Here is an 84489-nt window from a genome sequence, read left to right on the forward strand (position 1 = left end):
CGCGCACCGTGACGCGTTGGTTCGGCGTCTGCGGCAGCTTCGGCCTGCTGATCGTGGCGCTCGCGCCCAACGTGCCGCTTGCGGCGATCGCCATGCTGGTCTTCGGTGGCTCGATCGGCGGTATGGATGTCGCGATGAACTCGAATGCCGTCGTTGTGGAACGAAAACTCTCGCGCGCCATCATGTCGTCCTCGCATGGTTTCTGGAGCCTTGGCGGCTTCGCCGGCGGCGCGCTCGGCGGCTATTCGATCCAGAACTACGGCTATCTGCCCCATGCCGTCGCGGTGACCGTGGTCGCCTTCGCCATCATCGCCTTTGCCATTCGCTACCTCATCGCCGAAGACAAGCCACAGGCGGTCGAGCATCAGAAGTTCACGCTGCCTCGGCACACGGCCGTCTACCTGGTCGGGCTGATGGCGCTGCTCACCATGATCTCGGAAGGCGCGGTGCTCGACTGGGCGGCGCTGTTCCTGCACCAAGAACTGGGCGCTGATCTCGCGGTCGCCGGTCTCGCCTATGCCGCCTTCTCCGGCGTCATGGCGCTGATGCGTTTCCTCGGCGACGGCGTGCGCAACCGCTTCGGCGCGGTGGCGACGTTGCGTGGCTCGGCGCTCGTCGCCGCCGCCGGCATGCTGGTCGCAGGGCTGTCGCCCTCGCCCTACCTTGCCATTGCCGCCTTCGCCTTTTGCGGCTTCGGCATCGCCAACATGGTGCCGATCCTGTTTTCGGCCGGCGGCAACCAGGAAGGCATGTCGTCCGGCACCGGCATGAGCGTCGTCACCACCATGGGCTATTCCGGCATATTGGTGGCGCCGTCGGCGATCGGCTTCGTCGCCGAGCATTCGAGCTTCGGACCGATCTTCATTGCGCTGTCCGGCCTGCTGGTGATCGTGCTGCTGATGGCGAGCCTCGCTCACCGGGCCGAATTCGCTCCCGAACCTATGCCCGCCGAATAGCGCTTCAGCTCTTCATGAAGGAAATCCGCCACGCGGCGGATGCGCATGCTGGTGCGCACGTCGCGATGCATGGCGAGCCAGACAGGCAAATTGGGCAGAGGCAAAGGCACCTGCGGAAACAGCTTTTCCAGCTCCGGATCGGCATCGGCCAGCGGCTCCTGGCCGATGCCGATGCCATTGCCGGTCCGCACCGCCTCCCACAGCACGATCTGGTTGTCGGTCCGGAAGCGGAAATGGCTGCGGCCGACCGGAATGCCGAACGAAGTGAAGCCGCGAATGATCTCGTCGCTTCGGTCGAAGCCGACCAAGGCATGATCGGCAAGATCTGCGGGCGTCTTGGGACGGCCGCGCCGGTCGAGATAGGAGCTGGCGGCGCATAAGCAGAGCGGAATGTCGGTGACCTTGCGCGCCACCAGCTCGTTCTGCGCCGGCCTGACCATGCGGATGGCGATGTCGGCGTCGCGGCGCAAAAGGTTCTCGACCTGGTTCGAGGCGACGATCTCGACCTCGATGCCAGGCTCCTCCTCGCCAAGCCGCGCCATCATGTCCGGCAGCACGAAGGCGGCGACCACTTCCGAGGCGGCGATGCGCACCGTGCCCTCGATCGCCTCGACCGACCCCAGCGCCAGCAGCGAAAAGGCATTGGCCTGCTCGCTGACCGCCCGGCCGCGCTCGTAAAGCGTGCTACCCGCCTCGGTCAGCTCATAGCCGCGCCGCCCGCGCCGGAACAGCGTGACGCCGAGCGCCTGCTCCAGCTCGCCGATGTGACGGCCGAGTGTCGGCTGGCTGGCCGCAAGCCTGCGCGCCGCGCCTGACAGGCTGCCGGTTTCGGCGACCGCAACAAAACTCTTGATCAGGTTCCAGTCGAATTCCTTCATTCAGTTTTGAATAACAGAACGCCGATCTCAGTCAATTTCAATTCGTTCGTGAACGCATCAGATTAGCCGGGCAAACGCAAGCAATGGAGAGAACAGATGACCAAGATCGCAATCCTCGGCGCCAATGGCCGGCTCGGCCGCGTGGTTGGCAAGGCCTTCATCGACGCCGGCTTCGACGTCCGCGCCGTCACCCGCACCGGCAAGGTGCCGGCCGAACTCAAAGGCGCCACGGCCGTTGCCGGCGACGCGCTCGACCGCAACTCCCTGATCCGCGCAACGCAAGGCGTCGACATCGTCTTCAACGGCCTGAACCCGATCTACACCGACTGGGGCAAGTGCCTGCCGATGGCCGAGAACGTCATGGCCGCCTGCCGCGCGAACAACACGCTGCATCTCTTCCCCGGCACCGTCTACAATTATGGCTCACCGATGCCGCAGGTGATCACCGAAGCAACGCCGTTCCATCCGACCACCGAAAAGGGCCGCATCCGATGCGCCATGGAGGACCTGTTCCGCCGCGAGGCCGATGCCGGCCGCGTGCGCACCATCGTGCTCAGGGCCGGCGATTTCTTCGGCGGCACCGGCTCAGGCTCGTGGTTCGATCTCGTCGTCGCCGCCAAGATGAACAAGGGCGTCTACACCGCGCCCGGCCCGGCCGACCTTACCCATGAATGGGCCTATCTGCCGGACTTCGCCGTTGGCTTCGTCGGCCTTGCCCGCAATCTCGACAAGCTCGGCTTCTATGAAGCCATCAACTTCCCCGGCCACGCGATCACCGATCTCGACATGAAGGCCGCCGCCGAGAAGGCGCTGAACCGCAAACTGAAGCTCTCCTTCATGCCCTGGTGGGTGCTGCGCGCCGGCAGCCCGTTCGTCGCCATGTGGCGCGAGATCGTCTCGATGTCCTATCTGCGCTTCGAAGCGCACCGGCTGGTTTCGACGCGGCTGGAAGAGGTGATCGGCGAAATCCCGCACACCCCGCTCGACCAAGCGGTGAAGGAGGCGCTGCGGGATATCGGCATATCAGCCGAGTCCTCGCGTCTTGCCGCTTGATCAGATCCTGCCCATCAGCAGCAGGATCAGAAACACGATCAAAAGGACGCCGACGATGCCGGACGGCCCGTAGCCCCAGGAGCGGGAATGCGGCCATGCCGGCACGGCGCCGATCAAGATCAGAACCAGGATGATTACGAGAAGTGTGGTGATGGTCATGATAAACCCTCGCCGTCTAGAGCAATTCCAGGAAAAGTGTGAGCGGTTTTCCGTTCGGAATTGCGTAAAAACAAGGAGATAGGGCGTTTCACCGTTTCCGCAAAACGGTGAAACGCACTGATAAACTTGAAGGAACAATGCAAAAAGCCGCCCGGTTGTTCCCGGACGGCTTTTATCTTTGGGGTTGTGAAACCGCTCTATTCCGCGGCTTTCGGGAAGGCCTCCGCCGGCTCGACGCCGGCCTCGCTGGCGGGCACGTCGGTCGAGACCTTGCCTCCGCCGCGGCCGAACAGGCGGCTGAACCAGTTGCGCCCAGCGCCCGGCTTCACCTTGGCGCGGGTGAACACCATCAGCATCGACGGCGTCACCACCAGCGTCAGCAGCGTGGCGAAGGACAGGCCGAAGACGATCGCCGAGGACAGCGAAATCCACCATTGCGTCGACGGCGCGTTGATCGTCGTCTCGTGATGGAAGATTTCCAGGCCGAGACCGAAGGCGATCGGCAGCACGCCAAGGATGGCCGACACCGCCGTCAGCACCACCGGGCGCGCGCGCTCGCGGCAGGTCTGCAGCACCGCGTCCATCTTGTCCCAGCCTTCCTCACGGAGCCGGTCATAGGTGTCGATGAGCACGATGTTGTTGTTCACCACCACGCCGGCGAGCGCGATCACGCCGATGCCCGACATGACGATGCCGAAGGCCTCGCCCGTCAAAAGCAAGCCGAGGAACACACCGATCGTCGCCATGACCACGCAGGACAGGACAAGCCACACGCTGGTGAACTTGTTGAACTGCGCCAGCAGCACCAGGAAGATCAGGAAGAGCGCCGCGCCGAAGGCCTTGCCGAGGAACGCGCTGGCCTCCGCACTGTCCTCGTTGGAACCGGCCAACTTCCAGCGTATGCCGCTACCGAGGCCCATGTCGGTGACGGCCTTCGTCACCTGCTCCTGCACCGCCGCCACCTGGGCGCCGGCGCTGACATTGGCCTGCACCACCACGGTGCGCGCGCCGTCGATGCGGTTGAGCACGCCGACGGTCGGCTCGGGCTTCCTGACGACGAAATTCGAGATCGGCACCGACCCTTGCGAGGTCTGCACCCTGAGCTCGTCGAGCGTCGACAGCGTGCGCCGGTCCTCAGGCAGGCGCAGCCGGATGTCGACTGCCTTGTCGGCACCGGCCGGCCGGTATTCCGACAGCTTCAGGCCGTTGGTCACCAGTTGCACCACGGTGCCGACAGATGTCGGGCTGATGCCATATTGCGCCGCCTTGGCGCGGTCGACCTCGATCGCCCAATCGACGCCGGGCGGCGGCAGGCCGTCCGAAATGTCGATGACACTAGGCACCTTGGCGATCCGTGCCGCGACCGCGCGCGCCTTGTCGTCGAGCCCGGCCGGATCGGCCGCCGACAACCGGATCTGGATCGGCTTGCCGGTCGGCGGGCCGGCCTCCGGCACGCGCACCTCGACATCGACGCCCGGGATGCCGGCCATCACGCCGCGCAGATCGTCGAGGATCTGGTTGGCGGATTTGCGCTCGCGCCAGTCGACGAATTCGTACTGGATGACGCCGACCACGTCTTCCGGAACATCCTGGCCGCCGCCCTGCGTCTTGCCGACGCGGGTATAGACCGACTTCACACCGGGCCAGCCGAGCAGCCGGTTTTCCGCCGTCTTCGTCGCCGCGTCCATTTCGGCCAGCGAAAGATTGCCGCGCGCATGCACATAGAGCAGGCCGTAGTCCGGCTCGACGCTGGGGAAGAACTCGACGCCGGCGCCATATTTCGAATAGGCGAAACCGACGCCGACCAGAAGGCCGACCGTGAGCAGGATGACAGTGATGGGGAAGCGCACCGCCTGCTTGACGATTGCCATATACCAGCCGTCGCGATGATCGTCCTCGTGATGCTCCGGCGCCTTGGCGAAGATCGCGCCCAAGGTCGGCGCGAAGACCAGCGCGTAGAGCATCGAGGCCGACAGCGTCACGATCAGCGTGATCGGCATGTACTTCATGAAGTCGCCGATGATGCCGGGCCAGAACAGCAGCGGCGAGAAGGCGGCGATGCGCGTCATCGTGGCGGCGATCACCGGGCCGGCCATGCGCTTGGCGGCGAGCGCGAAAGCATCGGCCTTCGGCATGCCCTCGCTCATGCGCCGCTCGGCGAACTCGGTGACGATGATGGCGTCGTCCACCAGCATGCCGACGGCCAGGATCAGGCTGAACAGCACGATCATGTTGATCGTGTAGCCCATCATGGCGAGCAGCAGGATGCCCATTAGGAACGACGACGGAATGGCAAGTCCGATGAGCAGCGAAGCCCGCCCCGACAGTGCATAGAGGATGACGATGAACACCAGGATGACGGCGATCATCACATGGTTCTGCAGGTCGCCCAGCAGCTGGTTGACGAAGACCGATTTGTCCTGCGTGTAGGTGACGTGCATGCCCTCGGGCATCGTCTTGATGAAGGTGTCGGACACCTGCCGGACATGGGTCAGCGTGTCGATCAGATTGGCGCCGATGCGCTTCTTCACTTCGATGGCGATGGCCGGCCTGCCGTCGAGGCGGGTGACCGTCTCGGCATCCTTGAAGGTGGAGCGGATGGTGGCGACGTCCTTGGCCTGCACCACGGCGTTCGGCGTGGCGACCACCGGCAGGTTGGCGACATCTTCCGGCGTCACGATCAGCGACGGCACCTTGACCGCGTACTTGCCCTCCGAGCCTTCGAGATTGCCGGCGGCGACCAGGCTGTTGGAGGCGGCGACGCCCTGGATCACCTGGTCGAGCTGCAGCCCGTAGGAGGAAAGCTTCACCGGATCGATCACGACCTCGACGAGGTCGTCGCGCGCGCCCTGCAGCGAGCCTTCGAGCACGCCGGGCACTTCCTCGATGCGGTCGCGCAACTCGCGCGCGGCCGACGTCAGCACACGTTCCGGCACATCGCCGGAAAGCGTGACGACCAGAACCGGAAATTCCGAGACGTTGACCTCGTTGACCGTCGGCTCCTCGGCCGCCTGCGGCAGGTCGGCCTTGGCGTCCTGCACCTTGCTGCGCGTATCCTGCAGCGCCGTCGCCAGATCGGTCTGCGGCTGGAATTCGACCAGCACGTAGCCACCGCCCTGGAAGGCGGCCGAGCGCATCTCCTTCAGCCCCTTGAGGCTCTTGAGCTTGCTTTCCATCGGCCTGAGCAGCAGCCGCTCGGAATCCTCCGGCGAGATGCCCTGATAGATCAGGCTGACATACATCATCGGGATCGGAACGTCAGGCTCCGCTTCCTTGGGCGTCGACTGATAGGCGACCCAGCCCGCGACGAGCAGGAACAGCAGCGCCGATATTGTGAGGCGGGCGTTGTTGATGGCGAGTCTGACGATATCCATGACTTCGGCCTGTTAAGCTTCGGAGGCTGCGGACCGCCATCGCCGGGTTGGTCCGGCGATGGACGAGTCGTGCTTTACTGCGTGCCGGCGGTGGCTTCGCCGATCAGCTTGTTGATGGTCGCCTGGTCGGCCTCGACGGGCTTCACCAGGTCGCCTTCCTTCACCAGCTCCTGACCGGCGACGATGATGCGCGCATCCTGCGGAATGCCACCCAGCACCAGGCCGTGCGGCGTGTCGTCGACCAGGTCGATCGGGAAGAACGCCACCTTGTCGTCCTTGCCGACGGCGCGGATGCCGAGGTCGCCCTTGTCGCCCAGCGTCACCACCGAGCGCGGCAGCATGACCGCATTGGTCGGCTCGGCGCTGAGCGCGATCTCGGCCGTCATGCCGGCGGGGATCGAGCCGTCGCCATTGGGGATCGCCACTTCGACGCGGAAGGTGCGGGTCTGCGCCGAGGCATCGCGGCTGATGTAGCGAACCGTGCCGGTGACCTTCTGGTCGTTGACCAGACGCACGTCGGCCTCGTCGCCGATCTTGACGTAACGCAGGTCGCGCTCGCTGATTTCGCCGCGCGCGATCACCGGATCGAGCTTCAAGATCGTCGCCACCTCGCCGCCCTGCATCACCGAGCTGCCAAGTTCCACCGGAATGCGGTCGATGACGCCATCGAACGGCGCCTTGACCTCGTTGCGATCGAGTTCGGCCTGCGCGGTATCGAGCTGCGATTGCGCCAGGGTCAAATTGGAGCGGGCGGTGTCGAGCTGCAGCTTCGGCAGGTTGCCGGTCTTGGCCAGCCGCTCGGCGGCGTCGAGCTCGGCCTTGCGCTGCACAAGAAGCTGCTTGGCGTTGTCGACGTTGGAGATCTTCTCCTCGGCGGCGAGCATCAGCACCAGGTCGCCGGTCTTGACGTGATCGCCCTGCTTGACCGGCAGCTTTTCGATGACGCCGGCAACCCGCGTCGCCAGCACGGCGCGCTTGTCGGCCTCGGTGAGGCCGGAAATGCGGATGGCGCGCGCATAGGTCTTGCGCGGCGGCGTCACCACCGCCACGGTACGCGGCGCTGCCTTGGGCTCGGCTTGCGCCGTGTTCGGCTTCGCAGCTTCCGGCCTCGCGGCGTCCGGCTGCGCCAGCTTGCCGGCGTCAGTGGACTTGTCGGTGGTAACCGACTTATTTGCGGCGCTGCCGACGGAAGAAAACGCGCCCGTACCCATCCAGGCCGCGAAACCGATGAGCACGACAATGGCTGCAAGCTTGTGAAACCTGATTTTCGGCATCGTCATTTTCCGTTGCAGGACCTGGCGAGGTCGGCGCTTCCGACTTCGGGCGCGCGGCCGATATGGGTGCGCGCTTGGTCCAGTTCAATTTGCCGTGAACAGCGAAGCGCGCCTTCTACCTGAAAGTTGCGGCGCAATATAGTCGGAAAAGTTGCCGGATCATTGCGCCAAGGAACGCAATACCTCGACAAAACAGGGCTTTTCTGCGAGCCGACTGCCGCTTTTGCGGGCACGCCGACGAGTTTCGCCAGGTTTCCCCAAGGTTACTGGCAGCAGCCGTCAGCATGATGCAAAAAATCTTTCACATCCGGCGGCGATTACCCGATTGAGCGCGGCTCTGCCTCCGCCCTTCCTGGGCTGAAGCTGTCAAGTGATGAGGTTCAGCAACCGGAAGATACGCTCGAAGGTCTTGCCGTAGGGCGGACGCAGCAGGCCGCCGGCGCTGAGCTTCGACTGGATGAAGATCGGCTTTTCCTTGCTGAAGGTGCGGAAACCCCATTCGCCGTGATAGGCGCCCATGCCGCTGTCGCCGACGCCGCCGAAAGGCTGCCGCTCCTGCACCAGATGCATCATGCAGTCATTGACCGTGACGCCGCCCGCCACGGTTTCCCGCATCACCCTCTGGCGGTTGGCGCTGTCGCTGCCGAACCAGTAGAGCGCCAGCGGACGCTCGCCCCGGTTCACATGGTCGATGGCCTCGTCGACAGTGCCGTATTCGATGATCGGCAGCACCGGCCCGAAAATCTCCTCGCGCATCAGCCGCAGATTTTCGCCCGCGTTGCGCACCAGCACCGGCGCCATCTTGCGGTCGCTGACGCCGAGCGTCTCGTTCGCCGGATTGACCTCGATGAGGTCAGCGCCGCTGTCGCGCGCCTCGGCGACCATGTCGTTCAATCGCCGATGATGCCGCTCGCTGACGATGGCCGTATAGTCAGGATTGTCGCCGAGGCGCGGATAGAGCTTCGCAATTGCCTTGGCGAACTTGGCCGCGATTGCCGCGCCCTGGCCTTGCGGCACCATGAGATAGTCCGGCGCAATGCAGGTCTGGCCAGCATTGAGCAGCTTGCCATAGGCGACGCTGGCGACCGCCGCGTCGAGGTCGCAGGACGGATCGAAGATCGCCGGTGACTTGCCGCCGAGCTCGAGCGTCACCGGCGTCAAATTGACGGCCGCGGCCAGCGCCACCTGGCGGCCGACGGCGGTCGAGCCGGTGAACAGCAGATGGTCGAAAGGCAGGGACACGAACGCCTTGCCGACCTCGGCATCGCCGACCATCACGCTGACCTCGTCGGCGGCGAAGTACTTCTCGACCACGCTGGCGAGCAGGTCCGAAAATTTCGGCGTCAGCTCCGACGGCTTTAGCAGCACGCGGTTGCCGGCCGCGATCGCCGCGGTCGCCGGCGCGATGGCGAGCTGGAACGGGTAGTTCCAGGGCGAGACGATGCCGACGACGCCAAGCGGCTGCGGCAACAGGCGGTTGCGTCCCGGCATGAACGGCAGACTGGTGGCGACGCCGCGCTCGCGCATCCAGGCGCTGAGATGCGACAGCGCATGCCTGATGCCCGCGCGCACGACGAACAATTCGGCAAGCCGCGTTTCCTGTGCCGAACGGGCGGAAAAATCGCTGTCGATCGCGGCGCAGATCTCGGCCTCGTGCTTCTCGGTGAGCGCCAAGAGGCGGTTCAGCCGGTCCTTGCGCACGTCCAGCGTCGGGAACGGCTCCTTCTCGAAGGCCCTGCATTGCGCTTCAAACCGGACTCCGAGAGCGTTCTGTCTGGTCTGCAGCATCGCCATCTCCCCTTTACGTTCAGGTAAGACTACATCGCGCCGCAGGCGTGATCCAGCACCTCACCGATTCCGTCGGGGAAGCTACTGACAGTTGGAACAGACTTGCTGACAGGTTGGATGCCGCTCTAAGCCCGCCGACGCGCGGATTCGGGCTTGATGCGCGCGGCGAGGAATTCCTTGACGCGGCGGCCCGGCGCCGGGCCGCGCAGCGGCTTGAAACCGTCGTCGAGCTCGCCCGACAGATCGAGAGTCGCTCGGCTGCCGACAGCGTCGTAATTCTCTTCCAGCCAGTCGCTGGCGGCACTGCGGCCGAGGTCGCGCAGATAGGCGATGAAAGCCCATTCGGCATTGACCTTGGACGACGCCGACAGATCCTTGAACGCCTCATCGGCATCGATGCGGTGCATGCGGATGTCGCGATATTCGCCATGCGGCAGGCGCCCGGCCGCGATCAGTTCCTTGACGAAGGCGATCGAGCGGAATTCGCGCAGCAGCCCGGCGTTGAAGGTGATCTCGTCGATGCGGTTCTGGATCTCGTTGGCGCTTTTCGGCGTGCCTTCGCGCACCACCGGATTGATCTGCACCAGAAGCACGTCCTCGGTCGCCGCCGTCTTGAAGAACGGATAGAGCGCCGGGTTGCCGCCATAGCCGCCATCCCAATAGGGCACGCCCTTGATCTCCACCGCCTGGAACAACTGCGGCAGGCAGGCCGAGGCCATCACCGTATCGAGGTCGATCTCGCCATCGGAGAAGACGCGCAGCTGTCCGGTCTCGACATTGGTCGCCGAGATGAACAGTTCCATCGACTTGCAGGCGTGCACATTGCCGAAATCGATCTCCTGCTCCACCACATCGCGCAGCGGGTTGAGACCTAGCGGGTTGGCGACATAGGGCGAGAACACCCGCGACATCGTGTCGAAGAAAACGTAGCCGGGCGTGTTCTCGATCGACCAGTTGCCCCAGACCACGTCCCACGGCATGCGCTGCACCGGGCTGAAACGGCCCTTCGAGGCCACCGCCCGCCAGAAATCGTCGAGCTTCTTTCGCGCGCCTTCCACGCCGCCCCGGACAAAACCGTCGGCCAGCGCCACCGCGTTCATGGCGCCGGCGCTGGTGCCGGACACCGCCGCGATCTCCAACCTGCCGTCCTCCAGCAGACGGTCGAGCACGCCCCAGGAGAAGGCTCCGTGCGAGCCGCCGCCCTGAAGGGCGATGTTGATCTTCTTCTTTTCCTCCGCCTTGCCGTTCTTCGCCATGGCGTTCCTGTCCTGTTGCGGCTGGCTGCCCTTGCGTCATTGCGAAGGGCAGCTTCCGGCTGCTTATGTTGCAGTGCAGCATATAAGGACGAACCAAGGCAAGAACACGAACACACAAGCGTGATCAGGTGAGATTTTGGTCGCGAGACGCTCTTTCCTCGCCCCACGAAGTGGGGAGAGGTGGCCCGGCGAAGCCGGGACGGAGAGGGGCCTTCGCCGCCACCGAAAGTTTGCGCTCGGAAGCTACTCCAGCGCAATCGAGAGTTCGATCTCACCCGAAAGGGACACTGCTCCACGGCCGGCGTCCCCCGCTCCGTCCCGGCTTCGCCGGGCCACCTCTCCCCCGCTTTGCGGGGGAGAGGAACTGCTTTCAGGCAACCAGATCGGGCACCGGCCCGACATAACGCGACTGCGGCCGGATCAGCCGCCCGGTGGCCTGCTGCTCGCGCGCATGCGCGATCCAGCCGGCGACGCGGCCTGCGGCAAAGACGTTGGAGAACGCCTCTTTCGGGAAACCGACCGCTTCGAGCAGAAGCGCGGTGTAGAACTCGACATTGGTCTGGATCGAGCGCTGCGGCTTGGCGATCCTGAGCACCTCGAGCGCCGCCTGTTCCACGGTCTCAGCGAAAGCGAGACGGCTACCAGTCTCGTTGCGCGAAGCGAGCTGCCGCACGACGGCCTTCAATGCGTCGGCGCGTGGATCGCGCACCCGGTAGATACGATGGCCGAAACCCATGATGCGCCGGCCATGCGCGATCTCGTTGCTGAGCCAGGTGGTGGCATCGCCGCTGGATTCGATGGCGTCCAGCATCTCGATCACCGGCCCCGGCGCGCCGCCATGCAGCGGGCCTTTCAATGCGCCGAGCCCAGCCAGGATCGCCGAGGTCAGTCCGGCCTGCGTCGACGCCACCACGCGGGTTGCGAAGGTCGAGGCGTTGAGCCCGTGGTCGCAGACCGTCACCAGGTAACTGTCCAGCGCCTTGGCGAGCGTTGGCGAGGCGATGCCGGAGAGCATCCGCAGCATGTCGCCGGCATGATCGGCTTTTGCGTCGGGAGCGATCGGCGTCTCGCCCCCGCCAAGACGCAGCAGCGCCGGCGTCAGCACCGCCGGCGCCGCGATCAGCCGCAGCGCATCGGCAAGCTCGTCGCCATCCGGCAGGATGGCCATGCCGGCGCGCATGCCGCTGTAGATGTCGAGCGGCGCAAGCTGCGCGAGCATCGGTTTCGCACGATCGAATACCTCCACCCGGGCCTTGCCGATCGCCTTCTCCAGTTCGCTATCGCCTGGAAGCTCGTCGAAGAAGCCGTCGAACAGCAATCGCACCACCTGCGCGTAGCGCCAGCGGCCGGCGAGCTCTGCCAGCGAATGGCCGCGTATGGTCAGATGCCCGCCGGCGCCGTCGACATCGGAAAGCACCGTATCGGCCGCCACAACATCGTCGAGCCCATTTGCCATGATCGTCTCCTTGACCTTTTGCGCATTGCAATTAATGCTCGTCAATCAATGCATCAATCTTGATCAAGATAATCAATGTAAGGCGACAAATGACGGAGTGGCTGACGCGGGAGCAGGCGCTGGAACGGCTGAACGTCCGGCCGCAGACGCTCTATGCCTATGTCAGCCGCGGCCGTATCGGCATGAAGCCGGACGACACCGACCCGCGCCGCAGCCAGTACCGCGCCGACGATATCGCGGCACTTGCCACGCGCCGCGATCGCGGAAGGAGCCCGCAGGCGATCGCCGAGAGCGCCATCGCCTGGGGCGAGCCGGCGATCACCACCGCCATCTCGACGGTGCTGCATGGCCGCCTCGTCTATCGCGGCAAGGATGCGGTGGAATTTTCAGCGTCGGCAACGCTCGAGGAAGCGGCAGCGCTCTTGTGGGCGTCGGACTCTCCCGTGTCGTTCGCTTCGCTGACCGCCTCGGCAGCAAGGCACAGCGGCACGCCAACGGCGTTCGCCAGGCTTTCGGCGCTCGCAGCCGAAGGCTGGCCCTCGCTCGGCCGCCGGCCGGCCATGCTGCAGCGGGACGGCGCCGCCGCCACCAGCGCCCTGGCCACCGCGCTCGGCGCCACGCCGGGTTCCGAAGCCGTGCATACGCGGCTGGCGCAGGGCTGGTCGGTGGAAGCAGCCGGCGCCGAGTTCATCCGCAAGGCGCTGGTGCTTTTGGCCGATCACGAGCTCAACGCCTCGACCTTTGCCGCCCGCGTCGCCGCCTCCACCGGCGCGCCCGTCGCCGCCTGCCTGCTCGCCGGCCTGGCGACGCTCACCGGGCCGCGTCATGGCGGCGCGGGCGCGGCGGCGATCGCCCTTGTCGAGGATGCGGAGCGATTGGGTCCTGACGAAGCGATCGCCCGCTGGCTGGCGCATGACCGGCCGCTGCCCGGCTTCGGCCATCCGCTCTATCCGCAAGGCGATCCGCGCGCCGAGGGCCTGTTCGCCGGCTTCAAGATCGATGACGGGCTGGTGCAATTGCGCAAGGCGGTTCTTGCCGCGACCGGCCTGCATCCCAACATCGACTTCGCTCTGGCCGCGATGACGCGCAGCCTGCGCCTGCCGGCCGACGCACCCTTCCGCCTGTTCGCGCTCGGCCGCAGCGTCGGCTGGACCGCGCACGCCATCGAGCAGGTGACCAGCAACAGGCTGATCAGGCCGCGCGCCCGCTATGACGGGCCGGCTGAGAGGGCGGTTGGCGACGGGTAAAGCGCTAGGGTGTGTCGAGATTCGGGTCAGGCCGAGTCGAGAACGATGGCTGCCGAGAACCGGAGCGGAGCGTACTCAAAGTACGTGAGCACCGGAAGCGCAGGCAGCCGTCGTTCGCAGGCCGGCCTCACCTGAATATCAACGCACCCTAAGACATCGTGTCCAGCTTGCGCTGCATCGCCGCGATCTGCGCCTTCAATTCCTGCAGATCGTCGGACTTCTCTTCCTTCTTCGGCGGCTCGGCCGGTGCCGCGGAATTGCCCCCGGCCGACGGGAACGGCGTGAACATGCGCATCGCGTTCTGGAACATCTCGACGTTGCGGCGCGTCTGTTCCTCGAGCGCCTTCATCGGCGTCTTCATCATGTCGATCGGTGCCTTGCCGAAGGCGCCTTTCAATTGCTCACGGAACCGCTCCTGCTCCTTGGAGAAGGCGATCATCGACTGTTCGAGGAAGCTCGGCACGATCATCTGCATCTGATCGCCGTAGAAAGAGATGAGCTGTCGCAGGAACGGGATTGGCAGCATGTTCTGCCCGTCCTTGTTCTCCAGCTCGAAGATGATCTGCGTCAGCACCGGATGGGTGATGTCGTCGCCGGTCTTTGCGTCCTGGACCGTGAACTCCTCGCCCTTCTTGACCATCTCGGCCAAGTCCTCAAGCGTCACATAGGTGCTTGTGCCGGTATTATAGAGCCGGCGATTGGCATATTTTTTGATGACGATCGGGTCGTCTTTTGCGGCCATCCGTATCCTCCCCAGGACACCGGCACCTCATGGAGTAAGTGGCCGGTAACGATTGCGCCCTGGTCGAGGATAAGCGCAAAAGCGTCACAATTCCAAGTGGTTTGTGCACTGCGGCATCAATTAATGCTGCATAGCCACGACAAAAACCGCCGCGCGGTCAACGCCATGTTACCGCAACCGGTGCCCGCTCCGCTTGCCGCGCATGGCGGCCATGCCCATTTCCGGTTTGACTCAGGGGTTCGAACGGGCAAGAAAGTCCTAAAGCGATCCCGAAAATACGACCACTCGAAGTCTGGAGAAGAAAATGTCCGCTTCCAATGCCATCGTCGTCGCCAGCGCCGCCCGCACCGCGGTCGGCTCCTTCAACGGCAGTTTCGCCGCCACGCCGGCGCATGAGCTCGGCGCCGTGGTCATCAAGGAGCTGCTCGCCCGGGCGAATGTCGAGGCAAACGAAGTCGACGAGGTCATCCTCGGCCAGGTGCTGACCGCCGCGCAAGGCCAGAACCCAGCGCGCCAGGCCTCGATCAATGCCGGCCTGCCGAAGGAAACCACCGCATGGGGCCTCAACCAGGTCTGCGGCTCGGGCCTGCGCGCCATCGCGCTCGGCATGCAGCAGATCGCCACCGGCGACGCCAGGGTGATCATTGCCGGCGGCCAGGAATCGATGTCGCTGTCGCCGCATGCCGAGCACCTGCGCGCCGGCGTCAAAATGGGCGACTACAAGATGATCGACACCATGATCAAGGACGGCCTGTGGGACGCCTTCAACGGCTACCACATGGGCAACACCGCCGAGAATGTCGCCCGCCAGTTCCAGATCACCCGCGAAACCCAGGACGAGTTCGCTTTGGCCTCGCAGAACAAGGCCGAGGCCGCTCAGAAGGCCGGAAGGTTCAAGGACGAGATCGTCGCCTTCACCATCAAGGGCAGGAAAGGCGATACCGTCGTCGACCAGGACGAGTACATCCGCCACGGCGCGACGCTCGACGCCATGACCAAGCTGAAGCCGGCTTTCGACAAGGACGGCACGGTCACCGCGGCCAACGCGTCCGGCATCAATGACGGCGCCGCCGGCGCACTGCTGATGACCGAGGCCGAGGCTGCCCGCCGCGGCATCACCCCGCTGGTGCGCATCGCATCCTGGGCGACCGCCGGCGTCGATCCGGCGATCATGGGCACCGGACCAATTCCGGCTTCGAAGCGGGCGCTGGAAAAGGCCGGCTGGTCGGTCAAGGACCTCGACCTCGTCGAGGCCAACGAAGCCTTCGCCGCGCAAGCCTGCGCCGTCAACAAAGGCATGGGCTGGGATCCCTCGATCGTCAACGTCAATGGCGGCGCGATCGCCATCGGCCACCCGATCGGCGCCTCGGGCGCCCGCGTCTTCAACACGCTGGTCTACGAGATGCGCCGCCGCGGCGCCAAGAAAGGCCTCGCCACGCTGTGCATCGGCGGCGGCATGGGCGTCGCCATGTGCGTGGAAGCGCTGTGAGAAAAGAGAGTGAATGGTGAATGGCAAATGGTGAATGGCCTGGGTAACCGGCGCTCTTCGATCATTCACCATTCACTATTGACCATTCACCAAAAACTTTAGGGAGGAGGAACCACATGAGCAAGGTAGCAATCGTCACCGGTGGATCGCGCGGCATCGGCGCGGCGATATCGGTTGCCTTGAAGAATGCCGGCTACTCGGTCGCGGCGAACTATGCCGGCAATGACGAGGCTGCCGCGAAGTTCAAGGCCGAGACCGGCATCCCCGTCTACAAATGGTCCGTTGCCGACTACGACGCCTGCGCCGCCGGCATCAGTAAGGTCGAGGCCGATCTCGGCCCGGTCGCGGTGCTGGTCAACAATGCCGGCATCACCCGTGACGCCATGTTCCACAAGATGACGCCCGCGCAGTGGAAGGACGTGATCGACACCAATCTCTCCGGCGTCTTCAACATGACGCATCCTGCGTGGAACGGCATGCGTGAGCGCAAATTCGGCCGCGTCATCACCATTTCCTCGATCAACGGCCAGAAGGGTCAGGCCGGCCAGGCCAATTACTCCGCCGCCAAGGCCGGCGACATCGGCTTCTCCAAGGCGCTGGCGCAGGAAGGGGCTCGGGCCGGCATCACCGTCAACGTCATCTGCCCCGGCTATATCGCAACCGAAATGGTCAAGGCGATCGACGAGAAAGTGCTCAACGAGCGCATCATCCCGCAGATCCCGGTCGGCCGCCTCGGCGAGCCGGAAGAGATCGCGCGCTGCGTCGTCTTCCTGGCCTCCGACGAGGCCGGCTTCATCACCGGGTCGACCATCACCGCCAATGGCGGCCAGTACTTCGCCTGAGACCAGATTGTTAGAGAGAGAGCGGTTCACCGTTTCATGGAAACGGTGAACCGCTCTCTCTTTGTTTTGACGCAATTCCGGACGGAAAACCGCTCACACTTTTCCTGGAATTGCTCCAGGCGGCCCTGACATCGGGGCCGCCTTTTTTGCCGCCGCCAAGGCCGGCGCGACACCTTGCCTCAATTCGGCACGCAAAGATTAACGGCTTGGGTCACGCCCTGTGCGCAACCCGCTTCACAAGCTGTGGGTTATCGGTGGGCAAGCTGTGGATAACACCATATCTTGGGGTGAACAAACCGGGAAACTTCCGACATCTCCGATTCGTCGCCGATTCGTTCTGGCTTTGGCCGACAAGTTAACGGCGGACGGCTCAAACGTTACTGAGTTCGTTAAAAGCGATTAAGAAAGATCAACAATTTCATAACTTTGAGAGCGACCCACGGGAGAGTCTCGATCGTTCACCGGCAAAGGTTAACGCCGGCTCGGGTCCATTGGAGGCAAAGCATGAATCGGGCCAATTTCCCGATTCAGCATGTGGTGAGACTCAGCGTCAAAAAATCCACATATAGCCGTGAACAAAACCTGAATCAGAGAGAGTCAGCGATTCGTCGCCGATTCGTTCCAGACTCGTTCCAGCAGTTAACGACAGTCGATTTTTTCACGGCACTGGCAGGGCTCGTTGCTCCCCAAAGGAACATTCCGCTTTCGCTTGGCGCCCGAAGTCCCTATGTGTCGCCTGTCACATGCGGCGGCGCCGCCGTGCTTCAGACTACAAGCGGCAGAAACCTTATTTCCGAGCCGATGAACATCCAGCCGAAACATTCCCAGCCGCTGATCCTTTCAGGCCGCGACGTGACGGCCGTGCTAGGCCCCACCAACACCGGCAAGACCCACCTCGCCATCGAGCGCATGGTCGCGCATGAGACAGGCATCATCGGCCTGCCGCTCAGACTCCTTGCCCGCGAGGTCTATGCCCGCGTCTGCGAGAAGGTCGGCGCCCACAAGGTGGCGCTGATCACCGGCGAGGAGAAGATCGTGCCTGCCGGCGCGAAATATTCGGTCTGCACCGTCGAAGCGATGCCGCGCGAAACCGACGCCGCCTTCGTCGCCATCGACGAGGTGCAGCTCGCCGGCGACCTCGAGCGCGGCCACATCTTCACCGACCGCATCCTGCATCTGCGCGGCCGCCAGGAGACCCTCCTGCTGGGCGCCGCCACCATGCATGGCATCCTGCAGAAGCTCTTGAAGGGCGTGTCGGTGGTGACGCGGCCGCGGCTGTCGCATCTTGCCTATGCCGGCTCGAAGAAGCTCACCCGGCTGCCGCGGCGCACGGCGATCGTCGCCTTCTCGGCCGACGAGGTCTATGCCATCGCCGAGCTGATCCGCCGTCAGCAGGGCGGTGCGGCCGTCGTGCTCGGCGCGCTCTCGCCGCGCACCCGCAACGCGCAGGTGGAGATCTTCCAGTCCGGCGATGTCGACTATCTCGTCGCCACCGATGCCATCGGCATGGGGCTGAACCTCGACCTCGACCATGTCGCCTTCGCCCAGAACCGCAAGTTCGACGGCTATCAATACCGCAACCTGACCGCCGCCGAGCTCGGCCAGATCGCCGGCCGTGCCGGCCGGCATCTGCGCGACGGCACATTCGGCGTCACCGGCCAGGTCGACCCGTTCGACGAGGACCTGGTCGCCAAGATCGAGGGGCACGATTTCGACCCGGTGAAGGTGCTGCAATGGCGCACCGCGGATTTCGATTTCTCCAGCCTCGATGCGCTCAAGCGCTCGATCGAGACCAATGCGCCGGTCGAGGGACTGACCCGCGCGCTGCCGGCCGTGGACGCACAGGCGCTGGAGCATCTGTCGCGCGACGGCGACATCCGCGCTCTGGCCTCCGACAAGGAGCGCGTCGCGCTGCTGTGGGAAGCCTGCGCGCTGCCCGACTACCGCAAGATCGCGCCGGCCCAGCACGCTGACCTCATCGCCTCGATCTACATGGACCTTGCGCGGCATGGCCACGTCGATGAGAATTACATGGCCGAGCAAGTGCGGCGCGCCGACACGACGGAAGGCGATATCGACACCCTGTCGCACCGCATCGCACAGATCCGCACCTGGACTTTCGTCTCCAACCGGCCTGGCTGGCTGGCCGATCAGCTACACTGGCAGGAAAAGACGCGCGAAATCGAAGACAGATTGTCCGATGCGCTGCATGAGCGGTTGACGAAACGCTTCGTAGACCGCAGGACTTCCGTCCTCATGCGGCGCCTTAGAGAAAATACCATGCCTGAAGCCGAAATCAGCCCAACCGGAACCGTCCTCGTCGAAGGCCATCATGTCGGCGAATTGCAGGGGTTCCGCTTCACCGCCGACCAAAGCGCCGGCGGCGAAGACGCCAAGGCGGTGCGCACCGCTGCCCAAAAGGCGCTCGCGGCCGAGTTCGACGCGCGCGCGGAACGCTTTGCCGCCTGCGCCAATGGCGACCTGGCTTTGGGCTCCGACGGCGTGTTGCGCTGGATCGGCGCGCCGATCGGCACGCTGGTCTCCGGTGACGAGGCGCTGAAGCCCCGCCTGGTCCTGCTCGCCGACGAGCAGCTGACCGGCCCGGCTCGCGACAAGGTCGCGGCACGCGCCGAACGTTTCGTCAATTTCCAGATCGAGTCGCTTTTGAAGCCGCTGGTCGACCTGAAGAATGCCGACCAGCTCACCGGCATTGCGCGCGGCATCGCCTTCCAGCTGGTCGAACATTTCGGCTTGATCAATCGCCGCGACATCGCCGAGGAAATGAAGTCGCTCGACCAGGAAGGCCGCGCAGCACTTCGCCGCCTCGGCGTACGCTTCGGCGCCTACCATGTCTTCGTGCCGGCGCTGATCAAGCCGGCGCCGGCCGGTCTGGTGACCCTGCTGTGGGCACTCAAGAACGACGGCAAGGACAAGCCAGGCTTCGGCGACGTGGTGCATGCGCTGGCATCGGGCCGCACCTCTGTGGTGATCGACCCGGCCTTCGACAAGACCTTCTACAAGCTCGCCGGCTATCGCAATCTCGGCCGCCGCGCCGTGCGCATCGATATCCTCGAGCGGCTTGCCGACCTCATCCGTCCGGCGACCAACTGGAAGCCCGGCCTCGGCCAGCGTCCGGATGGCGCCTATGACGGCCACGCCTTCATGGTGACGCCGCCGATGATGTCGATCCTCGGCGCCACCGCCGACGACATGGAAGAGATCCTCAAAGGTCTCGGCTATCGCGCCGAGCCGAAGCCGGTCGCCGAGGTAAAGGCGAAGCTCGAAGCCCAGGACAATGCCGCCCGCGAAGCAGCCGCCGCCAAGCTCGCCGCCGAAGAGGCGGCCCGCGCTGCCGCGGCAGCCGAAGCCGCCCCTGCTGCTGATGCCAGCGCGGAGACGCCGGCCGAAAACACAGACGGGACGGCCGAGCCTGTGGCCGAAGCCGCCCCAGAGCCGGATGCCGAAGTGGCCGTCGAGCCTGCGTCGGAAGAGACGGCGCAGGAGGACGTCGCGGCGGCAAGTGAGCCGGCAGAGGAACAATCCGATGCGCCGGCAACTGTCGAGGCAGCGCCGTCCGCAAGCGAAACCGCTGAGATCGCCGCCGAGCCGGAAGCCTCGGTCGCAGGGGATACTCCACCGGCAGAGATCGTGGCATCGGAAGCCGCTTCCGCCGAAACTCCGGCCGAAGCCGAGGAACCAAAACCGATCCTCCTGTGGCGGCAGGCACGTTTCGACCATCAGCGTCCGCGCCATCGCCAGGACAACCGCCGCGACAATCGTCCGCGCGGCGGCCAGCCCGCGCGCGAGGGCGCCGCGAGCGGTCAGCCCGGCGACAAGCCCGCCCATGAAGGCCGCCGCGAGCAGCGCGACGGTGCCGGCAAGCCGCGCTTCGACCGCTCGAAATACAAGCCGAGGCCGGAGACGGGCGACCGGCGCGAGGGCGGCGAACGGCGCGAAGGCAGGCCGCAAGGTGAGCGTCCAGATCGCCACGAGGGGGGCCGCCGCGAGGGCAGGCCTGACTGGAAGGGCAACAGGCAGGACGGCAAGGGCAACGCGCCGGGCGGCAAGCCCGCCTTCCAGAGCAAGCCGCGCGAAGAGCGCCCGCAGCGCTTCGATCCGGATTCGCCCTTCGCCAAGCTCGCCGCCCTGCGCGACCAGCTGAAGAAATAGGCCAGAGCATGATCCCGAAAAGTGGGAACCGGTTTTCGGGTGAGATCATGCTCCAACCAAGAGACAGCATGATCCCGAACCGAAGGACCGCGTCAGCGAAAAGTGGGAACCGGTTTTCGGATAAGATCAAGCTCCAGCAAAGCTAGCCGCGATGGTTGGAGAAGGCCGCCAGCGCATCGACAAATGGCTGTTCTTCTCGCGCGCCGTTAAGTCGCGGTCCCTGGCGGCGAAAGTCGTCGTCGCCGGACGCGTCCGCATCAATCGCGACAAAGCAGCGCAGGCTTCGGATCTGGTGAAGCCCGGCGACGTGCTGACCATCACGCTGGAAGGCCGCATCCTCGTCTGGAAAGTCTTGAACTGCGGTACGCGGCGCGGTCCGGCCGAGGAGGCGCGGCTGCTCTATGAGGACATGTCGCCGGCGCCGACGCCCAAAGGCGAGGCCGTTCCGGACGCCATTCCGGCGTTGCGCGAGGCCGGCAGCGGCCGCCCGACCAAACGCGAGCGCCGGCAAACCGATCGGCTGCTCGGCGACGATTGAGATATAAGCGGCCCCTCGGCCTGGCGAACCCGGACAATTCCTTTTCCGCAACGCCGGCCCGGCCAGCAAACGCTGCCCTTGCATGCGGCGGGCAAAGGCGTTACCTCAGCCAAAAAGCCCAGCAAAATGGGACGTTCCGGAGCCTGCAATGACCTATGTCGTGACCGACAATTGCATAAAATGCAAATACATGGACTGCATCGAGGTCTGTCCGGTCGACTGTTTCTACGAAGGCGAGAACATGCTCGTCATCCATCCCGACGAGTGCATCGACTGCGGCGTCTGCGAGCCCGAATGCCCGGCCGACGCGATCAAGCCGGATACCGAGGGCGGCCTCGACAAATGGTTGCAGATCAATTCCGAATACGCCGAGAAATGGCCCAATATCACCGCCAAGAAAGAGCCGCCGGCCGACGCCAAGACCTTCGACGGCGAGACCGGGAAATTCGAGAAATATTTCTCGGCGGAGCCCGGCGAAGGCGATTGATGTAAGCGCCGATAGTGACGGCGTGATGCAACGTAACGGGGCCGATACAATTACTGTCTTGACAGGCAGGGGTGTCGCTTGGCGTTAGCGAACGCAGCAAAACCTTGATTCTTCCGACTTTTTGTGTTACATCAGCGAAACATGCCGGTGACACAACGTCGATTTATGGCGCTAACGCCCCAAATCACTGAAAGGTGAGTTTCTCAAACCCGAACCAGAGCGATCTGGGACAGGCGGCCGCATTCGTGCGCTTTGCTGGTCTCGGCTTTCCCCGGTGGGTTCACCTGTTGTGCGGCTAACGATCGGCTGACGCCGGTCACACGAGTTCAGCCGGCGCCGCCATGCCGGCGCTACAACCAAGGAGTTCAGGGCGTAATGGCAACGATCACCCCGCAGAAGAAGTCCGGCGCAGCGCGTCACGGTTTCAAGACCGGCGAGTTCATCGTCTACCCGGCGCATGGCGTCGGCCAGATCGTGGCGATCGACGAGCAGGAAGTTGCAGGTCACAAGCTGGAACTGTTCGTCATCGACTTCCAGAAGGACAAGATGCGCCTGAAGGTTCCGGTCGCCAAGGCGACCTCGATCGGCATGCGCAAGCTGTCGGAAGAGGACTATGTCGACCGCGCGCTGAAGGTCGTGCAGGGCCGCGCCCGCATCAAGCGCACCATGTGGTCGCGCCGCGCCCAGGAATATGACGCCAAGATCAATTCCGGCGACCTGATCTCGATCTCGGAAGTGGTGCGCGACCTCTACCGCGCCGACAACCAGCCGGAGCAGTCCTATTCCGAGCGTCAGCTGTATGAAGCCGCGCTCGACCGCATGGCCCGCGAGATCGCCGCCGTGAACCGCATGTCGGAGACCGAAGCGGTGCGCCTCATCGAGGTCAACCTCAACAAGGGCCCGAAGCGTGGCGCCAAGGCCGACAACGAAGAATCCGAACAGGAAGAAGCTGCCTGAGCTTTTCCGCTTCTGGAGTTACAAAGAACCCGGCCTCGCGCCGGGTTTTTTGTTGAACCGACACGTCGCGCAAAACCGCGCAGCTATTTTTGTGAAAACGACACATATCGACGACAACTTAGGACTACCCGAGTTCGCTGCAACGCCCACGCGCCCAGGTCGGTGCCGGTAGTTATCCGCTTATCGCGAAGCGTTTCCGACATGGTCAGCGGACCTAGTCTAGGAGTTAAGCATGAGCGCCCGTAAAGCGATCAAACTTGCGGTGATCGGACGAGGCATGATCGGGTCGGCGGCGGCGCGGCATCTGTCCAAGATGGGCCACGACGTTGCATTGATCGGACCGGATGAGCCGGCCGATTTTTCCCAACATGAGGGTGTCTTTGGCAGCCACTATGACGAGGGTCGCATCACGCGCAGGTTCGACCCGGAGCCGTTCTGGCTGCAAATGAACAACGCCGCCATTTCGCGCTACGACGAAATTGCGGCTGAAAGCGGCGTGGAGTTCTACCGTGAAGTCGGCGTGCTGCACGTTGGAGCTGCTGGGAACCCGAACGTTGCGGCAGTCGGCACGATCACCGCCGCAGCCGCAATCCCTTGCGAAGCATATGAGGATGACGGGCTCGCGCAACGATTTCCGTTTCTGAGATCGACGGCCGGAATGCGGGGGTATTTCGAGCCACGCAATGCCGGATATATCAGTCCTCGTCGCTTGGTCCGCGCGCAGAACATCGCGGCCGAGCGCGCCGGAGCCCGGATCGTCAACGAACCGGCATTGGGGATCTCCGAAAGCGGCACTGGCGTGGCTATTCGGACAAGATCGGGCAGCGTGGTAGCCGAGCGCGTCCTCGTTGCGGCAGGCGGGCATACTCAATCGCTGCTCGGTCGATCATTGGGCTTTACAGTCTATGGGCGAACCGCGGCCATGTTTCGGCTTGGCGCGGCGCAGCTTCAGCACCTAGCCGGCATGCCGCCGATGCGCTGCATCGGACCTAAGGGCAACAATCCCTACATTCTGCCGCCCATCCCCTATCCGGACGGCCAATCCTGGCTGAAACTCGGCGGCGATCCTGTCGACATCCCGCTCGAAAGCGAGACGGACATCAAGGACTGGTTCAGATCGGGCGGATCAAACGAGGTCGCCGATGGACTGCAACAGCAGATCCTTGACCGGATTCGCGACCTCAATTTCGAAGAACGGCGCGTCGTGCCTTGCATGACCACCTTCGGCGACAGGGGCCTGCCCTGCATCGGGACGCTTTCGGAGCGTGTGGCCGTTGCATTCGGCTGCTACGGCAAGAGCGCCAAATGTTCGGACGAATTGGGCCGGCTGGGCGGCATGGCGCTGCTCGGAGAGGTCAGGCCAGAACTCGCGCCTTGAACGTTCTCGGTACGGACGAGGACGCGCCGCAACATGCTCTGGACTAGCCTTTGCGTGCCTGTTCGCTTTCCTCTTGCCGCAGCGAGGCGATGAAGCGCTTCGTGCGTTCGCGCTCCGGATTGTCGAACACCACTGAGGCCGGGCCTTTCTCGACGATCGAACCGGCATCGAGGAACACGACCTCCTGCGCGATCTTGGAGGCGAGCCTGAGATCATGCGTGGCCATCACCATGGTCGTGCCCTCGCGCGCCAACTGCCCGAGCACGTCGACCACTTCCTGCGCCAGCTCCGGGTCGAGCGCCGAGGTCGGCTCGTCGCAAAGCAGCACGCGCGGCGAAGGCGCCAGCGCCCGCGCGATCGCCACGCGCTGCTGCTGGCCGCCGGACAGCGTCGCCGGCCACGCGTCGGCCTTATGCGCCATGCCGACCTTTTCGAGCAGCGCCAGCGCCCGTTCGCGCGCCCTTGCCTCGGGCCATTTCAGCACCGTCACCAGCCCTTCCATGACATTCTCGATAGCCGTGCGGTGCGGGAACAGCTGGAAATTCTGGAACACCATGCCGGTCTGCAGCCGGATGCGCTGGATATCTTTCGCCGGCACCTTGCCGCCCGGATGGAAGTCGAGCGTCTCGTCGCCGATCCGCAGACTGCCGGAGGTCGGGATCTCCAGCAGGTTGATGCAGCGCAGCAGCGTGCTTTTGCCGCCGCCGGAAGGGCCGACCAGCGCCGTCACGCTGCCCTCGTCGAGGCTGACGCTAACGCCTTTCAGCACCAGATTGTCGCCGAAGCGCTTTTCGATGTTGGTGAGGCCGATCATGCGTTGGCCTCCAGGAACCCGCCATAGCGGTTGAGCCGCACCTCCAGCCGCGCCTGCAGCGCCGACAGCACAGAGCTCAGCGCGAGATAGAGCGCCGCCGCCTCGACATAGAGGATCAGCGGCTCATAGGTGGTGGCGACGATGCGCTGCGCGGCCTGGAACATCTCCGGCACCGTGATCGCGGCCGCGAGCGAGGTGTCCTTGACCAGCGAGATGAAGGTGTTGGAAAGCGGCGGCACCGCCACGCGGCCCGCTTGCGGCAGGATCGTGCGCCGCATCGCCTGGCTCCAGGTCATGCCGATCGAATAGGAAGCCTCCCATTGCCCCTTCGGCACCGAGCCGATGACGGCGCGGATGATCTCCGACGTGTAAGCGCCGATGTTGAGCGTGAAGCCGATCAGCGCGGCGGGGAAGGCATCGAGCAGGATGCCGACCGAGGGCAGGCCGTAGAAGATCAGGAAGAGCTGGACCAGAAGCGGCGTGCCGCGGAAGATCCAGACATAGAAGCGCACCACGAGCACCAGCGGTTTCGGCCCGAACAGCCGGATCAGCGCCGTCGCCAGCCCGGCGGCGAGGCCGAGCGCGAAGGACAGCAGCGTCAGCGGCACGGTGAAGATCAGCGCCGCCCATAACAGCGTCGGCAAAGACTCCAGCATCAATTGCAGCCAGTGCGGCACGGGGCGCTTCTCCTTCCCAGATACGGCGGCACTTCCCCCGTACGGAACGACTATCATGCAAAAACCGGCGGGCCGTCAAAGACGACCCGCCGGTATTCAGGCAAAGGCGATATGGCTTACTTCGAAACGTCCTGGCCGAAATACTTGTCGGCGATCTTCTTGTAGGTGCCGTCGGCCTTGATGTCGGCCAGCGCCTTGTTGATGGCGGCGACCAGCTCAGGATCGCCCTTGCGCACGATGACGCCGGAATAGTCGGCATTCTCTTCCTGCGCGGCGATCTTCACATTGGCATCCGGCTTGTGCTTCTTGAAGTCGAGGAAGGACAGGCTGTCGTTGATCGTGGCGTCGGCGCGGCCGGTGAGCAGCAGCTGGATCGACTGGTCGAAGCCGTCGGTGCCGACGAGCTCGGCGCCGTTCTTCTCGGCGAGCTTGCCGAAATTCGAGGTCAGCGACTGCGCCGACTTCTTGCCCTTGAGGTCGGCGAAGGTCTTGATGTCGGTGTCGTCGCCGCGCACGATCAGCACCGCCTTGGAGGCGATATAGGGATCGGAGAAATCATACTTGGCCTTGCGGGCATCGGTGATGCCGACCTCGTTGATGACGGCGTCGTAGCGGTTGGCGTCGAGGCCTGCGATCAGGCCGTCCCACTTGCCTTCGAGAAACTCGACCTTGACGCCGAGCTTGTCGCCGATGGCCTTGGCGATCTCGACATCGAAGCCGACCAGCGCGTTGGATTCATCATGGTAGGTGAAGGGCGCATAAGTGCCTTCGGTGCCGACCTTGAGCACGCCGGCCTGCTTGATCTGGTCGAGATTGGCGCCGGCATGGCCGGCGGTGACCGCCAGAACCTGCAGCGTTCCGGCGATAAGGAGCGATTTAAGCCATTTCATTTTTCTGTGATCCCGTTTTGACCGGTGCCCCGGCGCGACTGTGAGAGCCGGAAACTGACAGATAGAAGGTCGCGAAATAAGGAACCAGATTTCAAATATCGGCTCTGCCAGAAATCTGATTCTCAAAATCACCCGACAGTCCGCCAAGCGGCATTTCGGGGCCGATAACAAAATATTCCGACTGGCAACACTTGCCCCCTCGGGCGGCGGAACCATCCATGCGCCTGACACGTTGCATGGCTGTTGTAGGGCGCGGCGGCGTCTTTTCAACCGCCACCTGTGCAATCACCGCCAAAAGGAGCCGGCATGATCGAGGACGCGGCAGGACGGACACTGGTCCGGGCGGCAATGAGGGCTCCCTATCTCGAGCGCGACGAGGAACATGTCCTTGCCTTGCGCTGGAAGGAAGAGAACGACCAGCACGCCCTGCACAGGATCACCGTCGCCCATATGCGCCTGGTCATCTCCATGGCCTCGAAATTCCGCCATTACGGCCTGCCGCTCGGCGATCTGATCCAGGAGGGTCACGTCGGCCTGCTCGAGGCCGCGGCCCGGTTCGAACCGGCGCGGGAAGTGCGCTTTTCGACCTACGCCACCTGGTGGATCCGCGCTTCGATGCAGGACTACATCCTGCGCAACTGGTCGATCGTGCGCGGCGGCACCAGTTCGGCGCAGAAGGCGCTGTTCTTCAATCTGAGGCGTCTGCGCGCCCGCCTCGCCAACGGCGCCGAGCCGCTCTCCAATGCCTCGCTCTACCGCGAGGTCTCGGCCGCGCTCGGCGTGCCGGAGGCCGACGTGGCGATGATGGATTCGCGCCTGTCCTCCCCCGACAGCTCGCTCAACGCACCCTTGGCCGACGAGAACGGCGCCGCCGAACGGATGGATTTCCTCGTCTGTGAAGACCCGCTGCCCGACGAGATCGTCGGCGACCGGATCGACATCCAGCGCCGGGCGGTCTGGCTGAAAAGCGCGCTCGGCGCGCTCAACGCCCGCGAGCTTCGCATCATCGAGGAACGCCGGCTGAGCGATGACGGCGCGACGCTGGAGTCGCTCGGCGAGCAGCTCGGCATCTCCAAGGAGCGCGTCCGCCAGATCGAGGCGCGCGCCATGGAAAAGCTGAAGCTCGAGCTGGTCAAACAGAATCCGGAATTTCTCGCCGAAGCGGCCTGAACCACAGGCTGTCCACGCGCAACGCGCGCCGGCGTGTTGCTACTTGTCCGTGACGATCTTGACCTTGTCGCCCGCCGACACGCTGGCGCCCGGCGACATGGCGTTGAGCACTCGGAAAAGATCGAGCTTGCGGTCGACGCCGACCATCTGCGCCGCGAGCGAGCCCATGGTCTGGCCGGCCTGAACGGTGACGACGCGGATGTGCAGCGGCTTCAGCGCCGCCTTCTCGGCCGGGGTGAGCACGCGGAAGGACGCGCTGACCGAACGCGCCACCGGATCGAGCGACGTGCTGGCCGAAGGTGCGGCCGTCAGCAGCCGGTAAACCTGCCCGCCGGCGCGGATCACCGCGATGTCGAACTGCCAGCCTTGCGCGGTGGCATGCGCCATCGCCGCGTCGTTGCCGTTGATCGTGTCCTGGCGCACGCTGGCGTCTTCGAGGCCCGCTACCCAACCGCTGCGGATGTAGTCGGTGAGCGAAACGGATTTGTCGATCGCCACGCCGTCGAAGCGGATGGCGATGTCGCCCGGCCCGGTCGCGGTGACGGCGGCAGCCGTGTTGTCGATGACGAAGCCGTCCGGCACCGTGAACGAGACGCCGAGATTGGGGTGCATGAAGGTCTGGCCGCGCACATAGCCTTCTTCCGGCGTGTCGCCGTAAAGCAGGCCGTCAATGCCGGCGAGGAAGGCATCGCGGTCGCGCGTGCCGACGCCGGGCGGGCCGAAATTGCGCGCAAGGCGCTGCGCCAGTTCGATGCGCTGCGGCGTGTTGGGGTGCGTCGCCAGGAAGTCGAGGCTGGCATCGGTGGCGCCGCTGACCGAGCGGAAATCCGTATAGGCCGACATCGACTGCAGGAACCGGCCGGCGGCATAGGGATCGTAGCCCGCCTCGCCGATCGACTTGATGCCGATGGCGTCGGCCTGCAGTTCCTGGTTGCGCGAGAACTGCGCCAGCCTGAGCTTGCCGCGGATCAGCGCCGCCTTGGCGGTCGGGCTGTCGCCGAGCACGTCGGACACCACCTTGGTCGCCAGGCCTTCCTCGGCCTCCAGCTGCTGCCGCTGCAGTCCGTGATTGGCGGTGACGTGGCCCATCTCATGCGCGATGACGGCGGCAAGCTCGGAGGAATCGTTGGCCAGCGCCAGCAGGCCGCGCGTCACGTAGAGATAGCCGCCCGGCAGCGCGAAGGCGTTGACATTGGGCGAGTTGAGGATGGTGATGCGATAGGTCTGGGTCGGATTGGCCGACACCACCGTCAGATTGCCGACGACCTTTGCCACCATGCGTTCCAGCTTGGGGTCGGAATACTCGCCGCCATAGGTGGCCAGGATGCGCGGATGCTGCGCCTTGGCCATTTCGGCAAGCTTGGCATTGGCAACGACGTTGTCGACGGTGATCGGCTTATCGGAAGGCTGGAAGCCATTCTCCTGCACGTCCGGCGGCGTGAACATCTGGCAGCTGGCCAGCACGGCAACGCCTGCCAGCGCGAAAAATCGTGCAAGCGGCCTCTTCCACACTTTCTCAGCGCCGGTCGACAGATCGGCTTCCTTTCGAAATCTTTCGGCAAATCACGGCCCGCCGGACCGGCATGGCTGGACCTAGCCACACTCCCCCGGACAAGGCAAGCAAACGCCGGATCACCCGTTGCCGGTTTGGCCGCAAATTATGTCCGCTTCCGGGCAATGTGTTGTGATCCGGCAACGGTGCCGCCTCGATCGCCGATATAGCGCCGGAACGCATCCGGTCCAGATCGATCGAAGAAATCGTCGGCCGGTCCGATTGCCGCGATCGCGCCTTCATCGAGAAATGCCACGTCCTGGCCGATGCGGCGCGCATCCTCCGGCTGATGCGTGACGAAGAGCACCGTCATCTTGCGCTCGGCATGGATGCCGGCGACAAGGTCGAGCATGTCGTCGCGCAACGCCGGGCCGAGCGACGCGAAAGGTTCATCGAGCAGCAATACGGGCCGGTCGCGCAACAGCACCCTGGCCAGCGCCACGCGCTGCCGTTCGCCGCCGGAGAGCTCGCGCGGCAGCCGTTTTTCCTTACCCGCCAGGCCGACCCGCGCCAGTGCCTCCACGACGGCCGCCCGATCGGCATCGCCGAGCTTCAATGACGGCGAGCGGCCGAGCCCGACATTGGCTTCGACCGGGAGGTGGGCAAACAGGTTGTTCTCCTGGAACACCATCGACACCGGGCGCGCCGATGGCGGCGCATTGCCGACATCGACCCCGCCGATCAGCACCTTGCCTTTATCGGGCGATTCGAAGCCGGCTATCAGATTGAGCAGCGTCGACTTGCCGGAGCCGCTCGGTCCCATGATCGCGGTGATCCTGCCGGCGGCGAATTCGGCATCGAAGCGGAAGGATGCTTCGCCGTAGCTGAACGAGACACCATCCAGCGCGACGGCAAGGCGCTTTTCCGCGGCGGTGCCATTGATGGTCGTCATGACCTTCCTTCCCGCCCCAACCGGTCGGCGGCGACCACCAGCATCAGGCAGACGAGGCCGAGCAGCAAGGCAAGTCCAGCCGCGTCGGCCGTCCGATAGCTGCCCATGCGCGCCAAAAGCAGATAGGGCAAGGTCTGCACGGAATCACTGCCGAACAGCGCGATCACGCCGAGATCGCCGAGCGACAGCGCCATGGCGAAGGCAAAGCCGGTGGCCAGAGGCCGCCGGAGCGACGGCCAGTCGATCAGGGTGAGCCGGTTCCAGCCGGATATGCCGAGCGCCAGGCAAAGCCGCTCATGCCGTTCGCTCGCCGCATCATAGGCCGGGCGGATGGCCCGGATGGCGAAGGGCATCGCCATCACCGCGTTGACGGCGACGACCATGATCGGCGCGATGGCGAAGACATCGGTGACGTTGCGCAGCGCCAGGAACCAGCCGGCGCCAAGCACGATCGGCGGGACGACCAGCACGAAGCCGGCCCCGGTGTCTGCCGCATGTTCGAGCAGGCTCATGACGCCGCCTGCCCTGCGCCGCAACGCCAGCGCGCGCCGCGCCGCGATCAGCGCCAGCGACAAGGCAACACTGAGCAGCGCCGCGATGAAGGCGAGACCAGCGCTGGTGAGCGTCGCGCGGCGCACCGCCTCTTCGCCCGCCAACCGGCCGAGGTCGGCCTTCAGGCCGGAAAACACCGTCGCCATCATCGGCCCGGCAACGAACAGCAGGGCAAGCGCGATGAGGCCGGCATTCATAACGCTCTCCATCGGGCCCGCCGAAAGATAGCGGCGCGGCGCCACCGGCAGATTGGCATCGCCGACGGTGTTGGCGCCGAGCCGCGTGAGCGCCACGACCACGACGAAGGTGAGCGCGATCTGCAGCAGCGTCAGCACCACCGCGCGGGCCGGATCGAAATCGAAGCGCAGCGCCTGGTAGATGGCGACCTCCAGCGTCGTCGCCGCTGGGCCGCCGCCCAACGTCAGCACGATGGTGAAGGAGGTTATGCAGAGCATGAAGACCAACCCGGCAACCCCCGGCAGGGCAGCGCGCAGCACCGGCCATTCGAGCAGCCGGAAGGCCGGCCGGGCGCCCATGCCAAGCTGGCTCGCCAGCCGCCACTGGTCGGTGGGAATGGTGCCCAACGCCTCCAGGAACAGGCGCGTGGCCAAGGGCAGATTGAAGAAGACATGGGCGACCAGGATGCCGGACAAGCCGTAGATGCCGGGCCAATCCCCGCCGCCAAGCCCGGCGAAGACGCCGGCAAAATAACCGGCCCGGCCGTAGAGCGCCAATATGCCGAGCGCCGCCACGATCGCCGGCAATGCCAGCGGCACGGTGAACAGTTGCAGGATCAGGCGGCGGCCGGGAAAGCTTGGATGCCGCGACAAGGCGCGCGCCACCAGAAGCGCCGGCGCGACGGACAAGAGCGTCGAGAGAGCCGCCTGCCAGAGCGTGAAACGGGCGACGCGGAAGAGGTAACCGTCGAAGGCCGCGGCAGCGCCGGAGAGATCATGCGCGCCCTCGACGGCGAGACCGGCGAAGGCGCCGCCGATGAGCACGGCGATGGCCGCAAGCGCGAGGATGCCGGCGGTTATGCGAGGATCGCTGGAATGGGGCGTTGCCATTCCTGCCTAGCCAAACACACTGAATGGCTTGGCTAAGGCGGAAGCATTATCCGCGTCGAGTTCCCGCCCACCCCCCTCTGTCCTGCCGGACATCTCCCCCGCAAGGGGGGAGATTGGCAGCTTCGATCGCCGAGCCACTCTTGCAACGTTGGCGATGGGCGAAAGTGGTCGAGCGCTTGATCTCCCCCCTTGCGGGGGAGATGGCCGGCAAGCCAGAGGGGGGTGCTCAAGCGCCATCCTGAAGCCTTATTTGCTCATCACCGCCAGCCACTCGTCCACCCACGCCTTGCGGTTGGCGGCGACCTCCTCCGGCTTGAACAGCAAGGTCTTGGCCGGCTTCACCAGCTTGTCGAAGACCGGGTTGAGCGGCTTGTCGGTTTTGCCTGCCGGGAACATCCAGTTGGTCTCCGGGATTACGTCCTGGAATTTCGGCCCGGTCATGAAGGCGATGAACTTTTGCGCCAACGGGTTCTTGGCGCCGGTGGCGGTGATGCCGGCAACCTCGATCTGCAGGTACTCGCCCTCCTCGAAGGAAGCCGCCTGGTAGCGTTCGGTGTTCTCGGCCACCATGTGGTAGGCCGGCGAAGTGGTGTAGGACAGTACCATCGGCGCTTCGCCCTTGGTGAACAGGCCATAGGCCTCGCTCCAGCCCGGCGTCACCGTCAGGACCTTCGGCTTGAGCTTGGCCCAGGCCTCCGGCGCCTTGTCGCCATAGACCGACTTCACCCAGAGCAGCAGGCCGAGGCCGGGCGTCGAGGTGCGCGGATCCTGGATGACGATCTTGTCCGTGCCGGCGCCTTCGACCAGATCCTTCAGGCTCTTCGGCGGCGTCTTCAGCTTTTCGGTATCGTAGACGACGGCGAAATAGCCGTAGTCGAACGGCACGAAGGTATCGTCCTTCCAGCCGCCGGGCACATTCAGATCGGCCACGGTGCCATGCGGCGCGAACAGGCCGCTCGCCTTGGCGTCCGCCGTCAGATTGGTGTCGAGGCCGAGCACGATATCGGCCTTGGTGCCGGCGCCTTCGAGCTTGACGCGGTTGAGCAGCGCCACGCCGTCGGCGACCGAGACGAATTCGAGGTCGCAGCCGCATTCGGCCTCGAACTCCTTCTTGACCGCCGGCCCGGGACCCCAGTCGGCGGTGAAGCTTTCATAGGTATAGACGGTGAGCTTGTCCTTCGCGGCCGCGGGTGCGACGCCCGCCAGCAGCGAAACAAGACCGGTTGCGAGGATAAGCCTGGACAATATCGCGCGCATCGGCGCCTCCTTCGTTCGAGTGACAAGGAATTGAGGCGCCGGATGGTCCGAAACGTCTAATCCCTCCGCCGGTACAAACCGGATCAGGTTCAGCGGGTTGGCTTTTCGCCTCTCAGCCGGATCACGTCCGGCACCCCGTTAGAGCGCCTCGACAGATAGGCCCGGCCGAAGCGGCGCGCAAGCGGAAGTTTGCCGGGCAGCTATTGTTCGGACGGGATCGGGACGCGACGTGCGCGGCTTCCGTTTCACCTGGAGGGCTGCTAAGGGCGACGGCCATGGGCACATTCACCATCCTGCTCGGCGGCGAACTCGTCCGCACGCCGCGGCTCGAACGCCAGATCGAAGGCTCGCGCGTCATCGCCGCCGATGCCGGCATCGGTCATGCCCGCATGCTGGGCCTTATGCCGGAGCTGTGGGTGGGCGATTTCGATTCGGTGCCGGCGAACCTGCCGAAAGATTTGGCCGCCGTGCCGCGCAAGGTGTTTCCGGCCGAGAAGGACATGACCGATGGCGAGCTTGCCATCGCTGAAGCGCTTCAGCGCGGCGCCACCAGCCTGGTGCTGGCCGGCGCCTTCGGCGGCAAGCGCGCCGACCATGCCTTCCTGCATCTGGCGCTGGCCGTGCGTCTGACCGAAACGGGCACGACCGTGCTGCTGACGAGCGGCGCTCAGGAGGGCGTTCCGGTCCTGCCCGGCAGCGCCAGCTTCGACTATGATGACGGCACGCTGTTTTCGGTGCTCGGCTTTTCCGAACTGTCCGGCCTGACGGTTACCGGCGCCAAATGGCCGCTCGACCGCGTCGAGGTGGCGTTCGGCTCCTCGCTCACTATATCAAACGAGGTCAAAGGGCGGCTCGGCATCGCGCTGGAGCGTGGCCGGGCGCTGCTTCTGGCCCACCCCTACCCTCTTCCTGAAAGCTGACAATCCAGACATGGCGCCGCCACTTCTCAATCTCGACGGCATTAAACTGACCTTCGGCGGCACCCCGCTGCTCGACGGCGCGGCGCTCAGCGCGTCTGCCGGTGAGAAGATCGCGCTGGTCGGCCGCAATGGCTCCGGCAAGTCGACGCTGCTCAAGATCGCCGCCGGCATGATCGAGCCGCAGGACGGCGAGGTGTTCCGTCAGCCTTCGGCGACGGTCCGCTATCTGCCGCAGATGCCGGACATGGACGGCTTCGCCGATGTCCGCGCCTATGTCGAGGCCGGCCTCGGCCCGGCCGACGATCCGCATCGCGCCACCTATCTGATGGAGCATCTCGGCCTCACCGGCGAGGAGCGGCCGAACGATCTGTCGGGCGGCGAGGCGCGACGCGCCGCCCTTGCTCGCGTCATGGCGCCGGAACCCGATATCCTTCTGCTCGACGAGCCGACCAACCATCTCGATCTCTCGGTCATCGAATGGCTGGAAGAGGAGCTTGCCCGCACTTCCTCGGCCGTGATCCTGATCTCGCACGACCGCCGCTTTCTCGAGCGCGTCACGCGCGCCACCGTCTGGCTCGACCGTGGCCAGACGCGGCGGCTGGACAAGGGCTTCGCCCATTTCGAGGAATGGCGCGACCAGGTGCTGGAAGAGGAAGAGCGCGAGCAGCACAAGCTCGGCCGCCAGATCGTGCGCGAGGAGCATTGGCTGCGCTACGGCGTGACCGCCAGGCGCAAGCGCAACATGCGCCGCCTCGGCGAATTGCAGACCATGCGCCAGCGCTTCCGCAGCCATCGCGGCGCCGAAGGCACCGCCACCATGGTGGCCAGCGACGCCGCCGAATCCGGCAAGCTGGTGATCGAGGCGAAAAGCATCGACAAGAGCTTTGGCGAGCTGACCGTGGTGAAGGGTTTTTCGACCCGCATCCAGCGCGGCGACCGCGTCGGCCTGGTCGGCCCGAACGGCGCCGGCAAGACGACATTGTTGAAGATGCTGACCGGCGAGCTGGCGCCGGACGCAGGCTCCGTTCGGCTCGGCGTCAATCTGGAGATCGCAACGCTCGACCAGAAACGCGAGGCGGTCGACCCGGCCGAGACGCTCGCGCATTACCTGACCGACGGCCGCGGCGAAAACCTGCTCGTCAATGGCGAGCAACGCCATGTCGTCTCCTACATGAAGGATTTCCTGTTCAAGCCGGAGCAGGCGCGCACGCCGGTGCGCGAGCTTTCCGGCGGCGAACGGGCGCGTTTGCTGCTGGCCCGCGTGCTGGCAAGGCCGGCCAACCTTCTGGTGCTCGACGAGCCGACCAACGATCTCGACATGGAGACGCTGGAGCTGCTGCAGGAGCTGGTCGCGGGCTTTGCCGGAACGGTGATCCTGGTCAGCCACGACCGCGATTTCCTCGACCGGACCGTCACCAGCGTGATCGCGCCGGACGGCGGCGGGCGCTGGATCGAATATGCCGGCGGCTATTCCGACATGCTGGCGCAGCGCGGCGGCTCGAAGCTGGAGGACCGCAAGGCGAGGTCGAAAGCCGAGACCGTCGACGCCTCGCCGAAAGCCGAACAGGCTGCGCCGAAGGGCCCGGCGAAGAAACTCTCCTTCAAGCAGAAATTTGCGCTGGACTCGCTTCCGAAGAAGATTGAAGCGGTGACCGCCTCGATCGCCAGGCTGGAGAACAACATCGCTGACCCCGCCTTCTACGAGCGCGACCCCGTCTCGTTCCAGAAGACCATCGCCGCGCTCGACAAGGAGCGCACCACGCTCGCCGCGCTCGAGGAAGAATGGCTGGAGCTGGAGATGCTGCGCGAGGAGATGGAGGGGTAGCGGGCTTGCCTGCACGCAGATATGCGCTTATTCTATGCGCATGAAGAGGTAGGCCATGCTTCAATCAACTGGAAAACCACAACGCAAATCAGTCAACACCTCGATTGATTCCCGATTGATCGAGGAGGCCAAGGCGTTGGGCATCAATATGTCCCGTGCTGCCGAGCAAGGCATCGCCAAGGCAATTTCTGCCGAGAAGACGCGTCGGTGGCAGGAGGAGAATAAGGAAGCGCTCGAAAGCTCCAACGAATACGTCAAGCGCAACGGTCTGCCTTTAGCCAAGTACCGGCTGTTTTGATGGCCCGCTATGACTTCTACCGGAGCGCTGGAAGCGACGGCTATCTCCTTGATGTCCAGTCCGATATACTAGAGCACCTCGATACCAACGTCGTCGTTCCGCTTCTGCCGCCCAGCCTCGCACCGTTGCCGGCTCGAAGGCTGAACCCGATCTTCAAGATCGATGGCAAAGACCATGTGATGGTCACCCAGTTCATTTCGGCTGTGACGGCTTCCGAACTGCGGGCAGCAGAAGGAAATCTTGCAAGACACCACGACGATATCGTCGCCGCCTTGGATATGTTGTTTCAGGGCTTTTGAGCCCCGCTGGCGTCCCTGGTTCACCCCGACGTCTTCGCCGCCCAGGCCTTCAGCGCTTCGTCGAACACCTTCTCGCCGGGGATGCCCTTCTCCATGGTGAGCAGCGCCCGGCGTCCGGTCTTGTAGACCACCGGCACGTCGATCCAAGCCTGCCCCCTCAGCAGCGTCAGATTGGCGTCCACGTCGGCCTTGGTGTCGTTGAGCGCCACGAGGAAGAAGCCGTCGCCGATCTTGGCCGGAAGGCCGATCAGCGGACTGCCGGCATCCTGCTCCGAACTCTTCATGGCGATGCGCAGAAGACCGTCGACGCCGCCGCCGTCGAAGTCTTTCGGCGTCAGGAAGATCATTTCGATGATATGGCTGGCCGGCAAGGTCTGATCGGCGTTGCGCCGGATCGTCATGCGCAGCTGGATGTTCTTGCCGGGGATCGTCGCTTCGGCGCGGATCGCAGGCTCAGGCGGCAGGTCGCCGCCAGGCGATTCCTGCACCAGCGACCAGACGATGCTACCGGGCTCGGCCGTGCCCTGCTGGGTGCTGGTGCGCTCCTCATAGAAGATCGCCTTCTGTCCGACCGGCACGGTCGCCTCGGCCGTCGCCGGCGCGGCTGTGGCTGGCGCGGTGCCTGCGGCCGGCGGCGTTGTCGCCGCCGCGGGTGGCGTGGCGCCTGCCGCTGGCGGCGTTGTCGCATCAGCCGCTGGCGGCGTGGTCCCGGCCGCCGGCGGTGTCGGATTGGCGGCGCCGGTCGTCGGTGCCGCCGGCGTTGCTCCCGCGGCGGGCGCCTCGGGCGTTGGCGTTGCCGGAGCAGGCGACGTGCCGGTCGCAGCGGGCGCGGTCGCCGGCGCGGTCGGCGGGCGCGAGGTCAGCGCCGCGACGGATTCGCCTTCGCCGATCGTCGCCTGTCCGCCGGCGGGACCAGGATCGGTCTCCTTGCCTTCGGGTGTCAGGCGCTGCGTGAACTTGGTCGTGTCGGCCGGTTCGCTGGCCGCCGCCGGGGCCGGCGCTGCCGCCGTCTCGGTCGCCGGCTTGGCCGGAGCCGGTTTGACCAGCGGCTCGGTCGAGACCGTCTTGTTGCCACTGCCGCCAAGGCCGAAGAGCGAGCCGAACGCGTTCTTGTTCAGCCATATGCCATAGCCGCCGCCGGCCAGCACCAGCAGCGCGACGACGGCGGCAATCAGGCCGCCATAGCTGCGCTTGCGCCGCTGCGGCTGGGGCCGCAGCCGCTGAAATGTATCGGCGGCCGGCTGCTCGTCATTGGCAAAGACGTCGCTGCCATCGTCGGAATCGGCGGCATCCATGCCGGCGAGGCCGACATCGTCTTCGCGCGGCGACGGCATCGGCGGTGGCGGAGCTTTCTGCCAGGCAGGCTCCTGCTTTGGCGTGGCCTGCCAGCTCGGCTCCGTCCTTGCCGTGCTCTGCCACGCCGGCTCGGTCTTGGCAGGGCTTTGCGATGCGGGCTCAGCCTTCGGCGTGCTTTGCCAGCTCGGCTCCGTCCTGGCGGGCGCGGTCGGCGCCTTGAACGGCTCGGATCTGAACGGATCCGGCTTGGCGGGCTCCGGCGCCGCCGGCTGGCGGGCATGGCTCGGCTGGTTCTTGTTGCGGTCGATGGAGGAGAAAATATGCTCCAGCTCCGCTAGCGGATCCTCGGCCGGAGGACGTTTGACGTAGTCGCGCTCGACGCTGGAAATGGCATCTTCCAGCGAGCGCTTCTGCTTGCTGACGACCTCGGGCGCGAGCGGCGGGGAATACTCGGCGAGCTTCTTCGCCAGCACCGCGCGGGCACCGTCGTATATCTGCTTGCGCACCTCGAACGAAGGATCGCCCTTCTTGTCGAGTTGCTTTTTCAGAACACTAACGAAATCTGCCATGCGTCAGGTGACCTGCATTCTTTTCCCGCCGGCTGCAAATCAGCCATAGCCCCGGGAAGGGCTGTGAAACTAGTCTTGAAACGGATCGGTCACAAGTATTGTGTCGTCCCGCTCCGGGCTGGTGGAGAGCAGCGCCACCGGGGCGCCGATCAGCTCCTCGATATAGCGGACATATTTGACGGCCTGCGCCGGCAAGTCGTTCCAGCTTCTGGCGCCGGCCGTCGTTCCCTTCCAGCCTTCGAGCGTCTCGTAGACGGGCTCGACCCGCGCCTGCGCGCCCTGGCTGGCCGGCAGGTAGTCGATCATCTCGCCGTCGAGGCGATAGCCGGTGCAGACCTTGATCTCGTCCAGCCCGTCGAGCACGTCGAGCTTGGTCAGCGCGATGCCCTTGATGCCGTTGACGGCGACGGCCTGGCGCACCAGCACGGCATCGAACCAGCCGCAGCGGCGCTTGCGCCCGGTGACGACGCCGAACTCGTGGCCGCGCGTGCCCAGAAACTCGCCGATCTCGTTCTTCTGCTCGGTCGGGAACGGCCCTTCGCCGACGCGCGTCGTATAGGCCTTGGTGATGCCGAGCACGTAGCCGATCGCGCCGGGGCCGGTGCCCGAGCCGGCGGCCGCCTGGCCGGCCACGGTGTTGGATGAGGTGACGAAGGGATAGGTGCCGTGGTCGATGTCGAGCAACGTGCCCTGCGCGCCCTCGAACAGGATGCGCTCGCCGGCGCGGCGCTTGTCGTCGAGCACCTTCCACACCCGGTCCATGTAAGGCAGGATCTCGCCGGCCACCGAGGTCAATTCCTGCATGATCGCCTCATGCGTCGCTTCCGCATGGCCGAGCCCGCGGCGCAGCGCATTGTGGTGCGTCAGCAGCCTGTCGACCTTCAAGGGAAGCGTTTCCAAATCCGCCAAATCCATCACCCGCACCGCGCGCCGGCCCACCTTGTCCTCATAGGCGGGGCCGATGCCGCGGCGGGTCGTGCCAATCTTGGTTCCGGAGTTCGAGGCGGCGTCTTCGCGGAATCCGTCCAGCTCCCGGTGCAGCGACAGGATAAGCGCGGTGTTTTCGGCTATTTTCAGGCGCTCCGGCGTGACCTCCACGCCCTGTTCCTTGAGCTTCTTGACCTCGGCGACGAAGGCATGCGGATCGAACACCACGCCGTTGCCGATGATCGAAAGTTTGCCTTCGCGCACCACGCCTGAAGGCAGCAGCGACAGCTTGTAGACCTTGCCGTCGACGACCAGCGTGTGGCCGGCATTGTGGCCGCCCTGGAAGCGTACGACCACATCGGCCCGTTCCGACAGCCAGTCGACGATCTTGCCCTTGCCTTCGTCGCCCCATTGCGAGCCGACGACCACCACATTGGCCATGTTCTTTTCCCTTGAAATGCCGCGCGGGCGGCCTGAAACGACAGGCCTCTATAGCGTCAAGCGCCGGCCGGCGCGACCCTTTCTTTGCCGTCGCAACCCCGAAGTATGATCCCGAACCGAAGGGCCGCGTAAGCGAAAAGCGGAAGCCGGTTTTCGCAACGGATCATGCTCTGACGAGGACCGGAATGACCACCCAACGAACGCCATTCCGACACTCGACGGCATCGCGCTCGCCGAATACAGCGGCAGCAAAGCAGCGCTGCAGATGCAACGACCCCTCTCGCATCATATGCCGAGCAGCCGGCAGCAACGGCTAAACCATTAAGGATATTGATATTTTCGATATGTGTGAGTCTGCGAGCGATTGACTCTCTCAATTTTCAGCGAACACATATCGCGGCCAGGTTGCAGTTTTCATCGACCAGAGAGGGAACCATGAATTTCCGCATGTTTATGGCACTGATCGCCGCCTTTCTCGGCCTCGCGGTCTTTTCCACATCGGCCTCGGCGGCCACGGTCGCGCACACGACGACGTCGCTGAACGTCCGCAGCGGCCCGGGCGCGCACTTTGCCAGGATCGCAACCTTGCCGGCCGGCCAGCGGGTGACGCTGTCCCATTGCGAGGACGGCTGGTGTTCGATCCGCGCGGCCGGACTCCACGGTTGGGCGAGCGCAAGCTATCTCGAACGTTCCCATGTCGTACGTCCGATCATCGTGCAGCCGCAAATCGTCATCCGCCCGCCGCACTACCGTCCGCACAGACCACATTGGCCGCATAAGCCGCACCGGCCGCGGCCTCCGAAGCCTAACAAGCCGCAATGCAAGATCGCGCCCGGCTTCCCCTGCAAGTGAGGTCGGTCAAGGCCTGACAAAAATCAAACGCCCCGCTGCTGTCGCAGCGGGGCGTTTCGATTTCAATCGGCCAGCACGTTCACTCGCCGCCGACGTCGAAATGCAGCGGCTTGGCCGAGTCGATCGATTGGTGCGCCCGCAGCTGATCGAGCACTTTTTCCGGGAACGGCGCGTCGAGATAAAGCAGCGCGATCGCGTCGCCACCCGGCCGATTGCGGCCGAGCTGGAAGTTGGCGATGTTGACGCCGTTCTCGCCGCACACCGTGCCGAGCAGGCCGATGATGCCGGGCGCGTCGGCATTGGTCGTGTAGAGCATGTGCTGGCCGACCTCGGCGTCGAGATTGATGCCCTTGATCTGGATGAAGCGCGGCTTGCCGTCCGAGAAGCAGGTGCCGGCGATCGAGCGCGTCCTGTGCTCGGTCTTGACGGTGAGCTTGATGTAACCGTCGAAGACGCCCGATTTGTCGCGCTTGACCTCGGCGACGATGATGCCGCGCTCCTTCACCATGATCGGCGCCGACACCATGTTGACGTCCGAGACCTGAGGCCGGATCAGACCGGCAAGAGTGGCGCTCACCAGCGCGCGCGTGTTCATCGTCGCGGTCGAGCCGTCGAACAGGATCTCCACCTCCTTGATCGGATCCTCGGTGACCTGGCCGACAAAGGCGCCGAGCACTTCGGCGAGCTTGACGAACGGTTTCAGCCGCGGCGCCTCTTCGGCGGTGATCGAGGGCATGTTGATGGCGTTGGAGACCGCGCCCTTGAGCAGATAATCGCTCATCTGCTCGGCGACCTGCAGCGCGACATTCTCCTGCGCTTCGGCGGTCGAGGCGCCGAGATGCGGCGTAGCCACGACATTCTCCATGCCGAACAGCGGGTTTTGCTCGGCCGGCTCGATCTCGAACACGTCGACGCCAGCCCCCCCTACCTTGCCGCTCTTCAGCGCCGCGACGAGATCCGCTTCGACGACCAGGCCGCCGCGCGCGCAATTGATGATGCGCACGCCGTCCTTCATCTTGGCGATCGCGGCGGCGTCGATGATGTTGCGCGTCTTGTCGGTCAGCGGCGTGTGCAGCGTGATGAAATCGGCGCGGGCGAAGAGCTCGTCGAGCTCGACCTTCTGGACGCCGAGCTCCTCGGCGCGGCTGTCCGAGAGGAACGGGTCGAAGGCGATCACATGCATCTTCAGGCCGACGCCGCGCGTGGCGACGATCGAGCCGATATTGCCGCAACCGATCACGCCCAGCGTCTTGCTGGTGATCTCGACACCCATGAAGCGGTTCTTTTCCCACTTGCCGGCGTGGGTCGAGGCATTGGCTTCCGGTATCTGCCGCGCCAGCGCGAAGATCATCGCCACCGCATGCTCGGCCGTGGTGATCGAATTGCCGAAGGGCGTGTTCATCACGATGATACCCTTGCGGCTGGCGGCCGGGATATCGACGTTGTCGACGCCGATACCGGCGCGGCCGACGACCTTGAGCTTGCCGGCGGCGTTGATCAGCTTCTCGGTGACCTTGGTCGCCGAGCGGATGGCGAGGCCGTCATACTGGCCGATAACTTCGAGCAGCTTGTCCTTGTCCTTGCCGAGATCGGGCAGGTAGTCGACGTCGATGCCGCGATCCTTGAAGATCTGCACGGCGGTGGTGGAAAGTTTGTCAGAAACGAGAACGCGGGGCGCCATGGCGGCCTCCTTCAAAATGAGATTGATCCTTTGGGGGATCGGCGGCCCGAAGGCCGCCGCGAATGATCTCAGGCCGCGGCCTTGAGCGCCGCCTTCTGCGTGGCGAAGGCCCAGTCGAGCCAGGGCAGCAACGCTTCGAGATCGGCGGTCTCGACGGTGGCGCCGCACCAGATGCGCAGGCCGGGCGGCGCATCGCGGTAGGAGCCGATGTCGTAGGCGACGCCTTCCTTGTCGAGCGCCGATACGATCCCCTTGGCGAAGCCCGCCTGCCCGTCGGCATCGAGCGCCGCGATGTCCGGATCCGTGAAGGAGAGGCAGACCGAGGTGTTCGAGCGCGTCGCCGGATCGACGGCCAGGTGACCGATCCACGCCGACTTGTCGGCGAACCGGTCGAGCACCGCGGCATTGGCGTCCGCGCGGGCGATGAGGGCTTCGAGCCCGCCGATCGACTTCGCCCAGTGTAGGGCATCGAGATAATCCTCGACGCACAGCATCGACGGCGTGTTGATGGTCTCGCCCTTGAAGATGCCCTCGATCAGCTTGCCGCCCGAGGTCAGGCGGAAGATTTTCGGTAGCGGCCAGGCCGGCTTGTAGGTTTCCAGCCGCTCGACGGCGCGGGGCGAAAGGATCAGTATGCCGTGCGCGCCCTCGCCGCCCAGCACCTTCTGCCAGGAGAAGGTGACGACATCGAGCTTTTCGAAATCAAGCCGCTGCGCGAAAGCCGCCGAGGTCGCGTCGCAGATGGTGAGGCCCTTGCGGTTCGTGGGAATGAAATCGCCATTGGCGACGCGCACGCCCGACGTCGTGCCGTTCCAGGTGAAGACGACGTCGCGGTCGAAGTCGACCTGTGCCAGGTCGGGCAGCTTGCCGTAGCCGGCCTCGAACTTGCGCACGTCGGCGAGCTTCAGTTGCTTGACGACGTCGGTGACCCAGCCGGAGCCGAAGCTTTCCCAGGCCACCATGTCGACGCCGCGCTCGCCGAGCAGCGACCACAGCGCCATCTCGACCGCGCCCGTGTCCGACGCCGGCACGATGCCGATCCGGTAATCCGCCGGCACTTTGAGGATTTCGCGCGTCAACGCGATCGCCTGTTCGAGCTTGGCCTTGCCGATCTTGGCGCGGTGGGAACGTCCGAGCGCAGCGGCTGTCAGCGCCTCGACCGACCAGCCGGGGCGTTTCGCGCAGGGACCTGAAGAGAAATTGGGGTTTGCCGGACGGAGTCCGGGCTTGGTAGCTGTCGTCATCGTGGTCTATCCTTCCAGATAGTGGCCCCTCGTTGGGGAGGGGTGGCCCACGGACGGCGATATGCGCTTAGGCTTTCGGCGTCAAGAGCAAAGTTTTTGTCGCTGTCAGGATATTCCCTGATCCAGCAATTCGAGCCCGAAATGAAAACGGCGGACTCAATGCGCCCGCCGTCGATATTTCCCGGTCTACTTTGCTTACCAGAGATCGTAGCGCAAGCCGAGCTTGACCTGGTGGTTGCTGATGCCTTTGTGGACAGGGAAGGAATTCAGGCTTGCGGCCGTAACATATTCGGCATCGGGCGCGGAGAAATACTGATAGCCAAGATCGATCAGAACGTTCTTCGAGACCTGGTAGGCAAGGCCGGCATTCAATGTGTATGCCAAGGAATATTTTGTTTTGCTGCTGCGCAGGGAGAAGTCGTCGCTTCCATCGCCGTTGTTGGTGAAATAGTCAGCCGAAAGGCTGTATCTGCTTTGAACGATACCGATGCCCACGCCAATATAGGGCGTGACGCCGACATATGTTCCAAGGTCGACATAGCCGTTCAATATGCCTGAGATGGCATAGTTCTTGAGGCTTCCGTCTCCCACGGTCGCCGTTGCCGGCCCCACCACGGTTGCGGTGTCGTCATAGCTGAAGCTGGCTTTGTTGCCGGGCAGGTAGCCGAGGTTGAGATCGGCGCGGAGATAATCGTTGAAATGATACCCGAAGCCGATGCTCGCGAAATACGCGTCCTCGCTCTCGCTGAAGCTTTCGCTGGCGATCGTCGACGGGAAGGTGAAATCCCCATTTTTGAAGCTCTTCTGCGGCAGGTAGGAGACATCGCCGCGCAGGTACCAGCCCGAGCCGACCTCGACCGGCTGGTAGTCCGGCGCCTGGTCGACATAGATCGGCGGATCGTAGTCCGCCGCCAGCGCCGGCGTCATCGGCAACAGGATGGCTGCAGTAAGCGCTGACGCGATACGCGATCTGGATATCATGGTCCCCGGCTCCGAGATTGGCGCCAGCCGCAAAACGCGAGCGCCGTTTCAAGGTGCCATTGTTAACCATAGTGGTTAAGTGCCGGTTAAGGATAACAGCCCGTTACCGAATTGATTTCGATCGAATTTTAGCAGTAGCGAAAAAAGAAAAACCGCCCGGCTGGCGCCGGGCGGCTCACGAATTAACGAGATACTGGAAGCGATTACTTGGTGTAGATCGGTTCCGGTTCCGGCTGATAGGCGACCACCGGAGCGGCGCAGCCATTGTTGCCGCCGAACTGGTAGCGCAGGCCACCGCGCACTTCGTGGGTGTTGATGCCGCGGTCGAAGCCCGGGCCGGTGCTGCTGGCATCCCATTCGAACATGCGGCCGCCCTGGATGTGGGTGAAGCGGTAGCCGGCGTCGAGGATCACCTTGTCGGTCAGACAGTAGGAAGCGCCAGCCATGAGCGCGTAGGCGAAGCGCCAGTTGGAGGAGCCCGGATTGGTTTCGGTGGTGTTCGGATCGTGGACCGTATCCCACCTGATATGCGCGCCGCCGATACCGGCGCCGACATAGGGCGTGATGCCGTGCCAGGTGCCGATGTCGACATAGGCGTTGGCGAGCAGCAGCAGGGCGCTCATCTTCGACACTTCGGTCGAGGTCGAGACGAGATCCGAGGTCTGGCCGTTGAAGTTCGACTTGAACCAGTAGTCGGCCGTCACGTCCGTGCGGAAGTAGTCGTTGATCTTGTAGCCGACACCGCCGCCGAGCGAGAAGCCGCCCTTCAGCTTGCCGAAATCGAAGCTCTTGCTGCCGGGCGTGACCGAGCAGTTACAGGGATCGACGGCATAGGTCATGTAGTCGATGCCGCGCAGGCTCGACTTGTGATAGTCGATATCGCCGCGGATATACCAGCCGCCGACATCGATCGGCTGCTGCTCGACGACCGGCGGCGGCGCCTCTTCAACCTGCGGTTCGGGGAGGTCGGCCGCGAAAAGCGGTCCGGCCAAGCCCGCGAACAGCGCGGCAAGCAATGCCATTCTTGCTGTCTTGAACATTCTGTCACCCCTAAGAAGCCTCGGGACGACATCGCCCGAAGATGATTGACCTCGGGTGTGGATAATGAATTGCAAAGGTTAAAAGCCGTTTAACCGTACCGATTAACCACGAATCTATACAATTTTAGATGGTGGGCCGTTGCTGCTCGCACCACAAAGCCCGCCGGGTCGGCGGGCTGGCTTGCGCCATCAGGGTGAGTTGAGATTCAGGTCAGGCCGAGCCGGAGTCGAAGACGGGCGCGAAGCGACCAAACTGGGTGGCTTTCGAGAACCGGAGCGGAGCGTACATTCAGTACGTGAGCACCGGAAGCGCAGAAAGCCGCCATTTGCAGGCCGGCCTCACCTGAATATCAGCACACCCTCAGGCCGCGCTGCGGGTTTCCTGGAGGATGCCGACGATGTCGTTGACGACCGCCTCGACCAGTTGCGGATCGTCGCCCTCGGCCATGACGCGGATGAGCGGCTCGGTGCCGGAGGGCCGGATGACGAGACGGCCGGACTTGCCGAGCCGGTTGCGTCCTTCCTCGATCGCCGCCTTGACCGGTGCTTCCTCCAGCGGCTTGCCGCCGGAGATGCGGACATTCTTCAACAATTGCGGCACCGGCTCGAACTTCTTCGACAGCTCGCTGACCGGGCGGTTCTGCCGCTTGATGCAGGCCAGCACCTGCAACGCCGAGACCAGGCCGTCGCCGGTGGTCGAGAAATCGGAAAGCACGATATGGCCGGACTGCTCGCCGCCGACATTCAAGCCATGCGCGCGCATATGCTCCACGACATAGCGGTCGCCGACCTTGGTGCGGTGCAGCTGCAGATTCAAGTCGCCGAGGAAGCGCTCGAGACCGAGATTGGACATCACGGTGGAGACGACGCCGCCGCCGGCCAGGCGTCCGCTCTGGTGCCAGGACTCTGCGATCAGCGCCATGATCTGGTCGCCATCGACGATCGCGCCGTTCTCGTCGACGATGACGACGCGATCGGCGTCGCCGTCGAGCGCGATGCCGATATCGGCGCGCACTTCGTGCACTTTCTTCTGCAGGCCGGCCGGATGGGTCGAACCGCATTCCTTGTTGATGTTGAAGCCGTTCGGCTCGACATTGATGGCAATGACCTCGGCGCCCAGTTCCCAAAGCGCCGCGGGCGCCACCTTGTAGGCGGCGCCATTGGCGCAATCGACGACGATCCTGAGACCCGACAGCGACATCGAGCGCGGCAGCGTGCGCTTGGCGAATTCGATATACCGGTCATGCACGCCGTCGACACGCTTGGCGCGGCCGAGCCCGTCGGAATCGGCGAGCGCCAGCTCGATGTCCTTGTCGAGCATGCCCTCGATACGCTCCTCGATCTCGTCGGAGAGCTTGTAGCCGTCGGGACCGAACAGCTTGATGCCGTTGTCGTAATAAGGATTGTGCGAGGCCGAGATCATCACCCCGATGTCGGCGCGCAGCGAGCGCACCAGCATGGCGACGGCCGGTGTCGGAATAGGTCCGAGCAGGAAGACGTCCATTCCGGCGGCGCAAAGACCCGCCACCATGGCGTTCTCGATCATATAACCGGAAAGCCGCGTGTCCTTGCCCAGCACGACGCGGTGACGGTGGTTGCCGCGCTGGAAGGAAAGCCCGGCGGCCATGCCGACACGCATGGCGACCTCGGCCGTCATCGGAAATTTGTTGGCGCGTCCGCGGATACCGTCCGTGCCGAAATACTGACCTGCCATATCCCTTACAGTCCCCGTCGGTTTTTCAGCCGCCCCTAGTGCCACAATTGGGCCGCATCCGATCATCAAATTTCGTGATTATATATTACCATTCCTTAGAAAAACATTGTCGCGGCCGGTGCAAGTGATTCGACAGCCTATCACCACCTTCGACTTGGCGGCGCTAAACCTGCCTGCGCAAGGCTTTTCGGCGCCCTATCCACCGGCAAAGCTTGGCTGCCGGCGAACCGCCAAGCAATTCATCACCTTATCGGGAGCAACACACTTTGTGAGGACATACACGCTCGAAGCATCTGGCGCAGCCGGAGATTGAGCGTTATGGATTTGGCATAGGGACACCTATTGGCGGCAGCAAGGGAGAAAACGCCATGCTTATTCATAGACTTGCAACATTGACGGGCCTGGCCGTCGCAGCCTTTTTCGTGGCGGCGCCGGCGAACGCGCTGACCATGGCCGAGTGCAGCACCAAGTATAACGCGGCCAAGGATGCGGGAACGCTCGCGGGCCAGACCTGGAACCAGTTCCGCAAGGCGCAGTGCGGCACCGATGCCGCGGCCGCCACGACGACCACGACGAAGGCAACCGACACCAAGGCGGCTGAAACCAAGCCCGCCAAGAAGGCCAAGGAAGCTACCGCCGCCGCGGCCGACAGTTCGGCCAAGGGCCTGACGGCCAAGGAATGCAGCGCCAAGTACCAGGCTGCGAAAGCCGCCGGCACGCTAAACGGCATGAAGTGGAACGACTTCCGCAAGAGCGAATGCGCCGCTGGCGCCACTGCCGCTGCCGCGACCGATACCAAGCCGGCCAAAACGACCACAGCAGCGGCCACGACCGCCGCTCCGGCTGCCGGCGGCAAGGGCCTGAGCATGGCCGAATGCAGCACCAAGTATCAGGCTGCGAAGACCGCCAACAAGCTCAACGGCATGAAGTGGAACGACTTCCGCAAGGCCGAATGCGGCGCTGGCGCTGCCGACGACGACACCGTGCCGGCCCCGACGGAGGCCACCTACACCGCTGAGCCGGAGAAGCCGACGGCTGTCGCCCCGAAGGGCGTGAGCTTCCCGAAGGCGATCTCGCCGAAATTCGCCACCGAAAACCCGGGCAAGGGCCGCATGCATACCTGCCTCGAGCAGTACTATGCCAACAAGGACGCCAATACGCTCAACGGCCTGAAGTGGATCCAGAAGGGCGGCGGCTTCTACAGCCTCTGCAACGCCAAGCTGAAGAGCTGATCGCTTAGGTCATAACGCCTGAACAAGGCCCGCGCATCGCAAGATGCGCGGGCTTTTTTTGTTGCGCGTGAAGCCCCCCCCGCGGCCTTGCTCGCATCGGCATATCGCCGGACTGTCGGCATCATCCATTCGCCCACACTGCCCACCGCCAGGCTTATCGGTAGTTCGCAAAGATTCTGGTTGAACATATAGGGAACAAACAGTATACAAAAAGAAGTCGAACTTATCATCAATCAGGAGGGGTCTTATGTTCAGTTTGAAATTGGCGGCGTTGACTGTGACGGCGTTGGTCGCTTGGAACGCCGCACCTGCAAGCGCACTGACGATGAAGGAATGCGGCGAGACCTATCGGGCAGCCAAGGAAGGCGGCACTCTGAACGGCATGGACTGGACCGCTTTCCGCAAGGAGAAATGCGCGACGTCCGCCGCGGAGAGTGCCAGCGCGGATACTGTCGAAACCGCGGAGCAGCAGAAAAAGGAAACAAGTGCAGCGGTCGCCCCCACTGTGGCGCCGGCGGGCGTGACATTCCCGACCACCCTCGCCGCCGAGTTCAAGACCGAAAAGCCCGCGAAGGCCCGGATGAAGACCTGCCTGCAGGGTTACCACGACAACAAGGAGGCGGGTACGTTGAACGGCCTTCGCTGGATCCAGAAGGGCGGCGGTTACTACAGTCTCTGCAATGCTCGGCTGAAGAGCTGAGCGCCTTAGGTCGTAGCGTCTAAACAAGGCCCGCGCATCGTCAGATACGCGGGCTTTTTTGTGGGGCGAATTCTCAGGTCATATCCGCTCTTCGAGGAAGGACCGTCGGCGACACTGCCAATCTCCCCCTTGTGGCGGAGATGTCCGGCAGGACAGAGGGGCGCGTAGGAACGCGGCGCTTGCAGGACGAAGGTTCCTCGCCCCACGAAGTGGGGAGAGGTGGCTCGGCAAAGCCGAGACGGAGAGGGGAGCGCCCTACGAAGGCCCCCTCTCCGTCCGCTTCGCGGCCACCTCGCCCCCGCCTTTGGCGGGGGCGAGGAACCCAAGCCATGATACGCTGGCGGGACTCGCCGACCGCTTGGCAAGGCCGACGGCCGGCCTGGATCCTCCCAAAACAAAAACGCCGCGGTTTGATCCGCGGCGTTTGTTTGTAGCGATTGCCGAACCTCAGCCCTGCGGCTGCGGTTCCATGCCGCCTTCGGGCTCGGGGCCCTTCTTGCGGCGGCCGCCGGTGCCGGCCTTCGGCACGGCCGAGCCGCGGCTGGGCGGCGTGTCGTCGCCGAGGTCGCGGGCGGGCTTCTGGCCGGCGATCAGCTGCTTGATCTCCTCGCCCGACAACGTCTCATATTCGAGCAGTCCCTCGGCCAGCGCGATCCATTCCTTCTTCTTCTTGGTCAGGATCGCCTTGGCGGTCGAATAGGCGTCGTCGATCAGCCGCCGCACTTCGGCGTCGATGATCTGCGCCGTCTCTTCCGAGATGTTCTGCGTGCGGGCCACCGAATGTCCGAGGAAGACCTCTTCCTGGTTGTCGCCATAGGCGACATGGCCGAGCTTGTCGGAGAAGCCCCAGCGCGTCACCATGGCGCGCGCCAGCTTGGTCGCCTGTTCGATATCGGAGGAGGCGCCGGAGGTGATGTTCTCCTTGCCGAACTTGAACTCCTCGGCGACGCGGCCGCCCATCATGATCGCGAGCCGCGAGATCATGTATTTGTAGCTCATCGAATAGCGGTCGCCTTCCGGCAACTGCATGACCATGCCGAGCGCGCGGCCGCGCGGGATGATGGTCGCCTTGTGCAGCGGATCGGCCGTCGGCACGTTGAGCGCCAGGATGGCGTGGCCGGCCTCGTGATAGGCGGTCAGTTCCTTTTCGGCCTGCGTCATCGCCGACGAGCGGCGCTCCGCGCCCATCATGATCTTGTCCTTGGCGTCCTCGAACTCGGCCATGGTGACGAGCCGCTTGTTGCGGCGCGCCGCCATCAGCGCGGATTCGTTGACCAGGTTCATCAGGTCGGCGCCGGAGAAGCCGGGCGTGCCGCGCGCGATGACCTTGAGGTCGACATTGGGCGCCAGCGGCACGTTGCGCACATGCACCTTGAGGATCTTCTCGCGGCCGACGATGTCGGGGTTCGGCACCACGACCTGGCGGTCGAAGCGGCCGGGCCTCAGCAGCGCCGGGTCGAGGACGTCGGGCCGGTTGGTGGCGGCGATCAGGATGATCGACTCGTTGGACTCGAAACCGTCCATCTCGACCAGCAGCTGGTTCAGCGTCTGCTCGCGCTCGTCATTGCCGCCGCCCAGGCCTGCGCCGCGATGGCGGCCGACCGCGTCGATTTCGTCGATGAAGATGATGCAGGGCGCGTTCTTCTTGGCCTGGTCGAACATGTCGCGCACGCGGCTTGCGCCGACGCCGACGAACATCTCGACGAAGTCCGAACCGGAAATGGTGAAGAACGGCACATTGGCCTCGCCGGCGACCGAACGCGCCAGCAGCGTCTTGCCGGTGCCGGGCGGGCCGACCAGCAGCACGCCGCGCGGGATCTTGCCGCCGAGGCGCTGGAACTTCTGCGGATCGCGCAGGAATTCGACGATCTCTTCGAGGTCTTCCTTGGCCTCGTCGACGCCGGCGACATCCTGGAAGGTGACGCGGCCATGCGCCTCGGTGAGCAACTTGGCCTTCGACTTGCCGAAGCCCATCGCTCTTCCGGAGCCGGATTGCATTTGGCGCATGAAGAATATCCATACGCCCAGGATCAGGATCATCGGCAGCCACGAGATCAGATAGCCGAACAGCGAATTGGAGCCGTCGGTCTCAGGCTTGGCGGTGATGGTGACGTTCTTGTCCTGCAGCCTGGAGACCAGCGACGGGTCGCCCGGCGAATAGGTCTGGAAGCCGTTGGCGTTGTCGGTGTAGTTGCCGAAGATGCGGGCGCCGGCGATCGTCACGCTCTTGACCCGGCCGGACGCTACATCCTGCAGGAACTGCGAATAGGCGATATCGGTCGTGGCACCGCGCGTCTGCGGCGTCTGGAACAGGTTGAACAGGGCTATGAGCAGGACCGCTATGATCGCCCAGAGCGCAAGGTTGCGGTAATTCGGATTCATCTATTGTCCCGTTGGCGTCCGCGCACGGACCCGCGATGGTGGATTAGCTTGGGCCTAACATAGGGAGAGCGCCTCCCCTTGCCAAGCAGAACAGCACGTATCGGTTAAGCTTTCGCCCACCCTCGCCCAGCATCATGGCCATGGAATGGCGGCGCCATGGGCAGCGGCGCACCGACAAGCCTCGCGACGGCGGCGGCGGGCTCGAGGTCGAAACATGGCAGGAAGCGCGCGAAGGGGGCCACGGCCGGAGCAATGGAGACCGGTTGCGATCCAGTGTTGCCGCCAGCGAAATCAACGCGTTCGGCGCCGGACCACAGCGAGGGTTCCGCGGCAAGCGCGGCGCGCGAAAGGCTCGCGGGAACTTTCTCGCTCAAAGGCGCTTGCCTGGCGGCGGCGGACCCCAGCGGCGCGATCACCAAACCGCCCGGCCAGTCTTTCAAAGTGATGCGCCCTTTCAAAGCGATGCGCCGCCGGTTGTCCCAAAGCCCGTTATCGACCGGCGGGGCGGGCGCGGGCAGGTTGCGGTTCTCGCGGCGAAGGAAAATACCGGTCCGGCGCGCGTCGACCACGGTCCGCGACAATGTGGCGCGAAGCGAGGCCTCCCGCAGGCGGGAAAGCAGCGCGGCGCAGCGCGCCTCATCGGGCAGGAACGCCATGCCGCCGACTGTCGCCAGCAGGATGCGCAGCGCATAGATGGCAGCCTTCCCGTCCTCATGCGCGGCAAAGTCGCGGGCAAGGCGGATGAGGCCCGGAACCGGCCTGCCGGCAAAAGCATCGATCAGCACGGCGGCTCGATGGCCGAGGTCCTCGCGTTCGAGAGCCGCCCGCGCCGCCCTTGCCAGCGCATCCGCGACGCGCCGCTCGCTGTCGTTTTGCGCCAGCGCCGCCCGCACGCGCGGCCGTTCGAAGCGCGTATCGATATTGGTCGGATCCTCAATCCAGCTGATGTCGCGGTCTCGCAGCATGTCGCGCAGGGCGGCGCGCCTTGTGCCGAGCAGCGGCCGCACGATCCATGTCCGCCAGTCGTAAAGCGTGGCCGGCGCCATGCCGGCGAGACCGCGGCCGTCATCGTCGCGCGCCTGCCGCATCAGCACCGTCTCCGCCTGGTCGTCGGCGGTGTGGCCGGTCAGGATCAGCTTGATGTCTTCGGCGTCGGCCGCCTCGGCAAGCAGATTGTAGCGCGCCGCGCGCGCCGCGGCCGCCAGCCCGGTCAGAGGCTTGTCGCCACCCCAGGTAAGAACGCGATGCGCAATGCCGCGCTCGGCGCAGAAATTGGCAACCACCCGCGCCTCGGCGGCAGAATCCGGCCTCAGGCCATGATCGACCGTCACCGCAAGCAGCCTGGCGGCTGGCGCGGTATGGTCGAGGTGATCTTTGAGAAGGAGGAGAAGGGCGGTCGAGTCGCTGCCGCCGGACACGGCCGCAACAGCGCCGGTCGAAAAGTCTAGGTCACGGAAAAGGGCGGTCTGAAAGTTCGGGTTTGGCATCGGGCGTCAGCACGCCGCCAGCGCCTTTTCCTGCTTGATGCGTTCCTTCAGCGTGGCGGAGACATCGGGATAGCGCTTGCCGATTTCATTGAAGGTGGCGCAGGCGACGTCGTTCTGCTTCAGGCCGACCAGCGAAACGCCGAGCTTGAGCAGCATGTCGGGGGCCTTCTTGGCCTTCGGATAGTCCTTGCTGGCGGCAAGGAAGATCTCGGCCGCGTCACGGTATTTCTGCTGGCCGAGCAACGACTCGCCCAGCCAGTAATGCGCGTCCGGAGCCTTGGCGTCCTTGGGGAAGCGGGAGATATGGTCGCGAAAACCCTGCTCGGCGGTCGGATAGTCGCCCGACAGGATGAACTGGTATGAGTTGCGGTAGAGCTCGTCGGGATCGTTGGTCGACGGCAGCGCCGCGACTTCGGTGCCGCCGGCCTTGTTCTTCTTGGCCGGCGTCTCGGCGGAAGGGGCGCTTGCCATAGGAGCTTGCGCCGGCGCGCTGGCCTGCGAGCCGGTCTCGGCATTCACGACATTGCCGTTCTTGTCGACGGTGATGGTGCCGAAATTCTTCGGCGGCGCGCCGGTGATCAGCTTGCCGGGATCGCCGGTCTGCGACTCCACGATAACGTCGCCGACGCTCTTGCCGCCGCCATCCTGTCCGCCGGTGTCGGCCGGCGCCTGCGTCGCCGGGGCCTGGGCGACGCTGTTGTCGGTTCCGGCGTCGCCGGCGCCGGATTGACCGGTGCCGGCATCGCCGAGATTGGTGTTGCCGTCGTTGGTATTACCGCCTTGGGGCGCGGCTTCGGATTTCTTCTGCCCGGCCGGCTTGGCGCCGCCTTGCGAACCGCCCTCGAGCTGCTGGAAACGGAATTCGTTGTCTTCCTGCTGCTTGCGGATCTGTTCCTGCATCTGCAGGATCTGGAAATTCATCTCCTCGATCTTGCCGTTCAGCTGGCGCAGCTGGTCTTCCAGACCGGTCACGCCGCCGCTGCTATCCTGCTGCGCGACCTGCGCCTGTTCAGGCTTCTTCTTGTCGCCGAAGATGCCGAGCGTCGGCAGATGGAAGGTAAACCCGCTGCCGGAAGCCTGCCCGGCGCTGTCGGCCGACGCGGCAAGGCTTGGGAGGCTTGATACGAGCAGCAGCGCAAGCGTGCCGCTCAGGACCGTTCTAAAATGCATTCTGTCTCTCGCGGTGGGTGTTGGCCTGATGCGCCTTTCCAAATCAGAACAGGGGGAGGAAGCGCCCTCGCGCTCATAGCAGGACGCGAGACTTCGGCCAAATTTTGTTTCGCGATGTTGCAAATGAAAAAGGCGGCCCTGAGGCCGCCTTTCATTTACGGGATGTTGTATTTTTGTCGCCCGCGGTCTGCGGGAACCGACGCCGCGGCGGCCGCCTTAGGAACCGGCGCCCGACAGCGTGGTGACGGCGCGGCGGTTCTGCGACCAGCAGGAGATGTCGTCGCAGACGGCGACCGGACGTTCCTTGCCGTACGAGATCGTCTTCAGGCGATTGGCGGCGACACCCTTCGAGACCAGGAAGTCGCGGGTGGCGGCGGCGCGGCGGGCGCCCAGCGCCAGATTGTATTCACGCGTGCCGCGCTCGTCGGCATGGCCTTCGATGACGATCGCATACTGGCGGTACTGGTTCAGCCACTGCGCCTGGCGCCCCAGCGTGGTCTGCGCATCGGCGCGGATCGACGAGGAATCGGTGTCGAAGAAGATGCGGTCGCCGATGTTGACGGTGAAGTCCTGCGCGGAACCCGGCGTGGCGGCGCCGGCGCCGTTGAGGCCGAGGTCTCCCGGATTGTTGATGGGCTTCTTCGAGGCGCAGCCGGCGATGGCAAGCGCTGCCACCAGCGCGATCATGGCCGGGTTTCGGGTAAGTGCTGCGATACGGCCCATGCCGCCTCTCCTTCGCATTCGAGTGATTTCGTTGATCACCCAGTAACCACGTTTGGGTTAACCGGCATTCAAGAAACACGGTTAATTTTTGGTTAGAGCCGCCGTCCGCGACTCCTACGCCCCACGCTTTACAGGGACGACTTTGCGCGCGGACCGTAGGCGGAAATGCGGCCAAAACGCGACCAAGGCGTGAAAAACGGGGATTTTGAGCCTCCCCGCTTTCTTCAATTCTTCAGTTCTTCGATTCCCCAGTTCCCCGCTCACTCCAGCAGCGGCGACCAAGCCGGGTCCGAGGCGTAGTTCGCCGTCGGGATCGGCTGCTCGTTGCGGCCGGTGAGATCGACCGAGACCAGCTTCGGCCCGCCGCCGGAGTCGCGGAAGAACATCAGCACACGACCGTTCGGCGCCCAGGTCGGGCCTTCCTGCTGGAAGCCGGAGGACAGGATGCGCTCGCCCGAACCGTCGGTCTTCATGACGCCGATCTGGAACTCGCCGCCGCTCTGCTTGGTGAAGGCGATCAGATCGCCGCGCGGCGACCAGACCGGCGTCGAATAGACGCCATCGCCGAAGGAGATGCGGTGCGGGTTCGACCCGTCGCCACCCATGACGTAGATCTGCGAGCGGCCGCTGCCGCCGCCGCGGTCGGAGGTGAAGACGACCTGCGAGCCGTCCGGCGAATAGGACGGCGAGGTGTCGATCGCGGTCGAATCCGTCAACCGCGTGGTCGAGCGGCTTCTCAGATCCATGGCGAAGATGTTGGAATTGCCGTCGTCGCGCAGCAGGCTCATGATCACCTTCTGGCCATCGGGCGAAAAGCGCGGGGCGAACGTCATGCCGGGGAAGTTGCCGACCAGCTCGCGCTGGCCGGTTTCGATCTGCAGGAGATACACCTTCGGCTGCCCGCTCTCGTAGGACATGTAGGTGATTTCCTGCCGGTTCGGCGAAAAACGCGGCGTCAGCACGATCGCGCGGCCGTCGGACAGGTAGCGCACATTGGCGCCGTCCTGGTCCATGATGGCGAGGCGCTTCTTGCGCGCATTCTTGGCGCCAGATTCGTCGACGAAGACGACGCGCGTATCGAAGTAACCCTTCTCGCCGGTGATCTTCTCATAGATCGCATCGGCAATGATGTGCGCGACACGGCGTTGATTGGCGTCGTTGGCGAAAAACTGCTCACCGGCCAACTGCGTGTTGCCGAAAATATCCCACAGCCGGTACTGGGCGCGGATGCGGCCATCGGCTTCCTTGCTCACGGCGCCGGTTACCAGCGCCTGGGCGTTGATGACTTTCCAATCCTCATAGCGGGGCGCGGCGTCCGGATTCGTGATCTTCTCGACAAAGGCGGCCTTGTCGATCGGCGCGAACAGTCCCGACCGTTTCAGATCGGCTGTGACGATCTCGGATATCTGCGCTCCGAGCCCTCCCTGAAAGTCAGGGATCGCGATCGGCATCGGCTCGACATTGCCTCTGTTGACGTTGAGCTCGAGGGTTGCCCGAGCAGGCAAGGTGACTGCGGCATTTATGCCCATCGCCATCGCGGCGACCATCAGGAGCGGCTTGAGGATGAATTTCATGTCTTCTCGCTTCTCTTGCTGATTTCTCGGACGCTCAGGCTACAGGCCAAGCATCGCTCTTGGATCGAAGTTGACGCGAACGTCGGACCAGATGTCCTGCTTTCCGGCGGGAACCTGCAGACCTGCGACATCGCATTTCTGCACGGCGCGAACCGCGCTGGCGTCGAACTGGGGGTTGCCGCTGGACTTCTCGACGGTCGGGCGGCCCTCCAGCTTGCCGGAGGCGTTCAGGTTGAAACGGACGACCACGGTGAAATCCTCGGAGCCTTCGAGGCCGACTGGCAGGGTCCAGCAACCACCGAGCTGAGCCTCCAACGCCCCTTGCTCCGACTTCGAAAGCTTCTGACCCTGATCCTTGTCACCGCCGAGCGAGGCCTGCTGGGTCGAGCGCTTGGCGCCGCCGCCGGACGGTTTCTGCTTGTCGAGCAGGGCCGTTATCTCGTCGGCGTTGAACTGCTTCTCATCCGACTTCGGCTTCGAGGAAGCCTCCTTGACCGGCTTTTCCGCGTCCTTGCGATCCGGCGCCTTGGCGCTCTCGGCCTGCGCCGGCTGCGGCTTCGGCCGCGCTTCCGGCGCCGGTGCGGAATCCGGCAGCTTGGCTTCCTCGGTCGGCTGCTGCTGATCGATTGCCTCGGCGACGGCGTCAGGCTTCACCTCTTCCTTCGGGATGGCGGCGGTCGTGTCCTTCGGCGGTGTCGGCGCCGGTTGCTTGGCCGGCGTCGGCTTGGGCTCCATCTGCTTGACCGGCTCGGGCTTGACTTCTTCCTTCGGCGTCGGCGTCGGCGCGACCTCCGTCGCGGGCGTCGGCTTCGGCTTTTCCTGCGGCTTCGGCACGTCCTCGACCGCCGGCTTCTCGGTCGGCGTCGGCGCCGGCGGCGGCGCCGCCGTCTTCTCGACCGGCTTCGGCTTGGCGTCGTCCGTCACCGGCTTCTCGGTGTCGACGGTGTTTTCGCCGACCTTCTGGGCATTTGGCACGACATCCGGCCGCTTTGTCGGAACGGGCGCGGGCTTGTCATGCATGACCGCTTTCTTGTCACCCTGCAGCGTCTGCGCGACGGCTTCCATCGGCACGATGTCCACCGACACCGACTCTACATCGCTGGCCGGCATGGCCGGCGGCGACGACAGCGTGAAGAGCCCGAAGGCCAGCGCCACCGTATGCAAGATCACCGATGAGGTGAGACCCGTCCGCATCTGGAGTCTACTGATCCTGTTGCTGTAGCGAGATCAGGCCGATATTCTTGTAACCGGCGTCCTGAATGAGACCCATCACCTTCATTGCGGCGCCGTAGTTGGTAGCTTTGTCGCCGCGGATGAAGATGCGCTCGTCATAACCGGTCTTCGAGATCGCCTGCAGCTTGGCCACCAGCTCGTCGAGCGGGATCTCGGTTTCCTGCAGGTGAATCTCTCCATTGGCGCCGATCGAGATGGTGATCGGCTGCGTGTCCACGTTCAGTGCTTTGGCTTTCGTCTCCGGAAGGTCGATCGGCACGCCGACCGTCAAGAGCGGTGCCGCGACCATGAAGATGATCAAAAGCACCAGCATCACGTCGACCATCGGCGTGACGTTGATTTCCGACATCAGGGCATGGTGCCGGCCACGCCGCCTGTGGCCGCGTCCGCCTCGCCCTGATCCACTTGCCCCTGCGGCAGACATCCCCATGATCGTTCCTCAGGCCTTCTGCGCTACTTTTTCATCGATTTGCCGCGAGAGTATGGCGGAGAACTCGTCCGCGAACCCTTCCATGCGCATGCCGATCTTGTTCGCGTCCGATGACAGCTTGTTGTAGGCGATGACCGCCGGAATGGCCGCGAGCAGGCCGATCGCGGTCGCCAGCAGCGCCTCGGCGATGCCGGGCGCCACGACCGACAGGCTGGTGTTCTTCGAGGCGGCGATCGCCTGGAACGACGTCATGATGCCGATGACGGTGCCGAACAGGCCGATGAAGGGCGCCGCCGAGCCGGTCGTGGCGAGGAAGCCGAGGCGTCCCTCCAGCTTCTCCATCTCGCGCGTCAGCGCCAGATCCATCGCCTTGTCGATGCGGGTCTGCAGCGCCAGCGCCGATTTCGCGCCTTTCTCGAAACTCTTCTTCCACTCGCGCATGGCGGCGACGAAGATCGCGCCCATGCCGGTGGTCTTGCGGTCGGCGAGCGTGCGGTAGAGGTCCTCCAGCGACTGACCCGACCAGAACACCTGCTCGAAGCGGTTGAGCGCCATCCGCATCCGGCTATAGGCGACGAGCTTGTCGATGATGATCGCCCAGGTCCAGATCGAGGCGCAGAGCAGGCCGATCATGACCAGCTTGACCACCCAGCCGGCCTGCATGAACAGGGCCCAGATCGACAAATGCGCTGCCGGATCGGCAAGAGCGGTACTTTCCATCACTTTAAGTCCTTAAGATTTTCCGGGCGTCGCTAGCGGCTGGCCCATGGGCATCCCTTTGGTCCGATTGCGCGAGCTTGAAGCTTGCGGGACAAGCCCCGAATGCACCGTTTCGCGGCCTTTTCGGGGCAAATATTGGTGAAAGGAAGGCGCACGAATTGCGCCAATCTTCGCCAATTCCTTCATGAACCGTTATGGTTAAGGATGGGTTAGGACGTAAGGCGCGGCGCATTGCCGCGCCAGCTGGCGGCCGGAGCTGTCTGGTTAGTCCCTTCGGGATCGGGCCGGCGAGCGTCGTTTAGGCCGTGGCCTTCGGCATAAAAGCGGCGATCCACTCCTTCGGGAAGCGCTTTGGGCGCCCGCTTTCGCCCACGATCGCCGCTTCGACTTTCGCCTCCACCAGGAGCTCTTCGCCACGCTTCAATTGCTGCCCCATGAAAATGCGCGCGCCGGAAATGTCGTCGGTGCGGGTGTCGATAGTCAGGATATCGTCCATGCGCGCCGACGAGCGGAAATCGATCTCCATGCGCCGCACCACCCAGACGATGCGCTCGCCATGCTTGCCGTCCAGAAGCTCGGTGTGATGGACGCCGGTCAGCCGCAGATAGTCGGAGCGGCCGCGCTCGAGGAACTCGAGATAGCGCGCATGGTAGACGACGCCGGAGAAATCGGTGTCGGCATAGTAGACCCTGGCCATCAGCCGGTGGCCGAAATCCGTCAGCGCTCCGGAAAGCCCGGCGCTGAGCGCCGCCGATTCACCATGATCGTCCATCGCGCTTTCCTTTTTCGACCCAGAAGGGCAGGTGTCTCTCGCGCGGGAACGGGATGGCACTGTTGGGCACGATGATCAAGACCTTGCTGGCGGCGCTTTGTGCGTTAGCCGTGCTGGCGTCTCCAACCGGAGCGGCGACGTTCTCGATGAAACGCGGCCTCAATCTCGACCAGTGGGTCACCTGGCCGACCGAGGACAAATGGGGCGGGCGTCAGGCGATCCTGCCCTATCCGGAGTGGCGCAAATTCCTCAAGGAGGACGATCTCAAGGCGCTCAAGGATGCCGGCTTCGACTTCCTGCGCATGCCGATCGATCCGGCGCCCTTCCTCTCGGACCAGACTACGGCGCTGCGCGACGATCTTTATGCCAGCGTGCTGGACTCTGCGCGCATGATCAATCGCGCCGGCCTGAAGGTGGTCGTCGACCTGCATCTGATCCCGGCCGGCGGGAACCGCAAGGTCGGCATGAGCGAGGTGATGCGCGACCCCGCGATTTTCGATGCCTATACCGTGCTGGTTCGCAAGATGGCGACGACACTGGCCAAGGAGGACCCCGATCAGGTCGCGCTGGAATTGATGAACGAGCCGATCGTCGATTGCGGCGAGAACGGCACCAGTCTTTGGCCCGAACGCCAGAAGCGGCTTTTCGCGACCGCGCGCGCCTCCGCCACCAGGTTGACGCTCGTGCTCACCGGCGGCTGCTATTCGAACGCAGCCTCCCTGGCGAAGGTCGATCCGAAAGCGATCGCGGACGACAATATCATCTGGGCCTTCCACTCCTACGACCCGTTCCTTTTGACGCATCAGGGCGCGACCTGGGCCGGCGATTTCATCCAGTATGTCACCGGCCTGCCCTACCCGCTGACGGCCGTTCCGAAGGCGCAGCTGGACATGACGCTGGATACGATCCGCGACCGCATCCGGGCCGAGGCGCCCTGGGCGCGGCAGAGCGGCCTGCTCGCCTATCTCGACGAGCAGATGGCGACGATGGACAGCCCCGAGAAGCTGCTTGGCGTGATGGATCAACCGTTCACGACGGTCGACGCCTGGGCGAAGGCCAACGACGTCAAGCCGCAGGACATCACGCTTGGCGAATTCGGCATGATCCGCCAGGAATACGGCAACGGCTTCGTCATGCCGGCCGCATACCGCGCGGCCTATGTGCGCGACATGATTGCCCGCGCCGAGGCGCATGGCTTTTCCTGGTCGGTGTGGAGCTATGGCGGCGCCTTCGGCATCGTCGATGCTTTCGACGGCGAGAAGGCGGAACCCGATGTAATGGATGTAATTCGCCAACTTCCGCGTTAGTCACCAGCGATGCTACCAATTGTGCGCCGGCATCGGGGGATGAGTCTATGCGCTCGCTGCTTTACACGACCGGGTCACCTTTCGCGCGCGGCATTCGCGTCATGCTCGACGAAATCGGCCTCGACTACGAGCGCCGGGAGGAGACGACAACGCCATCCGCCGCGTCCCGTGCCGAATGGACACCCGCGCTTCAAGTTCCGACGTTACGGGATGGCGAGCTGACGCTGTGGGAAAGCGGAGTCATCGCCGAGTATCTGCTTGCCACCTATCCGCAGCGCGTCGGGAACGATCCGGCTCTGGCGCCGTCGATGTGGCGGGCAGGATCGGAATGGCAGGACCGGCTGCTCTTTGCTTCGATCCAGACGCTCGGCACCGCCGCCACGACTGTCAGCCAGATGCAATGGTCCGGGATCAGGCATCACGGCAATTCGCATCTGACGCGCTGCGCCGAGCGCGTTGCCCATCTGATCAGATGGCTGGAAGGGCGGATCGACCGCGACGGCGAGGGATTTTTCGGCAAGGTCGTGTCGGTCCAGGACATTTTTCTGACCTGCCACCTTCGTTTCATCGCCAACCGGCCCCTGGACCTGGATACCCGGCTCGCCGCGCATCCGAAAATCAGCGCGCTCGTGAACAGGATGGAGGATCGTGACAGCTTCCGGAACAATCCGGTGCTGTGGTGGGAACCTGGCATCACCGGCTACGAAGCCGACGGCACCCCCATCCGCGCCACCTGATCAGCCGAGATCGATCTGCAGGATTTCCGGCCGCACCCCGAAACGCACGGGCAGGATGCTGAAACCGAGCCCGCCGGAAACAATCAGGTTGCGGTCGCTTTCCACGACGTGACCATAGGCAAAGCGGTTGCCGTAAGCTGACGGCACGACCGGCGAATAACCGAACATTCGCACCTGGCCGCCATGGGTATGGCCGGATAATGTCAGTGAAACCCGCCATGGCACTTTCGTGAAAATGTCGGGTTCATGCGCCAGCAGGATGATAGGATCGCTGCCTTGCACCTTGGCCAAGGTGCCGTCGAGATCGTCGAAGCCCTGGAAGCTGTCGCGGCCCTTGGCCTTATTCGGCAGCAGCGCCAGTTGGTCAGCGAGCCCCGCGATCCAAAAGCCCCGCCCGTCCTTTTCCAGCCGCACGACGTCGTTTTCCATGACGGGGATGCCAACATCTTCCAGCGCCTTGCGCGACGCTGTTGGGCCGGCTTCCGCGCGCTGCGCCAAGCTATCCGTCCACCAATCGTGATTGCCGAGGATCGAGAACACGCCGAGCGGAGCCTTGAGCCCGGACAGCGCGTCTGCCCATTCCGCCACCCGCACCCAGCCCGTCACCAGCTTGGTTCCGGCGGTGTAGTCGCCAAGCAGGACAATGACATCGGGCTGCAGCGCATTGGCCTCTTCGGCCAGCGAGGCGATGCGCTCCGGCGTCATCCACGGCCGGCAGGCGTGGATGTCGGCCAGCGCTACGACGCGCAGCTTGAGCCCGGCCGGCCAGTGCGGCGGCGTCAGCGTGTAGCGCTTCACATGGGTCAGCAGCATCGGCTCGATGCCGACGGCGTAGGCGCCAAGCGACACCATGGCGAAGGCCGAGCCGCCGACAAGGCGCAGGAAACCGCGTCTGGTGATCATGGATCGGCCCAAGCCCCCTTGGGATTGCAACATACAGCTGCCTTAAAGGCGGCAATTGCGCCCTGAGCTAGGCCAAGGCGCGCAGATTCCGCGCAGATCGGCCCATTGCGCGGCCGAACGGCGAACAAATCTGCGTTACTCTTCCTGGAACAGGCTGATCTGCTGCTGGGCGATATCCTTCGGCGGATCGAGCCCCAGATGCCGCCACGCATTGGCGGTCAGCACGCGGCCGCGCGGCGTGCGCTGGATGAAGCCCTGCTGGATGAGATAGGGCTCGATGATGTCCTCGATCGCGTCGCGCGGCTCGGAAAGCCCGGCCGCGATCGTCTCGATGCCCACCGGCCCGCCGCCGAAATTGCGCGCGATCATCGACAGATAGCGGCGGTCGAGCGCGTCGAGGCCGAGCGCGTCGACCTCCAGTCTGGTCAGCGCTTCGTCGGCGATCTTCCTGTCGACATGCGCAGCACCCGCGACGCTGGCGAAGTCGCGCACCCGGCGCAACAGCCGGCCGGCGATGCGCGGCGTGCCACGCGCGCGGCGCGCGATCTCCACCGCGCCGTCGTCGCCGAGCGGCATCGACAGGATGCGGGCGCCGCGCCGCACGATCAACTCCAACTCCTCGACCGTGTAGAAATTGAGCCGCACCGGGATGCCGAAACGATCGCGCAGCGGATTGGTGAGAAGCCCGAGCCTTGTCGTCGCCGCGACCAGGGTGAAGCGGGCGAGGTCGATCTTGACCGAGCGCGCCGCCGGCCCCTCGCCGATGATGAGATCGAGCTGGAAATCCTCCATCGCCGGATAGAGGATTTCCTCGACCGCCGGATTGAGGCGATGGATCTCGTCGATGAACAGGACGTCGCGTTCCTCGAGATTGGTAAGCAGCGCCGCGAGATCGCCGGCCTTGGCGATGACCGGACCGGAGGTCGAGCGGAAATTGACGCCGAGCTCGCGCGCCATGATCTGCGCCAGCGTCGTCTTGCCCAGTCCCGGCGGGCCGACGAACAGCACATGGTCGAGCGCCTCGCCGCGGCCCCTGGCGGCGTCGACGAAGACCTTCAGATTGGCGCGCACCGCCGCCTGGCCGACAAACTCGTCGAGCGACTGCGGCCGCAGCGTCTGGTCGGCATCCTCGCCGCGCTTGTCGGGGGCAATGAGGCGGGGCGAAAGGTTCATGCCGCCTTCCTTGCATAGGACCGATGGCGGAACAAGCGCCGCCTCACCGCGCCAGTTCCTTCAGGCCGAAGCGGATCAACTTCGAGGCGTCAGCTCCCTCGCCGGCCGATTTCAGCGCCGCCGCAACCGCGTTCGCCGCGATGTCGCGCGAATAGCCGAGATTGACCAGCGCCGAGACTGCATCCGTGATCGGCGCGGCCGCGACCCCTTCGCCGAGCTCCTGCTTGAGGCCGATCGTGCCGGTGGCCGCGCCAGCATAGGCCGGCGCCTTGGTGCGCAATTCGGTGATGATGCGTTCGGCCACCTTCTTGCCGACGCCAGGAGCGCGGGAAACCATGGCGATGTCGCGCAGAGCGATCGCATTGGCGAGGTCGGCCGGCGCCAGCGTCGACAGCACGGCCAGCGCCACCTTGGCGCCGACGCCCTGCACATTGTTCATCAACAGCCGGAACCACTCGCGTTCCAGTCCGGACTGGAAGCCGTAGAGCCGGATCATGTCCTCGCGCACATAGGTCTCGATGAACAGCACCACCGCCTCGCCGGGCGACGGCAATGATGCCAGGGTGCGCGCCGAGCAATGGGCGACATAGCCGACGCCGTGCACGTCGATGAGGCAGGTATCCTCGTCGATCTCGTCCAGCGTGCCTTTCAGCTTGCCGATCATGGTGTAGCCTTCATGGAAGCGTTTCTGGCGAAATGATTTCGAGTTCGGGGAAGTAGCTGCGGTAGCGAGGCGCGTCGCGCGTCAGGAGACGGTGCCCGGCAACGGCCGCATGCGCGCCGATGAAAAAATCGGGAAGCGTCCGCTCCCGCAAGCCGCCGGCGCGGCGATAGCGTGAATGCGCGACACCGGCCAGGAATGCCGCCCCCCAAGGCAGGGACTCCCGATCGATCTCCAGCATGTCGGCCGCTCTTTTGAGCTGCGCCTCCGTGGCGATCAGCGGAGCAAGTTCAGCCCATACGATCTGGTTGACGACCAGTGCACCCTCGCGGCGGCAGGAAGCGATGGCATCGGTCGACCATGCCGTCGAGGCGCCGCCCGGCCCCCAGACGTCGATCAGCACATTCGTGTCAATCAAGGTCGAGGTGCTCACGTGGTCCCCTCAACCACTCGACATATTCATCGGCGTCCATGCCCTTGAGGTCCAGGGTCCCCGCCATGCTGGCAAGGGTTTTCCTGAACCTGCGCGACGCTTCCTCCTTGGAGAGGTTTTCGTTGATGGCAACAAGCCGCGCCCCCTCGTCGGTCGCTACGAACTTCACCTCGGAGCCCGGACCGATACCCAGGTGATCCCTTATCTGCTTGGGGATTGTGACTTGCCCCTTTGTGGTCACGCGCATGGTAATACCTCTGAGGTATTACTTACTGCATGACCTGGAACAAGTCAAGAACATCACCCCGCGGCCGCCATCCGATAGGCGACGCTCGGGCGGTGATGCGCATGACAGATGGCGATGGCAAGAGCATCGGCGGCGTCGTCGGTGTCGAAGACCGCCCTAGGCATCAGCACCTTGACCATCATGTGGATCTGCTTCTTTTCGCCGTGGCCGACGCCGATCACCGCTTTCTTGACCGCGTTGGGCGCGTATTCGGCGACCACCAGTCCGGCGCGCGCCGGCACCAGCATGGCAATGCCGCGCGCCTGGCCGAGCTTCAGCGTCGCCGTCGCATCCTTGTTGACGAAGGTCTGCTCGACCGCTGCTTCATGCGGCATGGTCTGGTGCAGCACCTCGACCAACCCGTCATGCAGCTGGCAAAGCCTTGTCGCCAATGGCGCCTTGTCGTCCGAACGCACGGTGCCGGACGCAACGAAGCGCAGCGAATTGCCCACGCTTTCGACGATGCCCCAGCCGGTGCGCCTCAGGCCCGGATCGATGCCGATGATGCGAATCGCTTCCCCCATGCGCCAAGTCTAGCCGTGGCGGCAAGCGATGCCAGCAAAATGTGAACAAACCGGAAACAATTGTGATCTTACCATCGTCGCGCGACGGATCAGTTCATCATGCGACGGACGGTTTTCGACAGCCGCATGAGAAATTCCGGTCTGGACGAAGCCACCAGCTTCCATGCCAGCACCGCGTTGCCCATGCGCCGCGGGAGGATGCCGATGCAAAGGAACCAGGCCGCCAGAGCAGCCCGCCGCCGCCAGGATGCTTTCATTTCCAGGCTGGCGGCGGCGCCCGCCCTTGCGAGTCCCAGCCGGGAGTCGGTCGTAACCGGATGCCGGGGCTCGTCGACACAGAGCGAAGCCAGCCGCTCTTCCAGGTGAACCGGATCGCGAAGGCCGGCATCCTGCGGCACTGTCAGACCGATCTCGGCCGCCCGGCCGGACAATGCTTCAAGGCGCCGGAAATCATGCTCTACGCGCCAGCGCGCCCGCTCTGCCAGCTTTTCGGCGAAGATCGAATGGTTGGCGCCGTGGATGCGATAGGCGCCAAGGCAGGTGTCGATGGATTTCACCTCTCCTTGAAGTGGCGCGAGCGTCGCCAGATAGCCGTCGGCGCCTTGCCGGAAATCGCGTTCCGGCACGGGCATTATCGCTTCCAGCGCCTCACGGTCGAACGCCAGCCCGCTTGTCACCGTCGTATGATAGCGTCCCTTCCGCAGCAATTCCGGGACGACGTCCCCGGAGTCGAACGCCTGTTCCGGCGGCGGAAAGACATCCTTGATCTGCTGGTCCTCATCGACGAGATGCAGTCTGAATTGCGCCTGCGCGACGGCTGAGTCCCACTCGCCAAGCACCTCGGAGATGGCGTTCGGATAGAGATAGTCGTCGGCGTCGAGGAAGAGAACGATCTTTCCGGTGCTCGCCTCGAACCCGGTGTTGAATGCAGCGGCATGCCCGCCATTCCGGTGCCTCAGGCATGGGCGGATCTTGTCGCCATAGGATTCGATGACGGCCACCGACGCGTCGGTCGATGCGTCATCGACGACCACGACCTCGACATTTCGGTGGTCCTGCTCCAGGGCGCTGTCGATGGCGCGTCCCAGAAATTGTTCATAGTTATAATTCGGGATGATGATCGATACCGGGACGCGGTCCAATGGCGAATGCACGGGTCAAGCCTCGCAATCTGCTTTGGTCACAGTGACGGTGATTTGTTGCAAAACCGGGTCGGGTTGAGCCGGCTGCGGCGAACGGCCCCAACTAGGGGCCTATCGCCTCAAGGCAAGGTTTTTCTTCTCGGGAAGGCCCTGCTGGCCGTCAATGCGACGAAGGCTGCCGCAATATCAAAGAGCGGCTGGAGCCGCAGACGTCCAACATCACGGCTCGCCAGATCACAACCCGCCAGATCACAACCCGATTGAGGGGATGCCGGCTTAGGGCGGGTTACGCGGTGTTTGCTGCAAGCGCCGTTTCAGCCGCGGGCGAATGCCGTGTTCAGGAGGCTGATCTGGTCGGAAACCGGATTGGCCCGGCGGCTGGGGGCGTGCGTGTCGTTGATGACGCCGCCATAGATTTCTTCGTCCATGCGCCGCACCAGCGCCTGCAGGCGCAACGAACGCGTCACCAGCTCGAGAAATTCCTTCGGCAGTTCGTTCCAGCCGAGCGCCTCGTCATGCGCGGACGCGGTGTCGAGCCGCACCTTGGATTTTTCGGAAGCAACCTGGTCGCGCGTCATCTCGCCGGAATTCGCCGCCCGCTGCAGCAAGAGCCAGGAGGCGACCTGCATCAGCCTGGTGGTCAGCCGCATCGATTCGGCCGCATAGAGCGTCGCCGCCGTGCGCGACAATTTCTTGGCCTCCAGCCTGCCCTTGCCATCGAGATATTCGGCGGCCTGTTCGACCAGCCCCATGCCTTCCTGGTAGAGCGGCTTGAAGGATTGGGAGAAAACCCGGCGCTCCGCCAACTTGATGGTTTTCGCGCTGCCCTTCGAAGGCTCGTTCATCGATACGCCCCTGCACTGCCGCCAGCCGATTCGACTATCCTTGCCGACGTGGCCAGCACCCTAAATGACTGAGGCTTGAAAATGCGCTTCGATGCCCATGAAGGCAAGCGCATGTTTAACAAACGGTTAACGCCGCGGCGTTCGCACCTGCCGCCCGCGAACAAAAAAAGAGCCGCGGATAAGGCGGCTCTCAGGAGTTTAACAGGGAGGCGTCAAACAAAGTGGCTCCAACCACTCGGTAAGAATCCAGCAAAACTGGATGTGGATAGTAAACGCCTGTAAAGCTTAATGAAGCCTTAACGCGGCGGCGATTTTTTGACCGAACGCGTGTTCGTGTGCCGGAACAGGACAGGTGGCCCCGCTTCGGAATCGTCCGAAAGCCCGATTTTCCGAACGCCGCTCGCGGCTCCGAAACATGCCGGCTGCCGCCGCGGCATCGTTCCGAAACATGCGCCACGCAAAAGCCCGCTCCTCTCAGGCGCTGCGCAAACCCGCGTCGGCGCAAATCAACAAGCACATCCAGGAGCAAACCATGGATTGGTATTCGATCGTCAAATTCCTGCACGTTGTTTCGGCCATTTTGTGGGTCGGCGGCGGCTTCGTGCTGTTCCTGCTCGGCGTGCTGGCCGAGCGCGCCGGCAACATCGAGGACAAGCTGCAGGCGATGCGCGCCAGCGGGCAGCTCGGCGGCAAGTTCTTCGCGCCGATGTCGATGCTGACGCTGGTCTTCGGCCTCGTCATGTGCGGCTTCTGGGTCGGTTTTGGCGAGCTGTGGATCGTCATCGGCCTCGTCGGCTATGCCACGACCTTCTCGATCGGCATGCTGATCTTCAAGCCGACCGGCGAGCGCATGGGCGCCATGGTCGCCCAGGACGGCGTGTCGCCGGCGGTTCTCGCCATCGGCCAGCGCATGATGAACTGGGCGCGCCTCGACTACGCGGTGATGCTGGTGATCATCGCCGACATGGTGCTGAAGCCGACTTTGCACGATATCGGCATTCTTGCCGGCATGGCGATGGTGGTTGCGCTGGGCGCCGCGCTGGCCTTCGGCGGCAGCCGCCAGATGCTGCCGAGCGCCGCTTGACGTTGTAATTCTTGGAACGAGGCGGCCGGCTGGCCGCTTCGTTCTACATGAGGCCGACGATGCCATCCCACAGCAGCTTGACGGCGACCACCGCCACCGTGGCGTAGGTGAACGGATAGAAGATTTCCGGCCGCATGCGGCGCACCAGCCAGGCACCGGCGATGGTCGAAAGCGGCGCCAACGGCATCAGCACCGCCGAGGCGGTAAGGTTGGTGGTGTCGAACTGGCCGAGCGCGAAGTAAGGGATGAGCTTCAGCGCGTTGGTGGCGGCAAAGAAGATCGCCGCCGTGCCCGACAGCACTTTCGGGTCGAGCCGGATCGGCAGCGCATAGACCTGGAAGGGCGGGCCGCCGACATGGGCGACGAAGCTGGTGAAGCCGGCCACCGTGCCCCAGAAGGCTGCGGCCATGCGGTTCGGCTCCGCCGCATGGTCGGCGCCATGCCGGAACTGCAGGTAGAGCCAGCGCAGCACGAAGACCAGCGCGACGGCGCCGACGATCAGCCGCACCATCTCCTCGGTGACCAACGCCGCGGTCAGCCAGCCGAGTCCGATCCCGATGACGGCGCCGGGCATCATGTCGACCAGCATCTTGCGGTCATAGACGCCCCACCAGGTCCACACCGAAACGATGTCCATCAGGCACAGGATCGGCAGCAGGATGGCGGCCGCCTGAACCGGCGGCATCGTCAGCGCCATCAATGGCACGCCGACAAAGCCGACGGCGCCGCCGAAGCCGCCTTTCGACAGGCCGACAAGGATCACCGCCGGGATGGCGGCGGCATAGAACCACGGGTCGCTGAGCAGGCCTGACATCGGCAAAGGAAGGTTGAGGAAGGCGGGAGTTCAGCCATAGCGCAGAATACCGCCGCCGGGATAGTCAATAATGCCGGCATCCACTATTTGCCGGGCCGACGTGGACGGCCGGCCGCGCCGCGATGCCTTGTCGGCCGGTTCGCCAACTCCGAGGTGTGGAAATGAGCGCGATCAGCATTCGCCGAGCCCGCGAAACGGACGTCGCGGCAATCGTCGCGATGCTTGCCGACGACGCGCTCGGCCGGGCCCGTGAAGACGCCAGCCTGCCGCTGTCGCAGGCCTATCTCGACGCCTTCGCGGCGATAGACGGCGATCCGAACCAGTTCCTCGCCGTGATGACCGATGGCGACGAAACCATCGGCACGCTGCAGATCACCTTTATCGCCGGACTGTCGCTGCGTGGCGCCAGGCGCGGCCAGATCGAGGCCGTGCGCGTCGCCGAGCACCGGCGTCCAGCTGACCACCAACAAGAGCCGGCTCGAGGCGCATCGCTTCTACGACCGGCTTGGCTTCAAGGCCAGCCACATCGGCTACAAGCTGGAGCTTTAGCCGGCCGACTGTTCAAGCACCGCGCTTTGCTCTATGCCGCAATGCAACCATCTTCGCCCGGCATAGGCGAAACCGGGATCGAAGGCCAATGAACGATTTAACCCCGCCCAATCGCTGCCGCATCGTGCTGATCGCGCCGCCTTTTGTGCCGGCCGAGCACATCTGCGCGGCCTTCGAGGGCGGCGACGTGGCTTCGCTGATCCTGCCCGACAACGGCATGGACGATGCTTCCTTCCAGGCCTTCGCCGAAAGGATCGTGCCGATCGCTCAAAATGCCGGCGTCGCCGTAATCATCGCCGGCGATAGCCGCATCGCCGGCCGCGTCCAGGCCGACGGCATCCATGTCGAAACGAGACCCCAGGAACTCGCCGAGACGATCGAGCGCCTGGCCGGCAAGATGATGGTCGGCGCCGGCGGCGCCAAGACCCGCGACGAAGCGCTGGAGCTCGGCGAGGAGCGCCCCGACTACATGTTCTTCGGCCGCTTCGGCTACGACAACAAGCCCGAGCCGCATCACCGCAACCTCGCCCTCGGCGAATGGTGGGCGGAGATGATCTCGATTCCTTGCATCGTCATGGCCGGCTGCGAGCTTGCGTCCGTGGAGACGGTGGCCGCGACCGGCGCCGAGTTCGTGGCGCTTTCCAGCGCCGTGTTTGCCGACGGACGCGACCCGCGGGCGGCGATCGCCGCCGCCAACGCGCTGCTCGATGAAACCGCGCCGCGTTTCGAGGACTGACATGCGCTTGGCGGTCCTTTCCCTGGCTGTCCTGGCCGGCTTGATCGCCCCGATCTGCTGGCTGAGCGATGTGGCAACCGCGGCCGAGACCGTCCCACTGCCGCAGCCCCGCCCGGACACGAGCACCCCAAACACGGGCACCTCAAACACGGGTACCTCGAATACCGCCATCCCGAATGTGGAAACGCCGAACGTAAGTTCGCCGGACATCGGCGCACCGAATGCGAGCCGGTTCGGCGACGGCGCGCATGTCGACAAGCCGATCGAGAACACATTGCCGCAACCGGCCACCATGACGCCGCCATCGGTCGACACCATCAATCCTGACCGCTTCGGCGCCAAGCAGCCGGATGCCGCCTACGGCGCCTTCCAGCGCGGGCTCTACAAGACCGCCTACAACCTTGCCATGGAGCGCGCCAAGAACGGCGATCCGGCGGCCGAGACGCTGGTGGCCGAAATCCTGTCGCGCGGGCTGGGTGTGCCGGTCAATCCGGCGGAGGCCGGCAAGTGGTATGCGCTGGCCGCCGAGCAGGGTGTGCCGGAGGCGCAGTTCCAATATGCGCTGATGCAGCTCGACGGCCGTTATGTGAAGAAGGACGAAAAGGCTGCCTTCGCCCTGATGCAGGCCTCCGCCGAGGCCGGCAACCGGCTGGCGCAGTTCAACTTCGCGCAATTGCTGGTCCAGGAGGATCCGGGCGATACCGGCCTCGTGAAAGCCGCCGTCTATTACCAGCGGGCGGCCGCCACCGGCCTTGCCGATGCGCAATATGCGATGGCGCAGCTCTATGCCAATGGCGTCGGCGGCAAGCCGCATGACGACGCCCAGGCGCGCATCCTGCTGGCGCAGGCCGCGCGGCAGAATTACGACACCGCGCAGATCGACCTCGCCGCCTGGATGATCGAGGGCCGTGGCGGCGAACGCGACCTGAAATCGGGTTTTGCCTGGATGCGGCGGGCCGCCGAAGGTGGCAACGTCGCCGCCCAGAACCGCCTTGCCAAGCTCTACATGGGCGGCATCGGCACCGATCCGGATCTGATCCTCGCCGGCGCCTGGTACATCGTCGCGCGCCGCGCCGGGCTGATCGATCCGCAGATGGACGATTTCCTGCAGGGCCTCGACGACGACCAGACCAAGCAGGCGCTGCAAAAGGCAAATCGGCTGCCGTGAGGCGCAACGCCGGGGTGGCACGATCCTGACCGCTCCCTTGCCTCCCTCCCTTGCTAGTACGTGCAATTTGTGGTCTTGGAGGCGCCAAAGCGCGACCCGCGCCAGAAAAATCTCACTCGGATCAGTTCATCATGGCCAAGATCAGTGGCAACGAAATCCGTCCCGGCTATGTCATCGAGCACGATGGCGGGCTGTGGGTGGCGGTCAAGACCAACACCGTCAAGCCCGGCAAGGGCGGCGCCTACAACCAGGTCGAGTTGAAGAACCTGATCAACGGCACCAAGCTCAACGAACGCTTCCGCTCGGCCGAGACCGTCGAGCAAATAAGGCTCGACCTGAAGGATTTTTCCTTCCTTTACGAACAGGGCGACGCGCTGGTGTTCATGGACACCGAAAGCTACGAGCAGCTCGAGCTCGCCAAGGACTTCGTCGGCGAACGCGCCGCCTTTCTGCAGGACGGCATGATGGTGACGGTGCAGCTCTATGAAGAGCGGCCGATCGGCATTTCGCTGCCGGACCAGGTGACGCTGACCGTCACCGAGGCCGATCCGGTGGTGCGGGGCCAGACGGCCGCGTCCTCCTATAAGCCGGCAGTGCTGGAGAACGGCATCCGCGTGCTGGTGCCGCCCTTCATCTCGGCCGGCGAACGCATCATCGTCGACACCAACGAAATCACCTATATGCGCCGCGCCGATTGAGCGCCGGCCGGTAGGAAGAAAAGCCAGGAAGAAAAATGGCGCGTTCCGCTCTCCTCAACGTCATGGTCCAGGCCGCGATGAAGGCCGGCCGCTCGCTGTCGCGCGACTTCGGCGAGGTGCAGAACCTGCAGGTCTCGATGAAGGGACCGGGCGACTATGTCAGCCAGGCCGACCGCAAGGCGGAAGAGATCGTCTTTGCCGAGCTTTCCAAGGCGCGGCCGGGCTACGCCTTCCTGATGGAGGAGCGCGGCGCCGTCGAAGGAGAGGATGCCCAGCACCGCTGGCTGGTCGATCCGCTCGACGGGACCACCAACTTCCTGCATGGCATCCCGATTTTCTCGGTATCGATCGCGCTCGAGCGCCAGGGCCAGGTCGTCGCCGGCGTGGTCTACAATCCGGCGATGGACGAGCTCTACACGGCCGAGCGCGGCGGCGGTGCCTTCATGAACGACCGTCGGCTGCGCGTCGCCGGCCGCTCCAAGCTGACCGACGCGGTGATCGGCTGCGGCATGCCGCATCTCGGCCGCGGCCAGCATGGCAATTTCCTGATCGAGCTGCGCAACGTGATGGCCGAAGTCTCCGGCGTTCGCCGCCTGGGCTCCGCCGCGCTCGATCTCGCCTATGTCGCGGCCGGCCGCATGGACGGCTTCTGGGAAACCGGCCTGTCGCCCTGGGACATCGCCGCCGGCACCCTTCTGGTGCGCGAAGCCGGCGGCTTCGTTTCCGACATGAGCGGCGGACAGGACATGCTTGACAATGGCGAGGTCGTCGCCGGCAACGAGCTCATCCAGCGCGCGCTGCTTAAGACCGTGAAGAAGCCGTTGGCGCCTCGCTGACTTCAACGTGCTAGCGCGTCGAAAGGACGCGCGCCTTTAGTCGCAAAACCGCAACCGAAGCTTGAAATATTGGTCCCCGAGCGCCCAGATTAGGCGTTGCAGGATCATTTGATGAGCGACGCGCGTCCAGATACCCAGCTTGATATCCCCTTCGTGGGGCGCTGGCACTATTCGCGCGCCGAGATGATCGCCGATGGCATCGTCCACGCCGTGGGCATCGTATTGGCGATCGCCGCCGGCTCGGCCTTCCTGGCGCTGGCTGCGTTCCACTCCGGTCCAGGCGAATATGTCGCCGCCGTCTTCTACGTGGTGTCGCTGCTCACCGTGCTGTCGGTGTCGCTGGCCTACAATCTGTGGCCGGTGTCTTGGCCGGCGAAATGGATCCTGCGGCGCTTCGATCATGCCGCGATCTATCTCTTGATCGCCGCCACCTACACGCCCTTCCTCGCCCAGCTCAACAACTCGCCGCTGGCGCTGCCCATGATCGTCGTCGTCTGGAGCGCCGCATTGGCCGGCATCGCCATCAAGATGTTCCTGCCGGGCCGCTACGACCGGCTGGCCATCGTCTTCTACCTCGCCATCGGCTGGAGCGGCGTCGTGCTCGCCGGACCGCTGGTCGAGACGCTGCCGACCACCTCGGTCGCGCTGCTTATCGCCGGCGGCATCGTCTATTCCTGCGGTGTCATCTTCTTCGCCTGGAAGGGCCTGCGCTTCCACAATGCGGTCTGGCACGGCTTCGTCGTCACCGGCGCCGGCCTGCACCTGGCCGCCATGGTCGACTGCCTGGTCGTCAACCGGTTCTGAACCTTGGCGTCTGCGATATTGCCAAGCGCCATTCAATTTGGTCACAATTCCGTTTAGAGTCGCGGCAATTCTGCGGCGGTGGCATCGGAAACGGGGCACGGATGGCTTTTCTCAGATCCTTCGGCAGGCGATCGGACGTCCTGATCTACGATCCGCACAAGCTGTCGAGCCCGCAGGTGTTCCTGCTCACCATGATGATCTTCCTGATCATCGTCGCTTTCATCGCCGCCATCCTCACCCGTCAGATCTCGACCGCCTTCTCCAGCAATCCCGGCCTCAACGGGTTGATCGTCGGCGTGCTGGCAGTCGGCATCCTGCTTGCCTTCACGCAGGTCGGGCGGCTGTTCCGCGAGGTGCGCTGGGTCAACTCCTTCCGCGCCGGCTCCGAAACCACCGAGCCGGTGCTGCTGGCGCCGATGAAGGCGATGATCGGCCGATCGTCCTCGATGGCCTTCTCGACCTCCTCGATGCGCACGATGCTCGATTCCATCGCCACCCGCCTCGACGAAAGCCGCGACACCTCGCGCTATCTGGTCGGCTTGCTTGTGTTCCTCGGCCTGCTCGGCACCTTCTGGGGCCTGCTCAACACCATCGCCTCGATCCGCGAGACGATCGAGGCCCTGGATCCGGGCACCGGCGACGCGGCGGCTGTGCTCGATGCGCTGAAGCAGGGCCTGTCGGCGCCGCTGGCCGGCATGGGCACCGCGTTTTCGTCCTCGCTGTTCGGCCTTTCGGGCTCGCTGGTGCTCGGCTTCCTCGACCTGCAGGCCGGCCGCGCCCAGACCCGCTTCTACACCGAGCTCGAAAACTGGCTGTCCTCGGTCACCGACCTATCGTCCGACATCGTCGTCTCCGACACGTCGAAAGCAACCGAATCCTCCGAGGACATCCGCCTGCTGTCGGAGCGGCTGCGCAGCCTGCAGGAAAATGGCGGCGGCTCCAATCCGCGCGTCGCCACCGCCATGGCCAATCTTGCCGACGGCATTTCGGGGCTGGTCAAGAACATGCGCTCCGAGCAGCAGATCATGCGCGACTGGGTCGAGGCCCAGTCCGATGAGCAGAAGGCCATGCGCAACACGCTGGAAAAGATCGCCGACGCGCTGAAGAAGCAAGGGGTCCACTGACGTGGCGCTGGCAAGACGGCGCGCCGACCGCCGCATCGACTATTGGCCGGGCTTCGTCGACGCGCTGTCGACGCTGCTGCTGGCGATCATGTTCCTGCTCACCGTCTTCGTGCTGGCGCAGTTCCTGCTCAGCCGCGAGATCTCCGGCAAGGACGCGGTGCTGAACCGCCTCAACTCGCAGATCAACGAGCTGACCCAGTTGCTGGCGCTGGAGCGCACGAACAGCCAGGACAAGGAGGATTCGCTCGCCAACCTGCAGGCGTCGCTGTCGGCGGCGCAGGCCGAGAAGAGCCGCCTCGAGCAGTTGCTGGCGCAGGGCGCCGGCGCCGGCGACGCTGCCAACAAGCGCGCCGACCAGCTGTCCGGCGAGCTCGGCAATCAGCGCCAGATCAGCCAGCAGGCGCTGAGCCAGGTCGAGATCCTCAACCAGCAGATCGCGGCGCTGCGCAAGCAGATCGGCGCGCTCGAGGACGCGCTCAACGTCTCCGAGCAGCGTGACCACGACTCCAACACCAAGATCGCCGATCTCGGCCGACGCCTGAACGTGGCGCTTGCGCAGCGCGTCCAGGAGCTCAACCGCTACCGCTCCGATTTCTTCGGCCGCCTGCGCGAAATCCTCGCCGACCGCGAGAACATCCGCATCGTCGGCGACCGCTTCGTCTTCCAGTCGGAGGTGCTGTTCCCGACCGGCTCCGACGAGATCAACGATGCCGGCAAGGTCGAGATGAAGAAGCTCGCCGACGCCATCATCGAGTTGCAGAAGGAAATCCCGCCGGAGATCAGCTGGGTGCTGCGCGTCGACGGCCACACCGACAACAAGCCGCTCTCCGGCACCGGCCGCTATCGCGACAATTGGGAACTGTCGACCGCGCGCGCGACCTCCGTCGTGAAGTTCCTGATCGAGAATGGCGTGCCCGCCAACCGGCTGGTCGCCGCCGGTTTCGGCGAGTTCCAGCCGCTCGACCCGGCCGACACCGACGAGGCGCGCGGCAAGAACCGTCGTATTGAGCTCAAGCTCACCGAACGGTGATTTAAAGCATGTCTCCCGAAAGTGGGAACCGGTTTCGGGACAAAGACATGCGTAGAATCAAAAGCCTAAAGCGCACGGAGCGCATCTGAAAGATCGCGACGCGCTTTAGGATCACGTGAAGTCACGGGAAGTTGTTCGTCGGCTCAATACTTATAGTGCAAGTGCCGGCGGCAAGAGCTGAAAACATTATCTTTTTTTAATTACACATCGCAAATCGACGCACCTAATTTGCTGCCAGGGCCGGGGACCGCCGGCGATGCCTCCCATCGCGACGCGACGGAACTGGACGGCCCCGGAATGTCGGAAGGCTGGCGGCGCGACCGCTTCCTTCCTTGGCAGGAGGATGCGCCGCCATGCGCGCTTCAACATCACTCAAGACCGTAACCCTGGCTGCTGCATTGATTGCAGCCCCGCTCGCCGGCGCGTACGCGGCTGGACATCACAGGGGCGGAGCTCTCGAGGCTCCCGATCCGACCGACATGACCGGACCGCGCGTGACCAGTCTGATCGAGCAAATCCAGGGCGTAAATCAGGGTATCGCCGACGCACGGGAAGCGAACAACATCTCGGCCGCGGAGGCGCGGCAACTGCATATGCGCGCAGCCCATATCAGCCAGGCCGCGGAACATGTTGCAGCCTCGGATCATGGCAGGATCCCGGCCGCGCAATATCATGACCTGCTGCGTCGCCTCGACAATGTCGACCAGAGGCTGATGAACGACACCGGCAGCGGCTTCATGATGGGTGACGGCTCGGACGGCGGAAACTATCCGAACGGCTAAGGTTTTTGCTGTTTCCAGAGCAATTCCAGGAAAAGTGTGACGCGGTTTTCCGTCAGGAATTGCGTCAAAACAAAGCGATAGGGCGGCTCACCGTTTCCGTGAAAGGGTGAGCCGCCCTGGGAAACGGCGACCACTTCTTTTGACGCAATTCCAGGAAAGCGGTTTTTCACATTTTCATGGAATGGCTCGAGAGGAAGGGACCACCTGGCGCCCGAGGGACCTGGCTCCGAGGGCGTCCTTTTCCGTCACCACCCCAGCCAGAGCGCGAGGATGGCAAGCACGGACGGCACCGTCTGGATATAGAGGATCTTGCGGCCGACGGTCGCCGCGCCGTAGAGGCCGGCAACAGTGACGCAAAGCAGGAAGAACATCTTCACCTGGAAGCCTGCGGCGCCGAGATAGAGGCCCCAGAACAGCCCGGCGGCGAGAAAGCCGTTATAGAGCCCCTGATTGGCCGCGAGCACCTTCGAAGCGCTGGCGAAGTCCGGCGTCAGCTTAAACACCTTGCGGCCGCGCGGCGTGTCCCACAGCACCATCTCCAGATAGACGATGTAGCAATGGATCAGCGCCACCAGTCCGACCAGGATGTTACCGATCATCGTCCCCTCCAGCGATTTGTTCCCGGCATTGATCACGCAGTCATGTCACATGGCAAGATGGCTGATCCCATCCCGACCGGGCAGGGTTGCCAAGCGCGGTGCCTTGGTATCTTTTCGCGCCAGCCAATTTGAAGCTGGGATCCATCATGTCCTTCCAAAAACTCGACGAACTCGGCCACAAGCTCGAAGCGCTGGAACATGCACTCGCCATCCTCGGCGCCGACGAGGCGACGCATATGGCCGTCGGCGGCGGCGAGAAGCGCGCCGAGGCGATGTCCTCGCTTGCCGGCATGCTGCATCGTCAGGCGACCGCGCCCGAGATCGGCGACTGGATCGCCGCCGCCGAAGCCGAGCCGCTCGGCGAAGAGCAGCGGGCGGCCGTGCGGGAGTTGCGCCGGCAATACACCAACCTCACCTGCCTGCCGGTCGAATTCGTCGAGCGCCAGACGGTGGCGCGCATGCGCTCCGAGCAGCTCTGGCGCGACCTGCGCGCCAAGAACGATTGGGCGGGCTTCCTGCCGGCGCTGGAAGGCGTCGTCGCCCTGGTGCGCGAGGAAGCCGCCTTGCGCGCCGACGCGCTCGGCCTCGCCCCCTATGACGCGCTGATGGAGCAGTATGATCCCGGCAACCGCGCCGCCGATATCACGCCGGTGTTTGCCGAGCTGAAGGCCTTCCTCAAGGATTTCCTGCCGCACGCGCTCGCCGTGCAGGATGCGCGGCTGGCGAAGCATCCCATGAAGCCGTTGTCGGGCAGCTATGCCGTCGACCGCCAGCGCGAGCTCGGCCTCGCCATGATGGCCGCTGTCGGCTTCGACCTCACCCGTGGCTCGCTGTCGGTGTCGCACCATCCCTTCTGCGGCGGCGTGCCGAGCGACGTGCGCATCACCACCCGCTACAAGACCTCCGATTTCCTGTCGGCGCTGATGGGCGTGCTGCACGAGACAGGCCACGCGCTCTACGAACAGAACCTGCCCAAAGCCTGGTCGCATTGGCCGCTCGGCAAGGCGCGCGGCATGGCCGTGCATGAGAGCCAGAGCCTGTTCGTCGAGAAGCAGATCGGCCGCAACCCGGCCTTCTGGCGCTGGGCGCTGCCGGTGGTCGAAAAACATCTCGGCGAAGCCTGGTCGCTCGACGACATCCTGCCGCATGTCCACCATGTCGAGCGCGGCCTGATCCGTGTCGATGCAGACGAGGTCACCTACCCGCTGCACGTCATCTTGCGCTACGAGCTCGAACAGGAACTGGTGTCCGGCAGGCTGGAGGTCGCCGACCTGCCGGAGGCCTGGGATGCCAAGATGCGCGACTATCTCGGGCTGTCGACCATCGACAACCCGGCCGACGGCCCGATGCAGGACGTGCATTGGCCGGGTGCCGCCTTCGGCTATTTCCCATCCTACACGCTGGGCGCCATGATGGCGGCGCAGCAATGGGCGGCCTTGACCAGGGAGCATCCGGCCGCCGACGCCGATCTTGCCAAGGGCGATTTCAGCGCCGTGAACGGATGGCGGCGCGACAGGATCTGGTCGCAAGGCTCGCGCTGGTCGACGCCGGAGCTGCTCGAGCGCGCCACCGGCGAGAAGCTCAACGCCGTTTACTTCACGCAGCACCTGCGCAAGCGCTACGGCAACTGACGCACCCGTCGACGTCTGTCGAGCCACAGGCGCAAAACATGCGCGGCCGGGCTTTACTTTGGCGGGAAAGACTCTGACAAAGAGCCTGGTTGCGTCAACGGGCTTGGATTGTTGGTGGGTAACAGTCTTCGCGGGGTCAGGTCTTTCCGCTGTCTCCTGCTCTTTTTGGTCTTGCTGGCAGGTCTGGTCTCGCCTGCGGGCGCCGATGAGATCGTGCGCAAGGGGCCGGAGGCGGACTGGATCAAGACGGTCGATATCCCGGCCGCCGATCCGGCGCGCGCCGACCGCATCAAGAACGGCATTTCATGGCTGCTGGCGGATGAGCAGATCGTCCATCGCGAGCACGGCTACGACGACTACTGGCGCTCGGCCTACAAAATAGTCGACCGCCCCGGCCTGGAACGGGGCGCCGGCATCGACCTGCAATTTGATCCCTCGCGCCACAGGGTCACGCTCAATCATCTGCGCGTCATCCGCGACGGCCAGGTGCTGGACCGGCTGGCCGACGTCAAGTTCGATATTTTCCGGCAGGAGAAGGACGCCGAGAAAGGCGTCTATGACGGCTGGCTGACCGCTCACGTCAACATCGACGACGTGCGCGTCGGCGATATCGTCGACTATGGCCAGACCTATGAGACCACGCCGCTCGTCGGCAAGGATCTGTTCTTCGACAGTTTCTCGACCGAGTGGGACGAGCCGGTCGGGCTGATCCGCACCAGCATCACCTGGCCGGCCGCGCAGCCGCTGGCGATCAAGCCGCGCGGCACCGACATCAAGCCCGTCGTCACCACGTCAGGATCGGACACGGTCTATCTCTGGGAGATCGCCAATCCGAAGCCGGTCAAGGTCGAGGACAACCTGCCGGCGGAATTTCCGGCATGGGGATCGATCGACATCTCCTCGACCGCCAGCTGGCAGGGCGTGGTCGACGCCGTCCAGCCCTATTACAAGCCGGCGACCGCCTTCCCCGCCGCTTTCGCCGCGAAGCTGGACGAGATCGCGGCCAAGCATCAGCAGCCCGAGGATCGCATGATCCAGGCGATGCGTCTCGTCCAGGACGAGATCCGCTATGTCAGCCTGTCGATGGGCTCAGGCTCCTACATTCCGCGCGATCCGGCCACCGTCATCCAGAGCGGCTTCGGCGATTGCAAGGACAAGGCCCTGCTTTTGGCTTCGGCGCTGCAGCGGCTGGGCGTCCCGGCGCAAGTGGCGTTGGCCGACCTCGACAAGGGACGGGCGCTGGACCAGCATCTGCCGGCAATCCACGCCTTCGACCATGCCATCGTCAAGGCGACGATCGGCGCGAAGACCTATTGGCTCGACGCCACCAACTACCTGCAGGGCGGCGATGCCAGCGACTTCTGGCAGCCGGACTACGGCTTTGCCTTGCCGCTGTTCGGCAACGGTCAGCTGGAGAAGATGCCCAGTCAGCAGCTGACCGGCCCGTCGATCAAGGTCGCGGAGGACTTTTCCTTTCCCGACAAGCCTGACGGCCACCTGACGCTGGCGGTGCTTTCGACCTATGCCGGCGCCGACGCGGACGACATGCGCAGCAGCCTGGCCAGCCGCTCGCTGAGCGACCTGTCGGACTCCTATCTGAAATATTACAGCAAGCGTTATCCCGGCATTGAGAGCGCGGCCAAGCTGGAGATCTTCGACAATCGCGACGGCAACATCATCAATGTTCGCGAGAGCTACCAGTTGCCGGCACAGGCGTTGGCCGCCAACGACCTCGCCAAGAACTTTCCGATCAAGGCGGCCGATCTCGGCACCGACCTGCCGACGCCGACCATGGTGGATCGCGTCGGCCCGATCGCGCTGGGGCGGCCGATCTATCGCAGCCACGCCATCACGGTGAGCAATCTGAAGGCAAGGTTTTCCGGCGAGGAGATAAAGAACGTCGTGACGCCCTATGTGTCGCTGAAATCATCGTGGAACAACACGCCGACCACCTTCGAGGTGAAGTGGGACTTCCGGACCCTGGCAACGCAGGTTCCAGCCAAGGCGATCGGGGACTATTTGAAGTCGGTCAAGGATCTCGGAGACAACACCGACTGGTCTTTCAACTTTGCCTATCGGGACGCGCCCGAAGACCCGGCGCCTGTCGCTGCTCCGGAGGACCGATCCAAACAGCAGGTCATTGGCGGCTTGCTGCTGGTCTCGATTTTTGTCGGCATACCGCTTTTCATGGCCTTGCGGCGCTGGTAGCCGCGCGGCGCGATGGATGCCTACCCAGAATGCGTGGCCCGAGCGCTTTTACTCCGCCGCGCCCTTGAAAGCGCCGGCGCCCGTCTCGAACTGCAGCTTGGCGAGCCGCGCATAAATGCCGCCCTTGGCGACCAGGCTCTGGTGCGTGCCTTCCTCGACGATGCGCCCGCCTTCCATGACCAGGATGCGGTCGGCCTTGAGCACGGTCGCCAGCCTATGTGCGATGACGATGGTGGTGCGGCCGCGCATCAGCCGCTCCAGCGCCCTTTGCACCAGCGTCTCGCTTTCGGCGTCGAGCGCCGAGGTCGCTTCGTCGAGCAAGAGGATCGGCGCGTCGCGCAGGATGGCGCGGGCGATCGCGATGCGCTGGCGCTGGCCGCCGGACAGCGTCACGCCGCGCTCGCCGACCTGGCTGTCATAGCCTCTGTCGAGCCTGGCGATGAATTCGTCCGCAAGGGCTGCCTTGGCCGCGGCCTCGATCTCGGCCTCGCTGGCGCCCTGCCGACCGAAGCCGATATTGTCGCGCACGCTGGCGGCGAAGATGGTGACGTCCTGCGGCACGATGGCGATGCGCTGGCGGATGGCGGCGGGATCGGCCTCGCGCACGTCGACGCCATCAATGACGATGCGTCCGGTCTCTGGATCGTAGAAGCGCAGGATCAGCGAGAAGACGGTGCTCTTGCCGGCGCCCGAAGGCCCGACGATCGCCACCGTCTCGCCGGGCTTCACCTGGAAGCTCAGGCCATGCACGGCGGCCCGGTCCGGCCGCGCCGGATAGGAGAAGGAGACATCGTCGAAGCTGATCGCGCCCTTGGCCGTGGCCGGCAGGGGAAGCGGATCGACCGGCGGCTGGATCGCCGGCGTCTCGGCCAGGATCTCCGTCAGCCGCTCGGCGGCGCCCGCCGCCTGCGACAGCTCGCTCCACACTTCCGACAGCGCGCCGAGCGCGCCGGCTGCAAACACCGAATAGAGCAGGAACTGGCTGAGCGTGCCCGGCGACAGCGTGCCGGCAAGCACGTCGCGCGAGCCGAACCACAGCACCGCCACCACCGAGGAAAAGATCATGAAGATGGCGAAGAAGGTGAGGAAGGAGCGCGCGAACACCGAGGCCCGCGCCGCCTCGAAGGCGGCATCGACGGCGCTGGCGAAGCGGCCGGTGACCAGCTTCTCGTTGGTGAAGGCTTGCAGCGTGCGCACCGCGCCGATCTGCTCGCTGGCATAGGCGGTGGCTTCGGCGAGCGTATCCTGCGCCTGCCGGGACTTGCGCCGCACCGAGCGGCCGAAGGCGACCAGCGGCAGCACGATCAGCGGAATGGCGGCGATCACCAGGGCGGAAAGTTTTGGGCTGGTAACGACCATCATCGCCACCGCGCCGAGGCCGAGGATGACATTGCGCAGCGCCACCGAAGCGGTGGCGCCGACCGCCGACTTCACCTGCGTGGTGTCGGCGGCAAGCCGCGACACGATCTCGCCCGAATGTGAGCGATCGAAAAACGCCGGCGACAGCGTCGTGACGTGGGAGAAAACGTCGCGGCGGATGTCGGCCACGACCCGTTCGCCAAGCGTGATGACGAAATAGTAGCGGCTGGCCGACGCGGCCGCGAGCAGCGCCGCCATCAAAACCAGCGCCGCGAAATATTCCGCGATGAAGGTCGAGCCCGAGGCCTGGAAACCATGGTCGATCATGCGCCGCACGGCCATCGGCAGGGCGAGCGTGGTCACCGCCGCGACGATCAGCGAGATGATGGCGCCGACCACAAGCTTGCGGTAGCGGGTGATGTAGGGGAAAAGGCTGCGGAGCGGCCGGACCGAGCGCCTGCGCTCGTCTCCACTGACACCGATATCCGCCATGAGCGTTTCCTCTGGCCGCTTGCCGGTACTGCGCTTCAATATGCGCCGCGGCGGCCTTGTGATTCAATTCCGGCTGATGTATAGGCTCGCCGACCGTTTTAGAAGCCGTGGCTTTTCATTAGCTGCGGCTTCGAGTTTTAAAAAGGGGCGCATCGACGCAGGCCTTTAGGCCCGTCACCAGCGCCGGCAGCCAGGAAACACGACAATGAAGGCCGATATCCATCCCGACTACCACACCATCAAGGTCGTCATGACCGATGGCACCGAATACCTGACCCGTTCGACCTGGGGCAAGGAAGGCGACACGATGAACCTCGACATCGACCCGACCACGCACCCGGCCTGGACCGGCGGCCAGCAGACCCTGCTCGACCGCGGCGGCCGCCTGTCGAAGTTCAAGAAGCGTTTCGAGGGTTTCGGCCTCTAAGCCTACCTCCGCTTTGTCGCAGATCAAAAACCCGCCTTCGAGGCGGGTTTTTTGTTGGCCACTGTTATTCAGCCGCCAGTGTTGCGTCCCCGGGGCCGGCTCCTGAAGCCGGCACGTCGTCGCCTTCTTTTAAACCCGCGGACTGCCGTGAATTGATCAGGCGGGGATCAGTCCGTGGCGGAGCATGATCTCGCCTGCCTTGGCGAGGTCCGGTTTGCCCGGCACGTTCACCACTTCGGCAATTTCCTCGAAGTAGCGGCGCCCAATCGTGCCTGGCGTCATGCTCGCCAGGACCTTTGCCGTGTCGTCATGCAGGTTTTCGTGATGATGCACTGCCCCACGGGGAATGAATATGGCATCGCCGGCGCGAATCTCACGCGTTTGCCCGTCAACGATGACGGTGAGCGTGCCCTCGAGGCCATAGAGGAATTCATCGGCATCCCGGTGATGATGCGCAGCGGGGACACGCGCCCGCGACGGCACCGTGAATTCAAACACGGTGGCGCCAACCTCGCTGACGAGAAAGCGCAGTTCGAGTTGCCCGATCCGTACGATGTCGTTTTGTAGCGCTTCCATTGAACGTCTCCCCAATGTAAAGTAGCTTTACATCTTCCGTAAAGTGACTTTACAAAAATGTCAATCCTCCCGCCTCCGGATTCCATGCCTGGCCCGCCGTTCTTCGGAGCGCTGCTGCGCGTTGTCTGGCAGCATG

The 84489-nt window shown here is 64.4% G+C and carries 76 protein-coding genes, 1 pseudogene and 1 riboswitch (1 of these 78 only partly in view); of the genes and pseudogenes, 34 read left to right on the plus strand and 43 right to left on the minus strand.

Annotation, left to right across the window (positions count from 1 at the left end; genetic code table 11):
* On the plus strand, positions 1-956 hold the 3' portion of the coding sequence (locus tag KVT37_RS12325; protein ID WP_217573295.1) for an MFS transporter. The gene continues 220 nt to the left of window position 1, outside the view; the window shows 956 of its 1176 coding nt (coding positions 221-1176); its start codon lies off the left edge, out of view; the stop codon is at positions 954-956.
* On the opposite strand, the gene KVT37_RS12330 is transcribed toward KVT37_RS12325, so the two are convergent.
* Entirely contained in the window at positions 914-1834 is a 921-nt protein-coding gene (locus KVT37_RS12330; protein WP_217573123.1) for a LysR family transcriptional regulator, read from the minus strand. The two genes, KVT37_RS12325 and KVT37_RS12330, sit on opposite strands and share 43 nt — an antisense overlap.
* A 96-nt stretch (positions 1835-1930) precedes the next feature.
* On the opposite strand from KVT37_RS12330, the gene KVT37_RS12335 reads away from it, so the two are divergent.
* Positions 1931-2887 carry an SDR family oxidoreductase gene (locus tag KVT37_RS12335; RefSeq protein ID WP_217573125.1) on the plus strand — a complete coding sequence of 319 codons (957 nt, stop codon included), beginning with the start codon at positions 1931-1933 and terminating at the stop codon, positions 2885-2887.
* On the opposite strand, the gene KVT37_RS12340 is transcribed toward KVT37_RS12335, so the two are convergent.
* The 6 genes from KVT37_RS12340 to KVT37_RS12365 all read right to left on the minus strand — a co-directional run bounded on the left by KVT37_RS12340 (position 2888) and on the right by KVT37_RS12365 (position 12194).
* Positions 2888-3046, minus strand: coding sequence for a DUF3309 family protein (locus KVT37_RS12340; protein ID WP_217573127.1), 159 nt, complete (start codon positions 3044-3046; stop codon positions 2888-2890). It lies immediately after the preceding gene.
* Between the two features lie 197 nt (positions 3047-3243).
* Positions 3244-6420, minus strand: a complete 3177-nt coding sequence (locus tag KVT37_RS12345) for an efflux RND transporter permease subunit (RefSeq protein ID WP_217573129.1) — start codon at positions 6418-6420, stop codon at positions 3244-3246.
* Between the two features lie 74 nt (positions 6421-6494).
* Positions 6495-7694 (minus strand): efflux RND transporter periplasmic adaptor subunit, encoded by a 1200-nt coding sequence (locus KVT37_RS12350; RefSeq protein ID WP_217573131.1) that lies wholly within the window; start codon positions 7692-7694, stop codon positions 6495-6497.
* 366 nt (positions 7695-8060) lie between these two features.
* Positions 8061-9482: a coniferyl aldehyde dehydrogenase gene (locus KVT37_RS12355; protein ID WP_217573133.1), complete on the minus strand. Its 1422-nt coding sequence runs from the start codon at positions 9480-9482 to the stop codon at positions 8061-8063.
* Positions 9483-9607: 125 nt separating this feature from the next.
* Positions 9608-10738, minus strand: coding sequence for a patatin-like phospholipase family protein (locus KVT37_RS12360; RefSeq protein WP_217573135.1), 1131 nt, complete (start codon positions 10736-10738; stop codon positions 9608-9610).
* 370 nt (positions 10739-11108) lie between these two features.
* Positions 11109-12194, minus strand: coding sequence for a citrate synthase/methylcitrate synthase (locus tag KVT37_RS12365; protein ID WP_217573137.1), 1086 nt, complete (start codon positions 12192-12194; stop codon positions 11109-11111).
* 89 nt (positions 12195-12283) lie between these two features.
* On the opposite strand from KVT37_RS12365, the gene KVT37_RS12370 reads away from it, so the two are divergent.
* Positions 12284-13441: a citrate synthase gene (locus KVT37_RS12370; protein WP_217573139.1), complete on the plus strand. Its 1158-nt coding sequence runs from the start codon at positions 12284-12286 to the stop codon at positions 13439-13441.
* 148 nt (positions 13442-13589) lie between these two features.
* Here KVT37_RS12370 and phaR read toward each other — a convergent pair whose 3' ends face one another.
* On the minus strand, positions 13590-14183 hold the full coding sequence (gene phaR / locus KVT37_RS12375) for a polyhydroxyalkanoate synthesis repressor PhaR (RefSeq protein WP_217573141.1): 594 nt from the start codon (positions 14181-14183) through the stop codon (positions 13590-13592).
* Positions 14184-14487: 304 nt separating this feature from the next.
* Between phaR and KVT37_RS12380 the strand changes: the two genes are divergently transcribed.
* The 7 genes from KVT37_RS12380 (at position 14488) to KVT37_RS12410 (ending at position 24044) form a co-directional block, all read left to right on the plus strand.
* Positions 14488-15672: an acetyl-CoA C-acetyltransferase gene (locus tag KVT37_RS12380; RefSeq protein WP_217573143.1), complete on the plus strand. Its 1185-nt coding sequence runs from the start codon at positions 14488-14490 to the stop codon at positions 15670-15672.
* A 116-nt stretch (positions 15673-15788) separates the two neighbouring features.
* Positions 15789-16514: an acetoacetyl-CoA reductase gene (gene phbB / locus KVT37_RS12385; protein ID WP_217573145.1), complete on the plus strand. Its 726-nt coding sequence runs from the start codon at positions 15789-15791 to the stop codon at positions 16512-16514.
* 801 nt (positions 16515-17315) lie between these two features.
* Positions 17316-20684, plus strand: a complete 3369-nt coding sequence (locus KVT37_RS12390) for a helicase-related protein (protein WP_217573297.1) — start codon at positions 17316-17318, stop codon at positions 20682-20684.
* A 151-nt stretch (positions 20685-20835) separates the two neighbouring features.
* Entirely contained in the window at positions 20836-21222 is a 387-nt protein-coding gene (locus tag KVT37_RS12395) for an RNA-binding S4 domain-containing protein (protein ID WP_140833001.1), read from the plus strand.
* A gap of 148 nt (positions 21223-21370) precedes the next feature.
* The gene (fdxA, locus tag KVT37_RS12400) at positions 21371-21709 is read left to right on the plus strand and encodes a ferredoxin FdxA (RefSeq protein ID WP_095767304.1); all 339 of its coding nucleotides are present in this window, start codon (positions 21371-21373) and stop codon (positions 21707-21709) included.
* A 375-nt stretch (positions 21710-22084) separates the two neighbouring features.
* The gene (locus tag KVT37_RS12405; protein ID WP_217573147.1) at positions 22085-22666 is read left to right on the plus strand and encodes a CarD family transcriptional regulator; all 582 of its coding nucleotides are present in this window, start codon (positions 22085-22087) and stop codon (positions 22664-22666) included.
* Between the two features lie 232 nt (positions 22667-22898).
* On the plus strand, positions 22899-24044 hold the full coding sequence (locus tag KVT37_RS12410; RefSeq protein WP_217573149.1) for an FAD-dependent oxidoreductase: 1146 nt from the start codon (positions 22899-22901) through the stop codon (positions 24042-24044).
* Between the two features lie 43 nt (positions 24045-24087).
* Here the strand turns inward: KVT37_RS12410 and KVT37_RS12415 are convergent, their stop codons facing one another.
* The 3 genes from KVT37_RS12415 to KVT37_RS12425 all read right to left on the minus strand — a co-directional run bounded on the left by KVT37_RS12415 (position 24088) and on the right by KVT37_RS12425 (position 26425).
* Positions 24088-24858 carry an amino acid ABC transporter ATP-binding protein gene (locus tag KVT37_RS12415; RefSeq protein WP_217573151.1) on the minus strand — a complete coding sequence of 257 codons (771 nt, stop codon included), beginning with the start codon at positions 24856-24858 and terminating at the stop codon, positions 24088-24090.
* Complete coding sequence (locus KVT37_RS12420; RefSeq protein ID WP_217573153.1) at positions 24855-25535, minus strand: amino acid ABC transporter permease; 681 nt, start codon at positions 25533-25535, stop codon at positions 24855-24857. The genes KVT37_RS12415 and KVT37_RS12420 overlap by 4 nt, the downstream gene beginning before the upstream one ends.
* Positions 25536-25651: 116 nt before the next feature.
* Positions 25652-26425, minus strand: coding sequence for an amino acid ABC transporter substrate-binding protein (locus tag KVT37_RS12425; RefSeq protein WP_217573155.1), 774 nt, complete (start codon positions 26423-26425; stop codon positions 25652-25654).
* 306 nt (positions 26426-26731) lie between these two features.
* On the opposite strand from KVT37_RS12425, the gene KVT37_RS12430 reads away from it, so the two are divergent.
* Entirely contained in the window at positions 26732-27595 is an 864-nt protein-coding gene (locus tag KVT37_RS12430; protein WP_217573157.1) for an RNA polymerase factor sigma-32, read from the plus strand.
* Between the two features lie 39 nt (positions 27596-27634).
* Here the strand turns inward: KVT37_RS12430 and KVT37_RS12435 are convergent, their stop codons facing one another.
* The 4 genes from KVT37_RS12435 to thiB all read right to left on the minus strand — a co-directional run bounded on the left by KVT37_RS12435 (position 27635) and on the right by thiB (position 32915).
* Complete coding sequence (locus tag KVT37_RS12435; RefSeq protein ID WP_217573299.1) at positions 27635-29041, minus strand: M48 family metalloprotease; 1407 nt, start codon at positions 29039-29041, stop codon at positions 27635-27637.
* Between the two features lie 212 nt (positions 29042-29253).
* Complete coding sequence (gene thiQ / locus KVT37_RS12440) at positions 29254-30039, minus strand: thiamine ABC transporter ATP-binding protein (protein ID WP_217573159.1); 786 nt, start codon at positions 30037-30039, stop codon at positions 29254-29256.
* Positions 30036-31658, minus strand: coding sequence for a thiamine/thiamine pyrophosphate ABC transporter permease (gene thiP, locus KVT37_RS12445; protein ID WP_217573161.1), 1623 nt, complete (start codon positions 31656-31658; stop codon positions 30036-30038). Before thiP ends, thiQ begins: the two co-directional genes overlap by 4 nt.
* 246 nt (positions 31659-31904) lie before the next feature.
* The gene (thiB, locus tag KVT37_RS12450) at positions 31905-32915 is read right to left on the minus strand and encodes a thiamine ABC transporter substrate binding subunit (RefSeq protein WP_217573163.1); all 1011 of its coding nucleotides are present in this window, start codon (positions 32913-32915) and stop codon (positions 31905-31907) included.
* 43 nt (positions 32916-32958) lie between these two features.
* A riboswitch (TPP riboswitch) is annotated at positions 32959-33063 on the minus strand.
* A gap of 127 nt (positions 33064-33190) precedes the next feature.
* On the opposite strand from thiB, the gene KVT37_RS12455 reads away from it, so the two are divergent.
* The 4 genes from KVT37_RS12455 to KVT37_RS12470 are packed head-to-tail and all read left to right on the plus strand — an operon-like array spanning position 33191 to position 36257.
* A complete protein-coding gene (locus KVT37_RS12455) occupies positions 33191-33835 on the plus strand; it encodes a thiamine diphosphokinase (protein ID WP_217573165.1) in 645 nt (214 codons plus the stop codon).
* 10 nt (positions 33836-33845) lie between these two features.
* On the plus strand, positions 33846-35660 hold the full coding sequence (locus KVT37_RS12460; RefSeq protein ID WP_217573168.1) for an ABC-F family ATP-binding cassette domain-containing protein: 1815 nt from the start codon (positions 33846-33848) through the stop codon (positions 35658-35660).
* A gap of 55 nt (positions 35661-35715) precedes the next feature.
* Complete coding sequence (locus KVT37_RS12465; protein ID WP_217573170.1) at positions 35716-35958, plus strand: type II toxin-antitoxin system CcdA family antitoxin; 243 nt, start codon at positions 35716-35718, stop codon at positions 35956-35958.
* Positions 35958-36257 (plus strand): CcdB family protein, encoded by a 300-nt coding sequence (locus KVT37_RS12470; protein ID WP_217573172.1) that lies wholly within the window; start codon positions 35958-35960, stop codon positions 36255-36257. The genes KVT37_RS12465 and KVT37_RS12470 overlap by 1 nt, the downstream gene beginning before the upstream one ends.
* A gap of 20 nt (positions 36258-36277) precedes the next feature.
* On the opposite strand, the gene KVT37_RS12475 is transcribed toward KVT37_RS12470, so the two are convergent.
* Complete coding sequence (locus tag KVT37_RS12475; protein WP_217573174.1) at positions 36278-38122, minus strand: hypothetical protein; 1845 nt, start codon at positions 38120-38122, stop codon at positions 36278-36280.
* A 69-nt stretch (positions 38123-38191) separates the two neighbouring features.
* Complete coding sequence (locus KVT37_RS12480) at positions 38192-39490, minus strand: adenylosuccinate synthase (RefSeq protein WP_217573177.1); 1299 nt, start codon at positions 39488-39490, stop codon at positions 38192-38194.
* Between the two features lie 435 nt (positions 39491-39925).
* On the opposite strand from KVT37_RS12480, the gene KVT37_RS12485 reads away from it, so the two are divergent.
* Complete coding sequence (locus KVT37_RS12485; RefSeq protein WP_217573178.1) at positions 39926-40342, plus strand: SH3 domain-containing protein; 417 nt, start codon at positions 39926-39928, stop codon at positions 40340-40342.
* Positions 40343-40421: 79 nt separating this feature from the next.
* Here the strand turns inward: KVT37_RS12485 and serA are convergent, their stop codons facing one another.
* From serA to glmM, 5 genes are all read right to left on the minus strand, one after another.
* Entirely contained in the window at positions 40422-42023 is a 1602-nt protein-coding gene (serA, locus tag KVT37_RS12490) for a phosphoglycerate dehydrogenase (RefSeq protein ID WP_217573180.1), read from the minus strand.
* Positions 42024-42091: 68 nt separating this feature from the next.
* Positions 42092-43267, minus strand: coding sequence for a phosphoserine transaminase (locus KVT37_RS12495; protein WP_217573182.1), 1176 nt, complete (start codon positions 43265-43267; stop codon positions 42092-42094).
* A gap of 195 nt (positions 43268-43462) precedes the next feature.
* Complete coding sequence (locus KVT37_RS12500; protein ID WP_217573184.1) at positions 43463-44248, minus strand: outer membrane protein; 786 nt, start codon at positions 44246-44248, stop codon at positions 43463-43465.
* Between the two features lie 203 nt (positions 44249-44451).
* Positions 44452-45288, minus strand: a complete 837-nt coding sequence (locus KVT37_RS12505) for an outer membrane protein (protein WP_217573186.1) — start codon at positions 45286-45288, stop codon at positions 44452-44454.
* 361 nt (positions 45289-45649) lie between these two features.
* Positions 45650-47002 carry a phosphoglucosamine mutase gene (glmM, locus tag KVT37_RS12510; protein WP_217573188.1) on the minus strand — a complete coding sequence of 451 codons (1353 nt, stop codon included), beginning with the start codon at positions 47000-47002 and terminating at the stop codon, positions 45650-45652.
* Positions 47003-47370: 368 nt separating this feature from the next.
* On the opposite strand from glmM, the gene KVT37_RS12515 reads away from it, so the two are divergent.
* Positions 47371-48234 (plus strand): hypothetical protein, encoded by an 864-nt coding sequence (locus tag KVT37_RS12515; protein ID WP_217573190.1) that lies wholly within the window; start codon positions 47371-47373, stop codon positions 48232-48234.
* A gap of 247 nt (positions 48235-48481) precedes the next feature.
* Positions 48482-48934 (plus strand): hypothetical protein, encoded by a 453-nt coding sequence (locus KVT37_RS12520; RefSeq protein ID WP_217573192.1) that lies wholly within the window; start codon positions 48482-48484, stop codon positions 48932-48934.
* A gap of 447 nt (positions 48935-49381) precedes the next feature.
* Here the strand turns inward: KVT37_RS12520 and ftsH are convergent, their stop codons facing one another.
* The 9 genes from ftsH to ybgC all read right to left on the minus strand — a co-directional run bounded on the left by ftsH (position 49382) and on the right by ybgC (position 59425).
* Positions 49382-51316, minus strand: a complete 1935-nt coding sequence (ftsH, locus tag KVT37_RS12525) for an ATP-dependent zinc metalloprotease FtsH (RefSeq protein ID WP_217573194.1) — start codon at positions 51314-51316, stop codon at positions 49382-49384.
* Positions 51317-51420: 104 nt separating this feature from the next.
* Positions 51421-52734 carry a tRNA lysidine(34) synthetase TilS gene (gene tilS, locus KVT37_RS12530; protein WP_308642615.1) on the minus strand — a complete coding sequence of 438 codons (1314 nt, stop codon included), beginning with the start codon at positions 52732-52734 and terminating at the stop codon, positions 51421-51423.
* Between the two features lie 75 nt (positions 52735-52809).
* The gene (ybgF, locus tag KVT37_RS12535; protein WP_217573198.1) at positions 52810-53973 is read right to left on the minus strand and encodes a tol-pal system protein YbgF; all 1164 of its coding nucleotides are present in this window, start codon (positions 53971-53973) and stop codon (positions 52810-52812) included.
* A gap of 216 nt (positions 53974-54189) precedes the next feature.
* Positions 54190-54696, minus strand: coding sequence for a peptidoglycan-associated lipoprotein Pal (gene pal, locus KVT37_RS12540; RefSeq protein ID WP_217573200.1), 507 nt, complete (start codon positions 54694-54696; stop codon positions 54190-54192).
* A gap of 260 nt (positions 54697-54956) precedes the next feature.
* Positions 54957-56270 (minus strand): Tol-Pal system beta propeller repeat protein TolB, encoded by a 1314-nt coding sequence (tolB, locus tag KVT37_RS12545; RefSeq protein WP_217573202.1) that lies wholly within the window; start codon positions 56268-56270, stop codon positions 54957-54959.
* 39 nt (positions 56271-56309) lie between these two features.
* Positions 56310-57464, minus strand: coding sequence for a TonB family protein (locus KVT37_RS12550; RefSeq protein ID WP_217573204.1), 1155 nt, complete (start codon positions 57462-57464; stop codon positions 56310-56312).
* A gap of 7 nt (positions 57465-57471) precedes the next feature.
* The gene (gene tolR / locus KVT37_RS12555) at positions 57472-57927 is read right to left on the minus strand and encodes a protein TolR (RefSeq protein ID WP_217573301.1); all 456 of its coding nucleotides are present in this window, start codon (positions 57925-57927) and stop codon (positions 57472-57474) included.
* A gap of 15 nt (positions 57928-57942) precedes the next feature.
* Complete coding sequence (tolQ, locus tag KVT37_RS12560; RefSeq protein WP_217573206.1) at positions 57943-58653, minus strand: protein TolQ; 711 nt, start codon at positions 58651-58653, stop codon at positions 57943-57945.
* A 298-nt stretch (positions 58654-58951) separates the two neighbouring features.
* Entirely contained in the window at positions 58952-59425 is a 474-nt protein-coding gene (gene ybgC, locus KVT37_RS12565; RefSeq protein WP_217573208.1) for a tol-pal system-associated acyl-CoA thioesterase, read from the minus strand.
* Positions 59426-59478: 53 nt separating this feature from the next.
* Here ybgC and KVT37_RS12570 point away from each other — a divergent pair, with 53 nt between their 5' ends.
* Together KVT37_RS12570 and KVT37_RS12575 are read left to right on the plus strand one after the other, a co-directional pair.
* Positions 59479-60732, plus strand: a complete 1254-nt coding sequence (locus KVT37_RS12570) for a glycoside hydrolase family 5 protein (RefSeq protein WP_217573210.1) — start codon at positions 59479-59481, stop codon at positions 60730-60732.
* Between the two features lie 47 nt (positions 60733-60779).
* Positions 60780-61469 (plus strand): glutathione S-transferase family protein, encoded by a 690-nt coding sequence (locus KVT37_RS12575; RefSeq protein WP_217573212.1) that lies wholly within the window; start codon positions 60780-60782, stop codon positions 61467-61469.
* Here KVT37_RS12575 and KVT37_RS12580 read toward each other — a convergent pair whose 3' ends face one another.
* The 8 genes from KVT37_RS12580 to KVT37_RS12615 form a co-directional block, all read right to left on the minus strand.
* A complete protein-coding gene (locus KVT37_RS12580; RefSeq protein ID WP_217573213.1) occupies positions 61470-62372 on the minus strand; it encodes a metallophosphoesterase in 903 nt (300 codons plus the stop codon).
* A 135-nt stretch (positions 62373-62507) separates the two neighbouring features.
* Positions 62508-63545: a Holliday junction branch migration DNA helicase RuvB gene (gene ruvB / locus KVT37_RS12585; RefSeq protein WP_217573215.1), complete on the minus strand. Its 1038-nt coding sequence runs from the start codon at positions 63543-63545 to the stop codon at positions 62508-62510.
* 43 nt (positions 63546-63588) lie between these two features.
* Positions 63589-64209: a Holliday junction branch migration protein RuvA gene (gene ruvA, locus KVT37_RS12590; protein ID WP_217573217.1), complete on the minus strand. Its 621-nt coding sequence runs from the start codon at positions 64207-64209 to the stop codon at positions 63589-63591.
* A gap of 10 nt (positions 64210-64219) precedes the next feature.
* Entirely contained in the window at positions 64220-64639 is a 420-nt protein-coding gene (locus KVT37_RS12595) for a type II toxin-antitoxin system VapC family toxin (RefSeq protein WP_217573219.1), read from the minus strand.
* Entirely contained in the window at positions 64617-64886 is a 270-nt protein-coding gene (locus KVT37_RS12600) for an AbrB/MazE/SpoVT family DNA-binding domain-containing protein (RefSeq protein ID WP_217573221.1), read from the minus strand. Before KVT37_RS12600 ends, KVT37_RS12595 begins: the two co-directional genes overlap by 23 nt.
* Before the next feature lie 53 nt (positions 64887-64939).
* Complete coding sequence (ruvC, locus tag KVT37_RS12605; RefSeq protein ID WP_217573223.1) at positions 64940-65449, minus strand: crossover junction endodeoxyribonuclease RuvC; 510 nt, start codon at positions 65447-65449, stop codon at positions 64940-64942.
* Positions 65450-65538: 89 nt separating this feature from the next.
* On the minus strand, positions 65539-66603 hold the full coding sequence (locus KVT37_RS12610) for a glycosyltransferase family 2 protein (protein ID WP_217573225.1): 1065 nt from the start codon (positions 66601-66603) through the stop codon (positions 65539-65541).
* Positions 66604-66905: 302 nt separating this feature from the next.
* Positions 66906-67436: a DUF1465 family protein gene (locus tag KVT37_RS12615; RefSeq protein WP_217573227.1), complete on the minus strand. Its 531-nt coding sequence runs from the start codon at positions 67434-67436 to the stop codon at positions 66906-66908.
* A gap of 532 nt (positions 67437-67968) precedes the next feature.
* Here KVT37_RS12615 and KVT37_RS12620 point away from each other — a divergent pair.
* Positions 67969-68520: a DUF2269 family protein gene (locus tag KVT37_RS12620; protein ID WP_217573235.1), complete on the plus strand. Its 552-nt coding sequence runs from the start codon at positions 67969-67971 to the stop codon at positions 68518-68520.
* 43 nt (positions 68521-68563) lie between these two features.
* On the opposite strand, the gene KVT37_RS12625 is transcribed toward KVT37_RS12620, so the two are convergent.
* Positions 68564-69334: a sulfite exporter TauE/SafE family protein gene (locus tag KVT37_RS12625; protein WP_217573237.1), complete on the minus strand. Its 771-nt coding sequence runs from the start codon at positions 69332-69334 to the stop codon at positions 68564-68566.
* Between the two features lie 161 nt (positions 69335-69495).
* Between KVT37_RS12625 and KVT37_RS12630 the strand changes: the two are divergent.
* From KVT37_RS12630 to KVT37_RS12670, 9 genes and pseudogenes are all read left to right on the plus strand, one after another.
* A pseudogene (locus KVT37_RS12630) lies at positions 69496-69883 on the plus strand (N-acetyltransferase family protein).
* Positions 69884-69971: 88 nt separating this feature from the next.
* Positions 69972-70619 carry a thiamine phosphate synthase gene (locus tag KVT37_RS12635; RefSeq protein ID WP_217573239.1) on the plus strand — a complete coding sequence of 216 codons (648 nt, stop codon included), beginning with the start codon at positions 69972-69974 and terminating at the stop codon, positions 70617-70619.
* A 1-nt stretch (position 70620) separates the two neighbouring features.
* Positions 70621-71787: a tetratricopeptide repeat protein gene (locus KVT37_RS12640; protein WP_254633962.1), complete on the plus strand. Its 1167-nt coding sequence runs from the start codon at positions 70621-70623 to the stop codon at positions 71785-71787.
* Positions 71788-71918: 131 nt separating this feature from the next.
* The gene (efp, locus tag KVT37_RS12645) at positions 71919-72485 is read left to right on the plus strand and encodes an elongation factor P (RefSeq protein ID WP_042645720.1); all 567 of its coding nucleotides are present in this window, start codon (positions 71919-71921) and stop codon (positions 72483-72485) included.
* Positions 72486-72520: 35 nt separating this feature from the next.
* On the plus strand, positions 72521-73321 hold the full coding sequence (locus KVT37_RS12650) for an inositol monophosphatase family protein (protein WP_217573242.1): 801 nt from the start codon (positions 72521-72523) through the stop codon (positions 73319-73321).
* Positions 73322-73432: 111 nt separating this feature from the next.
* Entirely contained in the window at positions 73433-74125 is a 693-nt protein-coding gene (locus KVT37_RS12655) for a hemolysin III family protein (RefSeq protein WP_217573244.1), read from the plus strand.
* Between the two features lie 101 nt (positions 74126-74226).
* Positions 74227-75249, plus strand: a complete 1023-nt coding sequence (locus KVT37_RS12660) for a MotA/TolQ/ExbB proton channel family protein (RefSeq protein WP_217573246.1) — start codon at positions 74227-74229, stop codon at positions 75247-75249.
* A 1-nt stretch (position 75250) separates the two neighbouring features.
* Complete coding sequence (locus tag KVT37_RS12665) at positions 75251-76279, plus strand: peptidoglycan -binding protein (RefSeq protein ID WP_217573248.1); 1029 nt, start codon at positions 75251-75253, stop codon at positions 76277-76279.
* A 353-nt stretch (positions 76280-76632) separates the two neighbouring features.
* Positions 76633-77061 carry a hypothetical protein gene (locus tag KVT37_RS12670; protein WP_217573251.1) on the plus strand — a complete coding sequence of 143 codons (429 nt, stop codon included), beginning with the start codon at positions 76633-76635 and terminating at the stop codon, positions 77059-77061.
* A 245-nt stretch (positions 77062-77306) separates the two neighbouring features.
* Here KVT37_RS12670 and KVT37_RS12675 read toward each other — a convergent pair whose 3' ends face one another.
* On the minus strand, positions 77307-77660 hold the full coding sequence (locus KVT37_RS12675) for a DUF1304 domain-containing protein (RefSeq protein WP_217573253.1): 354 nt from the start codon (positions 77658-77660) through the stop codon (positions 77307-77309).
* Between the two features lie 146 nt (positions 77661-77806).
* Here KVT37_RS12675 and KVT37_RS12680 point away from each other — a divergent pair, with 146 nt between their 5' ends.
* Entirely contained in the window at positions 77807-79291 is a 1485-nt protein-coding gene (locus KVT37_RS12680; RefSeq protein WP_217573255.1) for a carboxypeptidase M32, read from the plus strand.
* A 213-nt stretch (positions 79292-79504) separates the two neighbouring features.
* On the plus strand, positions 79505-81499 hold the full coding sequence (locus KVT37_RS12685) for a DUF3857 domain-containing transglutaminase family protein (RefSeq protein WP_217573257.1): 1995 nt from the start codon (positions 79505-79507) through the stop codon (positions 81497-81499).
* 48 nt (positions 81500-81547) lie between these two features.
* Here KVT37_RS12685 and KVT37_RS12690 read toward each other — a convergent pair whose 3' ends face one another.
* On the minus strand, positions 81548-83350 hold the full coding sequence (locus tag KVT37_RS12690; RefSeq protein ID WP_217573259.1) for an ABC transporter transmembrane domain-containing protein: 1803 nt from the start codon (positions 83348-83350) through the stop codon (positions 81548-81550).
* On the opposite strand from KVT37_RS12690, the gene KVT37_RS12695 reads away from it, so the two are divergent.
* Together KVT37_RS12695 and rpmE are read left to right on the plus strand one after the other, a co-directional pair.
* Positions 83349-83519 (plus strand): hypothetical protein, encoded by a 171-nt coding sequence (locus KVT37_RS12695; RefSeq protein WP_217573261.1) that lies wholly within the window; start codon positions 83349-83351, stop codon positions 83517-83519. The genes KVT37_RS12690 and KVT37_RS12695 overlap by 2 nt on opposite strands.
* A gap of 36 nt (positions 83520-83555) precedes the next feature.
* Entirely contained in the window at positions 83556-83777 is a 222-nt protein-coding gene (gene rpmE, locus KVT37_RS12700; RefSeq protein WP_040974396.1) for a 50S ribosomal protein L31, read from the plus strand.
* A 156-nt stretch (positions 83778-83933) separates the two neighbouring features.
* Here rpmE and KVT37_RS12705 read toward each other — a convergent pair whose 3' ends face one another.
* Positions 83934-84353, minus strand: a complete 420-nt coding sequence (locus tag KVT37_RS12705; protein ID WP_217573263.1) for a cupin domain-containing protein — start codon at positions 84351-84353, stop codon at positions 83934-83936.
* Positions 84354-84489: the final 136 nt, after the last annotated feature.

The organism is Mesorhizobium sp. GbtcB19 (assembly GCF_019091085.1).
GTDB lineage: Bacteria > Pseudomonadota > Alphaproteobacteria > Rhizobiales > Rhizobiaceae > Mesorhizobium.

Excerpts from the sequence above, each read along its gene's own strand:
- KVT37_RS12330 (WP_217573123.1), bottom strand. The coding sequence starts at position 1,834 with ATGAAGGAATTCGACTGGAACCTGATCAAGAGTTTTGTTGCGGTCGCC.
- KVT37_RS12335 (WP_217573125.1), top strand. The coding sequence starts at position 1,931 with ATGACCAAGATCGCAATCCTCGGCGCCAATGGCCGGCTCGGCCGCGTG.
- KVT37_RS12340 (WP_217573127.1), bottom strand. The coding sequence starts at position 3,046 with ATGACCATCACCACACTTCTCGTAATCATCCTGGTTCTGATCTTGATC.
- KVT37_RS12345 (WP_217573129.1), bottom strand. The coding sequence starts at position 6,420 with ATGGATATCGTCAGACTCGCCATCAACAACGCCCGCCTCACAATATCG.
- KVT37_RS12350 (WP_217573131.1), bottom strand. The coding sequence starts at position 7,694 with ATGCCGAAAATCAGGTTTCACAAGCTTGCAGCCATTGTCGTGCTCATC.
- KVT37_RS12355 (WP_217573133.1), bottom strand. The coding sequence starts at position 9,482 with ATGCTGCAGACCAGACAGAACGCTCTCGGAGTCCGGTTTGAAGCGCAA.
- KVT37_RS12360 (WP_217573135.1), bottom strand. The coding sequence starts at position 10,738 with ATGGCGAAGAACGGCAAGGCGGAGGAAAAGAAGAAGATCAACATCGCC.
- KVT37_RS12365 (WP_217573137.1), bottom strand. The coding sequence starts at position 12,194 with ATGGCAAATGGGCTCGACGATGTTGTGGCGGCCGATACGGTGCTTTCC.
- KVT37_RS12370 (WP_217573139.1), top strand. The coding sequence starts at position 12,284 with ATGACGGAGTGGCTGACGCGGGAGCAGGCGCTGGAACGGCTGAACGTC.
- phaR (WP_217573141.1), bottom strand. The coding sequence starts at position 14,183 with ATGGCCGCAAAAGACGACCCGATCGTCATCAAAAAATATGCCAATCGC.
- KVT37_RS12380 (WP_217573143.1), top strand. The coding sequence starts at position 14,488 with ATGTCCGCTTCCAATGCCATCGTCGTCGCCAGCGCCGCCCGCACCGCG.
- phbB (WP_217573145.1), top strand. The coding sequence starts at position 15,789 with ATGAGCAAGGTAGCAATCGTCACCGGTGGATCGCGCGGCATCGGCGCG.
- KVT37_RS12390 (WP_217573297.1), top strand. The coding sequence starts at position 17,316 with ATGAACATCCAGCCGAAACATTCCCAGCCGCTGATCCTTTCAGGCCGC.
- KVT37_RS12395 (WP_140833001.1), top strand. The coding sequence starts at position 20,836 with ATGGTTGGAGAAGGCCGCCAGCGCATCGACAAATGGCTGTTCTTCTCG.
- fdxA (WP_095767304.1), top strand. The coding sequence starts at position 21,371 with ATGACCTATGTCGTGACCGACAATTGCATAAAATGCAAATACATGGAC.
- KVT37_RS12405 (WP_217573147.1), top strand. The coding sequence starts at position 22,085 with ATGGCAACGATCACCCCGCAGAAGAAGTCCGGCGCAGCGCGTCACGGT.
- KVT37_RS12410 (WP_217573149.1), top strand. The coding sequence starts at position 22,899 with ATGAGCGCCCGTAAAGCGATCAAACTTGCGGTGATCGGACGAGGCATG.
- KVT37_RS12415 (WP_217573151.1), bottom strand. The coding sequence starts at position 24,858 with ATGATCGGCCTCACCAACATCGAAAAGCGCTTCGGCGACAATCTGGTG.
- KVT37_RS12425 (WP_217573155.1), bottom strand. The coding sequence starts at position 26,425 with ATGAAATGGCTTAAATCGCTCCTTATCGCCGGAACGCTGCAGGTTCTG.
- KVT37_RS12430 (WP_217573157.1), top strand. The coding sequence starts at position 26,732 with ATGATCGAGGACGCGGCAGGACGGACACTGGTCCGGGCGGCAATGAGG.
- KVT37_RS12435 (WP_217573299.1), bottom strand. The coding sequence starts at position 29,041 with ATGTTCACGCCGCCGGACGTGCAGGAGAATGGCTTCCAGCCTTCCGAT.
- thiQ (WP_217573159.1), bottom strand. The coding sequence starts at position 30,039 with ATGACGACCATCAATGGCACCGCCGCGGAAAAGCGCCTTGCCGTCGCG.
- thiP (WP_217573161.1), bottom strand. The coding sequence starts at position 31,658 with ATGGCAACGCCCCATTCCAGCGATCCTCGCATAACCGCCGGCATCCTC.
- thiB (WP_217573163.1), bottom strand. The coding sequence starts at position 32,915 with ATGCGCGCGATATTGTCCAGGCTTATCCTCGCAACCGGTCTTGTTTCG.
- KVT37_RS12455 (WP_217573165.1), top strand. The coding sequence starts at position 33,191 with ATGGGCACATTCACCATCCTGCTCGGCGGCGAACTCGTCCGCACGCCG.
- KVT37_RS12460 (WP_217573168.1), top strand. The coding sequence starts at position 33,846 with ATGGCGCCGCCACTTCTCAATCTCGACGGCATTAAACTGACCTTCGGC.
- KVT37_RS12465 (WP_217573170.1), top strand. The coding sequence starts at position 35,716 with ATGCTTCAATCAACTGGAAAACCACAACGCAAATCAGTCAACACCTCG.
- KVT37_RS12470 (WP_217573172.1), top strand. The coding sequence starts at position 35,958 with ATGGCCCGCTATGACTTCTACCGGAGCGCTGGAAGCGACGGCTATCTC.
- KVT37_RS12475 (WP_217573174.1), bottom strand. The coding sequence starts at position 38,122 with ATGGCAGATTTCGTTAGTGTTCTGAAAAAGCAACTCGACAAGAAGGGC.
- KVT37_RS12480 (WP_217573177.1), bottom strand. The coding sequence starts at position 39,490 with ATGGCCAATGTGGTGGTCGTCGGCTCGCAATGGGGCGACGAAGGCAAG.
- KVT37_RS12485 (WP_217573178.1), top strand. The coding sequence starts at position 39,926 with ATGAATTTCCGCATGTTTATGGCACTGATCGCCGCCTTTCTCGGCCTC.
- serA (WP_217573180.1), bottom strand. The coding sequence starts at position 42,023 with ATGGCGCCCCGCGTTCTCGTTTCTGACAAACTTTCCACCACCGCCGTG.
- KVT37_RS12495 (WP_217573182.1), bottom strand. The coding sequence starts at position 43,267 with ATGACGACAGCTACCAAGCCCGGACTCCGTCCGGCAAACCCCAATTTC.
- KVT37_RS12500 (WP_217573184.1), bottom strand. The coding sequence starts at position 44,248 with ATGATATCCAGATCGCGTATCGCGTCAGCGCTTACTGCAGCCATCCTG.
- KVT37_RS12505 (WP_217573186.1), bottom strand. The coding sequence starts at position 45,288 with ATGTTCAAGACAGCAAGAATGGCATTGCTTGCCGCGCTGTTCGCGGGC.
- glmM (WP_217573188.1), bottom strand. The coding sequence starts at position 47,002 with ATGGCAGGTCAGTATTTCGGCACGGACGGTATCCGCGGACGCGCCAAC.
- KVT37_RS12515 (WP_217573190.1), top strand. The coding sequence starts at position 47,371 with ATGCTTATTCATAGACTTGCAACATTGACGGGCCTGGCCGTCGCAGCC.
- KVT37_RS12520 (WP_217573192.1), top strand. The coding sequence starts at position 48,482 with ATGTTCAGTTTGAAATTGGCGGCGTTGACTGTGACGGCGTTGGTCGCT.
- ftsH (WP_217573194.1), bottom strand. The coding sequence starts at position 51,316 with ATGAATCCGAATTACCGCAACCTTGCGCTCTGGGCGATCATAGCGGTC.
- ybgF (WP_217573198.1), bottom strand. The coding sequence starts at position 53,973 with ATGCATTTTAGAACGGTCCTGAGCGGCACGCTTGCGCTGCTGCTCGTA.
- pal (WP_217573200.1), bottom strand. The coding sequence starts at position 54,696 with ATGGGCCGTATCGCAGCACTTACCCGAAACCCGGCCATGATCGCGCTG.
- tolB (WP_217573202.1), bottom strand. The coding sequence starts at position 56,270 with ATGAAATTCATCCTCAAGCCGCTCCTGATGGTCGCCGCGATGGCGATG.
- KVT37_RS12550 (WP_217573204.1), bottom strand. The coding sequence starts at position 57,464 with ATGCGGACGGGTCTCACCTCATCGGTGATCTTGCATACGGTGGCGCTG.
- tolR (WP_217573301.1), bottom strand. The coding sequence starts at position 57,927 with ATGTCTGCCGCAGGGGCAAGTGGATCAGGGCGAGGCGGACGCGGCCAC.
- tolQ (WP_217573206.1), bottom strand. The coding sequence starts at position 58,653 with ATGGAAAGTACCGCTCTTGCCGATCCGGCAGCGCATTTGTCGATCTGG.
- ybgC (WP_217573208.1), bottom strand. The coding sequence starts at position 59,425 with ATGGACGATCATGGTGAATCGGCGGCGCTCAGCGCCGGGCTTTCCGGA.
- KVT37_RS12570 (WP_217573210.1), top strand. The coding sequence starts at position 59,479 with ATGGCACTGTTGGGCACGATGATCAAGACCTTGCTGGCGGCGCTTTGT.
- KVT37_RS12575 (WP_217573212.1), top strand. The coding sequence starts at position 60,780 with ATGCGCTCGCTGCTTTACACGACCGGGTCACCTTTCGCGCGCGGCATT.
- KVT37_RS12580 (WP_217573213.1), bottom strand. The coding sequence starts at position 62,372 with ATGATCACCAGACGCGGTTTCCTGCGCCTTGTCGGCGGCTCGGCCTTC.
- ruvB (WP_217573215.1), bottom strand. The coding sequence starts at position 63,545 with ATGAACCTTTCGCCCCGCCTCATTGCCCCCGACAAGCGCGGCGAGGAT.
- ruvA (WP_217573217.1), bottom strand. The coding sequence starts at position 64,209 with ATGATCGGCAAGCTGAAAGGCACGCTGGACGAGATCGACGAGGATACC.
- KVT37_RS12600 (WP_217573221.1), bottom strand. The coding sequence starts at position 64,886 with ATGCGCGTGACCACAAAGGGGCAAGTCACAATCCCCAAGCAGATAAGG.
- ruvC (WP_217573223.1), bottom strand. The coding sequence starts at position 65,449 with ATGGGGGAAGCGATTCGCATCATCGGCATCGATCCGGGCCTGAGGCGC.
- KVT37_RS12615 (WP_217573227.1), bottom strand. The coding sequence starts at position 67,436 with ATGAACGAGCCTTCGAAGGGCAGCGCGAAAACCATCAAGTTGGCGGAG.
- KVT37_RS12620 (WP_217573235.1), top strand. The coding sequence starts at position 67,969 with ATGGATTGGTATTCGATCGTCAAATTCCTGCACGTTGTTTCGGCCATT.
- KVT37_RS12625 (WP_217573237.1), bottom strand. The coding sequence starts at position 69,334 with ATGTCAGGCCTGCTCAGCGACCCGTGGTTCTATGCCGCCGCCATCCCG.
- KVT37_RS12635 (WP_217573239.1), top strand. The coding sequence starts at position 69,972 with ATGAACGATTTAACCCCGCCCAATCGCTGCCGCATCGTGCTGATCGCG.
- KVT37_RS12640 (WP_254633962.1), top strand. The coding sequence starts at position 70,621 with ATGCGCTTGGCGGTCCTTTCCCTGGCTGTCCTGGCCGGCTTGATCGCC.
- efp (WP_042645720.1), top strand. The coding sequence starts at position 71,919 with ATGGCCAAGATCAGTGGCAACGAAATCCGTCCCGGCTATGTCATCGAG.
- KVT37_RS12650 (WP_217573242.1), top strand. The coding sequence starts at position 72,521 with ATGGCGCGTTCCGCTCTCCTCAACGTCATGGTCCAGGCCGCGATGAAG.
- KVT37_RS12655 (WP_217573244.1), top strand. The coding sequence starts at position 73,433 with ATGAGCGACGCGCGTCCAGATACCCAGCTTGATATCCCCTTCGTGGGG.
- KVT37_RS12660 (WP_217573246.1), top strand. The coding sequence starts at position 74,227 with ATGGCTTTTCTCAGATCCTTCGGCAGGCGATCGGACGTCCTGATCTAC.
- KVT37_RS12670 (WP_217573251.1), top strand. The coding sequence starts at position 76,633 with ATGCGCGCTTCAACATCACTCAAGACCGTAACCCTGGCTGCTGCATTG.
- KVT37_RS12675 (WP_217573253.1), bottom strand. The coding sequence starts at position 77,660 with ATGATCGGTAACATCCTGGTCGGACTGGTGGCGCTGATCCATTGCTAC.
- KVT37_RS12680 (WP_217573255.1), top strand. The coding sequence starts at position 77,807 with ATGTCCTTCCAAAAACTCGACGAACTCGGCCACAAGCTCGAAGCGCTG.
- KVT37_RS12695 (WP_217573261.1), top strand. The coding sequence starts at position 83,349 with ATGAGCGTTTCCTCTGGCCGCTTGCCGGTACTGCGCTTCAATATGCGC.
- KVT37_RS12690 (WP_217573259.1), bottom strand. The coding sequence starts at position 83,350 with ATGGCGGATATCGGTGTCAGTGGAGACGAGCGCAGGCGCTCGGTCCGG.
- rpmE (WP_040974396.1), top strand. The coding sequence starts at position 83,556 with ATGAAGGCCGATATCCATCCCGACTACCACACCATCAAGGTCGTCATG.
- KVT37_RS12705 (WP_217573263.1), bottom strand. The coding sequence starts at position 84,353 with ATGGAAGCGCTACAAAACGACATCGTACGGATCGGGCAACTCGAACTG.